Source organism: Gluconobacter kanchanaburiensis NBRC 103587 (assembly GCF_007988905.1).
Classification (GTDB): domain Bacteria; phylum Pseudomonadota; class Alphaproteobacteria; order Acetobacterales; family Acetobacteraceae; genus Gluconobacter; species Gluconobacter kanchanaburiensis.
On the sequence record NZ_BJVA01000009.1, the window covers coordinates 1 to 112249 of the forward strand.

General features: G+C 60.9%; 113 protein-coding genes, 1 tRNA gene and 1 pseudogene (1 of these 115 cut by a window edge). 69 read left to right on the forward strand and 46 right to left on the reverse strand.

What is annotated here, in order from left to right:
* Nucleotides 1–772: pseudogene (locus tag GKA01_RS14075) on the reverse strand (tyrosine-type recombinase/integrase); the annotation flags it as partial.
* Nucleotides 773–938: 166 nt separating this feature from the next.
* Between GKA01_RS14075 and GKA01_RS13605 the strand changes: the two are divergent.
* Entirely contained in the window at nt 939–1100 is a 162-nt protein-coding gene (locus tag GKA01_RS13605; protein ID WP_167506343.1) for a hypothetical protein, read from the forward strand.
* Between the two features lie 22 nt (nt 1101–1122).
* Here the strand turns inward: GKA01_RS13605 and GKA01_RS08400 are convergent, their stop codons facing one another.
* Nucleotides 1123–3792: a 2-oxoglutarate dehydrogenase E1 component gene (locus GKA01_RS08400; protein WP_146861445.1), complete on the reverse strand. Its 2670-nt coding sequence runs from the start codon at nt 3790–3792 to the stop codon at nt 1123–1125.
* 78 nt (nt 3793–3870) lie between these two features.
* On the reverse strand, nt 3871–4833 hold the full coding sequence (locus GKA01_RS08405; protein WP_146861448.1) for an alpha/beta hydrolase: 963 nt from the start codon (nt 4831–4833) through the stop codon (nt 3871–3873).
* A 170-nt stretch (nt 4834–5003) separates the two neighbouring features.
* Here GKA01_RS08405 and GKA01_RS08410 point away from each other — a divergent pair, with 170 nt between their 5' ends.
* The 5 genes from GKA01_RS08410 to GKA01_RS08430 all read left to right on the forward strand — a co-directional run bounded on the left by GKA01_RS08410 (nt 5004) and on the right by GKA01_RS08430 (nt 9148).
* Nucleotides 5004–5339, forward strand: a complete 336-nt coding sequence (locus GKA01_RS08410; RefSeq protein ID WP_146861451.1) for a hypothetical protein — start codon at nt 5004–5006, stop codon at nt 5337–5339.
* An 80-nt stretch (nt 5340–5419) separates the two neighbouring features.
* Nucleotides 5420–6058, forward strand: a complete 639-nt coding sequence (locus GKA01_RS08415) for a 2OG-Fe(II) oxygenase family protein (RefSeq protein ID WP_146861454.1) — start codon at nt 5420–5422, stop codon at nt 6056–6058.
* A 23-nt stretch (nt 6059–6081) separates the two neighbouring features.
* On the forward strand, nt 6082–7149 hold the full coding sequence (locus GKA01_RS08420) for an aspartate-semialdehyde dehydrogenase (RefSeq protein WP_146861457.1): 1068 nt from the start codon (nt 6082–6084) through the stop codon (nt 7147–7149).
* Nucleotides 7146–8033: an N-acetylmuramic acid 6-phosphate etherase gene (locus tag GKA01_RS08425; protein WP_146861460.1), complete on the forward strand. Its 888-nt coding sequence runs from the start codon at nt 7146–7148 to the stop codon at nt 8031–8033. Before GKA01_RS08420 ends, GKA01_RS08425 begins: the two co-directional genes overlap by 4 nt.
* 29 nt (nt 8034–8062) lie before the next feature.
* Complete coding sequence (locus GKA01_RS08430; protein ID WP_146861717.1) at nt 8063–9148, forward strand: anhydro-N-acetylmuramic acid kinase; 1086 nt, start codon at nt 8063–8065, stop codon at nt 9146–9148.
* A gap of 27 nt (nt 9149–9175) precedes the next feature.
* Here GKA01_RS08430 and GKA01_RS08435 read toward each other — a convergent pair whose 3' ends face one another.
* The gene (locus GKA01_RS08435) at nt 9176–9598 is read right to left on the reverse strand and encodes a host attachment protein (RefSeq protein ID WP_146861463.1); all 423 of its coding nucleotides are present in this window, start codon (nt 9596–9598) and stop codon (nt 9176–9178) included.
* Between the two features lie 459 nt (nt 9599–10057).
* Here GKA01_RS08435 and hemH point away from each other — a divergent pair, with 459 nt between their 5' ends.
* Together hemH and GKA01_RS08445 are read left to right on the forward strand one after the other, a co-directional pair.
* Nucleotides 10058–11089 carry a ferrochelatase gene (hemH, locus tag GKA01_RS08440; RefSeq protein WP_146861465.1) on the forward strand — a complete coding sequence of 344 codons (1032 nt, stop codon included), beginning with the start codon at nt 10058–10060 and terminating at the stop codon, nt 11087–11089.
* A 401-nt stretch (nt 11090–11490) separates the two neighbouring features.
* On the forward strand, nt 11491–12801 hold the full coding sequence (locus GKA01_RS08445) for a glycoside hydrolase family 68 protein (protein WP_141353362.1): 1311 nt from the start codon (nt 11491–11493) through the stop codon (nt 12799–12801).
* 126 nt (nt 12802–12927) lie between these two features.
* Here GKA01_RS08445 and GKA01_RS08450 read toward each other — a convergent pair.
* From GKA01_RS08450 to metK, 7 genes are all read right to left on the reverse strand, one after another.
* Nucleotides 12928–13004: transfer RNA gene (locus GKA01_RS08450), tRNA-Pro, on the reverse strand.
* Between the two features lie 60 nt (nt 13005–13064).
* Nucleotides 13065–13784 carry a signal peptidase I gene (lepB, locus tag GKA01_RS08455; protein ID WP_146861468.1) on the reverse strand — a complete coding sequence of 240 codons (720 nt, stop codon included), beginning with the start codon at nt 13782–13784 and terminating at the stop codon, nt 13065–13067.
* 136 nt (nt 13785–13920) lie between these two features.
* A complete protein-coding gene (locus GKA01_RS08460) occupies nt 13921–14826 on the reverse strand; it encodes an FAD-binding protein (RefSeq protein WP_146861471.1) in 906 nt (301 codons plus the stop codon).
* Nucleotides 14826–15575, reverse strand: a complete 750-nt coding sequence (locus GKA01_RS08465; protein WP_146861720.1) for an electron transfer flavoprotein subunit beta/FixA family protein — start codon at nt 15573–15575, stop codon at nt 14826–14828. The genes GKA01_RS08460 and GKA01_RS08465 overlap by 1 nt, the downstream gene beginning before the upstream one ends.
* A gap of 118 nt (nt 15576–15693) precedes the next feature.
* The gene (locus GKA01_RS08470; RefSeq protein WP_146861474.1) at nt 15694–17334 is read right to left on the reverse strand and encodes an electron transfer flavoprotein-ubiquinone oxidoreductase; all 1641 of its coding nucleotides are present in this window, start codon (nt 17332–17334) and stop codon (nt 15694–15696) included.
* A 38-nt stretch (nt 17335–17372) separates the two neighbouring features.
* The gene (trmB, locus tag GKA01_RS08475; protein WP_146861477.1) at nt 17373–18068 is read right to left on the reverse strand and encodes a tRNA (guanine(46)-N(7))-methyltransferase TrmB; all 696 of its coding nucleotides are present in this window, start codon (nt 18066–18068) and stop codon (nt 17373–17375) included.
* Between the two features lie 15 nt (nt 18069–18083).
* Nucleotides 18084–19268 (reverse strand): methionine adenosyltransferase, encoded by a 1185-nt coding sequence (gene metK, locus GKA01_RS08480; RefSeq protein ID WP_146861480.1) that lies wholly within the window; start codon nt 19266–19268, stop codon nt 18084–18086.
* A gap of 303 nt (nt 19269–19571) precedes the next feature.
* Here metK and GKA01_RS08485 point away from each other — a divergent pair, with 303 nt between their 5' ends.
* A complete protein-coding gene (locus tag GKA01_RS08485; RefSeq protein ID WP_146861483.1) occupies nt 19572–20360 on the forward strand; it encodes an SDR family NAD(P)-dependent oxidoreductase in 789 nt (262 codons plus the stop codon).
* 64 nt (nt 20361–20424) lie between these two features.
* Here GKA01_RS08485 and dapB read toward each other — a convergent pair whose 3' ends face one another.
* A complete protein-coding gene (dapB, locus tag GKA01_RS08490) occupies nt 20425–21171 on the reverse strand; it encodes a 4-hydroxy-tetrahydrodipicolinate reductase (protein ID WP_146861486.1) in 747 nt (248 codons plus the stop codon).
* Nucleotides 21172–21196: 25 nt separating this feature from the next.
* On the reverse strand, nt 21197–21646 hold the full coding sequence (locus GKA01_RS08495; RefSeq protein ID WP_228119936.1) for a winged helix-turn-helix transcriptional regulator: 450 nt from the start codon (nt 21644–21646) through the stop codon (nt 21197–21199).
* A 91-nt stretch (nt 21647–21737) separates the two neighbouring features.
* Between GKA01_RS08495 and GKA01_RS08500 the strand changes: the two genes are divergently transcribed.
* Nucleotides 21738–22343 carry an FMN-dependent NADH-azoreductase gene (locus tag GKA01_RS08500; RefSeq protein WP_146861489.1) on the forward strand — a complete coding sequence of 202 codons (606 nt, stop codon included), beginning with the start codon at nt 21738–21740 and terminating at the stop codon, nt 22341–22343.
* Nucleotides 22344–22345: 2 nt separating this feature from the next.
* On the opposite strand, the gene hmpA is transcribed toward GKA01_RS08500, so the two are convergent.
* Nucleotides 22346–23527, reverse strand: a complete 1182-nt coding sequence (hmpA, locus tag GKA01_RS08505) for an NO-inducible flavohemoprotein (protein WP_146861492.1) — start codon at nt 23525–23527, stop codon at nt 22346–22348.
* Nucleotides 23528–23607: 80 nt separating this feature from the next.
* Here hmpA and GKA01_RS08510 point away from each other — a divergent pair, with 80 nt between their 5' ends.
* Nucleotides 23608–24075 (forward strand): RrF2 family transcriptional regulator, encoded by a 468-nt coding sequence (locus GKA01_RS08510; RefSeq protein ID WP_146861495.1) that lies wholly within the window; start codon nt 23608–23610, stop codon nt 24073–24075.
* Between the two features lie 99 nt (nt 24076–24174).
* On the forward strand, nt 24175–25029 hold the full coding sequence (aroE, locus tag GKA01_RS08515) for a shikimate dehydrogenase (protein WP_146861498.1): 855 nt from the start codon (nt 24175–24177) through the stop codon (nt 25027–25029).
* A 74-nt stretch (nt 25030–25103) separates the two neighbouring features.
* Here aroE and dnaJ read toward each other — a convergent pair whose 3' ends face one another.
* Together dnaJ and dnaK are read right to left on the reverse strand one after the other, a co-directional pair.
* On the reverse strand, nt 25104–26246 hold the full coding sequence (gene dnaJ, locus GKA01_RS08520; protein ID WP_146861501.1) for a molecular chaperone DnaJ: 1143 nt from the start codon (nt 26244–26246) through the stop codon (nt 25104–25106).
* A gap of 145 nt (nt 26247–26391) precedes the next feature.
* A complete protein-coding gene (gene dnaK, locus GKA01_RS08525; protein WP_146861504.1) occupies nt 26392–28293 on the reverse strand; it encodes a molecular chaperone DnaK in 1902 nt (633 codons plus the stop codon).
* Between the two features lie 270 nt (nt 28294–28563).
* Here dnaK and GKA01_RS08530 point away from each other — a divergent pair, with 270 nt between their 5' ends.
* From GKA01_RS08530 to murA, 8 genes are all read left to right on the forward strand, one after another.
* Nucleotides 28564–29724, forward strand: a complete 1161-nt coding sequence (locus tag GKA01_RS08530; RefSeq protein ID WP_194265855.1) for a hypothetical protein — start codon at nt 28564–28566, stop codon at nt 29722–29724.
* Between the two features lie 151 nt (nt 29725–29875).
* Nucleotides 29876–30256 carry a glycerol dehydrogenase gene (locus GKA01_RS08535; RefSeq protein WP_146861506.1) on the forward strand — a complete coding sequence of 127 codons (381 nt, stop codon included), beginning with the start codon at nt 29876–29878 and terminating at the stop codon, nt 30254–30256.
* A complete protein-coding gene (locus GKA01_RS08540; RefSeq protein ID WP_141353450.1) occupies nt 30256–32481 on the forward strand; it encodes a pyrroloquinoline quinone-dependent dehydrogenase in 2226 nt (741 codons plus the stop codon). Before GKA01_RS08535 ends, GKA01_RS08540 begins: the two co-directional genes overlap by 1 nt.
* Before the next feature lie 188 nt (nt 32482–32669).
* Complete coding sequence (locus GKA01_RS08545; RefSeq protein ID WP_146861509.1) at nt 32670–33854, forward strand: glycosyltransferase family 4 protein; 1185 nt, start codon at nt 32670–32672, stop codon at nt 33852–33854.
* The gene (locus GKA01_RS13610; protein ID WP_167506344.1) at nt 33844–34020 is read left to right on the forward strand and encodes a hypothetical protein; all 177 of its coding nucleotides are present in this window, start codon (nt 33844–33846) and stop codon (nt 34018–34020) included. The genes GKA01_RS08545 and GKA01_RS13610 overlap by 11 nt, the downstream gene beginning before the upstream one ends.
* Nucleotides 34021–34026: 6 nt before the next feature.
* Nucleotides 34027–34941, forward strand: coding sequence for a DMT family transporter (locus GKA01_RS08550; RefSeq protein ID WP_146861512.1), 915 nt, complete (start codon nt 34027–34029; stop codon nt 34939–34941).
* A 90-nt stretch (nt 34942–35031) separates the two neighbouring features.
* Nucleotides 35032–35583 (forward strand): dCTP deaminase, encoded by a 552-nt coding sequence (dcd, locus tag GKA01_RS08555; protein WP_141353456.1) that lies wholly within the window; start codon nt 35032–35034, stop codon nt 35581–35583.
* A gap of 24 nt (nt 35584–35607) precedes the next feature.
* A complete protein-coding gene (gene murA / locus GKA01_RS08560) occupies nt 35608–36864 on the forward strand; it encodes a UDP-N-acetylglucosamine 1-carboxyvinyltransferase (protein WP_099285776.1) in 1257 nt (418 codons plus the stop codon).
* Nucleotides 36865–36949: 85 nt separating this feature from the next.
* Here the strand turns inward: murA and GKA01_RS08565 are convergent, their stop codons facing one another.
* Entirely contained in the window at nt 36950–38425 is a 1476-nt protein-coding gene (locus GKA01_RS08565) for a mannitol dehydrogenase family protein (RefSeq protein WP_146861515.1), read from the reverse strand.
* A 12-nt stretch (nt 38426–38437) separates the two neighbouring features.
* On the reverse strand, nt 38438–38644 hold the full coding sequence (locus tag GKA01_RS08570; protein WP_146861518.1) for a hypothetical protein: 207 nt from the start codon (nt 38642–38644) through the stop codon (nt 38438–38440).
* On the opposite strand from GKA01_RS08570, the gene GKA01_RS08575 reads away from it, so the two are divergent.
* A complete protein-coding gene (locus GKA01_RS08575) occupies nt 38643–39119 on the forward strand; it encodes a GAF domain-containing protein (RefSeq protein ID WP_146861521.1) in 477 nt (158 codons plus the stop codon). The two genes, GKA01_RS08570 and GKA01_RS08575, sit on opposite strands and share 2 nt — an antisense overlap.
* Nucleotides 39120–39144: 25 nt before the next feature.
* On the opposite strand, the gene GKA01_RS08580 is transcribed toward GKA01_RS08575, so the two are convergent.
* The 4 genes from GKA01_RS08580 to dinB form a co-directional block, all read right to left on the reverse strand.
* Complete coding sequence (locus GKA01_RS08580) at nt 39145–39699, reverse strand: LOG family protein (protein ID WP_146861523.1); 555 nt, start codon at nt 39697–39699, stop codon at nt 39145–39147.
* A gap of 32 nt (nt 39700–39731) precedes the next feature.
* Nucleotides 39732–40925, reverse strand: coding sequence for an MFS transporter (locus tag GKA01_RS08585; protein ID WP_146861526.1), 1194 nt, complete (start codon nt 40923–40925; stop codon nt 39732–39734).
* A gap of 93 nt (nt 40926–41018) precedes the next feature.
* Nucleotides 41019–41480: a hypothetical protein gene (locus GKA01_RS08590; RefSeq protein WP_146861529.1), complete on the reverse strand. Its 462-nt coding sequence runs from the start codon at nt 41478–41480 to the stop codon at nt 41019–41021.
* Between the two features lie 111 nt (nt 41481–41591).
* Nucleotides 41592–42662 (reverse strand): DNA polymerase IV, encoded by a 1071-nt coding sequence (gene dinB / locus GKA01_RS08595; protein WP_146861532.1) that lies wholly within the window; start codon nt 42660–42662, stop codon nt 41592–41594.
* 50 nt (nt 42663–42712) lie between these two features.
* On the opposite strand from dinB, the gene GKA01_RS08600 reads away from it, so the two are divergent.
* Nucleotides 42713–43315 carry an NUDIX domain-containing protein gene (locus tag GKA01_RS08600; protein WP_146861535.1) on the forward strand — a complete coding sequence of 201 codons (603 nt, stop codon included), beginning with the start codon at nt 42713–42715 and terminating at the stop codon, nt 43313–43315.
* A gap of 114 nt (nt 43316–43429) precedes the next feature.
* On the opposite strand, the gene GKA01_RS08605 is transcribed toward GKA01_RS08600, so the two are convergent.
* The 3 genes from GKA01_RS08605 to GKA01_RS08615 form a co-directional block, all read right to left on the reverse strand.
* Nucleotides 43430–43723 (reverse strand): putative quinol monooxygenase, encoded by a 294-nt coding sequence (locus tag GKA01_RS08605; protein WP_146861538.1) that lies wholly within the window; start codon nt 43721–43723, stop codon nt 43430–43432.
* An 80-nt stretch (nt 43724–43803) separates the two neighbouring features.
* Nucleotides 43804–44181 carry a hypothetical protein gene (locus GKA01_RS08610; RefSeq protein ID WP_146861541.1) on the reverse strand — a complete coding sequence of 126 codons (378 nt, stop codon included), beginning with the start codon at nt 44179–44181 and terminating at the stop codon, nt 43804–43806.
* 59 nt (nt 44182–44240) lie between these two features.
* Nucleotides 44241–45044, reverse strand: coding sequence for a PadR family transcriptional regulator (locus tag GKA01_RS08615; protein WP_228119935.1), 804 nt, complete (start codon nt 45042–45044; stop codon nt 44241–44243).
* A gap of 190 nt (nt 45045–45234) precedes the next feature.
* Between GKA01_RS08615 and GKA01_RS08620 the strand changes: the two genes are divergently transcribed.
* The 13 genes from GKA01_RS08620 to GKA01_RS08685 all read left to right on the forward strand — a co-directional run bounded on the left by GKA01_RS08620 (nt 45235) and on the right by GKA01_RS08685 (nt 58524).
* Nucleotides 45235–45927 carry a TVP38/TMEM64 family protein gene (locus GKA01_RS08620; RefSeq protein WP_228119934.1) on the forward strand — a complete coding sequence of 231 codons (693 nt, stop codon included), beginning with the start codon at nt 45235–45237 and terminating at the stop codon, nt 45925–45927.
* Between the two features lie 72 nt (nt 45928–45999).
* Nucleotides 46000–47268 (forward strand): multidrug effflux MFS transporter, encoded by a 1269-nt coding sequence (locus GKA01_RS08625; RefSeq protein WP_146861544.1) that lies wholly within the window; start codon nt 46000–46002, stop codon nt 47266–47268.
* 12 nt (nt 47269–47280) lie between these two features.
* Nucleotides 47281–47631: a response regulator gene (locus GKA01_RS08630; RefSeq protein ID WP_146861547.1), complete on the forward strand. Its 351-nt coding sequence runs from the start codon at nt 47281–47283 to the stop codon at nt 47629–47631.
* A gap of 64 nt (nt 47632–47695) precedes the next feature.
* The gene (locus GKA01_RS08635; protein ID WP_146861550.1) at nt 47696–48235 is read left to right on the forward strand and encodes an adenine phosphoribosyltransferase; all 540 of its coding nucleotides are present in this window, start codon (nt 47696–47698) and stop codon (nt 48233–48235) included.
* Between the two features lie 11 nt (nt 48236–48246).
* Nucleotides 48247–49077, forward strand: coding sequence for an NADPH-dependent oxidoreductase (locus GKA01_RS08640; RefSeq protein WP_146861553.1), 831 nt, complete (start codon nt 48247–48249; stop codon nt 49075–49077).
* A gap of 94 nt (nt 49078–49171) precedes the next feature.
* Nucleotides 49172–51706: an ATP-dependent helicase HrpB gene (gene hrpB / locus GKA01_RS08645; RefSeq protein WP_146861556.1), complete on the forward strand. Its 2535-nt coding sequence runs from the start codon at nt 49172–49174 to the stop codon at nt 51704–51706.
* 75 nt (nt 51707–51781) lie between these two features.
* A complete protein-coding gene (locus GKA01_RS08650; protein ID WP_146861559.1) occupies nt 51782–53038 on the forward strand; it encodes a S1C family serine protease in 1257 nt (418 codons plus the stop codon).
* Nucleotides 53031–53240, forward strand: a complete 210-nt coding sequence (locus GKA01_RS08655) for a hypothetical protein (protein WP_146861562.1) — start codon at nt 53031–53033, stop codon at nt 53238–53240. The genes GKA01_RS08650 and GKA01_RS08655 overlap by 8 nt, the downstream gene beginning before the upstream one ends.
* Before the next feature lie 101 nt (nt 53241–53341).
* Nucleotides 53342–54022, forward strand: coding sequence for a winged helix-turn-helix domain-containing protein (locus GKA01_RS08660; RefSeq protein ID WP_011252400.1), 681 nt, complete (start codon nt 53342–53344; stop codon nt 54020–54022).
* Nucleotides 54023–54028: 6 nt separating this feature from the next.
* On the forward strand, nt 54029–55447 hold the full coding sequence (locus tag GKA01_RS08665) for a sensor histidine kinase (protein ID WP_146861565.1): 1419 nt from the start codon (nt 54029–54031) through the stop codon (nt 55445–55447).
* A 58-nt stretch (nt 55448–55505) separates the two neighbouring features.
* Complete coding sequence (locus GKA01_RS08670) at nt 55506–55850, forward strand: hypothetical protein (RefSeq protein WP_146861568.1); 345 nt, start codon at nt 55506–55508, stop codon at nt 55848–55850.
* A 43-nt stretch (nt 55851–55893) separates the two neighbouring features.
* The gene (locus tag GKA01_RS08675) at nt 55894–56607 is read left to right on the forward strand and encodes an SIMPL domain-containing protein (protein ID WP_146861571.1); all 714 of its coding nucleotides are present in this window, start codon (nt 55894–55896) and stop codon (nt 56605–56607) included.
* 402 nt (nt 56608–57009) lie between these two features.
* A complete protein-coding gene (locus GKA01_RS08685; protein ID WP_146861574.1) occupies nt 57010–58524 on the forward strand; it encodes a tetratricopeptide repeat protein in 1515 nt (504 codons plus the stop codon).
* A gap of 67 nt (nt 58525–58591) precedes the next feature.
* Here GKA01_RS08685 and infC read toward each other — a convergent pair whose 3' ends face one another.
* The 5 genes from infC to GKA01_RS08710 all read right to left on the reverse strand — a co-directional run bounded on the left by infC (nt 58592) and on the right by GKA01_RS08710 (nt 64019).
* Nucleotides 58592–59113 (reverse strand): translation initiation factor IF-3, encoded by a 522-nt coding sequence (gene infC / locus GKA01_RS08690; RefSeq protein WP_099285755.1) that lies wholly within the window; start codon nt 59111–59113, stop codon nt 58592–58594.
* Between the two features lie 153 nt (nt 59114–59266).
* A complete protein-coding gene (thrS, locus tag GKA01_RS08695) occupies nt 59267–61204 on the reverse strand; it encodes a threonine--tRNA ligase (protein WP_146861577.1) in 1938 nt (645 codons plus the stop codon).
* Between the two features lie 113 nt (nt 61205–61317).
* Nucleotides 61318–62370: a glycosyltransferase family 2 protein gene (locus GKA01_RS08700; RefSeq protein ID WP_146861580.1), complete on the reverse strand. Its 1053-nt coding sequence runs from the start codon at nt 62368–62370 to the stop codon at nt 61318–61320.
* Nucleotides 62367–63287, reverse strand: a complete 921-nt coding sequence (locus GKA01_RS08705; RefSeq protein ID WP_146861583.1) for a glycosyltransferase family 9 protein — start codon at nt 63285–63287, stop codon at nt 62367–62369. The genes GKA01_RS08700 and GKA01_RS08705 overlap by 4 nt, the downstream gene beginning before the upstream one ends.
* Nucleotides 63288–63386: 99 nt before the next feature.
* Nucleotides 63387–64019, reverse strand: a complete 633-nt coding sequence (locus tag GKA01_RS08710; RefSeq protein ID WP_146861735.1) for a nucleotide exchange factor GrpE — start codon at nt 64017–64019, stop codon at nt 63387–63389.
* A gap of 195 nt (nt 64020–64214) precedes the next feature.
* Between GKA01_RS08710 and GKA01_RS08715 the strand changes: the two genes are divergently transcribed.
* The gene (locus GKA01_RS08715; protein WP_146861586.1) at nt 64215–64985 is read left to right on the forward strand and encodes a response regulator transcription factor; all 771 of its coding nucleotides are present in this window, start codon (nt 64215–64217) and stop codon (nt 64983–64985) included.
* A 42-nt stretch (nt 64986–65027) separates the two neighbouring features.
* A complete protein-coding gene (locus GKA01_RS08720; protein WP_146861738.1) occupies nt 65028–66845 on the forward strand; it encodes a stimulus-sensing domain-containing protein in 1818 nt (605 codons plus the stop codon).
* 227 nt (nt 66846–67072) lie between these two features.
* On the opposite strand, the gene GKA01_RS08725 is transcribed toward GKA01_RS08720, so the two are convergent.
* A complete protein-coding gene (locus GKA01_RS08725; protein ID WP_146861588.1) occupies nt 67073–67429 on the reverse strand; it encodes a UrcA family protein in 357 nt (118 codons plus the stop codon).
* A 168-nt stretch (nt 67430–67597) separates the two neighbouring features.
* Complete coding sequence (locus GKA01_RS08730; protein WP_146861591.1) at nt 67598–67948, reverse strand: endoribonuclease L-PSP; 351 nt, start codon at nt 67946–67948, stop codon at nt 67598–67600.
* 149 nt (nt 67949–68097) lie between these two features.
* Here GKA01_RS08730 and GKA01_RS08735 point away from each other — a divergent pair, with 149 nt between their 5' ends.
* The 12 genes from GKA01_RS08735 to GKA01_RS08790 all read left to right on the forward strand — a co-directional run bounded on the left by GKA01_RS08735 (nt 68098) and on the right by GKA01_RS08790 (nt 77753).
* Nucleotides 68098–68559 (forward strand): HPr kinase/phosphorylase, encoded by a 462-nt coding sequence (locus tag GKA01_RS08735; RefSeq protein ID WP_146861594.1) that lies wholly within the window; start codon nt 68098–68100, stop codon nt 68557–68559.
* Between the two features lie 49 nt (nt 68560–68608).
* Nucleotides 68609–69577, forward strand: coding sequence for an RNase adapter RapZ (rapZ, locus tag GKA01_RS08740; RefSeq protein ID WP_146861597.1), 969 nt, complete (start codon nt 68609–68611; stop codon nt 69575–69577).
* Nucleotides 69574–70014, forward strand: a complete 441-nt coding sequence (locus GKA01_RS08745) for a PTS sugar transporter subunit IIA (protein WP_146861600.1) — start codon at nt 69574–69576, stop codon at nt 70012–70014. The genes rapZ and GKA01_RS08745 overlap by 4 nt, the downstream gene beginning before the upstream one ends.
* Before the next feature lie 27 nt (nt 70015–70041).
* Complete coding sequence (locus tag GKA01_RS08750; RefSeq protein ID WP_146861603.1) at nt 70042–70347, forward strand: HPr family phosphocarrier protein; 306 nt, start codon at nt 70042–70044, stop codon at nt 70345–70347.
* 49 nt (nt 70348–70396) lie between these two features.
* A complete protein-coding gene (gene ptsP / locus GKA01_RS08755; RefSeq protein ID WP_228119950.1) occupies nt 70397–72211 on the forward strand; it encodes a phosphoenolpyruvate--protein phosphotransferase in 1815 nt (604 codons plus the stop codon).
* A 57-nt stretch (nt 72212–72268) separates the two neighbouring features.
* The gene (locus GKA01_RS08760) at nt 72269–72823 is read left to right on the forward strand and encodes a Fur family transcriptional regulator (RefSeq protein WP_146861742.1); all 555 of its coding nucleotides are present in this window, start codon (nt 72269–72271) and stop codon (nt 72821–72823) included.
* A 4-nt stretch (nt 72824–72827) separates the two neighbouring features.
* Complete coding sequence (locus GKA01_RS08765; RefSeq protein WP_146861609.1) at nt 72828–73307, forward strand: hypothetical protein; 480 nt, start codon at nt 72828–72830, stop codon at nt 73305–73307.
* A gap of 29 nt (nt 73308–73336) precedes the next feature.
* Nucleotides 73337–74356, forward strand: a complete 1020-nt coding sequence (locus GKA01_RS08770) for an asparaginase (RefSeq protein WP_146861745.1) — start codon at nt 73337–73339, stop codon at nt 74354–74356.
* Nucleotides 74357–74443: 87 nt separating this feature from the next.
* A complete protein-coding gene (locus GKA01_RS08775) occupies nt 74444–75871 on the forward strand; it encodes a sugar porter family MFS transporter (protein ID WP_228119932.1) in 1428 nt (475 codons plus the stop codon).
* 105 nt (nt 75872–75976) lie between these two features.
* Nucleotides 75977–76417 (forward strand): hypothetical protein, encoded by a 441-nt coding sequence (locus tag GKA01_RS08780; protein ID WP_244289189.1) that lies wholly within the window; start codon nt 75977–75979, stop codon nt 76415–76417.
* Nucleotides 76418–76554: 137 nt separating this feature from the next.
* The gene (locus GKA01_RS08785) at nt 76555–76995 is read left to right on the forward strand and encodes a hypothetical protein (protein ID WP_228119930.1); all 441 of its coding nucleotides are present in this window, start codon (nt 76555–76557) and stop codon (nt 76993–76995) included.
* Nucleotides 76996–77015: 20 nt separating this feature from the next.
* Nucleotides 77016–77753: a DUF4097 family beta strand repeat-containing protein gene (locus GKA01_RS08790; RefSeq protein ID WP_146861615.1), complete on the forward strand. Its 738-nt coding sequence runs from the start codon at nt 77016–77018 to the stop codon at nt 77751–77753.
* Here the strand turns inward: GKA01_RS08790 and GKA01_RS08795 are convergent.
* From GKA01_RS08795 to GKA01_RS08815, 5 genes are all read right to left on the reverse strand, one after another.
* Nucleotides 77744–78532, reverse strand: a complete 789-nt coding sequence (locus tag GKA01_RS08795) for an RluA family pseudouridine synthase (RefSeq protein ID WP_146861618.1) — start codon at nt 78530–78532, stop codon at nt 77744–77746. The two genes, GKA01_RS08790 and GKA01_RS08795, sit on opposite strands and share 10 nt — an antisense overlap.
* On the reverse strand, nt 78522–81239 hold the full coding sequence (locus tag GKA01_RS08800; protein ID WP_146861621.1) for a DNA translocase FtsK: 2718 nt from the start codon (nt 81237–81239) through the stop codon (nt 78522–78524). The genes GKA01_RS08795 and GKA01_RS08800 overlap by 11 nt, the downstream gene beginning before the upstream one ends.
* A 118-nt stretch (nt 81240–81357) precedes the next feature.
* Nucleotides 81358–81957: a 16S rRNA (guanine(966)-N(2))-methyltransferase RsmD gene (rsmD, locus tag GKA01_RS08805; protein ID WP_146861624.1), complete on the reverse strand. Its 600-nt coding sequence runs from the start codon at nt 81955–81957 to the stop codon at nt 81358–81360.
* Nucleotides 81958–81960: 3 nt separating this feature from the next.
* Entirely contained in the window at nt 81961–82749 is a 789-nt protein-coding gene (locus GKA01_RS08810) for a pseudouridine synthase (RefSeq protein ID WP_146861754.1), read from the reverse strand.
* Between the two features lie 32 nt (nt 82750–82781).
* The gene (locus GKA01_RS08815) at nt 82782–83516 is read right to left on the reverse strand and encodes a gamma-glutamyl-gamma-aminobutyrate hydrolase family protein (RefSeq protein ID WP_146861627.1); all 735 of its coding nucleotides are present in this window, start codon (nt 83514–83516) and stop codon (nt 82782–82784) included.
* Nucleotides 83517–83567: 51 nt separating this feature from the next.
* Between GKA01_RS08815 and GKA01_RS08820 the strand changes: the two genes are divergently transcribed.
* From GKA01_RS08820 to GKA01_RS13615, 3 genes are all read left to right on the forward strand, one after another.
* The gene (locus GKA01_RS08820) at nt 83568–84029 is read left to right on the forward strand and encodes a nucleoside deaminase (RefSeq protein WP_146861757.1); all 462 of its coding nucleotides are present in this window, start codon (nt 83568–83570) and stop codon (nt 84027–84029) included.
* 119 nt (nt 84030–84148) lie between these two features.
* Nucleotides 84149–85687 (forward strand): Do family serine endopeptidase, encoded by a 1539-nt coding sequence (locus GKA01_RS08825; RefSeq protein ID WP_146861630.1) that lies wholly within the window; start codon nt 84149–84151, stop codon nt 85685–85687.
* Between the two features lie 118 nt (nt 85688–85805).
* Entirely contained in the window at nt 85806–86138 is a 333-nt protein-coding gene (locus GKA01_RS13615) for a superinfection immunity protein (protein ID WP_167506346.1), read from the forward strand.
* A 7-nt stretch (nt 86139–86145) separates the two neighbouring features.
* On the opposite strand, the gene GKA01_RS08835 is transcribed toward GKA01_RS13615, so the two are convergent.
* Nucleotides 86146–87456: a lipopolysaccharide biosynthesis protein gene (locus GKA01_RS08835; protein ID WP_146861636.1), complete on the reverse strand. Its 1311-nt coding sequence runs from the start codon at nt 87454–87456 to the stop codon at nt 86146–86148.
* Between the two features lie 296 nt (nt 87457–87752).
* Here GKA01_RS08835 and GKA01_RS08840 point away from each other — a divergent pair, with 296 nt between their 5' ends.
* Nucleotides 87753–88868, forward strand: coding sequence for a CDP-glycerol glycerophosphotransferase family protein (locus GKA01_RS08840; RefSeq protein WP_146861639.1), 1116 nt, complete (start codon nt 87753–87755; stop codon nt 88866–88868).
* 12 nt (nt 88869–88880) lie between these two features.
* On the opposite strand, the gene GKA01_RS08845 is transcribed toward GKA01_RS08840, so the two are convergent.
* A complete protein-coding gene (locus tag GKA01_RS08845; protein WP_146861642.1) occupies nt 88881–90239 on the reverse strand; it encodes an L-serine ammonia-lyase in 1359 nt (452 codons plus the stop codon).
* Nucleotides 90240–91388, reverse strand: coding sequence for a threonine aldolase family protein (locus GKA01_RS08850; RefSeq protein WP_146861645.1), 1149 nt, complete (start codon nt 91386–91388; stop codon nt 90240–90242).
* Between GKA01_RS08850 and folD the strand changes: the two genes are divergently transcribed.
* From folD to GKA01_RS08865, 3 genes are read left to right on the forward strand one after another with little or no spacing between them, the layout of a single operon-like run.
* Nucleotides 91387–92316 carry a bifunctional methylenetetrahydrofolate dehydrogenase/methenyltetrahydrofolate cyclohydrolase FolD gene (gene folD, locus GKA01_RS08855; protein ID WP_146861648.1) on the forward strand — a complete coding sequence of 310 codons (930 nt, stop codon included), beginning with the start codon at nt 91387–91389 and terminating at the stop codon, nt 92314–92316. The two genes, GKA01_RS08850 and folD, sit on opposite strands and share 2 nt — an antisense overlap.
* Complete coding sequence (locus GKA01_RS08860) at nt 92316–93065, forward strand: methylenetetrahydrofolate reductase (protein WP_146861760.1); 750 nt, start codon at nt 92316–92318, stop codon at nt 93063–93065. The genes folD and GKA01_RS08860 overlap by 1 nt, the downstream gene beginning before the upstream one ends.
* 32 nt (nt 93066–93097) lie before the next feature.
* Complete coding sequence (locus GKA01_RS08865; protein ID WP_146861651.1) at nt 93098–95098, forward strand: M1 family metallopeptidase; 2001 nt, start codon at nt 93098–93100, stop codon at nt 95096–95098.
* A 142-nt stretch (nt 95099–95240) separates the two neighbouring features.
* On the opposite strand, the gene GKA01_RS08870 is transcribed toward GKA01_RS08865, so the two are convergent.
* On the reverse strand, nt 95241–95672 hold the full coding sequence (locus tag GKA01_RS08870; protein WP_146861654.1) for a flagellar biosynthesis regulator FlaF: 432 nt from the start codon (nt 95670–95672) through the stop codon (nt 95241–95243).
* 150 nt (nt 95673–95822) lie between these two features.
* Nucleotides 95823–97316, reverse strand: a complete 1494-nt coding sequence (locus GKA01_RS08875) for a flagellin (RefSeq protein WP_146861657.1) — start codon at nt 97314–97316, stop codon at nt 95823–95825.
* A 178-nt stretch (nt 97317–97494) separates the two neighbouring features.
* Between GKA01_RS08875 and GKA01_RS08880 the strand changes: the two genes are divergently transcribed.
* Nucleotides 97495–98727, forward strand: a complete 1233-nt coding sequence (locus tag GKA01_RS08880) for a putative DNA modification/repair radical SAM protein (RefSeq protein WP_146861658.1) — start codon at nt 97495–97497, stop codon at nt 98725–98727.
* Nucleotides 98724–100226, forward strand: coding sequence for a UdgX family uracil-DNA binding protein (locus GKA01_RS08885; protein ID WP_146861659.1), 1503 nt, complete (start codon nt 98724–98726; stop codon nt 100224–100226). The genes GKA01_RS08880 and GKA01_RS08885 overlap by 4 nt, the downstream gene beginning before the upstream one ends.
* Here GKA01_RS08885 and GKA01_RS13620 read toward each other — a convergent pair.
* Nucleotides 100211–100357: a hypothetical protein gene (locus tag GKA01_RS13620; RefSeq protein WP_167506347.1), complete on the reverse strand. Its 147-nt coding sequence runs from the start codon at nt 100355–100357 to the stop codon at nt 100211–100213. The genes GKA01_RS08885 and GKA01_RS13620 overlap by 16 nt on opposite strands.
* A 37-nt stretch (nt 100358–100394) precedes the next feature.
* On the opposite strand from GKA01_RS13620, the gene GKA01_RS08890 reads away from it, so the two are divergent.
* Nucleotides 100395–101501 carry an HlyD family secretion protein gene (locus GKA01_RS08890; protein WP_146861662.1) on the forward strand — a complete coding sequence of 369 codons (1107 nt, stop codon included), beginning with the start codon at nt 100395–100397 and terminating at the stop codon, nt 101499–101501.
* Nucleotides 101498–103075 carry a DHA2 family efflux MFS transporter permease subunit gene (locus tag GKA01_RS08895; protein ID WP_146861665.1) on the forward strand — a complete coding sequence of 526 codons (1578 nt, stop codon included), beginning with the start codon at nt 101498–101500 and terminating at the stop codon, nt 103073–103075. The genes GKA01_RS08890 and GKA01_RS08895 overlap by 4 nt, the downstream gene beginning before the upstream one ends.
* On the opposite strand, the gene GKA01_RS08900 is transcribed toward GKA01_RS08895, so the two are convergent.
* Complete coding sequence (locus GKA01_RS08900; RefSeq protein ID WP_146861668.1) at nt 103069–103737, reverse strand: TetR/AcrR family transcriptional regulator; 669 nt, start codon at nt 103735–103737, stop codon at nt 103069–103071. The two genes, GKA01_RS08895 and GKA01_RS08900, sit on opposite strands and share 7 nt — an antisense overlap.
* Before the next feature lie 98 nt (nt 103738–103835).
* Between GKA01_RS08900 and GKA01_RS08905 the strand changes: the two genes are divergently transcribed.
* Complete coding sequence (locus tag GKA01_RS08905) at nt 103836–105413, forward strand: efflux transporter outer membrane subunit (RefSeq protein ID WP_146861671.1); 1578 nt, start codon at nt 103836–103838, stop codon at nt 105411–105413.
* Between the two features lie 49 nt (nt 105414–105462).
* Here GKA01_RS08905 and fbaA read toward each other — a convergent pair whose 3' ends face one another.
* The gene (gene fbaA / locus GKA01_RS08910; RefSeq protein WP_146861674.1) at nt 105463–106539 is read right to left on the reverse strand and encodes a class II fructose-bisphosphate aldolase; all 1077 of its coding nucleotides are present in this window, start codon (nt 106537–106539) and stop codon (nt 105463–105465) included.
* A 170-nt stretch (nt 106540–106709) separates the two neighbouring features.
* Here fbaA and GKA01_RS08915 point away from each other — a divergent pair, with 170 nt between their 5' ends.
* From GKA01_RS08915 to GKA01_RS08940, 6 genes are all read left to right on the forward strand, one after another.
* Nucleotides 106710–107477 (forward strand): response regulator, encoded by a 768-nt coding sequence (locus tag GKA01_RS08915; RefSeq protein WP_146861677.1) that lies wholly within the window; start codon nt 106710–106712, stop codon nt 107475–107477.
* 20 nt (nt 107478–107497) lie between these two features.
* Nucleotides 107498–108862, forward strand: a complete 1365-nt coding sequence (locus tag GKA01_RS08920) for an ATP-binding protein (protein ID WP_146861679.1) — start codon at nt 107498–107500, stop codon at nt 108860–108862.
* A gap of 117 nt (nt 108863–108979) precedes the next feature.
* Nucleotides 108980–109543: a NifU family protein gene (locus GKA01_RS08925; protein ID WP_146861763.1), complete on the forward strand. Its 564-nt coding sequence runs from the start codon at nt 108980–108982 to the stop codon at nt 109541–109543.
* A gap of 3 nt (nt 109544–109546) precedes the next feature.
* Nucleotides 109547–110164, forward strand: coding sequence for a malonic semialdehyde reductase (locus GKA01_RS08930; RefSeq protein WP_146861683.1), 618 nt, complete (start codon nt 109547–109549; stop codon nt 110162–110164).
* The gene (tsaB, locus tag GKA01_RS08935) at nt 110149–110796 is read left to right on the forward strand and encodes a tRNA (adenosine(37)-N6)-threonylcarbamoyltransferase complex dimerization subunit type 1 TsaB (RefSeq protein ID WP_146861686.1); all 648 of its coding nucleotides are present in this window, start codon (nt 110149–110151) and stop codon (nt 110794–110796) included. Before GKA01_RS08930 ends, tsaB begins: the two co-directional genes overlap by 16 nt.
* Entirely contained in the window at nt 110793–111248 is a 456-nt protein-coding gene (locus tag GKA01_RS08940) for a GNAT family N-acetyltransferase (RefSeq protein ID WP_371859267.1), read from the forward strand. Before tsaB ends, GKA01_RS08940 begins: the two co-directional genes overlap by 4 nt.
* On the opposite strand, the gene GKA01_RS08945 is transcribed toward GKA01_RS08940, so the two are convergent.
* Nucleotides 111235–111477 carry a sulfurtransferase TusA family protein gene (locus GKA01_RS08945; RefSeq protein ID WP_146861689.1) on the reverse strand — a complete coding sequence of 81 codons (243 nt, stop codon included), beginning with the start codon at nt 111475–111477 and terminating at the stop codon, nt 111235–111237. The genes GKA01_RS08940 and GKA01_RS08945 overlap by 14 nt on opposite strands.
* A gap of 87 nt (nt 111478–111564) precedes the next feature.
* Between GKA01_RS08945 and GKA01_RS08950 the strand changes: the two genes are divergently transcribed.
* A complete protein-coding gene (locus tag GKA01_RS08950; RefSeq protein ID WP_011252343.1) occupies nt 111565–111972 on the forward strand; it encodes a MucR family transcriptional regulator in 408 nt (135 codons plus the stop codon).
* A 103-nt stretch (nt 111973–112075) separates the two neighbouring features.
* Nucleotides 112076–112249 carry the 5' portion of a Fur family transcriptional regulator gene (locus tag GKA01_RS08955; RefSeq protein ID WP_146861692.1) on the forward strand. The gene runs 360 nt beyond the window's last position, so 174 of the gene's 534 nt are visible here — the first part of the coding sequence; it begins with the start codon at nt 112076–112078; the stop codon falls past the right edge of the window.

Here is a 112249-nt window from a genome sequence, read left to right on the forward strand (position 1 = left end):
GGCTCGAAGCCGTGCGGGTCTTCATGCGTTCCGCTGGAACCGTCCAAATTTTGTTCTCCATGTTGATCTCTGACCAAGTTGTGCCGCGCACTTCCCCTGAACGGGCAGCCGTCAGCGCTGTAAACATCACTGCCTTGGCAGCCAGTCCTTCTGATTTGGCCAGAGCTGCCATCACTCGCGGCATGTCTTTCCGATCGACTGCTACCCGGTGCTCTACTTTCGTCACGTCTCCAGGGGATGGGAGAATATTGGCAAGGTGACCTCTCCACTGGGCCGGGTTCTCGCCTTCGCGCCATCCATACGTCCGGGCATAATCGAGAATGCGCTCTACTCGGCTTCTGATGCGGCGAGCGGTCTCCGTCTTTTCTGATCATATCGGCCGTAAGATCGCGAGGATGTCATCAGTATCGATGGCGCTGATCAACTTTTGTCCGACCCGAGGGCAGGCGTGCTGGCGAAGCGAACTGCACCAGCACTCGGGAGTGTTCTTATCGGACCATCCTAGTGTTCGCTCATGAATGAACCGCTCGGCCACTTCGTCAAAGGTCAGGCCTTTCTCCCGCTGCCGAGTGGCTTCTTCCTCCTTGCCCTGGATGAGAGGGTCTACGCCCTCCATAACCAGAAGACGAGCTTCCGTTGCCTTCTTTCGGGCGTCTGCAAGGCTCACGTCTCGAGCGGAGCCAATTCCCATTTCGCGTGCTTTGCCGGTAACCGGGCTCTTGTAGCGTACCGACCAAGAGCGCGTGTTTCCCTTCACCGTCATCCAGAGATTGCCACCATCACCGGACTGTCAGGCATTAAGGTTCGCGTCCTAGCCGGTTCACCATTTTCCTGTAAATTCTGAAAATACCATGCTTTCTCTGGCAGGGCAGGTTGTGGCGCGTGGCGCTCTGGCGGCGTAGTGTGACGCGAGGAAACGATGATAAGGGAAAATGCTGATGACGCGCGTTCGGATTGGGATAGCGCTTGGACTTCTGGCGGCGCTAGCGGCGTGCGGGCCGGATTATGGTGGGCAAGGATCGCGGCAGTTCCGCGGCGATGACTACGGAAATGTCGGCGCGGGCCAGAGCAGCTACGGTTATCAGGGCGGCCCGACCTGAATTTTCCTGCGCCGAGCGGAGTTCAGGACAGGGCGTCCTGAACCAGCTTTTCCTGCTGTGCGGCATGAGCGCCGGGAAGACCGGTCGCGGGTGAGGCTGCGCTCTCACGTCCCACATAATCGGGGCGCTGGATGTGATGACCGCAGCCGCGCAGAGCACGTTCGATGCGACGGTCTACGAAAATCCATGCGCCGTTATTTTGTGGCTCTTCCTGGCACCAGACGATCTGTTCCGCATCTGGATGGCGGGCAAGCTGTTCCATCAGGGCATGGTGCGGGAACGGATAGAGTTGTTCCATACGAATGAGGGCGACGTCGTCACGGTTCTGGCGCACGCGTTCGGCGGCTAGGTCGTAATAGACCTTGCCAGTGCATAGAATGACTCGGCGTGCGCCTTCTTCCTTGGCCGGGTCCGCGATGACAGGTTGGAAACGGGTGTGCGGGCCCATCTCGTCCAGTGTGGATACCGTATCCTTGTTGCGGAGCAGGGATTTGGGCGTGAAAATGACCAGCGGCTTGCGGCAGCGGCGCGCGATCTGGCGGCGCAGGGCGTGGAAGTAGTTTGCGGGTGTCGTGATGTTGCACACGCGCATGTTGTTTTCGGCGCAGAGCTGAAGGATGCGCTCGGGGCGGGCGGAAGAATGTTCCGGGCCGCCGCCTTCATAGCCGTGCGGCAGAAGCAGGGTCAGGCCGGACGTCCGCAGCCACTTGGTTTCGCCTGAGGCGATGAACTGGTCGAGGATGATCTGTGCGCCGTTGGTGAAATCGCCGAACTGTGCTTCCCACAGAACCAGCGCTTCCGGATCCCCAAGGGAATAGCCGTATTCGAAGCCGAGAACGGCATATTCCGAGAGCGGTGAGTTCCAGATGTTTAGCGGCGCCTGATGGGGCGTGATATGGGTCAGGGGGGTGTCTTCGCGGCCTGTGTTCTGATCGAACAGCACGGCATGACGCTGGCTGAACGTGCCGCGGCGGCTGTCTTGCCCGGACAGGCGGACGGGGTGGCCATCCATGGACAGGGTGCCGAAAGCGAGGGCTTCCGCTGTGGCCCAGTCGAGCGGTCCGCCATCCGCCACCGCCTTGCCGCGCGCCGTGATTTGACGGGCCAGACGAGGATGGACGGCCAGATCTTCCGGAATCGTGCCGATGGCGTCCCCGACATCGCGCAGGCGTTGAAGTGGTACGCCGGTCATGGGCTGGATGCGGTCCTGCTCGTCCTGCAGGCGTGTCGGGTCTTCGGGGCCGTCGAGCCAGTCTGAGCTGTTGGGGCGATAGGTTTTGGATGTCTCGAACTGTTCTTCCAGACGGTTCTGGAAATGATTCCACATCTCCTCGACTTCGGCTTCGGTCATGATGCCGGCCTGAACCAGGTGCTGGGCGTAGAGGCTGCGTGTCGTGGGGCGGGACTGGATGGCGTGGACCATCGCGGGCTGCGTGAAGGCGGGTTCGTCGGCTTCGTTATGGCCGTGACGGCGATAGCAGACCACATCCAGCACGATGTCGGACTGGAAGGTGCGGCGCCATTCATGCGCCAGAAAGGCACAGCGGGAGACGGCTTCGGGATCGTCGCCATTGACGTGCAGGATCGGGGCCTGAACGGATTTGGCGATGTCAGTGTTGTGGATGCCGGAATGGGCGTCGGACTGGACGGTGGTGAAGCCGATCTGGTTGTTGATGATGACGTGGACCGTGCCGCCCGTCCGGTAGCCTTCCAGCTTGGACAGGCTCAGGGTTTCGTACACGACGCCCTGACCGGCGAAGGCGGCGTCGCCGTGGACGAGAATGCCCAGATGGTGCTGGCGGTCGTGGTCCTTTTCGCGGTCCTGATCGGCGCGGACACGGCCGAGCACGACGGGGTCCACCGCTTCCAGATGAGAGGGGTTGGGCAGGAGCGAAATGCGGACAGTGTGGCCCGCATGTTCGAGCGTTGTGGCGGTGCCGAGATGGTATTTCACATCGCCTGAGCCCTGAACTGTGTCGGGCTTGAAGGCCGTGCCTGCGAATTCGCTGAAAATGGCGGCAAACGGCTTGCGCAGGATGTTGGCCATCACGTTCAGACGCCCGCGATGGGGCATGCCGAGTGAGACGGAACGCACGTCGTCCTGTGCGGCGGCATCAATCAGGGTACGCAGGGCGACGATGACGCTCTCGCCGCCTTCAAGGCCAAAACGGCGCATGCCCATGAAGCGCTTCTGGCAGAACTGCTCGAAGGCTTCGGCGCGTGTGAGGGCGAGGAGGAGGCGCTTTTGGTCCAGCGCCGGGCCGGCTACCGGGCTTTCCAGGCGGTCAATCCACCACTGGCGCTGGGCGGGATCCTGAAGATGCATGAACTCAGCGGCTGTGGTGCCGCAATAGGCCCGGCGCAGACGGGCGATCAGGTCCCGGTCTGCTCCGGGAGGGTTCAGTTCTGCAATGTCAGGGACCGGTGCCAGGCCGAGCGGGTCCAGCTTTGCGACGGAATGTCCGCGGAGGCGATAAGCGAATTTCAGGCTCTCGGCGCCAGTTTCGGTAGCGGCATCAGTCTGGAGGGTCGTGTCCGGGCCGGGCAGCCGGTCTGAGCCGAGCGTTTCGAACAGGGACGCGAAGGCCGGGTCCACAGAAGCTGGGTCGTGCTGCCAACGTGTATGAAGCTCCGCCAGATACACGGTGTTTTCGCCGTTGATGGCGTCCCGGTCATCGCGATGGTCGCCCATGAACTCGTCTCCTGTATCCCCGGTGCCGGGTTCTGTCTTGTGGTCGCGTTTTGTGTCACCCGGGCAGCATCTGCCCGGTCAGAGACTGAACCCACGCTTCATGGCATCAATCCTGCGGGCGATGGACCGTTTGGCGACCGGTGTGTCTGTCTGGTCGAAGATATGGCAGGCACCGGGCACGATTTCCAGTTCCACGGCGACACCTTGATGGATCAGGCGTTGCGCATAGGCGAGATCCTCGTCAAGAAACAGATCCAGCGCGCCTACGGACAGATAGACCGGGGGCAGGCGGGACAGGTCAGTGGCGCGGGAGGGGGCGGCATAGGGCGAGACGTCCGCCGAGCCGGCTGCTACGGGGTTGAGGAGGGCTGTCCACATGAAAGTGTTGCTGGTGCGGGTCCACAGGAACTCGCCGCCCACGGGGGAGGCATCAGGCTGGCTCGTAACCGTCCGGTCGTCGAGCACGGGATAGACCAGGTTCTGGAACAGGATTTCCGGCCCCTCACGGTCCCGATTCAGCAGGGCAAGCCCGGCTGCAAGGCCACCCCCTGCGCTTTCGCCTGTCAGGCCGATGCGGGCGGGATCAATCCCGAGGGTGTCAGCGTTGCGCATGATCCAGCACAGAGTGGTATAGGCATCTTCGAGCGCCGCCGGGAAAGGGTGTTCCGGGGTCAGACGGTAATCCGGAGAGATGACCACGCAGTCTAGCTCCTGTGCGAACTGGCAGAGCTGGGTCGCGGTCAGTTCAGGCTGGCCCGCAAAATAGCCGCCGCCGTGAAGATGAAGGAGAACCGGTCGGGCAGCCGCAGAGGTTTTGCGGGGGCGGACTGTGAACAGGCGAATGGCGGGGGTATGGTCCGACTCCGGGATATTCAGCCGTTCGAGCGTGACGGGATAGTCCTCGGCCTGAAGAAAGGACTGCCCGGCCACTTGTTCGAGTCCGGCGCGAAACGCGGGCAGGGAGTCTGCCGACAGATCGACAGTGGGGATCTCTTCAAGGAGTGGGAGGAGTTCGGGGAGCACGAGGGGACGGGTCGTCATTGCAGGACAGGCCTTCGCAAGGGAATTCAGTCTGGAGTCAGTGGTCAGACTGTATAAAGGCGAAAATCTGTTCGCTCCGCCACAAAGCTGTCGCAACTTTTCAGTCTCCGGGCGCGTCATGTGCAGTGACCGGTCATGAGCTGGCCTTGGTCAAGATGGGAGTTCCGCAGATGCGTGCTCTACTGTTTCTGGCGATGATAATAGGAAATCTGCTTGTCCTGACGGATCCTCTGGCCGCGTTTCCGGCTGCAGCAGAGGGTCCGCGCCGGGGTGAGATGTCTGTTCAAACGGTTCTGACGGATGGTGTCGGTCAGTCGGGCGTGGACCACCGGTTGCTGGAATGTCGGACTGACCCGCGTCTTCTTCATACGGCGTGGAGCGGAAAGCTGCCGCTGTTTCCAGGGCCCCATGTCTGCACGGGTGGTGCAAACCGGTTGGGGGCAGGATATGTCCGCTATCTGGCGACAAGCCGGATGGTGAAGGCGCATAAGCCGCTTCGGGGGTAATATTCTTTCGTAAAAGGCAGATCTCACATGTGTGGAATAGGCCTTGTCGCCGACGTGGGCCGCGTCTAGCCTTCCGCTCCATGAGCAGGATTTCCCTTGATTATGATGCGTTTGAGAGCACGCCCGTTGCGGAAAAACCGTTTCCGCATGTGGTGGTGCCGCATTTTATCGGCAACGATGATCTGAAAGCGGTTGTCTCCGATTTGCCGGCAATGAAATCCGGTGGCTCCTTTCCGCCGGAAGCGTTGAAGCTGACGCCGCGTGTCGCAGGCATGATTGCGGAGTTGCAGGGGCCGAAGCTTAAGGCGCTGGTTTCGGAGAAATTCGGGCTGGATCTGGCGGATGCGCCGACCATGCTGACGATGCGTGGGCGCACGCGGGAAAAAGACGGTCGGATCCATCGGGATTCGGAGGCTAAGCTGGTCACGATCCTGCTGTATCTCAACCCTCGGGGTGAGGACTGGGCGTCGCGTGATGGCTGTCTGCGGCTGCTAAACGGGCCGGATGATGTCGAAGATTTTGACGTTGAGGTGACGCCGGCAGAAGGGACGCTGCTGGTGTTCCCGAACGGTCCGGCGACCTGGCATGGGCACCGGCAGTTCGTGGGAACGCGGTATGCGATCCAGCTCAACTATATGGCGACGGGGCGCAAGGCCCGCTACGAACTGCGGCGGCACCGTCTGTCGGCGCTGGTAAAGCGTCTGCCCTTTTCGGGCTGATTTTCAGGGAACGGGAAAAGATCATGGGTTATCGGGTTGCGGTTGTTGGCGCCACGGGTGCGGTGGGGCGTGAACTGCTGCGAATTCTGGCGGAGCGGGAGTTTCCGGTTAAAGAGGTTGTGGCGCTGGCCTCGCCGCGGTCGGCTGGGCGCGAGATTTCTTTCGGGGACAAGACGGTCCTGAAGGTTCAGAACCTCGAGACGTTCGACTTCAAGGGCTGGGATATTGCGCTGTTCTCGCCGGGGGGCGCGATTTCGGCCGTTTATGCGCCCAAGGCTGCGGCTGCGGGTTGTGTGGTGATCGACAACACGTCGCATTTCCGCATGGAGCCGGGGATCCCCCTGATCGTGCCGGAAGTGAATGCTGCCGCTATCGGTAAAGCCAGCCGGGGCATCATCGCTAATCCGAATTGCTCCACCGCGCAGATGCTCGTTGCGCTCAAGCCGCTGCATGACCTGTTCCGGATCAAGCGGATCGTGGTCTCGACCTATCAGGCCGTTTCGGGGGCGGGCAAGGACGGAATGGACGAACTGTTCGCCCAGACCAAGGGCACCTTCGTAAACGATCCGCCGACGGTCGCGCAGTTCACCAAGCAGATTGCCTTCAACGTTATTCCCCATATCGACCGTTTCATGGACGACGGTGCGACCAAGGAAGAATGGAAGATGGCCGTTGAAACTCGCAAGATCATGGACCCGGACATTAAGGTTCTGGCGACCTGCGTGCGCGTTCCGGTGTTCATCGGGCATTCGGAAGCGATTAGCATCGAGTGCGAAAAGCCTGTCGATCTGAAGAAGGCACGCGAGGCGCTGCGCAAGGCGCCGGGCGTGATCCTGCGGGACGAGCGTGAGGATGGTGGTTACGTCACGCCGATCGAATGTGTGGGCGAGGATGCGACTTATGTGTCTCGCCTGCGGATTGATCCGTCGGTCGAGAACGGTCTGGCGCTCTGGTGTGTGTCCGACAATCTGCGCAAGGGTGCGGCTCTCAATGCGGTCCAGATTGCGGAAAGCATCGTGGAGCAGGGCCTTTTGAAGGATGGGCAGCTTTTCCGCCGCAACGAAATCCCGGATGAAGACGAGGCTGAATGACGGCCTCACGCACGGAGACGGTTCTCGCGGCCAATGAAGATATTGAGCGCTTGCCGCTCGATGCCTTGCTGGGGCGGCTTCTGACGTCGCAGAAAGCGGCTCTGGATCGGGTGGGTGAAGCCTTGCCGTCCATCGAACGCGCCGTTGAGGCGGTGGTCCCCAGGCTTCAGGCCGGGGGGCGGTTAGTCTATGCGGGGGCCGGGACGTCGGGGCGAATCGGATTGCAGGATGGCGTGGAACTGACGCCGACCTTTGGTGTCGCGCCAGAAAAGCTGGTTCTGCTTCTGGCGGGTGGCGCCGGAGCGACGACGCAAGCAGCAGAAGGTGCGGAAGACCGGGAAGATCGGGCGCGGCTTGATCTGCTGGACCATCATCCGACCGAACATGATGTGGTGATCGGCGTCGCGGCCAGCGGCAACACGCCTTACACCTGTGCGGTTGTTCAGCTCGGACGGGAAGTGGGAGCCCTGACGATTGGCGTGAGTGGCAATCCAGAGTCGCGTCTGTTGCGGGAAGCGGAGTTCGGGATCTGCATTCCGACCGGGGCTGAGGTTCTGGCGGGTTCGACACGGATGGCCGCCGGAACGGCGCAGAAAGTCACGCTGAACCTGTTTTCCACCGCGCTGATGACGCGTCTGGGGCATGTCTATCGTGGGCGCATGGTGGATATGCGCATCAGCAACGACAAGCTTCAGGTGCGCGCGGAACGTATGGTCATGGAACTGGCCGGAGGAACAGCCGAACAGGCGCGTGAGGCTCTGAAACTCGTGCAAGGAAACACGAAACGGGCCGTTCTGCTGCGGCACGGTGTGGCTCTGGCGGAGATCGAGCCGCTTCTGGAGCGGTGTCAGGGCAATCTGCATCTGGCGCTCGCCGGGCTTTGAACGCTGCGGCCAAAGCGAGCGCGACCGGAATGGTCTGGGCGCTTGGACTGATGAGCGGGACGTCTCTGGACGGGGTGGATGCCGCTCTGATCGAAACGGATGGTGTGCGAATCGGGCGCGCCGGGCCGTCTTTGACGCTGCCCTACAGCCCGGAACTCCGCGCCAAAACGCGAGCTCTACTGGATCGTGCGGTGGGTTTGGCGGAGGATGATCCCAACGTTTTGGCGATCGCCCGGGATCTGACATTGCAGCATGTGGAGGTGGTGCGTCTGCTGCGGGAGCAGGCACCGGATCTGGAGCCTGCGGCGATCGGGTTTCATGGTCAAACCATTCTGCATCAGCCTGAACGGGGCCGGAGTTGGCAGATTGGGGAAGCGGGTCTGCTTCAGGATCTGTGTGGCGTGCCGGTCATTTCTGATTTCCGCTCGCGCGATCTGGAAAACGGCGGGGAGGGAGCCCCCCTTGTTCCGGTGTTTCATGCCGCCCTGCTTCAGCAGGAAAAGCGTTCCGTAGCCGTCCTCAACATCGGCGGAGTCGCCAATGTGACGGTTCTGGGGCCGCAGGACGAGTGCGGACAGCGTGGCGTCTGGGCCTGTGACACCGGGCCGGGCAATGCCCTGCTGGATGACTGGGTCCTGTGCCATACTGGCCAGCCGTGTGATTTTGGGGGTGCACTGGCACTCTCAGGAGCGGTTCACGCGGATATTCTGGAGAGGCTGCTTGCAATTCCCTATTTCGCGCGGCCCATGCCCAAATCGCTCGACCGGCTCAGTTTTCATCCTGAAGCCATGGCCTGTGTCCGGGGCCTGTCGGTGGAAGACGGGGCAGCGACGCTGGCGGCGTTTACCATCGAGTCCGTGGTGCGGACGGTCTATCCCGTTCGGCCGGAAATGTGGTTTGTCGCGGGCGGAGGGCGTCATAACCCGGTACTGATGAACGGATTGAAGCGCCGTCTGGGAGCGGTGGCCTCCGTAGATGTACTAGGGTGGGACGGTGATGCTCTTGAAGCGCAGTGTTTTGGCCTTCTTGCCGTGCGCTGTCTGCATGGGCTGCCATCCTCCTGGCCGGGAACGACCGGGGTCAGGCAGCCTTGCATTGCGGGGAGAGCCGTCTAACGGTCCTCGCGCGGGTTTGAGGGTGAATCAGACGGAAGCGAGCTCGGGCCAACCGGTTTCTGGGCGGTCGAGATGCTTTAGCAGGTCGTGCTCCGGCGTGTTGACGAGATCCTTGACTAGCGTCTTGAACAGCTTTTTGGCTGTCGGCTTGTCGAGATGTTCGCGAATTTCGTGCGAAGCCTGAGCCGGCGCGACAAGCAGGATGCCTTCGACGTCGCTGTTCTGGGCTGCCTTGTTGATGTGACCTGCGAGGTCGCGCGTGAAATGCGCCTTGAGCTGCTCATGGGGGTTTTCACGGGGAGCCTTGATGGAGGCGACGTCCTTCTCCGCGTCTGAGCCCTTGTGCAGGTCGAAATTCGCGATCGTATGAAGATGTGAGCCTTCAAGCCTCAGGAAACGGGCCTTTTCACCATCAGCGACAACGTAGATGACGGGGTCCTGTGTGGCCATGTCGGGAAATCCTTGTTTTAAAATCCGATAACGCATCTGTAACTGTTTTGAGGTGGGATAGTTTCTGCAGACTGGCAAGGTGAAGCAGAGTCGATTTCCGTTAAGTTATTGAAAAAATGTGATATATTTTGGTTTAAGAATGTTTTTTGAAGAATTCGGAATTTTTTTGTTGAAACGCGGTCGCTATATGCCCAATCTCTGAATTGAGCCTACCAGAAAATCTTTTCCAAAGGCTCAAAGGAGGCAAGTATGGCTTTGACGAATACTCTTCTGCCGTATGTTGGTCCGATGACAGTCGCTGTTGCGGTGTTTGCCTATACTCTCCTGCAAGGGAGCCGGAAACCAGATGTTTCCTACGCGAAAGTAAGGCATCGACGATAGCGTCCCGAAAGGGGCGCGTATCCGCCGACGCTTTCCCTCTTTTCCTGACGCGTGCCCGGCTCCACAGTAGAGGGCACTATGACATTTTTTCACAAACCTCCCCGTATTGCTCCTCCGCCAGAAGGGCGGACCGGTATCCTCCTCGTCAATCTCGGAACGCCTGATGATACAGGCTATTTTTCCGTGAGGCGGTATCTGAGCGAATTTCTCTCTGACCGGCGCGTCATCGAGAGTCCCCCACTGATCTGGCAGCCAATCCTTCAGGGTATCATTCTGACAAAACGTCCTTTTGCGAGCGGCGCCAATTACGCGCGGATCTGGCACAAGGAAGAGAACGCTTCGCCGTTGCGGGTTTATACTCGCAGGCAGGCTGAAGGGCTTGCGGAACGGCTCAAGGCCGAAGGTATCCCGGTGGAATGGGGTATGCGTTATGGTCGCCCGTCTGTCGCAAAAGCCCTTGAAAGCTTGATGGATCAGGGCTGTGACCGGATTATCAGTATTCCGCTTTATCCACAGTATTCCGCAACAACGACCGCAACGGCGAACGATCAGCTCTTCCGCGCTCTCATGCGCCTGCGCCGTCAGCCCGCGGTCCTGACTGTTCCCTCATTTCCGGATCACCCCGCGTTCATACGGGCTCTGGAGACGTCTGTCAGAGAGACCCTTGCCGGGTTAAATTTCACCCCCCAGCAGGTAGTGGCTTCTTTCCACGGACTCCCCAAGGTCTGTATCGACAAAGGCGACACCTATCGGGATGAATGCGAGCGAACGATCGCGGCTCTGCGCAGTGCTCTGGGTTTTGACGCAGAGCGAATGCCTCTGACGTTCCAGTCACGTTTCGGTCCGCTTGAGTGGGTCCAGCCTTATACGGCCCCTTATGTTACGGCCCTTCCGAAGCAGGGCGTCACGAAAATTGCGGTTATCATGCCCGGTTTTATGGTGGACTGCCTCGAGACCCTGGACGAGATCGGAAATGAACTGCGCGAAGAGTTTATGGAAGCGGGCGGCGAAGACTTTGCCCTCGTACCCTGTCTCAACGACTCGAAGGGAGCGATTGATTTGCTGGAGCAGCTTTCTCGATCTGCGATGGCCGGGTTTCAGCGTTCCTGAAACCGTCTGCTGATTGTTTCAGACCCCACCCGGTATAGGGTGGGTTTTTTTTATGTAGCCCTGTCTTGTTGCCTTAGGGGAATGTCTCTGGGAAATGGGAGGTGCATTTTCCGGGTTGCATTGCGTGCGGTTCATGTCTATAACTGTGGCATTGAGCCATAAACGGTATTGAAAAAACCGCTTCATAAGTCATTTCAGGCAAAGCTCATGTCAAAAGGTCTGTCCGCAGGGGCAGGCCTTTTTTGTTTTCTGTTTCTGAAGAAACGCACGCAGTTCTCTGGAGAAATTACGGCTCCAGACGAGGTTTGTTGTGTGCTCTTCCATAAGTCTTTCAGGGTGAGATCGCTGTGAGCGATCCAGACTTTGAAAAAATCTTCAAATCTTTATTCACGGGAAAAATCATGAACGCTGTTTCCAGCACGCAGAGCGCAGTCCAGTCAGGTTCGCGCTGGACGATCGCTGACGCGATGAAGATCCGTACCGATGATCCGACGACGACCATGCCGGTCATCGATTATGCGTTTCCCGTCATCGATTCCGATGTCTGGCAGTGGGACACCTGGCTGCTGCGCGACATTCATGGCAAGACCGTCACCTTCAAGGGCTGGTATGTGATGTTTGCCCTCGTTGCCGATCGTGCCGCCACGGGCGATACGACAGAGGGCTGGCACAGCCGCAACAACTATTCCTATATCGGCTACTACTACAGCCGCACCGGTAATGGCGCGGACTGGAAGTTCGGTGGCCGTGTCATCAAGGAAGGCGCCAACTCCCGCAGCTGGGAATGGTCCGGTTGCGCAGTCATGCGCGAGAACAGCGCCAATACGGTCGATCTGTTCTATACCTCCGTCAACGATACGCCGTCCGAGTCTGTTCCGTCCTACACGACGGGCCGCATTCTGGCAGATGCCACCGGCGTCTGGTTCGAGGGCTTCGATGTCTGCACGGACATGTTCCAGGCGGACGGCGTGAACTACGCCAACATCGTCGAGGACGAGTACTGGGACTTCCGCGATCCGCATATCTTCCGCAATCCGGACGATAATCAGATCTACGCCCTATTCGAAGGCAATGTTCCGGGCATGCGTGGTGACTTCACCATCGGTTCTGACGAGATGGGCCTTGTGCCGCCAGCTACAACTGTTCCTGCTGGTGCGCAGTATGGCGCTGCGGCCATCGGCATTGCCCGCCTGACGTCCGACGCCACAAAGGGTGATTTCTCGGAGTGGGAAATGCTGCCGGCTCTCGTGACTGCGCTGGGTGTCAATGATCAGACGGAACGTCCCCATGTCGTGTTCCAGGACGGCCTGACCTATCTGTTCACGATCTCACATCATTCCACTTTCACCGGCAACAGCACGGGGCCGGATGGAGTGTATGGTTTCGTGTCCCGGAACGGTATTTTCGGTCCGTATGCACCGCTGAACGGTTCGGGCCTCGTGCTCGGCAATCCATCCTCGGCGCCGTACGAGACCTACTCGCACTTCGTCGATCCTGCCGGTTATGTGCAGTCCTTCATTGATACCTTGCCGCAGCCCGGTTCGGCTGACCCGCAGGACCCGACGACCTATCGCATCGGTGGCACGCTGGCCCCGACCGTGAAGATCGTCCTCGAAGGTGAGCGGACCTATCTGACGGAAGTTCACGCTTACGGGCAGGTTTATGCCCAGGGCGTCTGGCCGACTTCTTCGGCCTTTGACAAGCGCTCCTGAAGTCGTTTTGCCCTCTCCCGAAAGGGGGAGGGCATTTTTTGCGTTTCAGATTCTGCGCATCAGGCGAAGAGATGCGCTGGACTGTGGGCCTGAAACTGTTTTGACGATTTCTGGAAAATTATCGGCTGGTCGGAGTGAGAGGATTCGAACCTCCGGCCCCTGCGTCCCGAACACAGTGCTCTACCAGGCTGAGCTACACTCCGGCCGACGGCGCTTCTCCTACAGGGGTTAATGCTTTCCTGCAAGAGGGCTGGCGCTAAAAATCAGAGAACCAGCGCTGTTCTGCCAATATCCCGCCATGACCACAGAACGGCGCGGGCCTGTCCCTGGAGGTTCCAGACAGGAAGAAGTCCGACGCCTCCCTCCGCTACGCTAACGCGAGAGTCGGCGGAGTTGTCTCGGTTGTCGCCCATGACAAATAGATGATCCGCCGGGACTGTGAAGGGCGCGACGTTATCCAGTTCTCCGTCCTGCGATATTTTGAGAATGTCATGATGGATATTCCCAGGCAGGATTTCTTCATAGCGCTCAGCTGGCACCCAGACGCCTTTGTGGCTTTCTTCATGTGCGGTGCCCAGATCTTTCCAGGGCAATTCGGTTCCGTTCAGAAAGACATGCCCGTGGACGAGCGCGATCCGGTCTCCGGGTAGGCCGATGACACGCTTGACCCATGTCTGATTCAAATTGGCGGGTGCCCGGAAGACGACGACGTCCCCTCGACGGGGAAGATGCCCGAAAAGACGTCCGTTCGTGCCGGAGGTGGGCTTCAGAAGATTGCCGAAGGGAAGATTGGCGGTGCTCAGACCGTAGGAAGGTACGATAACGCCAATCTGGTCCCCGATCAGCAGGGTCGGCTCCATAGAGGCCGAGGGGACGGTATAGCTGGCCGCGAGGGCGCTATGGATTGTCATGAAGCCTAGAAAGACGGGCAGGCAGGACAGGATGTCACGTGCAAGAGAACGCAGAGTTGGGATGCGGGGCATAATGAGGGTCTCCGTGCCCGACAGAGTGCCTTATGGGGGCCGGAGTGCCAGTTAAACCTGCGTCAGATCCTGTCATGAAAAAAGGGGCGTCCCGTCATGGGGTGCCCCTTTTTTGTCGTTTCAGGCGAACGGTGCCTTACAGCGCCTTTTCGAGCGCCGGCAGGACTTCGAACAGATCACCCACGATGCCGTAATCGGCGACCTTGAAAATCGGCGCTTCCGGATCGGTGTTGATGGCCACGATGACGCGGCTGTCCTTCATGCCGGCCAGATGCTGGATTGCACCTGACAGACCGACGGCGATGTAGAGCTCCGGCGCCACGATCTTTCCGGTCTGGCCGACCTGCATTTCGTTGGGAGCAAAACCGGAATCCACGGCTGCACGGGACGCGCCGATGGCGGCGTTCAGCTTGTCGGCAATGGGTTCAAGCAGCTTGAAGTTTGTAGCGTCCTTCAGGCCCTTGCCGCCGGAAATCACTACGCGGGCAGATTCCAGTTCCGGGCGATCGGATGCCGAAAGCTCGACCTTCACGAAAACAGACTTCTCGCTGGCCGGAGCTTCGACCGTCTCAACCGTGGCGGACCCACCTTCGGTAGCAATCGGATCGAAATTGGAGCCGCGGACCGTCAGCACCTTGATGCTGTCGGCGGAGCGGACCGTCGCCAGCGCGTTTCCAGCATAGATCGGACGCACGAACGTGTCGGCGTCCTTGATCTCGACTACATCGGGGATGGGCTGCACGTCCAGCAGGCCTGCCAGACGCGGCAGGATGTTTTTGCCGGTGGCGGAGGCGGCGGCCACGATGTGGCTGTAGTCTTTCGCGCGGGCAGCCAGAAGATCGGCGGCGGGCTCGGCCAGATCGTTGACCAGACCCGGAACGCTGAGAACGCGCGTCACACCCGGCAGGGCGGCAGCGGCCTGTGCGCCGTCTCCGAACACGATGGCATCGACGGCACCGAAGCGGGAGGCCGCGGCAACAGCCGAACGGGAAGCCTGACGGACCGCGCCGTTTTCGACTTCAACCAGAACAAGAGCGGTCATCAGATCACCTTCGCTTCTGTCTTGAGCTTTTCGACCAGTTCGGCCGCGCTGTTCACTTTCACGCCTTCCTTGCGCTCGGCGGGCTCGGCCACCGAGACCACCGTCAGGCGCGACGCCGTATCAACGCCGAGGCTGTCGACTTCGATCGTCTCAAGCGGCTTCTTGCGGGCCTTCATGATGTTCGGAAGGGACGCATAGCGCGGCTCGTTGAGGCGCAGATCCGCCGTCACCACAGCCGGAAGCGTGAGGGACACGACTTCCGTGCCGCCATCAATCTCGCGGGCAACTTCGATACGACCATCGGCAACCGTCACAGCGCTGGCGAACGTGCCCTGCGGCCAGCCGAGCTTCGCGGCCAGGATCTGGCCCGTGGCGTTCATGTCGTCGTCGATTGCCTGCTTGCCCATGCAGATCAGGCCGGCCTCTTCGCGCGTGGCGATCGCCTTGAGCACGTTGGCCACGGCGCGCGGCTCAAGCGTGTCGTCCGTCCGCACGAGGATGGCGCGGTCCGCTCCCATCGCCATGGCCGTACGCAGCACGTCCTGCGCGGCCTGTGCGCCGACGGTCACGACCACAACTTCCTTGGCAGCACCCTTTTCACGCAGGCGCACTGCTTCTTCGACTGCGATTTCGTCGAACGGATTCATGGACATTTTCACGCCCTGCGTTTCGACACCGCTGCCATCGGCCGCTACACGTACCTTGACGTTGTAATCGACCACCCGTTTGACTGGGACCAGAACTTTCATCGTCATCTTTCGCTGCTGTCGCCGCCACAAAAACGGGTGCCACCGTAGCGGGACTGACCGGAAAAGTCACACTCCGCTCTGGTCATGCCGTTCTGCGGGCCCATTTGCGGGAAGAAAATTACATCCCGACCGGATAGTTCGGACCGCCGCCGCCTTCGGGCGTGCACCAGTCGATGTTCTGCGTCGGGTCCTTGATGTCGCAAGTCTTGCAGTGCACGCAGTTCTGGGCGTTGATCCGGAGCTTCCAGGCGTTTTCGCCCGTCTGTTCCTGTTCATAGACGCCAGCCGGGCAGTAGCGGCTTTCCGGCGAATCGAAAACGTCATGATTGACGGTCCGCCAGACGGCCTCGTTACGGAGTTTGAGGTGAACCGGCTGGTTTTCCTCGTGGTTGGTCCCGCTCAGAAAGACCGAACTGACGCGATCGAAGGTGATCTTCCCATCAGGCTTGGGATAGTCGATTTCCATGGATAGCGAGGCCGGACGCAGCGTCTCGTTATCGGCATGTGGGTGATGCAACGTCCATGGCGCGCGGCCCCGCAGGATCATGCTGTCGATTCCAGCATAGAGCGCGCCGAGCTTCATACCCCATTTCGCGAAGGCCGGGCGGATGTTGCGCGCCTCACGCAGTTCGGACCACAGCCAGGATTGGCGCACGCGCGCCGTCATGCTCGCGGCTTCCTTCTTGTCCTTTTCCAGAGCCTCCGCCACGGCTTCGGCGGCGATCATGCCGGACTTCATGGCCGTATGGGTGCCCTTGATCTTGGGCATGTTCAGGAAGCCAGCCGAGTCACCAGCCAGAACGCCGCCGGGGAAAGTCAGGCGCGGAATGGACTGGAACCCGCCTTCGGACAGGGCTCGTGCGCCGTAGATCAGGCGCTTGCCGCCCTCGAAGTGTTCCCGGAAGGCCGGGTGCAGCTTGGTCCGCTGCATTTCCTCGAACGGCGAGAGATAGGTGTTGGCGTAATCGAGGCCGGTCACGAAGCCGAAGCTGACCAGATTTTCCCCGAAATGATAGAGCCAGGCGCCACCATAGGTATGGTCATCGAGCGGCCAGCCGAAGCTGTGTTGCACGAAACCGGGGCGATGCTTTTCTGCCGGGATTTCCCAGACTTCCTTGATGCCAAGGCCATAAGTCTGCGGATCGACGCCGTTGCGCAGGCCGAAACGCTTCATGGCGTGCGCGGTCAGGGAGCCACGTGCCCCTTCGGTCAGGATGGTCTGCTTCGCACGCAGGATCATGCCAGGCGTGAAGTTCGGTCCATGCTCACCGTTGCGTTCGATACCCATGTCGCCTGTGATGACGCCGGCGACGCGGTTGTCCTCAATGAACAGTTCTGCACCGGCAAAACCGGGATAGATTTCTACGCCAAGACCTTCGGCCTGTTCGCCAAGCCAGCGGCAGACTTCGCCGAGGGAGACGACGTAATTGCCGTGATTGTCCATCTGCGGCATGACGCGGTCCAGATACGGGACTTTGAAAGAGCGGTTTTCCGTCAGGAACAGGACTTGCTCTTCCGAAACCTGCGTCCGCAGCGGTGCGCTCAGATCCCGCCAGTTGGGCAAAAGTTCGTCGAGACTGCGCGGTTCGATGACTGCGCCCGAGACGATATGCGCCCCGATCTCGCTGCCTTTTTCGATCAGGCAGACGCCCGCATCCGGCATCAGCTGTTTCAGGCGGATCGCGGCGGACAGACCGGCGGGACCGCCACCGACCACCACGACATCGAATTCCATTTCTTCGCGTTCGATCTGGGTCATGATGTCAGGAAACTCGCTGAATAACTGGGATAAGGGTTTCAGGGACGACGGGTGAAAGTCCAGTAGAACGGCACGCGCCCTTCGCGGAAGGCCTTGGCCTCATAGCGTGTGGGCGACCAGCCTTCGGGACGTTCCTTGGCCGGGGGAGGCGCATCGAACAAATCTTGTTTGCCCATCACCTCCGTGACCCACTCCTGATAGACGGGATGGTCACTGGCGACGCGCCAGATGGCGCCGGGTTTCAGGACGCGGTGCATCTGCTTGATGTTTTCCGGATGCACGAAGCGGCGCTTGGCGTGCCGGGCCTTGGGCCACGGGTCCGGGAACATCAGATAGGCCCGGTCGAGGCATGCGTCGGGCATGTCCTTGAGCAGCAGGCGAGCGTCTTCGGCCCAGATGCGGAAATGGGGAGGCGGCGTGGCCGTGTCTTCCTCGCCTTCGGGCACGAGGCGCGACAGCAGGGAGCACAGACCATTCTCGAAGACCTCGGAGGCGATATAGCCGACATCCGGGTTGAGTTCGGACTGGCCGATGGCATGTTCGCCGCCGCCAAAACCGATTTCGAGAAAAACGCGCGAAACCGCATCGGAGAATCCCGCAGCGGGATTTTCCGGTGAGGTAAAGGAAAGCCGGGGCAGCGCCTTCTCAAGAAGATGCTGCTGCCGTGCCCGGAGCGGATGGCCGCGTTGACGGCCGTAAAGCCGCTCCGGCTGGGGTTTGAGAGACTCGACCAGGGGTTTTCTGCCAGATTACCGGTTGAGGGCGCCACGCAGCGTGGTGACCAGATCCGTCTGCTCCCAGGTGAAGTTGTCCAGAACCGGATCCGGCGCACGACCGAAATGGCCGTAAGCGGAGGTCGGAACATAGATCGGACGGTTCAGGCGTAGATGCTTGCGGATGCCGCGTGGGGACAGGTCCACAACCTCGTTGAGGATTGCACCCAGACGGGCTTCGTCCACGTCCTTGCCCGTACCATCGAGATCAACATAGACCGAGAGCGGCTTGGACACGCCGATGGCGTAGCTGAGCTGGATCGTGCAGCGGTCGGCAAGGCCGGCAGCCACGACGTTCTTGGCAAGGTAACGGGCGGCATAAGCTGCCGAACGGTCCACCTTCGTGGGGTCCTTGCCGGAGAATGCGCCACCACCATGCGGGGCTGCGCCACCATAGGTGTCGACGATGATCTTGCGGCCCGTGAGGCCTGCGTCGCCGTCCGGTCCGCCGATGACGAAATTGCCGGTCGGGTTCACATAGAACTCGTCTTCCGGGCAGTTCCAGCCTTCGGGCAGGATGCCGTTGACCACGTCGCGCAGCGTTTCGCGGATCGTGTGCTGGCTCATGCCTTCGACATGCTGCGTGGAAATCACGACGGACGTGACGCCAACGGGCTTGCCGTCAACATAACGCAGCGTGACCTGGCTCTTGGCATCCGGCAGAAGGCCAACGCCACGGGCGTCGCCGCTCTTGCGATAGTCGCGGATGCGCTCGAGGATCGTCTGCGCGTAATACAGCGGCGCAGGCATCAGGTGTTCTGTCTCGCGTGTGGCGTAGCCGAACATAATGCCCTGGTCGCCTGCGCCTTCGTCCTTGTCGCCAGCGCTGTCGACGCCCTGGGCGATATCAGCGGACTGTGCGTGCAGGTAAGACGTGATGTCGGCCTTCTTCCAGGAGAAACCTTCCTGGTCGTAGCCGATGTCCTTGATGGCTTCACGGGCGCGGTCGATCAGCGTGTCCTCGACCTCCTTCGGGCCACGGACTTCACCGGCCAGGATGACGCGGTTGGTGGTGACCAGCGTCTCGCAGGCGACGCGCGCTTCCGGATCGGCCTGAAGATAGGCGTCCAGAACGGTATCGGAAATGCGGTCCGCCACCTTGTCGGGATGGCCTTCGGAAACGGACTCGGACGTGAAGAGGAAATCGCCGTGATTGCGCACTCAGGGACCTCGCAGGGAATGAGTGGTGAGAAGGGCCACAGGGTGCCCTACGGGGCAGGCTGTGGCATTCAGGGAGGGGACGGCTTGGCGGAATTGGAGGCGAGGGTCAAGGGGTTGTGAGGTGGTCTGATGTGGCTTTCTGCGGGAAAGTCCCTGAAACCGGCCTGAAATCACAAAAAAGGGAGCCTGCTCCTGTGTTTCATTTTTCCCGGACACGCGTCATTGTAGCGATGTGTTCCCGTGAGTGCTCTTCTTCTGCGGAAGCCGGGTTTCGGGAAAAACAGGCAATTCGGGACATTTGAAATGTCAAACACATTTAGCGGTAAAGTCTGTCTCGTCACCGGCGCGGGTGGCAATATCGGTCTTGCGACCGCCCTCCGTCTGGCCGGGGAAGGGACGGCCATCGCCCTGCTGGATATGAACCGCGAGGCTTTGGAAAAGGCAGAAGCCGCCGTCCGGGAAAAGGGCGTCGAAGCCCGCTCCTATGTCTGTGACGTTACGTCCGAAGATGCCGTGACCGGGACTGTGGACACTGTGATCCGGGACTTTGGCAGAATCGACTTCCTGTTCAACAATGCCGGTTATCAGGGCGCGTTCGCGCCTGTGCAGGATTACCCGTCCGAGGATTTTGCGCGCGTGCTGACGATCAACGTCACCGGCGCGTTTCATGTGCTCAAGGCTGTCACGCGCCAGATGATCGCGCAGAACTACGGTCGCGTCGTCAATACCGCCAGCATGGCTGGTGTGAAAGGGCCGCCGAACATGGTCGCCTACGGGGCTTCCAAAGGCGCGATCATCGCCCTGACCGAAACTGCCGCGCTCGATCTCGCACCTTACAATATCCGCGTGAACGCCATTAGCCCCGGATACATGGGGCCAGGTTTCATGTGGGAGCGTCAGGTCGAGCTTCAGGCCAAGGTCGGAAGCCAGTATTTCTCCACCGACCCCAAGGTGGTGTCCGAACAGATGATTGGCAGCGTCCCGATGCGCCGTTATGGCGACATCAACGAAATCCCGGGTGTCGTGGCGTTCCTGCTGGGGGACGATTCCAGCTTTATGACGGGAGTGAATCTGCCAATTGCTGGCGGTTGATTGGGGGTGTCCGGGCTCTGCCCGGACCCGGCAGGGATCTTGATCCCTGCACCCTGTTTTAGGTTCAGGGTTTTAAGGCGTCTGCCATTGTGTAGAGGCCGGCTGGGCGTCCGGCGAGCCATTTTGCGGCGAACAGAGCGCCTCTGGCGAAGACCCTCCGGTCCAGCGCGCGGTGAGACAGGGTGATCTGTTCGTCAGCCGCCATCAGGACAAGGTCGTGCTCGCCCACGATCTGCCCGCCGCGCAGGGACGCGAATCCGATCGCCCCATCCGGGCGCAGACCGTTCTGGTCGGTGCGGGCCACGTCTTCGAGCGCGACTCCACGCCCCTCCGCCACGGCCTTACCGATCGCCAGTGCTGTACCGGACGGCGCATCCAGCTTCTGGCGGTGATGGACCTCCAGAATTTCCGCATCATAATCCGGCAGTCCTGCGCCAAGCTGCCGGGCCAGTTCCAGAAACAGCGTCAGAGCCGGAGAGAAATTGGCAGCCTGAAGCACCGGAATATGCTGCGCCGCTGCGTTCACGGCATCCTGCGCGCCTTGGTCGAGCCCCGTGGTTCCCAGAACCCACGCACATCCAGCCTGCGCGAAAGCGGCCGCATGGGCCGGGACGGTCGTGGCATGACTTACGTCGATCACCACATCGCAGCTTTTCGCGAGCGTGCCAGGGGCGGTCGTGATGTTGCGCGAGGCGTCTGCCGTGCGGGAGAGGCCGCCTGCGAGAGCGCTTCCGGCTTCCTCGGCGCAGAGGGTGCCAAGTCGGCCCGTGATGCCGGCAATACCGATACGGGGGGCGGAAATCTGGGTCATAATGGGGGCCTTGCGTGCGAAAAGATCAAAGATCGGCGTCAAGCCGGGCGTCAAGCCGGGCGTCAAAGCGGGCGCGGGCCGCCTCGATCTCGGGACGGTTCGACAGCGCCCACTGACCGAAGGCCTCCGTCAGAGTCCAGAGCGATTCCCCAAGCGTCGTGAGTTCATAATCCACGCGCGGCGGAGTCGTCGGGGTGACGGTCCGCAGGACGAGGCCGTCACGTTCCAGATTGCGCAGGGTGAGCGTCAGCATGCGTTGCGAAATCCCGTCGATCGCACGGCGTAGTTCGCTGAAACGGTGCGGCCCGCGTCCGAGCGATTTGACGATCAGGATGCTCCACTTGTCCGTTGTACGCGCAAGAATGGAGCGGATAACGGCGCAGGCATCCTCGTTCTGCGGGCAGTCCAGAGCGGCCGTATTTGGCCCTGCGGACGGCTTGAGGGGAGAAACGGTGTCACTGACGCGAACATCCATGTGCCTATGGCTCCGGAATGTGCCTTCTTGCGGCGGGGTTCAAAGGTTCCTTATCTGGTGCTGGTTACGATCAGGAACCGGAAAGATCAAAATGAAACTTCTTCACATCGATTCCAGCATTCTCGGTGACAGCTCCGCCAGCCGTCAGGTCAGCGCCGCCGCTGTCGCCCAGCTTCAGAAGAAAAACCCGTCCATCGAGGTCATTTCCCTCGATCTCGCCAGCGATCCGCTGCCGCATCTCGACGTCGAAGCCCTGTCATGGCTCGGCAAGGAGCTGACGCCGGATGTGTCGGGCCGCCCCGAACTGGTCGCCGGCGCAAAGGCTTTGAATGATTTCAAGGCGGCAGATATCGTCGTCATTGGCGTGCCGATGTATAACCTGTCGATTCCCAGCCAGCTTAAATCCTGGATCGACCGCATCATGGTGGCAGGCCAGACCTTCCGTTATGGCCCGTCCGGGATCGAAGGGCTGGCCAAGGGCAAGACAGTCGTGCTCGCCGTGGCACGTGGCGGTCTGTATGGCGAAGGCTCGCCCGCAGCGTCCTTTGAGCATCAGCTCAGCTACCTGAAATCCGTCTTCACCATGATCGGTATTACGGACATCACCGTGCTTGAAGCCGAAGGTCTTGCCACCAATGGTGGTGCTGACCGTGCCCGCATCCTGTCGGATGCGGAACAGAAGGCCAGCGCGCTTTAAAGTCAGTCCGTTACCCCGGTATCCGGTCCAAACGTCTCGTAGCGCAGGCGATTGGCCGGAACTCCGGCGTCCGGCAGGCCCTGCACCATGTCGCGCATGAAGCCTGTCGGCCCGCACAAATAGGCCGAGACGCCATCCGGCAACTGCTCTGCGACCCAGGCGGCGGTCGGGTGTCCGTCTTCCGAAGTCAGGTGCGTCACGACCTGGATGCGCCCTGCCGTGTTGTGGGACAGTTCCGCCAGACGCGCCGTGAAGGGCGCGGTTTCGGAGGACTGGGCAATCTGTACGACATGAACAGGCGTCGTGACGTCAGGTCCGGCCAATGTTTCCAGCATTCCGATCATGGGTGTGATGCCGATCCCGGCGCAGATGAAGCCCAGTGGTCCCTCGATTTTTTCAGGCAGGACGAAATTGCCCGCAGGTGGCGAAAGCAGAAGCTCCGTGCCGACACAGGCGGTGCTGTTCAGCCAGCCTGAAACAACTCCGTTCTGAACATGACGCACGCTGATGCGATAGGCCGTCCGGTTCGGGCTGGAGGTAATGCTGTAATTGCGGCGTGTCCGGCCATGGCCTGGAATGTCCAGATCAACACCCAGATACTGTCCCGGAACGGCGCTGATGACCGGCTTTCCGTCCACAGGCTCCAGTTCGAGCGACGTGACGGTCGCGCATTCTGCCGTGGCGCGTGCGATGCGGAAAGCTCGCCAACCCGTCCAGCCTCCTTCGGCATGGGCGCTGCTGTCGTAAAGCTGATGCTCGCGACCGATCAGGATATCGGCCAGTGCCCAGTAGGCCTTGCCCCAGGCATCAAGAATTTCCGGCGTTGCGGCATCGCCCAGAACGGCTGAAATCGCGCCGAGCAGAGCTGTTGCGACATGCGGATAGTGTTCGGGCTGGATTTCGAGGCTGACATGTTTCTGGGCGATCCGTTCGACCGCCCCGCCCAATACGCCCAGATTGTCGATATTTTTCGCATAGGCCAGCACGGCCATGGCCAGCGCCCGGGGCTGCATTCCTGTCGACTGATGGGTCGGATCGAACATTTCCGCAATCGCCGGATCAGCCAGCAGACGACGATACATTTCGGATGTGATGGCCACACCATGCGCCTCAAGTGCCGGGATGGTGGCCTTGATGATGGCTATGATGTCTGGCGTGAGGCTGCGGTCGGCGCAAGTGGACATGAGCGGTCCCTTAAAAGGTGTATATAAAATACATCTTTATAAACGTGACCTGATCCTGTCAATCTGGCAGAGGAGTCGCCATGCGTCTGACACTGCACACTGACTACGCCCTGCGCGTGCTGATCCATCTGGGGATTCATCATCCGGGCGCCCGCGCCTCACGCCGCGTCTCGATCCGCGAGATCGCGCAGGCTTACCGTATTTCCGAAAACCATCTGGTGAAGGTTGTGCACCGTCTGGGGCAGGGCGGTTTCGTCACGACCGTCCGTGGACGGGGCGGTGGGCTGGAGCTCGCGCGGCCGGCCGCGGAAATCAACGTGGGCGCGGTCGTGCGCTTTACCGAAGACGATATGGCGCTGGTGGATTGCGAAGGCCGCAACAGCACGGATGGGCGGCCCTGTGTGCTGTCTCCGGCTTGTGTGCTGCGTAGCGTACTGGGCGATGCGCTGGGCGCGTTCCTGGCGGTTCTGGACGGCTATACGCTCGCTGATCTTCTGACGGGACGGGAGGCGGCCCTTTTGGGTCTGATTGTGCCCGTCGACGACTGAGACAGAAAATTGGGAATTTCCGGAATGTGAGTGGACCTTCTGTGCTCTCGTGCGTCATGTCGTGTGAACGCAAGACTGCACAGATCCGAGGAGCCTCTCATGAGCCAGCAGAATTTCCGCAGCATCCTGACGGGATCGTTCTCGACACCCTGCGACGACAACCCGACCGTCGCCATGATCGAGGCGGCCTACCAGCATCACGATATCGATGCGCGCTACATCAACTGTGACGTCAAGGCCGAGGGTCTGAAAGACGCTGTGGCGGGTGCGAAGGCCATGGAATGGGTCGGGTTCAACTGTTCCCTGCCGCACAAGGTTTCGGTGATCGAGTATCTCGACGAACTGGCTGAATCCGCGCAGATCATCGGGGCCGTGAACTGCGTCTCCATCCGCGACGGCCGTCTGATCGGTGACAATACGGACGGCAAGGGCTTTCTGGCCTCTCTTAAAAAGGTCACGGACCCGTCCGGCAAGAAGGTCCTGCTTCTAGGAGCAGGTGGGGCCGCGCGTGCCATCGCCGTGGAACTGGGGCTGGCCTCCGCCGCCCATATCACCGTCATGAATCGCGATCCGAAGAAAGCCGAAACCATCGCCGCCCTCGTGAGGGACAACACGTCGGCCAAGGCGGATGTTCAGGCCTGGGACGGTGATGCCAGCGTGCCGGAAGACGTGGACATCCTGATCAATGCGACCTCGATCGGTCTGGGCGATTCCGAAACCATGCCGCCTCTGAAGATCGAGACCCTGCGCAAGGGCATGATCGTCGCTGACGTGATCCCGAACCCGCCCAGAACGCGTCTACTGCGCGAGGCGGAAGGCAAGGGCTGCACCGTGCTGGACGGGCTTGGCATGCTGGTCAATCAGGGGGTGATCTGCGTGGAACACTGGCTGGGCAAAACGCTGGATGCCGGGGTGATGGAAAAGACCCTGAAGGATATTTTTGACGCTGCCTGATATGAAAAACTGACATAAAAAAACCCCGGTGCCTTAGGAGAGGACACCGGGGTTTTTTGTGAGCCTGCTAAAGATCAGCGTCCGTCGAAGAAGTCGCGGACCTTGGCGAAGAAACCACTGCTTTCGGGGCTGCCCTTGGCGTGGTCGTCCCCGGCTTCTTTCTCGAATTCTTCAAGAAGCTCGCGCTGGCGCTTCGTCAGATGGCTCGGTGTCTCGACCGAGACCTGAATATACATGTCCCCACGGGCCGAGGAGCGCAGGACCGAGAAACCCTTGCCGCGCAGACGGAATGTCTCGCCCGTCTGGGTGCCGGCGGGGATGCGGACCTTGCTGCGACCACCATCCACAACAGGAACTTCGACTTCCGTCCCCAGAGCCGCCTGCGTCATGCGCAGCGGAACGCGGCAGTAGATGTTCGCGCCGTCTCGTTGGAAAATGTCATGCGACAGGACGGAGACGTGAACATACAGATCGCCCGGCTGCACGCCTTCGCCACCTGCTTCGCCCTTGCCCGCCATGCGGATGCGGGTGCCATCCTCGACGCCAGCCGGGATGTCGATGCTGATGGTTTCCGTTTTCGCTTCCGTGCCCGTTCCATGACAGACCTTGCACGGATTGGCGACGGTCCGTCCCGAACCATGACAGGTCGGGCAGGGGCGCTCGACGAGGAAAAAGCCCTGCTGCGCACGAACTTTGCCTGCACCATGACAGGTTGGGCAGGTGCTGCTGCCAGCCTTAGGGTCTGCCGAACCCGAACCGTGGCAGGACTCGCAGGCCACGCGGGTGCGGACTTCGACATCCTTCTTTACGCCCGTGAAGGCTTCCATCAGCGTGATTTCGACCTGAACCTGGACATCCGCTCCGGTCCGGCGTCCACCACCCCGACGGCCGCCCATCATGTCTCCGAACATCTGGTCGAAGATGTCTCCCAGACCGCCCGCACCGGCAAAACCACCGCCGAAGCCGCCACCCATTCCGCCCATGCCACCTTCGAAGGCATCATGGCCGTACTGGTCATAGGCGGCACGTTTTTGCGCGTCCTTCAGGACGTCATAGGCTTCGTTGATTTCTTTGAACTTCTGCTCGGCAGCATCATCACCCGGATTGCGGTCGGGATGGTAGCGCATAGCCTGCTTGCGGAAGGCTTTTTTCAGCTCGTCTGGCGAGGCCGTGCGGGAGACCTCAAGGGATTCGTAATAGTCGATTTTGATGGCCATGTTCGGTCCTTAGGGGGCGTTCCGGAAGGCGGTCCCTGTTATGGGCCGGAAAAACAAGAATGGCGCCCACCCCCTTGCGGGAACGGGCGCCCTCGGAAAACAGGGCCGGATGAAGCATTGCGCTCCATCCGGGAAAGTCACCCGATCAGTTCTTCTTGTGGTCGTCTTCGAGGTCTTCGAAGTCGGCGTCGACGACGTTGTCGTCCTTCTTCTCGGCTTCCGGAGCAGCGCCTTCAGCACCCTGGCTTGCCTGATAGACGGCCTGACCAACCTTCATGGCAGCCTGCGTCAGCTTCTCGCTGGCAGCCTTCAGGGCATCAAGGTTTTCGCCACCCAGAGCTTCGCGGGCTTCGGCGATGGCCGCTTCCGCTTCGGATTTGTCAGCCGCCGGAACCTTATCGCCACCTTCGGTGATGGACTTCTCGGTCTGGTGGATGAGGCTTTCCGTGCTGTTACGCAGCTCGACCAGTTCACGCTTGGCCTTGTCGGCGGTCGCATTGGCTTCTGCGTCCTTGACCATGCGGTCGATGTCGGAGTCAGACAGACCACCAGAGGCCTGGATCTTGATCTGCTGTTCCTTGTTCGTGGCCTTGTCCTTGGCGGACACGTTCACGATGCCGTTGGCGTCGATGTCGAAGGTGACTTCGATCTGCGGCACACCGCGCGGGGCCGGAGCAATGCCCTGAAGATCGAAGTTGCCCAGCAGCTTGTTATCGGCCGCCATCTCACGCTCGCCCTGATAGACCTTGATGGTCACGGCGTTCTGGTTGTCTTCGGCCGTGGAGAAGGTCTGGCTCTTCTTGGTTGGGATCGTCGTGTTGCGGTCGATCAGACGGGTGAACACGCCACCCAGCGTCTCGATGCCCAGCGACAGCGGCGTCACGTCGAGCAGCAGGACGTCCTTGACGTCACCCTTCAGGACAGCGCCCTGAACGGCGGCACCAATGGCGACCACTTCGTCAGGGTTGACGTTGCGGGCCGGTTCCTTACCGAAGAACTCCTTAACCGTCTCAATAACCTTCGGCATACGCGTCATGCCGCCAACGAGAATGACTTCGTCAATCTCGCTCGGGGAGACGGACGCATCCTTGATGGCTGCACGGCACGGGCCGAGCGTACGCTGCACCAGATCGTCGACGAGACTTTCCAGCTTGGCGCGGGACAGCTTGACGACGAGGTGCTTCGGACCGGAAGCGTCAGCCGTGATGAACGGCAGGTTGATCTCGGTCTCCTTGGAGGAGGACAGCTCGATCTTCGCCTTCTCGGCGGCCTCCTTCAGGCGCTGCAGGGCGAGCTTGTCACCACGCAGGTCGATGCCCTGGTCCTTCTTGAACTCGTCGGCCAGGAACCCGATGATGCGGTTGTCGAAGTCTTCACCACCCAGGAACGTATCACCGTTCGTGGACTTCACTTCGATCACGCCGTCGGAAATCTCGAGGATGGAGACGTCGAACGTACCACCACCAAGGTCATACACAGCCACTGTACCGGAATCGCGCTTGCCAAGGCCATAAGCCAGAGCTGCCGCGGTCGGCTCGTTGATGATACGCAGAACTTCGAGACCGGCGATCTTGCCGGCATCACGCGTTGCCTGACGCTGTGCATCGTTGAAGTAAGCCGGGACCGTGATGACAGCCTGGGAAACGGTCTCACCGAGATAGCTCTCGGCGGTTTCCTTCATCTTGCCCAGAACATAGGCCGCGATCTGCGACGGAGCATACTTCTCACCGCGGGCTTCAACCCATGCGTCGCCGTTATCGCCACGAACGATGCCGTACGGCACCATTTCCTTGTCCTTCTGGACGGTCGGATCATCGTAACGACGGCCGATCAGGCGCTTGACGGCATAGAGGGTGTTGGCAGGGTTGGTGACAGCCTGACGCTTCGCGGCCTGTCCGACGAGACGCTCACCGTTGTCGGTGAAGGCGACCATGGACGGCGTTGTGCGGGCGCCTTCGCTGTTTTCGATGACCTTGGTTTCGTCACCCTCGCGCACTGCGACGCAGGAGTTCGTCGTACCAAGGTCAATACCAATGACTTTGCTCATGTAAATTCAGTCCTCTCAGCGGTCCGTCCCGGCCCTGTGAGGCACCGGATCGAACCCTATTGACGTATCCAGACCCTCACGGGCCTGTGTTCCGACTACTGATCTAGGCAAGGCTGGAAAGTGTTTCAAGCACTTGGACGACACATTTCGTCGAGAATGTTCGCTTCACGCCCCTCTGAAGGGAAGATGGCTGTTTCAGATATGACCATCCGCCTCTAGTAAGGTGGGGCCTTCCGCTTTGTCTGCCAATGGGACAGTCTTCATACAGCCATGCTGAACCATTCTTCCCTCCGCGCCATGCTGATGACGGCCCTGGCCGGTTTTTCCATGACCGGTCTTTCCGCCTGTGGCCCGATGGGGCCGGGGAAGCTTCGGAACGATCAGCTCGAATATTCCCGTGCTCTGGGCGACAGTCAGAAGCACGAGATGCTGCTCAACATCGTACGGCTGCGTTACGCTGATCCGCCGACCTTTCTTGATACGACGCAGGTGATTGCGGGCTACAGCGTCTCCAAAAGCGTCAGTGGCGGTTTCTATGCCTATCCAGCGACAGCAGTCGGCAACTATCTGTTCGGAACGGGAACGATGTCGCTGGGCGAGAGCCCGACTTTCACTTACCAGCCGGTGACGGGGCAGCAATATGCCGAGAACGTGGTCCGCCCGATCTCCCCGACCGTCATCATGCCGCTCAGTCTGGGCGGTCTGCCGATCGATACGTTACTGCGCCTGACCGCCCAGTCCATTGATGGTCTGTCCAATGTACGGGGCATTGGAGCTGGTCCTTTTGGTGGGGGGTCGGTGAGGTTCTACCTGCTCCTACACGATCTGCGTCAGCTTCAGTTGAACGGGGCGATGACCATCCGAATCACAACTGACGCGCCGCCATCCACCGACAGCAAGAAGAATGGTGGCAAATCAGATAGTAGCAACGGCAGCTCCGGGGGAGCCGGTGGAGGAGCAGAGCGCTCCTATCTCGTGCTCACATCTACGTCGGACAGCAACCTGCTGGCGATTCAGGCGGAGGTGCGGCGTCTGTTGCATCTGGACCCGGCTGCCGAGGAGGCCGAGATTGTTTACGGTCCTTACCCGAAGCATCCGGGCAAGCAGATTGCGATCCTCACACGTTCGATGCTCGCAATGCTGACCCAGCTTGCCTACGAGGTCGAAGTGCCGGAAGACGACATTAAGAGTGGCCGAACACCTCCCACCATTGGGCAGGTCGGAATCGAGAACCGCCCGGAAGTGGTGATCCATTCCGGAAAGGAAGAGCCCGACGCGCGCTATGCGGCTGTCAGCTACAACAATACCTGGTTCTGGATCAGCGATCGGGATTTCCAAAGTAAGCTTGCCTTTACGATGGTGCAGGTTCTGTCGGCTCTCGCGGCGACCAACCATACCGGCGGAGCGGTCGTAACCATCCCCGCTGGGTAATAAAAATAACGCTTATTTGAATTGGTTTAAATGAAACTATTTCATTGCACGGTTTTGTCAAAATAAAACCCAATAATATTGAAAAAGAGTCGTAGATTTATTGAGATTCTGGAATTACCGTCTAGACTTTCAGTTCTGGAGGCTCTCACCGATGCCGAATACTTATGGCAACAGGACCCTGACCGAGTGGCTCACGCTCGTGCTCGGGGTTGTTATCGTTCTGGTGGGGCTGTTCTTTGTTATCGGCGGGGCTCAACTCGCGATGCTGGGCGGCTCTGTCTATTATCTGATCTGTGGCGTCGTGCTGGTTGCCAGCGGCGTGTTCATGGTTCTGGGGCGCACCCTCGGCGCATTCCTGTATCTGGGCGCGCTCGCCTACACCTGGGTGTGGTCGCTGTGGGAAGTGGGTTTCAGCCCGGTTGATCTTCTGCCTCGCGATTTCGGCCCGACGCTGCTGGCTATCCTCGTCGTTCTCGCCATTCCGGTTCTCCGTCGACTGGAAACCCGCCGTGCCCTGAGGGGAGCCGTCTGATGCGCAGATCTCATCTTCTCGCGACCGTTGCCTGTGCTACGCTGGCGTGTGCGCCGCTGGCCGCCAATGCCCAGTTCGCTCCCGCAGGTAGCGGTGGTTCGCCCACTTCCTCCGTGCCGGACCCCAGCAGTGATAATTCCTTCGAGCCGACCGAGAACACGCCAGCCGCGAAGAGCCGCTTTGCCGGTCCGTCCCCCTATGCGCCTCAGGCACCGGGTGTGAACGCGGCCAACCTGCCGGATATCGGGTCCATGGATCCGAACGATGTTCCTCAGATGGCCCCGCAGCAGAGCGCCAGCCCCGCCTCGGGAGACTGGGCCGCCTACGGCCATGACGACAGCCAGATGCGCTACTCGCCGCTGTCAGAGATCACGCCGCAGAACGCCGATCAGCTCAAGGTTGCCTTTGTCTATCATACCGGCAGCTATCCGCGGCCGGGCCAGACGAACAAATGGGCTGCCGAAACCACGCCGATCAAGGTGGGTGACGGCCTCTATATGTGTTCGGCTCAGAATGACATCATGAAGCTCGACCCGACAACGGGTAAAGAAATCTGGCGTCACAACATCCACGAGCGATATGAGGCGATTCCCTATACTGCTGCGTGCAAAGGCGTGACGTACTTCACGTCTTCGCAGGTGCCGGAGGGTCAGCCGTGCCACAACCGTATTCTCGAAAGCACGCTCGACATGCGTCTGATCGAGGTCGATGCTGCGACTGGCAATCTCTGCCCGACCTTCGGTCATGACGGTCAGGTGAACCTGATGCAGGGCATGGGCGAATCTGTTCCCGGTTTCGTGTCCATGACAACTCCTCCACCAATCGTGAATGGCGTCGCGGTGGTCAACCACGAGGTTCTCGACGGCCAACGTCGCTGGGCCCCGTCAGGTGTGATCCGCGGGTACGATGCCGAGACCGGAAAATTCCTGTGGGCATGGGACGTGAACCGCCCCAACGACCACAGTCAGCCAACCGGCAACAACCACTACAGCCGGGGTACGCCGAACTCCTGGGCTGCAATGACCGGCGACAATGCGCTGGGCCTCGTCTATGTCCCGACCGGCAACTCGGCTTCCGATTATTACAGCGCTCTGCGTAGCCCTGAAGAAAACAAGGTGTCCTCGGCGGTCGTCGCCCTTGACGTCAAGACGGGTTCTCCGCGCTGGGTCTTCCAGACCGCCCACAAGGATGTCTGGGACTACGATATCGGTTCGCAGGCGACGCTGATGGATATGCCAGGCCCTGACGGACAGACCGTTCCGGCGCTCATCATGCCGACGAAGCGCGGACAGACCTTCGTGCTCGACCGTCGTGACGGTAAGCCAATCCTGCCGGTGGAAGAGCGCCCCGCTCCGTCACCCGGTGTGATTCCAGGTGATCCGCGCTCTCCGACGCAGCCCTGGTCCACCGGAATGCCTGCCCTTCGGGTCCCGGATCTGAAGGAGAAGGACATGTGGGGCATGTCCCCCATCGACCAGCTTTTCTGCCGCATCAAGTTTCGCCGGGCTAATTACGTGGGCGAGTTCACGCCTCCGAGCGTCGACAAACCCTGGATCGAATATCCCGGCTATAACGGCGGCAGTGACTGGGGCTCCATGTCCTACGATCCCAATAGCGGCATCCTGATCGCGAACTGGAACATCACCCCGATGTACGACCAGCTCGTGACCCGCAAGAAGGCTGACCAGTTGGGCCTGATGCCGATCGATGACCCGAACTACAAGCCGGGTGGCGGTGGTGCCGAAGGTAATGGCGCGATGGACGGTACGCCTTATGGCATCGTTGTGACTCCGTTCTGGGATCAGTACACGGGCATGATGTGCAACCGTCCGCCCTACGGTATGATCACGGCCATCGATATGAAGCATGGTCAGAAGGTGCTGTGGCAGCATCCGCTCGGAACGGCCCGTGCCAATGGTCCATGGGGTCTGCCGACGGGTCTGCCTTGGGAAATCGGGACACCGAACAATGGTGGTTCGGTCGTGACGGCTGGCGGTCTGGTGTTCATCGGTGCGGCTACGGATAATCAGATCCGTGCCATCGATGAGCATACCGGCAAGGTGGTCTGGAGTGCGGTCCTGCCGGGCGGCGGTCAGGCCAACCCGATGACCTACGAGGCCAATGGTCATCAGTACGTCGCCATCATGGCAGGTGGTCACCACTTCATGATGACGCCAGTCAGCGATCAGCTGGTGGTTTACGCACTGCCTGATCACAAGGGCTGAGAACGCGGGGGCTGAGGCCTCCGGATGATGCGAAGGGGTGGTTTTCGTGCCAGAAATGGCACGGAGGCCACCCCTTTGTCGTTTCCGGGGCTTTTTTTCCATTTTCCGGGTGGGAAGCACCTCCAGACCCGGCTACAGGCTGTTTTCGTCCACAAATATTTTCCCGGAACAGGCCCCGCAGAACCGTCATGACCGATCGCTCCCCCGTCATCCTTCAGGTTCTTCCGGCGCTGGGCACCGGCGGTCTGGAGCGCGGGGCTGTCGAGATTGCCGCAGCAATCACCCAAGGGGGTGGCACGGCGTTGGTCGCCTCGCGTCCCGGCCGGCTTCTGGTGCAGCTTCGTCACGCCGGTGCGCGGCATATCGAGCTTGATTTGAAGACGAAATCCCCTTTCGCTGTGCTGCGTCGGGCGCGGGATCTTCAGGCGATCATTCGTAGTGAGGGCGTGGATCTTGTGCATGCCCGATCGCGGATTCCGGCCTGGGCTGCGTGGATCGCCTGTCGGCGCGAAAACATCCCGCTCGTAACGACATGGCATGGCGTGCATGAGGCGAAATGGCGGGCCAAGAAGTTCTATAATTCCATACTGGCGCGCGGAGTTCGGGTCATTGCGATTTCGGAGTTCATCGCTCGGCGCCTGCGCAGCGAATACGCCGTACCGGAGAGTCGTCTGCGCGTCATTCCGCGCGGTGCAGACCTGCGGGAGTTTACGCCTGGTACTGTATCCGGCGAACGCGTGCAGAAACTGGCTGAAATCTGGCGCGTGCCTGTCGAGGCAAGGATTATCCTCATGCCCGCACGGCTGACGGCATGGAAAGGGCAGGGTGTTCTGGTCGAGGCACTGGGAATTCTGCGCCTGCAGGTGGACGCAGGCTGGATCTGCGTTCTGGCTGGTCCGGAAAATGATCGGAAGTTCTCTCGCAGGCTGCAACAGCGCGTGCGGGAACTTGGCCTTGAGGAGCATGTCCGATTCGCCGGAACCTGCACCGACATGCCGGCTGCCTGTGAGCTGGCGAGCGTTGTCGTGGCGCCCTCGCTCCGGCCTGAGCCGTTCGGACGTACTTTGGTAGAAGCGCAGATGATGGGTTGTCCCGTAATCGGCACGGCACAGGGGGCCATGATGGAGACGATCCTGCCTGGTGAGACAGGTCTGGTCGTGCCCCCGGATGATCCTCAGGCTCTGGCGGATGCGTTGAAACGTATTCTGGAAACAGACGATGGCGCGTTGGACTGGCTGGCGGAAAAAGCCCGGGCCCATGCTATCGCCAATTATACGACGACGTTGATGCAAGCCCGCACGCTGGGTGTGTATGACGAACTTCTGGGCACCCGTCTGCGGGAGACATTTGAGGAATACAGCCATGACCAGTAAGGACGAAAAACCGTCAGGGCAGATCATCCATGACCGCGCCGCGGCCGCAAAGGAAGAGCGGGAAAGCCGGGAGGCCAAGGCACTCCGGGCCAATCTGATGCGGCGCAAACAGCAGCAGCGTGCGCGGCCGCAGGATGATGCTGTCTCTCCCCCCGATGATCGCTAAACGTCTGTGAAGCGAAACTTTCCTCTCCCTTCGCCGCAGGAACTGGCGCTGACGGGCGTGACGGTTCTGTGGGGCGGGACGTTTCTCGTGCTGCATATTGCCATGCAGCAGTGTGGGCCGCGCTTTTTCGTCTTTGTCCGTTTCATGATGGCGGCGGTGTTCGTCGGGTTGCTGGCCGGGCGGAAACTTTTGGATTTTAACTGGCGAGAAATGCGGGCGGGTGGGCTGATCGGCGTGGCGTTGGCTACCGGTTACGTGTTGCAGAGCGCTGGTCTGCATGACATCACCAGCAGCCGTTCCGCTTTTATTACGGCATTGTACGTGCCGCTGGTGCCGATCTTTCAGTGGGCATTTCTGCGCAAGGCCCCGCATCTGATGAGCTGGCTTGGGATTGGGCTGGCATTCGCAGGACTGGTCTGTCTGGCAGGGCCGGCGGCGCTATCACTGTCCTTCGGGCGCGGGGATATTTTGACTCTGTTCGCGGCGATTGCGATTGCGATTGAGATCGTGCTGATCAGTCTTTATGCGCGGGGTGTAGACAGTCTGCGCGTAACGGTCATGCAGCTTTTTGCTGGCAGTCTGTTCGCGGGGCTGATGGTCCCTGTTTCGGGGGAGGCGCTCCCGGCCTTTTCCTGGGTCTGGATTGCCTGCGCGCTGGCTCTGGGTGGTCTGAGCGCTCTGGTGCAGGTCGTCATGAACTGGGCGCAGAAATCCGTCTCCCCCACAAAGGCTGCCGTGATCTATGCTGGAGAGCCGGTCTGGGGTGGGCTCGTAGGCTGGTTGGCGGGTGATCATTTGCCTCCTGCGACCCTTCTGGGTGCCGCACTGATCGTAGGTGGCGTTCTGACTAGCGAACTGCGTCCGCAGTGGCTGGAGGTCCTGTTGGAACGTGTGCCACAAACGCTCACGAAAAATGACTGAGCCGACACATTGCGTGATAGCCCATCGCTCGCTAGAGCAGATGGGTTAGACTTACGGCGATTTTAGTCGTCCCTGCTCAGGAGTGCCTTCATGCCCATCATGCCCGACACATGGATTCGCCAGATGGCCCGTGAAAAAGGCATGATCGAACCGTTCGTAGAGGCCCAGAAGCGCGAAGGCGTCATTTCCTACGGTCTGTCGTCTTACGGTTATGACGCACGTGTGGCATCGGACTTCAAGATCTTCACCGACGTAGACAGTGCCATCGTCGATCCAAAGAATTTCGCGTCCAACAGTTTCGTGACCCGCACGGGCGACATCACCATCCCACCCAACAGCTTCGCACTGGCGCATACGGTCGAGTATTTCCGTATCCCGCGTGACACGCTGGTGGTGTGCCTCGGCAAGTCCACCTATGCGCGCTGTGGCATCATCGTAAATGTCACGCCACTTGAGCCGGAATGGGAAGGTCAGGTCACGATCGAGATCAGCAACACCACACCGCTACCTGCGCGAATTTACGCGAACGAGGGCATCTGCCAGTTCCTGTTTTTCCAGGGTGCCAGCCCCTGTGAGGTCAGTTATGCCGACCGTGCTGGAAAATACATGCGCCAGTCCGGCGTCACCACGCCTCGCCTCTAAAGCCCAGTTCTCAAGGATCGCACCATGGACCGTTTCATCATTCGCGGTGGCCGCCGCCTGACAGGCGAAATTGAGATCGGCGGGGCCAAGAACTCCGGCCTCAAGCTCATGGTCGCGGGCTTGCTGACGTCCGAGCGGCTGGTGCTGTCCAATGTGCCGGGCATCGCGGATATCCAGACGATGCGCGACCTGCTGCTGGGGCTGGGTATCGCGGTCGAGGAAGCCGGGCCGCGCACGCTGTCCATTGGCGGTGAGATCGGGTCCGTCGAAGCGCCGTATGATATCGTCTCCAAGATGCGTGCCTCCATTCTGGTGCTGGGGCCGCTTCTGGCGCGGGCGCGGGAAGCGAAAGTTTCGCTGCCGGGCGGCTGCGCCATTGGTACGCGTCCGGTGGACATGCATCTCAAGGGGCTTGAGACGCTGGGGGCCGTGATCCGTCTGGAGAACGGCTATATCAATGCGACCGCACCGGACGGATTGAAGGGCGACCGCATCATTCTGCCGTTCGCCAGTGTGGGCGCGACCGAGAACCTGCTGATGGCCGCGACGCTGGCGAAGGGGCGCACCCATATCGTCAACGCCGCGCGTGAGCCTGAAATCAGCGATCTGGTGCACTGCCTTAACGCCATGGGCGCACAGATCACGGGTGAAGGTTCGGGCACGCTGGTCATTGACGGTGTGGAGAAGCTGCACGGCGCGCATTATGCCGTCATGCCGGACCGCATCGAGTGCGGCACCTATGCCTGCGCGGCCGGTATCACGGGCGGAGACCTGCTGCTGGTGGGCGGACGGGCCGATGATCTGGGTGCCGTGATCCGCACGCTTGAGGAAACGGGCGTCGAGGTCGTTGAAGAGGCGCGTGGTCTGCGGGTCCGTCGCAGCGGCACACTTCAGGGCGTGGATATCATGACCGAGCCATATCCCGGCTTCCCGACGGATATGCAGGCGCAGTTCATGGCGATGCTGTCCGTGGCGGAAGGAGCGTCCATGATTACCGAGACGATCTTCGAGAACCGCTTCATGCATGTTCCGGAGCTTAACCGGATGGGCGCGCGCGTGAACGTGCATGGCCGTTCGGCCATTATCCGTGGCGTGTCGAAGCTGTCGGGTGCGCCCGTCATGGCGACCGATCTGCGGGCGTCCTTCTCGCTGATTCTCGCGGGTCTGGCAGCGGAAGGCGAGACGCAGCTCAGCCGCATCTATCATCTGGACCGGGGCTATGAAGGCGTGGACCGCAAGCTCGCCGCCTGCGGTGCCGATATCGCCCGCGTCTCTGACTGATTTGGATAAAAATTTTTGGTGAAGCTTTTTTCAAAAAGCTTCAAAGAACTCCGCCTTTTTGAAAAAAGGCGGAACCCAAAAACTTTCAGACGTTTGCTACCAGATCCTTCAGGACGGCTGCTGTGCCGCGTGTTTTCAGGTCTTCACGGGTCTGGATGAAGCGCGTGAGGAACTCGGCGGAGTCTTCAAGACCCCATCCGGAAAATACGCTCATCTCCAGTGCCTTGGCCGGGTTCGGGTCCAGCGCCAGAGCACGGTCGTCGGCGCTCAGGCGGGGTTCGGTGACGGCGAAACTGGCCTGCACGTCGTCGCGGCCCACCAGATAGGCACAGTAGCAGGCGAGAACGAAGGCGATCCGGTGCGGATCCTGAGCGTTTTTCAGAACGTCCTCCGCCGTGGCGCGCAGGAAGACCGGCAGCTTGGACGTGCTGTCGGACGTGATGCGCAGGAGCTGGTCGCTGACGGCATGGTTGCGGAACCGCTCCAGAAGCAAGGCGGCATAGTCCGATAGGCCGATGCCCGGAGGGGCCGTTAGTTGTGGTGCGACGTCGTGGCGCAGGAACTGCTCTAACAGGGCAGCGAGATGTTCGTCGCCCATGGCTTCATCGACAAGCCGGTATCCCATCAGCACTCCGGGCAGCGCCAGCATGGAATGGGATGCGTTCAGCATCCGCAGCTTGACCTGTTCGTAAGGTTCGACATCGTTCGTGAACAGAACGCCGACCTGCTCCCAGGCTGGGCGTCCGGCGGGGAAGTTGTCTTCCACGACCCACTGGATGAAGTCTTCGCAGAAAACCGGAACGCGGTCTTCGATGCCGCTCTGGGCATTGAGGCGCGCCACGTCGGCGGGATGAACGGCTGGGGTGATGCGATCGACCATGCAGGAGGGGAAGGCCACTTCGGCTTCGATCCACGCCGCCAGTTCGGCATCCCGTAAACGGGCGAAGGACAGCACGGCATTGCGGGCGACATCGCCATTTGCGGGCACGTTGTCGCAGGACAGGATGGTGAAGGGTGCGATCCCGGCGTCCCGGCGCTGGCGCAGGGCTTCGGTCATCATACCGAAGGCCGTTTCCGGAACGGGGCGGTGCAGGTCTTCGGCGATGGTGGGGTGTTCGGTCATGAACCGACCCGCCTCGTCCATGTAATAGCCCCCTTCGGTGATGGTCAGGCTGACGATGCGGATCGCGGGGTCCGTCAGGCGCTTCAGAGCGGCTTTGCGGTCGACGGGGGCATGGATGTATTCGATCAGAGACTTGACGACGCGGACCGTATCGGGCCGGTTCGGCGGGCAGATGCGCAGGGTGTAGAGGCCGTCCTGTGCGTGCAGGGCCTCGGCCTTTGCCACTTCGCCGGGAAGGTCCATCAGGCCCATGCCCACGATGCCCCAGTCGGACTGCCCTGGAAGGGCCAGTGCGTGGTCCGTGTAGACGGCCTGATGGGCACGATGGAAATTGCCGACACTGAGATGGACGATACCGGCCGTCACGCTCTCCCGATCATAAGGAGAGGTCAAGACGGACTCCGGGATCTGGGACAGGGTCTGGGAAGTCAGGATCATGGAAAGGATCTTTCAGACGAAAGGACCGGCTTCTTTTAGAACCCTCCATTTTTGAGGAAACTGTTTTTGTATCTTGTGAATTATTTCTAATAATTCTCGCAGGGTCGAGAGCATTACGGGAAACGAATAGTTTTCATATATGGCACGGTCTTTTACGTCTTTTCCGGTCTGTCCTAGAATGGGGATCTGTTTTCCCGTTTCCTGAGGACTGATTTTCATGAGCGCTCCCATTCACCGTCTGAACGTGGACGAACTTGTTCTGATGGTGCGGTCCGTCGTGTCGACCGAGACGGACATGATCGCCAATATGGCTAATATCGCGGCCCTGCTGTTCGAGGCTCTGCCGCAGATCAACTGGGCAGGGTTCTATCTCTGGAAAGAGGCTGAAAAGCAGCTTGTGTTGGGGCCATTTCAGGGGCGGCTGGCGTGCACGCGCATTCCGCTGGGCCGGGGCGTCTGCGGGACGGTCGCGCAGAACCGCGAGACACTCGTGGTCCCGGACGTCCATGCGTTTCCCGGCCACATTGCCTGTGACGCGGCATCGGAATCGGAAATCGTGCTGCCGGTCGTGGCAGGTGGCGCCCTCGTCGGCGTGCTGGATATCGACAGCCCGGTGAAGGACCGCTTTACCGAAGCGGATCGTGTGCGTCTGGAAGACATTGTCGCGCTGCTGGTGGCGACGCTGGAGGGGTGAGCGGGGGCAGGCCCCGCTCCAGAATTCAGGCCGGGACGTTGACGGAGAGGTGCTGCATCAGTGCCGGGACGTCCTGGACGACCGTGAACAGTTTGCGGGCCGATGGGTCTGCAAAACCCTGATCGATCGCATCATTCAGCGTGTTGACCAGTGATGTGGCCCAACCGTCGATATTGACGATGTAGATCGGCTCCCGATGCAGACCGAGCTGCTTCCAGGTCATGATTTCCATGAGTTCGTCGAACGTGCCGAGGCCGCCGGGAATGATGGCGTAGGCGTCAGACAGCTCGAACATGCGGGCCTTGCGGGTGTGCATGTCGGGCGTGACTTCAAGCTGCGTGACACCCTTATGCATCACTTCCCGGGCGTGAAGGAATTCTGGAATGACGCCGATGACCGTGCCGCCTGCCTGAAGTGCTGCGTCCGCAACGGTACCCATTAGCCCGACATGCCCTCCACCATAAACCAGTGTGATTCCATGTTGTGCCAGGGCTGTTCCGATGTCTCTTGCACCTTCGGCGTAGACGGGAGAATTGCCGAAGCGGGAGCCACAGAAGACGGCGCAGGAACGAATGGTCATGTCGGGTCCGTGTCAGTTGAAGCGTGGATCTGTCATGCGGTGCGGCGGCCCAGCGAGCGGCTGATCATCACCCCGCCCAGACAGCACAGGGCGGTGGCGGCGAACATGGTCCTGTAGCCAGCGAGTTCGATGACCTGTCCAAGAAACAGCCCCGAGAACGCAATGGCAAGATCGATGAAGATGGAATATGCGCCCAGAGCAGCCCCCCGGTTCTCCGGCCCGGCGCTGTTGACGGCCAGAACCCCCAGTGCGGGGAAGAGCAGTGAGAAGCCTGCTCCCGTCAGAGCGGCGCCCGCAAGGGCTGCGGAAGGCGTCTGGAACAGGCCGAGTATGGCCAGTCCGACCGCTTCGACCAGAAGTGAGACAATAGCCACGAACACCCCGCCGCGTCGGGCGATCTGTGGCGCAAAGAAAAACCGGATAACGACGAAGGTGAAGCCAAAGACAGCGAGTGCCGTTGCGGCGCCCTGCCAGTGTAGGACTGAATAATACAGCGCGAGGAACGACGAGATCGCGCCAAATCCGATCGACCCCGCGGCTAGTGCCGAACCATGCGGCAGAACCAGTCTGAGGGCGTGGGCGAAGGAAATGGGTTTGCTGCTTGAGCGAATGGGCTTCACGCCGGGGTAGAATCCGATGAGGGCGAGGCCGAACAGGGGCAGCGCTACGGAAAGGATTCCAACTGAAACCAGGCCACCGTACGGAGCAGCGAGCATGGACAGCTTGGCGCCGATCGGCGCTCCAAGCGCGATCCCGCCATAGGAACAGATGCCGTTCCATGAAATGGCGATGGCCGTATTTTCTGCTCCTGCCCGGCGGATGTTCCAGACGATCACACCGGTCGCGGCCCAGCTTTCAGCCCAGCCCAGAAGCAGTCGGCTGAACAGCAGAACCGTGAGAGACAGCGTTGGCGTGGCGGCCAGCAGCCCGGATCCGGCGATCAGGAGGCCCGAGAGCAGGCAGGTGACGAGTCCGCCGATGACGACCGGTTTGGGGCCGATTCGGTCCACCAGTCGCCCGGCGGAGGGGCGGGCCGCAAAAGTCGCGAAATACTGGAGCGAAAACGTGATGCCTGCCACGGTCGTGCTGTAACCAAGTCCCTGATGGACAAAAATCGTCAGGACGGCATTGGGCAGGCCAATCACGATGTAGACGAGAAGATTGAACAGGACGACGGCAAGAACACGTTTCGTCGGTGAGCCCGCCGGCGTTTCCTGCGCGGTCATGGAATCAGTCTCTCCTTTGGGTTTCTGATGAAAAAGATCTTGCATGGCATAGGCCAGATGGCCGGTGCCGTCACGAGGGAGTGTGTCATGACTTCACAATCCCGAGGTTGAAACAGGGAAACGCTGTTCCGGCTGGAACTGGCGGATACGGGTCGCGACAGAGGTGCAGACAGCCCTGCGTGCCGGCTGAGGCATTGAGGGTAGGGCATATTGTTCGTGTTGGCCCGTTTGTGCATTGAGCACCTGAAGAATGCCCTGCCGCCCTGCGCTGTAGTCCGTCCCGACCTGATCCACGGGCTGGAGGTGGACAGCTTCGTCTTTCGTCAGGGCGGCGCTTCGCAAGCAGTAATGCAAGGCTCCAGCAAGATTGCCGTGGGTTGCCGAAGAAAAGTCTGGCTCGCCGGGAAAGGTCCTGGACGTGTAGGCCGAGGGCGACTGACGCGTGTGGCCGCGGGTCATGTTGGTTTCCTGACCGGACACGCAGGCTCCCAGCATTAGAACCGGAGCCAGCAGGGCGGTGGTGCGTCGGGAAGTGGGGGGCAGGTATTGGGCCATGAAGCGGGCAGAATCCGGACTGTGAGAGATATTCCGCAAAAACGGTTTTTCTTCCAACGCGCCAGAAGGCCGAAAGAATGCCATGATGAACCGTTCCCTACGTCCGGTCTTCTACAGGAGCAGTTCCATCTGGCTATGTGGCGTGGCTCCGGTGTCATGAAACCCCGAAAGTGTCAGGCCAAGCAGACGTACGCCCGGTACGAAAGGCAGCAGTGGCATCATGAGACCCTGACCCGTTTCCAGCAGCGCCTGTTCAGAGGGGACGGGAGCCGGAAGAGTCCGCGCACGGGTGATCTGGCGGAAATCGGCATATTTGACTTTGAGGGTGACAGTCCGGGCCTGAAGCTGTCGGCGCTGGGCATTTCCCCATAGTCTGGAAGCAATCTGCATCAGAGCCTGATCCGCGTCGCTGCTTGATGTCAGGTCCTGAAGATAGGTCTGCTCCGTTCCGAGGGATTTGCGTTCCCGGTTCACGACGACCGGACGATGATCAATTCCGCGTGATATTCCATGATAGAAGACTGCTGACTTGCCGAAATGGCGTGTCAGGGTCGCGAGGTCCTGCCTGCGGAGATCTGCACCGGTCTCGATGCCAAGCGCCCGCATTTTCCGGGCCGTCGCCGGTCCGATACCGTGAAATGCATCAACAGGCAGGGCGGAGACGAAATTCGGCCCCATGGCCGGGGTGATGACGAAAAGTCCATTCGGTTTGCGACAATCCGATGCCAGTTTGGCGAGGAAGCGGTTGTAGGACACGCCTGCGGAGGCGGTCAGTCCGGTTTCAGCGTGGATATCCGCGCGGATACGGTCCGCGATCAGCGTGGCAGAGCCGTAGGCACCCAGATGGTCCGTCAGATCGAGAGTGGCCTCGTCCAGGGAAAGGGGCTGGATCAGGGGGGTGTAGCGCGAAAAGATGTCGTGGATCTGGGCCGAGACCGCGCGATAGACATCGAATCGGGCCGGAACGAATACAAGTTCCGGGCACAGCCGTTTCGCCGTGACCGAGGGCATGGCCGAGCGCACCCCGAAGCGCCGGGCTTCATAGCTCGCCGCCGCGACCACCCCCCGTGCCTCGCCCCGACCGACCGCCAGCGGTCGACCGCGCAGGGCGGGGTCATCCCGCTGTTCGACAGACGCGTAAAATGCGTCCATGTCGATATGCACGATCCGGCGTTGCTCCATGAGGGAAGTCTCGTCGATTCGGTAGAACGAAACAAGATCAGGAGTCGACCATGCCCTCCGATAAAAGCCCCCGTGGAAGCCTTGGGAAGACTCTCGAAGACGCCCGCAGGGATGCGGGCTTCCAGACGTTGTCCACGCGTCTTGCGTACAGCAATCCCTGGACCGCCCTGCGTGAGGACATCATTGTTCACCCCAATGGCAAGCAGGGTCTGTACGGGATAGTGGAGCGGGGCGAGTTCGTTGTGATTCTGCCGATGCATGCCGATGGCAGGATTACGCTGATCCGGCAGTTCCGGTATCCGGTAGGCGAGCGTCTGTGGGAACTGCCGATGGGGATGTGGGAAACAAAAGAAGACGTCGATCCCATTGAGCTGGCGCTTGGTGAGCTGCGGGAGGAAACCGGACTTCGCGCCGGCGAGATGATCCATGTCGGCAGCATGTATCAGGGCGCCGGATACTCGAACCAGAAAGGCCATGTCTTTCTTGCACGCAATCTGACCCGCGGTGAGACGGAGCTTGAGTCGACGGAAGAGGACATTACCTGCCACGACATGACGCTGGAGGCGTTCGAGGCCCTGATCCGCGACGGTGATCTGAAATGTATGGTCTCGTTGGCCGCCTTCGCGCTGATTCGGGCAAAAGGGTTGATCTGAGCGCGTTTTTCCCCAGATGCCAGCCGGATCATCGCGCGGGGATACCCGATCGATAACGAGCTTCTCGCTTTCTATCGTTCGGAAATCCCGTTCTGTCTGTACCTTAAATGACGATCAGATCACGGCATCGAGAAAGACGACCTGCGACGCGCCCCCTTCGACGAGGGGAACGATGGTCTGGTTGAAAATCCTGCCGTGCTCCGTCGCCATATGGGCCTGGAAGGCTGCGTCATCGTGATAGGTTTCTTCGACATGGAACAGGTCGGGGTCCGACGCGAGCGTATAAACCCTGAAACGCTCACAGCCTGGTTCGGCGCGGACATCTGCGGCGAGAGACGTCAGGAGACTACGCAGTGTTTCGCGCTTTCCGGGAAGGGCCCGGAGTGTGGCGTAGAGGGATTTGGTCATGATGGGGCGCCTTGTGCTGGGGAATAATCTGCCATCATTGAGCGGCTACCCCGTCGCCGCAAAACCACAGCTCCGTGAGGTCAGGAGCGCTCCAGCAAAGTCCTGCATCGCATCCAGGACATGCGGTCTCGGAAAATGAACAGCACATAATAGTCCAGTTCGCGGCTGCGGGTCTTCGTGGTGCGGGTATAGAAGGGATAGACGTCGCATGGTCCCTGAAGCCCGACGGGCGCAGGGTCCGACGGCAGGATGCAGTTGACGCGGAACAGCGGCATGTAGACCGCGTCGTCGCCAGGATTTCGCCGGACATGCCACAGGTTGCGCCGGAATTTCTTCAGCCGTTCGGGGAGCAGGAAGACCATCGACTTTTCGATGAAGCCTTCCCCGAAATTTTCGGGGCGGTAATACCGCATGTCCTCGGGCATGTTGCAGAAATGGGGGTGGTCCTGAACGATCATGGACCCTCCCTTACGGTATTACAGCGGCTGACGGGAGGGGCCCGTCTTTGGGTTGGGTGTTAGCTCTGATCCTGCCCGGCTGAGGGGGAGGCGGAGATTTCTGCTGCGGCCCGGCGCAGGATTGCCACGATGCGCCGCAGTTCGTCCGCATCGGCGCCTCGCCGGGACTTCAGGGCCGCTTTCAGGGCAAAACGTGCGTCATGAAACTCCTGTCCCAGTGAGGGGTCGAGGTCATTGATGCCGGTAAAGGCCTCCCGGACATCCGCCATGCGGGCGCCGATCCGGCTCAGGATATCGAGGATGCGGGTGGCTTCCTCACTGCGGGCCTCGAGATGGGCACGCCCCTCGTCCGTCAGGCTGTAGAGCTTGCGGTTGCCTTCCTGCGCCACGGCGGCAAGGCCGGTTTCCTCAAGATAGGTCAGGGACGGGTAGATCACGCCGGGGCTGGGCTTGTAGAAGCCGCCCGAACGTTCTTCGAGACGTCGGATCAGTTCGTAGCCATGGGAAGGTGCTTCCGCGAGCAGAGCCAGAATGACGAGCTGAAGTTCATCGGCGGTCAGTTTGCGACCACGCGAGAACCCTTCGCCTCCGATGTCGCCACCAAAGCCTCGGCCGAAGCGCCCGCCAAAGCGTCCGCCGCCCATCCCGCCACCACGGACACCATGCCGCTCTCCGAAGCCGCCTTCGCCGCGGCCCATGCCCCGGTGACGACCGCCCCGTCGTTCGCTACCCCGACCTTCACTGTTACGACCCCCGTTCTGGTCGTCGCCTTCCGCAACGGGGCGACCCCTGCCGAAGAAACCGCCACGATGATGATGGCCATGACGGTCGGTGCTGAAAAAATCCATTTTACGTCTGAACATGATGTTCTCCTATTCGATATATCGAACGATATAGTATCTTAAGATATATCTTCAAGAGGAAAATATGGCCGGATGATTTTTTCGGATTTTCATTCTTCAACGCTGGGCGCGCCAGCATGAACGCGTGTTTACGGTCCGACCCATAGCCGCGAGGGGCCGTGGCTGGTATCGGGCAGGGATGGGTAGCCCGATGTCTCTTCCTCCTGATCCGGATCTGCGTCGCACATTGCGCCAGATCGTGCCGTGGCGCGCAGCGCTGACGATCGGCGCGATGCTGGTGCTGGTGGCCGCCCTCCAGCGTCTGCCGTTCATTCATCATCTGCTGGAAAATGCCCCGCACTGGCACGAGACGCCGGGCGCTCCCCTCTGGTTCCTGCTGCTGGCCGTGCCCTACAGTGCGTGCGGCCTGCCGCGTCAGGCGCTGTGCGTGGCGGCGGGGCTGGCTTTCGGATTGTGGGGCGGTCTTGTCCTGTGTTCGCTCGCCTATATGCTCGGGGCGGTTCTGGCATATGGCTGGGCGAGGCTGCTGGCTCCGGCGGCGTTCCGGGCCCGGCTGCATGACAGGCTTCAGGCCGATTATGCCGCTCTGGCGCGCACACTCCATGCAAAGCCTTTCCGGGCGGTCCTGACGCTGCGACTGATGCCGGTGGGGTCCGCCCTGCTGGTTTCGACGGCGGCGGGACTGTTTGAACTGCCTCTTCTGCCGTTCTCGGTCGCGACCTTTCTGGGGGGGCTGCCACAGACGCTGATTTTCGTTCTGGTCGGGTCCGGAACGCGGATCGGGCATGTCCTCCAGTTGGGGCTTGCGGGAATCCTCTTCGTCGTGTCGGGTGTGCTCGGAGCCGTTCTGCTGCGCCAGCATGGACGGACCGAGACCTCCTGAAAACGTCCCCGTAAAACCAGACGCCCGACAGACACTTTTACTCCGAACTCTGAACACAGCAGGCAGACGCGCATGACAGATCAGGACATGACATTCAGACGGGGCGATCCTCTGCCCGCATGGCTGCCGGTTCTGCTGGGAATCTTCACGGCTGTCGGGCCGGTCTCGACGGATGTCTACCTGCCGGCCCTGCCTGAAATGGAGCGCCAGCTTCACACAGCGGCGGGTTCGGGCAGTGCGACCATGGCGGCCTGGGTGATCGGGCTCGCCATCGGTCAGATCACCATCGGCCCGATCTCCGACCGGTTCGGTCGTCGCTGGCCGCTTCTGATCGGGATGCTGGGCTATACGCTCGGCGAGATCGGCTGCGCGATGGCGCCGAGCATGACCTTCCTGTGCATCTGCCGCGTTTTCTCCGCCATCATGGCGTCCGCCGGGCTTGTGGTGCCCAATGCGTGCATCCGGGATCTGACGGAAGGTGACGCATCCTCGAAAATGATGTCGCGCTTGATCGTCATTCAGGGCACGGTACCGATCCTTGCCCCCATGCTTGGCGGTTTTGCGCTGAAATTCGTGGACTGGCGCGTTATCTTCTGGGTGACGGCTCTCTATGGCGGAATTTGTACGCTTCTGCTGATGACGGTGTTTCCAGAGACCCTCGCCCCGCAGGACCGGCGCGACCTGCGTCCGCTCTCCATCATCGAGCGATACGTCTATATCCTCCGGACCCGCAGCTTCATCACGAACGGTCTGGTCTGGAGCTTCCTGGGTTTCGTAACCTTTACCTATCTGACAGCGGCCCCCATGCTGTTCGAGGAAGTCTTCGGCATGTCACCGTTTCATTACGGTATGCTGTTTGGCCTGTTCGCGATCTGCATGATCGGCGCGTCCGCCATTAACGGGCAGCTCGTGGGGCGGGTCAGCACGGGCCGGATGCTGTTCAGCGCGCTGGGCGTCAGTCTGGCGGGATGCGCGATCCTCATGGTTCTGTCTCTGGTTTCGATCTATGACGTCGATCCGCAGGGTCATATCAGGGGGATTTTCCTGTGGCCCCTCATCATCGCTCTCATCATCACGATGGGGCCGACAGGCATTATTGGTCCGAATTCCATGGTGGGCGTTCTATCCGAACAGTCCGACCGTGCCGGTTCGGCCTCGGCGCTCGCAGGGACGATGCAGTATCTTTTTGGAGCGGTGGCGAGCGCGCTGTTCGGCCTCATGCCTGCGGGTACGGCGGTTCCCATGGCTCTTTTCCTGACGTTCGCCTTTCTTGCGGCCATGGGGTTCGCGATGCTGCGTCCCCGCCTGCCGCCTGTGACCGAACCGTCTCCCCATTCCTGAGGATATCCTGCCATGAAGGCACTCCTTGTCGAAGATGACGCGGCCATTGCGCTCGTGGTTGAAACGGTTCTGAAGCGTGAGGGATGGACGGTACATCATGTGCCGGACGGGGCTTCGGCGCTGGAGGGCGGGGAGGCGCCGGATCTGCTGATCGCGGACCTTAACCTGCCCGGTGCCCAGACAGGGCTGGAGATCGCCCATCTGCTGCGCGAGCGTCGCCCGCAGATGGCCGTCGTGCTCATGTCGGGTGATTACGAGGACAGCACTATGGCGCCTCAGGGCATGGCTGTTCTGCCCAAACCGTTTCGCAAGGCCGGACTTCTCGCAGCCATCGAACAGGCGACAGTTGTGATCCGGGCTTGAGTTGGGGGGGAGACTCCCCTACATGCCGCGCTGTTTGCCATGACCAGATGAAAGCCGTGCCGCCATGTCATTTCAGGATCCCCAGCCGCTCGATCTCAAGAGTTACATCCGCGAAATTCCGGATTTTCCGAAGCCGGGCATCCTGTTCTATGACATCTCGACCCTGATCCGCTCCCCTGACGCCTGGCAGGTCGCCACTGCGCGTCTGGCCCGTGCGATCGCCGCGTGGCAGCCCGATATGCTGGCAGGAATCGAGAGCCGCGGCTTCCTGACTGCCGCTCCGCTTGCGCTGCGTCTGGGTTGTGGCTTCACAATGCTCCGCAAGCCGGGCAAGCTGCCGGGCAAGACCATTTCCCTGAAATACGGCCTCGAATACGGCGAAGACGAGCTGCATATTCAGGCAGACGCCATCAAGCCTGGCCAGCGCGTTGTGGTGCTGGACGATCTGCTGGCGACGGGTGGCACGCTCGCCGCATCCATCGACCTGCTGCGCAAGGTGGGCGCCGAGGTCGTGGGTGCATCCGTGTTGATCGAGCTTGCGGATCTGAAGGGCCGTGACAAACTGGACGTTCCGCTGAACGCTCTGATGACGTACGACGAATAAGGATACACTCCATGTCGGGCACCTCTTCCGAACGGATTTCCGCACTGTGGCAGACACGGTACCGCACGTCGGCGCCGGAAACCCTGCCGGACAATGAGGTGCTCGACCTGCTGCTGTCGCACCATTCGGTTCGGGCCTACCTGCCGGATGCCCTGCCTGCAGGGACGCTGGAAGCCGGAATTGCAGCTGCGTCTTCGGCTGCGACCTCCAGTAATCTTCAGGTCTGGTCCGTCGTGGCTGTCGAGAACCGGGAGACGCGTGCCAAGCTGGCCGAATTGTGCGGCGGCCAGAAGCATATCGAAGTCGCGCCTCTGTTCCTCGCGTGGATCGTGGATCTGTCCCGGCTGGAGCGGATCGCAGAACGGGCAGGGACGGGGCACGAGGCGCTCGACTATGAAGAAATCTTCCTCATGGCGACGCTTGATACCGGCATTGCAGCCCAGAACGCCGTAACCGCCTTCGAGTCCCTTGGGTTGGGCACGGTCTATATCGGCGGCCTGCGAAACCATCCCGAAGAGGTGGCGCGCCTCCTCTCCCTGCCGCCGCGTTCGGTGGCGGTCGTGGGGCTTTGCGTCGGCCACCCCGATCCCGCTGCCCAGAACGGCCATAAACCGCGTCTGGGTCAGGACGTGGTCCTGCATCGCGAGCGCTACAGCACGGAGACCGAGGCTGAAGGCATTGCGGCTTATGACCGGGTTGCGGATGACTATCAGAAGGAACAAGGTCTGTTGTCGCGCGCCTGGTCGGAAACGGTGGCCAGTCGTGTCGATAGCTTCAAGGGCCTGAGCGGCCGGCACGTCATGCGCACGGTGCTGCACAAACTCGGTTTTCCGTTGCAGTAAGAAGAAACAGAGAAAAGTTTTTGGGTTCCGCCTTTTTTCGAAAAGGCGGGGAGTGTCGAAGCTTTTTGAAAAAAGCTTCACCAAAAACTTTTAAATGGCCGGCGGTTGTTGCTGGTGCGGGGGCTGCGTTCTGACCTTCATTCTTCCTCCCGAACTCCCTGTTACGGCGATTCTGCCGGAGCTGTTGGCGACGTTACAGACGCAGCCTAACGCGGTTCTCGTCGCGCCTCCGGGTGCGGGCAAGACGACGCTGACGCCGCTCGCCCTTCTGGATGCGCCGTGGCTGGGGACACAGCGTCTTATCCTCGTGGAGCCGCGTCGTGTGGCGGTGCGTGGGGCGGCGTCGCGCATGGCGTCGTCGCTGGGTGAGAAGCCGGGCGGCATCGTGGGGTTCCGCACGCGCACTGATTCTGCAATGTCTGCCAGAACGCGCATCGAAGTCGTGACCGAGGGTTTGCTCCTGCGTCGCCTGCTGACCGATCCGCTGCTGGATGGTGTGGGCGCGGTGCTGTTCGATGAAGTGCATGAACGCTCGCTCGATCTGGATGCGGCGCTGGCGTTTTGTCTGGACATGCAACGCGAAATGAGGCCGGATCTGCGGATTCTGGCCATGTCGGCCACGCCCGATGGCCGGGCGTTCACGACGCTGATGAACGCCCCGCTGATCGAGAGCGAAGGCCGCCAGTTCCCTATCGACATCCGCCATACTCGCGATATTCCCCACATGCGGGACCTGCCGGAAGCCTGCGCCCGCGCGATCCGTCAGGCGCTGGTAGAAGAAGACGGCGATATTCTAGCCTTCCTGCCCGGCGTTGGCGAAATCCGGCGGACACAGGCTCTGCTGGATGGCACGGTTCCAGTCTTCCCGCTGCACGGCGAACAGACGACCGAAGATCAGGACCGCGCCATCGCACCCTCCGACACGCGCCGCGTCGTGCTGGCGACGTCCATTGCCGAGACGTCCGTTACGGTCTCTGGTGTGCGGATTGTCGTGGATGGCGGCCTGCGTCGTGCCCCGCGGCTTGACCCGAATACGGGCCTGTCGCGGCTGGAAACGCTGAAAATATCCCGAGCCACCGCCACCCAGCGCGCAGGCCGTGCGGGGCGGCAGTCTCCGGGCATTGCCATCCGCCTGTGGTCAGAGATGACGCAGCGCAGTCTGCGCCCGCAGGACGCACCGGAAATTCTCGTGGCCGATCTGACGGATTTCGCGCTCGTCACCGCCGCCTGGCAGGAAGTGATGGGCACGGTTCCGGACAGTCTGCCGCTGCTGGACACACCTCCTTCCGGCGTTCTGGCGAGCGGGCGCGAATTGCTGCGTGAACTTGGCGCGCTGGATGATGCCAACCGCATTACGGCGCTTGGCAAGCGCATGGCGTCCCTCGGCACGCATCCGCGTCTGGCCGCGATGCTGTGCGCGGCCCGGACCCTGCCGGAGCGCGTGACGGCGGCCTGTCTGGCGGCGTTGCTGGAAGAACGCGATCCGCTTCGTCCACGTCCTTACCGTCCGTCCGGCCCTGCGGCAGGAGCCGATATCCGCGTACGCTTCGCCCTGTTCGAGCGCGACGACCCGCGCGCGGACCGGGCCAGCCTGTTCCATATGCGTCAGTCCGCCAAACGCTTCCTGCGCCGGATGGGAGAGCGGGACGTGCCACTGGTGCCGCTGCCGGATCATGCAGGCGCGCTGCTGGCCGCCGGTTTTCCGGATCGTGTGGCACAGGCGGCGGGCGAGCTTGGGCGTTTCCGTCTGGCGGGCGGGGGAAGTGCCCGTGTCTCCGCCAATGATCCGCTGGCCCGCGAGAAACTGCTGGCCGGGGCGGCGTTTCACACGCGGACCTCAACGGAAATCACGCTCGCAGCCCCGCTGGATGCCGAAAACCTGCCCAGGACCCTTCTGGACCGGACCCGTGAGCAGGTCGAGACGACGCTGGACGGCACATCCGGCCGCATCATCGCCCGTCGCAGGCTTCGTCTGGGCGCGCTGGTCTTGCGCGACCGCAACGGCGAGATCAGCTCCGAGGAAGCGCAGAGCCTTCTCTTGCAGCAGATCGCCGCGACTCCGGCGCAGGCCCTGACCTGGACGGAGGCCGGGCGTCAGTTTCAGGCCCGCGTGGCCCATGCCCGCGCGACCTACGCGCCACATCTGCCGGACCTGTCCGATGACGGTCTGGCGGCATCTCTGGAGTGGCTGGAGCCGTATCTTGCGGGATGTGACCGGCTCGCGCAGGTCCGGGCGCTGGACCTGTTGTCCATCCTGCGTGCGCGGCTGGACTATGCCGATCTCGCCGCGCTGGACCGCAAGCTCCCGCCGCGTCTGACGCTGAAGGCCAGCACGCACGATATCGACTATACCGGCGCGGTTCCTACAGTTTCCGCCCGCGCGCAGGCCTTTTACGGGACAGCCCGGACGCCAGAGCTTGCGGATGGACAGCTTGCCCTGCAATGCGCGCTGCTGTCCCCTGCCGGACGTCCGCAGGCGATCACAGCGGATCTGGAAGGCTTCTGGAAAGGAAGTTGGGCCGATATGCGCCGGGACATGCGAGGCCGCTATCCCCGCCATGACTGGCCCGAGGACCCCGCAACGGCAGAGCCGCCGAAACCGCGTTCGAAATCTCAGCAGGGGCGTTGAATCGTCAGGATCTTAGGATGTGGAACAATTCTGTGTTAGCAGATTTGGTATGACGATGTTCCTGTCCTGTTTCCCATGAACCGCACCCTGCAGGCTGCTGCGATCGGTGCCGGAACGGCCACTGTGGTGACAGTGGGGCTGATGCTGGCCCTGCGCGGTCATGGTAACAGCCCGCAGAGCGTTGCACATCCCGTGGAACAGTCGCAGAAGTCCGCAGTCGTGCAGGCTCCTGCACTAAAAATGCTCCCGACCGTCATCCCTGACCGTACGGTCGCGGGGGAAAACACAGACGCGCATGGCATCCCGACCCAACCCGCCGTGGTCCCGGCTCCGGCGCCCGCCCTGCCGCCGCTTCTGGTTAAATATGGCCCCTTAAGTTTCGCTCCTCTGGTGCGTCAGGTGATCCCGGCCGTCGTCAACATCGCCATTACCCAGAACAGCCCGGACGGACACGATCACACCCCGCCACAGATCCGCGGTACTCCGCTGGAAAAGCGCTACCGGGACCGGATGAAACGCCAGCAGGACGAAATGGTCGGGGCAGGATCGGGGTTTATTGTCGATCCGTCCGGGATCATCGTGACCAACCGCCATGTCGTGGGCGGGGCGGACAAGGTCGTGGTCTCGCTGTCCAACGGGCATGAAATGCCGGCGCGTCTGCTGGGGGCCGATCCGCTGACGGATATTGCCGTCATCAAGGTCGATAGTCCCGAGCCGCTTCCGCATGTCACCTGGGGCGACAGCCAGCAGACCGATATCGGGGACTGGATTCTCGTCGCGGGCAATCCGTTCGGATTCGGATCGTCCGTCACGGCGGGGATTGTCTCGGCGGTCGGGCGGGATCTGGGGATTGGGTCGCTTGACGACTTCATCCAGCTTGATGCTCCGATCAATCCCGGCAATTCGGGTGGCCCGGCCTTCAACATGCGTGGGCAGGTCGTGGCCGTGAATGCTGCCATCGTGACGCCTGCGGGTGGGTCTGTGGGAATCGGGTTCGGGATTCCGTCCGAAATCGTTGCCCCGATCGTCGCGGAAATCGAGGCAACGGGCCATGCCGAACATGGCTGGCTCGGCATTACGCTGGACGATGGCGACACGGCGATTGGTATTGCCGGTGTCGATAATGGTGCCCCGGCTCAGAAGGGCGGTTTGCGGCGTGGTGATATTGTGACGCAGGTGGACAATGTCCCTGTCACCAGCGCGCGGATGCTCCTGCGGAGTATAGCGGCAGCGCGTCCGGGCATGGTTCTGAATTTCCGGATTCAGCGAGGCACACAGTCCTTGACCCTGCCGATCCATATCGGCCCACGTCCCCGCGATGCGGATGACTGAATCTTTCTGCGGGACAATCCGTTTTTGCGGTATTCTCCTGCTGGCGGCTGTCTCCGGATGCAGCGCCGTCCCGCCATCGCATGGGCAGAGCGGTTATCGCGACGGGCTATCCGAGGCCTCCCCGTTCTCATGGGGGCCGATCAGCGCCTCATCCCTGCGCGACGCGCAGCAGGATGCGTTTGACAACGCAATTCCCCGCTAGCCGCCCCTGTCTGTAACAATGGCGTTTGACGGCGTCCTTCAAGCCGGTATTCTTTTCTTAAGGGAACGGGAAGACTGCGTTCGGAAGGAAGAGAGACAACGATGCGTATCCTGCTGGTCGAGGATGATCCGACGGTCCGTGCTTTTGTGCTCAAGGGGCTGCGGGAAGCCGGGCATGTTGTTGACGAAGCGGATAACGGTAAGGACGGCCTGTTTCTGGCCGTCAGCGAGAACTATGACGTCGTGATCCTGGATCGGATGCTGCCGGGCGGTATTGATGGTCTGCGGATTCTTGAGACCCTGCGGGGACAGAAGAACGCCACGCCGGTCCTGCTGCTGTCAGCGCTGGCGGATGTGGATGAGCGTGTTGCAGGCCTCAAGGCCGGCGGCGACGACTACATGACCAAGCCCTTCGCCTTTTCCGAACTTCTGGCGCGTGTAGAGGCGCTGGGCCGTCGTGGGCGCCCCGAAAGTGCGCCGCAGACGCGTCTTGTGGTGGGTGATCTGGAAATGGATCTGCTGTCGCGCACCGTTAAACGTGGTGGCGAGAAGATCGACCTTCAGCCCCGTGAGTTCCGGCTGCTGGAGTTTCTGATCCGCCATGCCGGGCAGGTCGTGACCCGCACCATGTTGCTCGAGCGCGTCTGGGACTACCACTTCGACCCGCAGACCAATGTGATCGATGTGCATGTCTCACGCCTGCGCCAGAAGGTGGACAAGCCGTTCGACAAGCCCATGATCCATACGATCCGCAACGCCGGCTATATCCTGCGGGCGGACTGATTGGGAATGCTGCTGCGTAAGGTCCGCTGTTTCTGGCTGCTCCTGAAACGGCGCCTGCGCTGGCCGATCCGTTCGGCCGGGCTGAATTTTGCACTGGCTTACGGGCTGGTCTTCGTGATTTCGGCCGGGGCGTTCCTGTCCTTTATCTGGTGGAACACGACCGGTCAGCTAGACCATCAGGTCGAGGTCGCGGTGCAGGTCGATGCGGCCGACCTATCCCATCGCTGGACGCAGGGTGGCCCGTCCGCTCTTGGCCTCGCCATTCAGGACAGACTCGACCAGAACGTCGATGATGACGAGTTGTACCTTCTGGTCGGGCCTGACGGGCGCAAATTTGCTGGCAACCTGCCTGGCTGGCCGGTGGTCATCACCCGGATGGATCAGTTTTACGAACTGGCGATCCGTCGGGACGGCTTTCGCACCAATGCCAAGATGCGTGCCTACCCGCTGACGCATGGCTTTCAGATGATCGTCGGGCGGGATGTGCGCGGACGGCAGCTTGTCCGGCATGTTCTGACCGATACGCTGATCTGGTCATGGATTATGGTGTCTCTGCTGGCCGCAGGGGGGGCGCTGGCGATCCGGCGCATTTTCCGCCAGGTCGTCCGCTCGATCGCCCGGACGACGGCGGCGGTGGCGCAAGGCGATCTGAGCCAGCGCATCCCCCTGACCGGCAACGAAACCGATCTTGTAGGTCAGACCGTCAACACCATGCTCGAGCGGATCAACCGTCTGATGGATGGTGTGCGACAGGTTTCCAACGCTATTGCCCATGATCTGAGAACGCCGATCGCCCGTGCGCGTGCGCGCCTTGAAGATGCCAGCCGGACTGCCACCACCACAGAGGAGCTTCATGCCGCCATTGATCGGGCGGTGATGGATCTCGACCGGGTTACGTCGATTTTCGAGGCTCTGCTGAGGATTGCGCAGCTTGAGGCCGGGGCCAGACGGGCCGCTTTTACGACCGTGGATCTGCGACCGCTTCTGGAAGGGCTGTGCGAACTCTACGAGGCTTCCGTCGAGGATGCGGGGCTGCGGCTTGTGTGCAGGGCAGGGGTGACGCGTTCCGTCAATGGTGATCCGCATCTGTTGCAACAGGCCGTGGCCAATCTGCTGGATAATGCGATCAAGTTCGCCCCGTCCGGGACGGACATCACGCTCTCAACAGCCATGCGGGGTGAGAAACTGGCCATCACCGTTGCCGATCAGGGACCAGGGATGAGCGAGGACGATCTGGCGCGTGCCTCCGAGCGTTTCTTTCGGGCGGAAGCTGCGCGGAATACGCCGGGTGCGGGGTTGGGGCTTTCGCTGGTCCAGGCGGTCATGAGCCTGCATGGCGGCACGCTCGAACTGAAGGGTGGGCAACCGGGATTGAGGGCGACGCTCCTGTTGCCTGTGGTGCCGTCCCTGCCGGAAAAGGGATGACGGAAGTTTCATCCACGCCCCACACTCTGCTTAGCCGGACTGGGATACAAAGATGGTAATGCGTGTGTCCCTTCCCCTGCCGACGCTTCTTCCGGCGTTCTGTCTGCTTGGCTGTCTGGCTGCGTCGCCCTCATTGCGTCCCGCGTCCCATCCGCCGTCCGGCCATACGGATGATGCCATTCCGGTAACATCCGAAAATGCCGAATACTGCGACCGTCTTCGCAAAAGCGTGGATGTGGAGCTTGCGGCGCCGGCTGTCATCATCCCCCTTGGTGTCATGGAGGATGCCCGCCATCTCAGGGCGAAAGGAAGCGTTCTCTGCACACAGGGACATGTGCGGGCAGGGATCGAACGTCTGCGCCGTGCGTTGGTCCTGCTGAAACACGCCCCGGAACCGCGCTGACGGTATTTCGGGCCTCACCACGAACCTGTTTTCAGGAGCTTCGATGATCCGTCCGTTTTCCGGCAGTCCCGTCGCTTTTCTTGCGGCTGTGATGGCCTTTTCGTCTGTTGTCCTTTCATCCCCTGTTCAGGCCGCCGATATGTCGCAGAATATGACCCAACTCGATTTCAGTGTCAGCGGCAAGGCGCAGGCCGCTCCCACGGAACTGACCGCCCGCCTTACGGTGAGGGCCGAAAGTCCGTCCGCTTCTGCCGCCCAGAAGGACGTGAACATGCGCATGACGGCTGCGATGAAGCTGATCAGCGGCCATGAGGGGATCGTGGCGAAGGCGGGGGGATATTCCATCTATGAAAATACGCCCGAACATGCCCCCAAAAGCTGGACGGCGCGGCAGGATCTCGAACTCAGCGGTCAGGATTCGGTTCGGCTCCTCGATCTTGCCGGGCGACTTCAGTCAGCCTCGCTGATGCTCGAAGGTCTGGACTGGTCGCTCGACGATGCCACACGGGACAGGCTCGTGCAGGAAGCCCGGACGCAGGCCCTGAAACAGGTTCGTCAACAGGCGGAAGAGAGCGCGCGGACACTGGGACTGCATCTTGTGCGTCTCAAGGAAGTTCGCGTGTCTTCGCAGGAGCCCGGTCCTAGGCCTGTGATGCTCATGGCTGCCCGGATGGCCGATTCCGCGCCGCCCCAGCGCAGCCCGGACGAGCAGACCATCCGGGTTACGGTCTCCGTGCAGGCGGAACTTGCTCCGTGAGGAACGGCTCGCTGTACAGGGTGCAGGGAGATAGCCATCGGAGATGGTAACCGTCTGGTTCGAGGGTAGATGTCCGCTTTTCTGGCGTGAAATCGCCATGATGCGGCGTCTGGACCGGCGTGGCGCCATCCGGTTCGTCGATCTCGATCCGGTACGGAGCTGCCCCCTGAACCAACCCTTGGGCAGCACATCGGGCATCCTGCCGGACTGAGTGGTGCTGTTGGCCCATTTTCACGCTGAGGAAGACGGGCAGATCCATGATGGGGCGACGGCGTTTGCGGCCAATCCTGCAAGGTCTGGTCTGGATGGGCGGGCACTGAATAAGTCCCTGTGGTTGGGAAAGTGGACCATTTTAAGAGTTTTTTAGGAGGCGTCCGTTACGACGGAAAAAAAGGAGTCTCCATGCCCAACTCTTTCCGTCTGCTGGCGCAGGATGTCATTGCTCTGGGGGATGCTGGCAATCTTCCCGGCGCCCTCGAAACGCTGCATGAAGCGGTCCAGAGCCTGCCGCAGGATCCGCATTCAGCTTTTCTGGCGGGATGCCTTTATGAACGCTGCGGAAATCCGATGCAGGCCCGTCTCTATTACCTTGAGAGTCTTCGTCAGAACGCAACAGCGCCGAGAATCTGGCATCGGTTGGGGATTGCATGCCTTGAGACGGGAGATCTGGATCTTTCTGAACAGGCATTACGGATCGCGATCCAGCAGAAGCCAGACGAGGCACCTTTTTACGTTGATCTGAGCATGGTCCTGGCTAGAAAGGGAGCATTCGAGGACTCTCTTGCGACTGCCATAACCGGGGATAAAATGTGTCCCGATCAGGTTGCTGCCGTCAACAATATTGCACATGCCCTTCAGGGCCTTGGACGTAGCGCGGAATCGCTTCCCTATTACGACCGCGCCATCTCGCTCGATCCCGAGAACGGGACCTGCCGTTTTGGTCGGGCCGTCAGCCTGCTCAAACTGGGACGCTTCGAGGATGGGTGGCGTGAATATGAATGGCGCTGGCGGGCCTGCCAGACACCTCGTACCGATCTGACCATGCCGCAGTGGGACGGGGAGGATCTGACGGGAAAAAGCATTCTGATCCACCATGAACAGGGTTACGGCGATACGCTCCAGTTCATCCGTTATGTGCTGCTGCTCAAAGCGCTTGGTGCCACGGTTGTGGTTCAGGTTCCCGTGCCTCTGGTCAGGCTCCTGCACAGCGTGCAGGGGATCGACAGGATTATTTCGGTCTTCGATCCGTCTCTTGATCTCGACTTCCATTGCCCTATGGTCGGGTTGCCGCTTCGGCTGAGTGTGACGCCAGCGAACGCGCCTGGATGTCCTTATCTGTCCGTCCCTGTGGAAGAGCAGGAGCGTCAGGGAGGAGCCTTGCGTGAGATCGCTGTGCAAGACTCCTTCCGGCCCGAGCTTATTGTCGGACTGGTCTGGAGTGGCGATCCCCGCCCCCATGATCCGGCGGCGTCACAGGTTGACCGGCGCCGGAGTGTCCGTCTGGAGACGCTTGCGCCGCTGATGGCCGTCGAAGGGATCCGGTTCGTGAGTTTCCAGCTGGGAACGCCCCAGCAGCAGATCGCCGTGACTGGACTGCCAATTCTGGATGGGACGAATGGTATTACGGATTTCGCTGATACGGCGGCCCGGCTGTACGGCGTGGACCTTCTGGTCAGTGTCGATACATCCATGGTCCATCTTGCGGGTGGTCTTGGGCTGCCGGTGTGGATGCTGTCCCGTCATGACGCCTGCTGGCGCTGGGGTGATAGCGGGGCGACGACGCCCTGGTATCCAAGCATGCGGATTTTCCGTCAGTCCCGTTCGGGAGATTGGGAGAGTCCTGTTGCCGAAGTTGCAGACATGCTGCGGCAGTTCGTAACTCTCTATCGTGCCAATCTTGAAGCGGAAGCCGCCTGAAGAGCAGAACATAAAAAAACCGTTCCAGTACGGAACGGCCTTTTTATTCGCAGGATGAAGGCGTCCCTTAGCGGGGAGCGATCACCATCAGCATCTGGCGGTTTTCAAGGCGGGGCATCTGCTCCACCTTCGCCTTTTCCTCGACTTCCAGCCGGATACGCTCAAGCATCTTGATGCCGAGCTCCTGATGGGCCATTTCGCGGCCCTTGAAGCGTAGGGAAATCTTGACCTTGTCGCCTTCATCAAGAAAGCTGTGAATGGCCTTGAGCTTCGTCTGGAAGTCATGCTCGCCCGTACCCGGACGGACCTTTACTTCCTTGATCTCAACGACCTTCTGCTTCTTGCGGGCTTCGTTCTTCTTCTTCTGCTGCTCATACTTGAACTTGCCGTAGTCGAGAATCTTCACGACAGGAGGAACAGCGGTCGGGCTGATTTCCAGAAGATCGAGACCCACCGAAAAAGCGCGCATCATGGCATCCCGGGTCGTCATGATGCCCTGCATTTCGCCTTCTTCGTCAATCAGACGAACCTGCGGAACACGGATTTCCTCGTTGACGCGCGGTCCTTCACGGGTGGGCGCGGCCTGCATCGGCGGTCTAGCTATGGTCAGCTCCTGTCATCAGTTTCGTTCGGGTCCAGTCACCAGCATCCGCCTTCACGAAGAAAGGCGGGACACGGCCAGTCCCGATCCCGTTCCTTCTGCACATAGTCCTGCCTTGCGCGCGGTGCAAGGGGATTACGTTTAATCCTTTGACGCGCGTGCGATGTCGGGGGCCTGAGCCTCTTTCGCAAGAGCTGCAACGGCCTCGTCTAGCGACAGAATTTCCTGCGTCGCGCCGCCCAGACGTCGCATGGCGACCTTGCGTTCTTCGGCTTCGCGACGACCGACGACCAGAATGACCGGAACGCGCGCCAGGCTGTGTTCGCGGATTTTGGCGTTGATCTTGTCGCTGCGGGTGTCGGTCTCGACCTGGAGTCCCGCGGCTTTTAGCGTCGCAGCCACTTCGTTGGCGTAATCGCCAGCGTCGGAGACGATGGACGCCACGACAACCTGCGTCGGCGCCAGCCAGAGCGGGAACTTGCCCGCATACTGTTCGATCAGGATGCCGATGAAACGTTCGAAACTGCCGAGAATCGCGCGGTGCAGCATGACCGGACGATGACGGTTGCTGTCTTCGCCGATGTAAGAGGCGTCCAGACGCTCCGGCAGAACGTAATCCACCTGAAGCGTGCCGCACTGCCAGTCACGACCGATGGCATCCGTCAGCACGAATTCGAGCTTCGGACCGTAGAATGCCCCTTCGCCCGGATTGTACTCGTATTCAACTCCCGCGATTTCGCAGGCTTTCTTGAGCGAGCCTTCCGCCCGATCCCAGACCTCGTCCGAGCCCGCCCGCGTTTCCGGACGATCCGAGAACTTCACGCGGAAGCTCTCGAATCCGAGATCCGTGTAAACTTCCGCCAGCATCTTCACGAACTTCGCGGTTTCATCTGCGATCTGGTCGTCCGTGCAGAAGATATGGGCATCGTCCTGCGTAAAGCCGCGAACACGCATGATGCCGTGCAGCGCGCCTGACGGCTCGTAACGGTGACACGCGCCGAATTCCGCCATCCGCAGCGGCAGCTCACGATAGGAGCGCAGGCCGTGGCGGAAGATCTGCACGTGGCACGGGCAGTTCATGGGCTTGAGTGCGAGGGTCTTGTCTTCGTCCTCGACGGTCGCGATGAACATGTTCTCGCGATACTTGTCCCAGTGGCCCGAAGCCTCCCAGAGCGCGCGGTCCACGAGCTGCGGGGTGCGGACTTCCTCGTAGTTGTTCCGCTCCTGCGCGCGACGCATGTAGTCCTGAAGGACCGTGTAGAGACGCCAGCCCTTGCGGTGCCAGAAGATCTGCCCGACGGCTTCTTCCTGAATGTGGAAGAGGTCCATCTCGCGGCCGATGCGGCGATGGTCGCGCTTCTCGGCTTCCTCAAGACGCAGGAGATGGGCGTCCAGCTCCTTCTTGTCGCGCCAGGCGGTGCCGTAGATGCGGGTCAGCATGGGGTTGCGATGGTCACCACGCCAGTAAGCTCCGGCCACGCGCATCAGCTTGAATGCCGTGCCGACATCGCCGGTCGTGCGCAGATGCGGACCGCGGCACAGGTCGAGCCATTCGCCCTGACGGTAGATCGAGATCTGCTCGTCCTCCGGCAGGTCCCGGATCAGTTCCGCCTTGAAGTCTTCGCCCTTCTCTTCAAAGAAGCGGATGGCCTCGTCACGGTCCCAGACCTCGCGGACGAACGGCGTGTTGGCCGCGACGATCTCGCGCATCTTCTCTTCGATGGCCGGGAAGTCTTCAGGCGTGAACGGCTTCTCGCGGGAGAAGTCGTAGTAGAACCCGTCCTTGATGCTCGGCCCGATCGTGACCTGAGTTTCAGGCCAGAGGGACTGCACGGCCTCGGCCAGAACATGCGCCGCGTCGTGGCGAATCATTTCCAGCGCGTCCTCATCCTTGCGGGTGACGAACTTCACGGACGCATCGTTGCTGATTTCGGTGCTGATATCGACGGGCTTGCCGTCCACTTCCATCGCCATGGCGGCCTTGGCGAGGCCCGGTCCGATGGAGGCAGCGATCGTCGTGCCCGTCACCGTCCCGTCGAATGTGCGGACGCTTCCGTCGGGGAGTGTGATGGCGGGCATGGAGATCGCTCCTGTGCGAGTGGGACCGGCAGATCACTCTGCCGAAAACTGAACGGGTAAATGGCCTCAATCCCCGTTCCGCCGCAACCCCCAGACAAACAGTCGAACTGTTTTCAGGTCGCTTTGTCTGTCTGGATTACCAATGGCGGCGCGTTCTGGGGATCAGGCTGCCGATCTTCATCCCATCCGAGCGTAACGTAATGAACGAGCGGCCAGATTCCGTAATGCGGATCCTGCGCCACGTCCGGATTGTTCAGGGCGTAGTAGATCGGATTGAAGAGGCGGTATTCATGCATGTCATTACCTGACATGCGGTGGGCCAGAAAACCTGCGGGAACGTTGATGGGGGGATGCGGCGCGTTTTCACCGGTGCCGAGCAGAAGGGTTGGATCAAGGCCCAGTTCCTTGAAGCGGCGGGCGATCATGGGCGCATAAATGTTCGGAACGTGCCGGTATTTTGCGACGAAATCTTCGGCGGTCGTGTCGAAATAAAAGTGAAGATGCGCGCCAGCTTCGGGATTAACGGCTGCCTCATTGTCTTCAGGAACTGCCAGTTTCTGACGTGCGAAATGCAGGATGTCTTCGTAGTCCGGGCGGTTATGCAGATGGAGATGCACGAATGGGGTCCGGACATAGCGTTCGGGATAGAGGCTTTGCGGGTCGTGAAACCCGCGATCCAGACTGACGATGGTATGAGCCTTGAATAGTCCGCGTCGGACGATCTGGGGTCGAAAGTAATCCCGTGCTTGCGGGACGTTCAGCAAAAGCCGGTCTGTCACGAAGGTGGCATTTTCGTGGATCAGGTAATCGAACTGACGTCGGATAATCTCCGGATCGAGCGAAAGCTGGTCCAGAAAAACCGTCAGGAATTCGTCGCAGTCCAGAGGAACCGCGAAGTCGCAGGCATTCTCTGCGTCCCATTGCCGAATGATCCCGGCAATGACGTTTCCCTTGTTAAGGAAATCGCTATGGGATGCGTGATCGCGTACGATCTGCACGCCCTTGCGTTCATACTGGTCCTGGAGTTCCAGAACGGCCGGGTCGGTTGAGCCATTGTCGATGACCGTCAGGTTCGTAAAGCCGAAAATCGCGGCATGCCACAGGATCCACGGCTCCAGCAGGGTTGCCTCGTTCTTCTGCATCATAATGCAGCGTACGGTCGTCATCGTGAGAGCATCTCTTCCATGCAGGTCAGGACCCGCGAGGTGGGCAGCATGGCCAGATCGGGGACGACGATCACGTCTGTCCGGCCAGCCGTTAGGGCGAGGGGCGCTGTCAGGCGCGGGTCGCTGTCCGGGCCGAAGAGCGTAAGACAGGGCGTGTCCATCGCGGCTGCCAGATGCATCGGCCCGGTGTCGTTGCCAATGACGATCCGTGCGCGGTCCAGCACACCTGCAAGCTCGACCAGTGTGGTCTGGCCAGTCAGGTCGCGAGCGGCAGGGCAGGTTGCAACAATCTCGCGGGCCAGTGGAGTTTCGGCCTGTGTTCCCACGATGACTGGCGTCAGACCCAGGCCCACAAGAGCGGAAGCGACTTCGGCAAAGCGGGGTGCGGGCCAGCGTTTCTGCGGACGATGAAAGGCTGCTCCCGGCACGATGACGGCATAGGGGGACGCAATTTCAGGGCCACGTCCTGCAAGCCAGTGCGGCACGTCGCGGGGCAGCGGGGTGACGCCGGCCGCATGAAGCTGGTCGTCGAGCCGTGCCAGGGTGTGCATATCGTTGCGGGATGGATTGCCGTGCGGATGGCAGCAGCCATCGGAAATGCCGGACCAGTTTTCCGGACAGCCCGCAAGGCGGAAATAGGTTTTCGACCGTCCTGACGTCTGGAGATCGAAAATCCGGTCGTAGCCGCGCAGTTTTCTGGAAAGTCGCCAGACTCCAGGTAGATTGGCCAGTGAGGGCCGTGCATCCGTCTCGATCTCATCAAACCAGGGGGCGGTTCGAGCCAGATCTACGAAAGGCGCGGTGGTCAGCAGGGTGATCGTGGCATGGGGGAACGCAGCCCGGATGGAAGCGAAAGCTCCAAAAGCCTGAACGATATCGCCCAAGGCGCCGAGTTTGATGACAAGAATGCGACTCATGGGTCGACTTTAGCAGGGTGTTGCGGAACGCCAACCATTCCGGCAGGCGTTCCGCAAAGAAATCCCCGACGTGGGTTCCGGTCCTTCGCAGGGAAGGGATCAGACCGTCTTGTCGACGCCCTGCTGCGGGGCTGCTGCGCCGCCCTTGGCCACAACGACCATGGCTGGCTTCAGCAGGCGGCCCTTGAGCAGCCATGCCGGCGTCCAGGACTGCATGACGTGGCCCGACGGGTGCTGGTCGGAAGGCTGTTCCGCCATGGCCTGGTGCAGGTTGGCGTCGAACGGCTTGCCGGTCGGGTCTTCGCAGGTGATGCCGTGGCGTTCGAGAATGTTGATGAAGGAGCGTTCCGTTCCTTCGATTCCCTCACGCAGTTTGGTGATGAGGACGTCTTCGCCCTCCGTTTTGGCGGGCAGGGATGCCAGACCGCGCTGGAGGTTTTCGGCGGCTTCCACTACGTCACGGGCGAATTTCTGGATGGCGTACTGGCGCGCATCCTCGATGTCGCGCTTGGCGCGCGTGCGGATGTTCTGGCTTTCGGCTTCGGAACGAACCCAGCGGTCCTTCAGTTCTGCGACTTCGGCCTCGAGGGCTTCGATCCGGGCTTCGGGAGTTGTTCCTTCCAGCGTTTCACCGCCGGTTTCATTCATGCCCGGTGTCTCGTGGACCGGCGTTTCGACGCCCTGTTCAGGCACGTCATGGGCCGTTTCCGGCGAGGCGTTGTGGTCTGTCATGTCACGACCTTCTGCTATGGGACGGGCCATCATGCGGCCCCGTTCTCCCTCAGGAAATAACGCTGATTGTCTCAAAGACAAGTGTTGCACGGACGCATAGTGCTGCATCATGTCATCGAAAAGCCCATTTTCCGCCATGGTGCGTCATGGGATATATGTAAAAAGCAGCAACAGTTTTCAGCAGACGGACCCCCCATGGAGACGCCACGAACCCCCTATGTGCCGCCGGCGCCAGCCTCGCAGCCGCCGTCCGCAGCTTCCGCCGCACCCATCATTGCGCTGGTGGACGACGATCGGAACATTCTCGCTTCCGTCCAGATGACGCTAGAGGCGGAAGGATTTACCGTTCACACCTACACCGATGGCGAAAGCGCGTTGCAGGGCATCACATCGCGCCCTGTCAGCCTCGCTGTTCTGGACGTGAAGATGCCGCGCATGGACGGCATGGAGCTGCTCCAGCGCCTGCGCTCGCGCTCGAACCTGCCGGTCATTTTTCTGACGTCGAAGGACGAGGAGCTGGACCAGCTCATGGGCCTGCGTCTGGGGGCTGATGACTACATCACCAAGCCGTTCTCCCAGCGCCTGCTGATCGAACGGATCCGTGCCCTGCTGCGCCGTCAGGATGCCAGCCGGGCCGAGGCCACGGGCGCGGCAGCGGTTGGTTCCGCCATCGTGCGGGGCAAGCTCTCGCTGGACGAGACGCGCCATCAGTGTCTGTGGGACGGGCAGGATATTGCGCTTACGGTCACGGAATTCTTGCTGGTCAAGGCTCTGGCCTTGCGTCCGGGCATGGTGAAATCGCGCGATCAGCTCATTGATGCCGCCTATGGCGACAATATCTATGTCGATGACCGCACGATCGACAGCCATATCAAGCGCGTCCGCAAGAAATTCCGTCAGGTGGATGACGAGTTCAATCAGATCGAGACGCTGTACGGCATCGGCTATCGCTACCGGGACGAGTAAGCGCGCGTGGACGACGATTCCGGTTCATTCCCTGCAAGACATATGCTCGACGCGGACCGGCTGGAGCAGGGGCGGGACCGTCGGCGCGCGGAAGCGGCGCGGCACGACTCGAACCGAGCCGGGCTTGGCAACACACTGAGGAGTCTGTGGTCAGGACTCCGCAGACGTTTGCGGCTACGCCGCACGCCGGATATGTCCATGATGCGTCGGCGTCTGGCCTCGCCGCTTCTGGTGCGGATTCTTCTCCTCAACGCCCTGCCGCTGGCTCTTCTCGCGGTTACTCTGCTGTTTCTGGACCAGTTCCAGAACGGTCTACTGGAAACGGATGTCAACGCCCTGCGCGAACAGGCGCATATCTATGCTGGCGCGCTCGGGCAGTCTGCCGTCCGGGTTGCGCCCCATGCCTCTGGTCATCCGGCACCAGGGGGTAATCTGGAACTGGACGTCGCTCAGGCCCGGCCGCTTTTGGCCAGCCTGACCGAGCCGAGCCCTAATGCCCATGCCCTGCTGTTTGATCCTGACGGCAAGCTCGTCGTCGACAGTCGCACGGCGTCGCGTCAAAAGCAGGATCATGGGTCTTCCGATCCGGTTGACGGGGGAGGATGGCAGCCGCCGCGCAACAATATCCTTGAGAGTTTCTATGATTGGCTGCTCTCCCTGTTGCCGCTGACCTCAAGCGAGGAGGTGACGCTCGACACCAATGATACGGCCATGGACGGCCCGCATGATGCCCAGCCGCTTCAGTCCCAGGCCGAGCTGCCGCCATTCATTCGCCGTACCAAGGACCACCAGCTTGTCGTGACGGTGGTGGAGCCGGTCGTGCGCGATGGTGTGACGGTCGGCGAAATCCAGCTCACCCGTCACGCGCCGGAAGTAGACCGCACACTTTTTGCAGTCCGTTCCTCGATCCTGTCTCTGGTGCTGGCGGCGCTGGTCGTAACGGTGCTGCTTTCCTGGTATCTGTCGCTGACGATTGCGCGGCCGCTGCTGACTCTGGCGCGCGCGTCCAATGACATGCGCGAGGCGGATGGTCGCAAGGATCTCGTGCCGGAGCGTCTTCTGGCCCGTCGCGACGAAATCGGGGTGCTGGCGCGTTCGCTCCGGGGGAGCGCGCTGGCGTTGTGGGCACGGATGGACGATATCGAGCGCTTTGCTGCCGATGTCAGTCACGAGATCAAGAATCCGCTGTCGTCGATCCGCTCTGCCATCGAGACGTTGCCGCGCATCCAGATCGCCGAGCGGCGCGAACGTCTGCTGGGTATCATCAACAGCGACGTCAAACGCCTCGACCGCCTGATTACCGATATTTCCGATGCCAGCCGTATCGACGCAGAGCTGTCCCGCGTGCGGCCTGAACCGGTATCGGTCGTGGCACTTTTGGCCATTCTGGCGGAAATGCACCAGACGACACGCCGGGACAACGATCCGGTGCTTCGGCTGGATGTCCGCGACCAGGAGCCGTCGCTCAAGGCGCTGGCAGTGGAGGATCGTCTGGTTCAGGTTCTGCGCAACCTGATCGGCAATGCTGTGTCGTTCTCTCCGCCAAAGGGCATTATCGCGTTACATGCCAGTGCGCGCGACATCGCAGGCAGCGGGCCCGGAACGGGCAGCGTGGTGGAAATCACCATCACCGATCAGGGTCCCGGTATTCCGCCTGGAAAACTGGAGAGCATTTTCGACCGTTTCTATTCAGAGCGTCCCCAGACCGAGAATTTCGGTCAGCATTCCGGGCTCGGCCTCGCCATCAGCCGACAGATCATTCATGCTCTGCGCGGAAGCCTGTTCGCCGAGAACCGGCTGGACGCTGGCGGTGCTATCCGGGGCGCCTGCTTCGTCGTGCGTCTTCCGCGCGCGCCCTGAGGGTGTCTTGATGGAAGGGTGGCCGTCTGTCCGGACTTCGATGGTAGGCCCCGAGCCGACGCTATCCATGATGTCGGACGTGAGCGTCGCTACAAAAGGCAGTGCCAGCGTGAAAGGAAGCATGAGGGCCGCTCGAAAAAAGGCCTGACGCCGATAGAAAGGGCGTGGAGCAGGATCCGGTCTCCGGGGTTGCAGGAGGAGGATGGGGCTGGGGCTGCCCATGTCTCTCACTCCCTGCCAGAACGGGCGAGAAGCACGGTTCCGTGTTTGTGGTGCGCAGTCTGCTGGTTTCGCAGGTCGTAGAGACGGTTCTGTGAGTTTGAGAAAGCATCGTGCTCACAGTCGCTCACTTCGTTGACGCTGAGCCAGCCGTCGCTCTGAAGCTGGTGACAGACCGTGTGGGAGGCGTCGTGGATCTTTTTTGTAGCGGTGCTCCAGCCCTGCGCCGAGCCAAGATCCGTTGATGAAAGATCGACCTTGATACTGATGGTGCCGTTGTCGGGTGCGGCGGCACAGGCGGTCTGAAACGGCATGAGAGCGCCGGCGGACAGAAGGCAGATAAGCGCAGCGGAGAAACGGATCATGACAGGGACTCCTGAGAAAAAACCAGACGTCGAGGCGTCTGGAAATCTTCAATGCAAGAATCGTGCCAACTCTGTTTTCTGGTAGAAAAAAACTCGACAAAAAATCGCTTTAGAATCATTTTCTTCTGAAAATGATATTTCAGACCAAAAAATGGTTCGTTCTGACAATTAATTGTGTGGTGTGGCCGTCAGGCTCAGGGCGATCCGTTGTTCGGGGAGCGGAAAACGCTGTACGATCCGTAGGGTCAGCGCTGGTTTTGCGGCGGCAAGAGCATCGTTCAGTGCAGCCTGACACTGGGCGAAAGTCTGGCCTTCTCGAATCATGGCGGCGACATGTCTTGTATGGTCCAGCGTCAGGCCATGGTCGGCGAGGGCCACGGAAATGGCTGAAAGGGCCGCCTGACACTCATCGGCCAGCCGGTCGGGACGTTCATCGGTAGCGCTGAAACCACTGAAATCGGCGCAGGTGACCTCGTCCCCGTGGCGAGTGACGGTATGGTGCGAGGAGGATGTGCCCATGGCGGTTCGTGCTCCTGATCTAGGTCAGAGGGCCGTCATGCCTCTGAGCCGAGTTTCCCTTATTTCGGGTTTTCCTGTCTGGTTCGCTTGTATGGAACCGCTGTTCGGATCAAGGTCTTAGTCCGCCATTCTGGGGGTCGCAATCCGCCATGTCTCCGTCGCCTTTTCCTTCCGGCCCTTCGATCCACGCATCTTGCGTGGCGTGGGAAGGGGCGGGTGTTCTCATTTCCGGTCCCTCGGGATCGGGAAAATCCGAACTGGCGCTGATGCTCATGGATGTCGGATTTGATCTTGTGGCGGATGATCGCGTGCTGCTCGACGGAGTCGTCGCGTCCGCTCCGGAGCGCCTTGCGGGGCTGATCGAAGTCCGTGGGGTGGGAATTCTTCGGACACCTTTTGTCATAAATGCACCCGTGCGCCTGCGGGTCTGTCTGGGGGAGGAGCAGCCCCGTCTCCCCCCTCCTGATTCCGATCCCCTGACAGGAGCGGTCATGCTGCGTCTGGAGCCCGGTTTTCCGGGGGCGGTGGCGCGGATCAGGGCAGCGCTGAAAGCCTGTTGCGGGGTTTATGGGTGGGTGGCCGGAGCGGGGGGTGATGTTGCGGAAACGTGAAAGTGCGAAATAGTTCCGCATAAAAAGAAAAACGGCTACAGTGTGGCACATGGTATCGGCGAACCCATCCGAGTCTGGTTCCTTATCCGAATACGGTCATGGTTCCCGCCGGATCCTGATCGTGACGGGTCTGTCCGGAGCGGGAAAATCATCTATACTGCGCGTTCTGGAAGATCTGGGTCATGAGGTCGTGGACAACCCGCCACTGAACCTCATCCAGGCACTTACTTCGCGGGCGGAACAGAATCTGGCCATTGGGATCGACGTGCGCAGTCGAGGCTTCGAAGCCTCCCGCGTTCTCGAAGAGCTCAAACGTTTACGCCTTCTGCCCGACTGCTCGGTCCAGCTGCTTTACGCCACAGCCGAACCCGAAATCCTTCTGCGCCGCTTCACCGCCACGCGCCGCCGTCATCCGCTGGTGACGAGCGGCACCATTCTTCCCGGAATCGAGCAGGAAACCGCTCTTCTGGCTCCGCTGCGAGCCAATGCGGATCTGGTCATCGATACCTCCGACCTGCCCTCGCCCGAACTGCGCCAGCTTATCGAGACCCGGTTTGGCAGCACGGGTGGGGAGGGGCTGACAGTTGCGCTGATGTCCTTTGCCTATCCGTCGGGTCTGCCGCGCGAAGCGGACATGGTTTTTGATGCACGCTTCTTGCGCAATCCCCATTATGATTCGGCTCTTCAGCCCATGACCGGGTTGGATGAGGCAGTCGTGCAATACGTGAAGTCGGACCCGGCTTACCCTGCGTTCTTTGGCCATATCCAGAACCTTCTGGAGCTTGTGCTTCCTCGTTTCGTCGCGGAAGGCAAGAAATATGCGACCATTGCCATCGGATGCAGCGGTGGCCGCCACCGCTCGGTGACGATCGTGGAAGAACTGGCTCGCATTCTTCCGAAAACAATGCCGACCGGACCAATGATGGTCCTGCACCGCGAACTGGCCCGCAAGGGTCTGGCTTCCTGGCGCTGGGCCGTGCCCCCTCAGGACCCTTCCTCACAGGACACAATGGTATGATCGGACTGATGCTGGTCACGCATGGACGTCTCGGAGACGTGTTGCTGGAGACACTGGTTCATGTCGTGGGCCCCCAGGCGCAAGTCGGGGTGGTCGGGGTAGCGGATGATGACGATCCCGCCATGCTCCGGCCCGCCGCTGAACGGCTGCTTCATCGTCTCGATACCGGAGAGGGCGTGCTTGTCCTGACGGATATCTTCGGGAGTTCGCCGTCCAACCTTGCTCTGTCGCTGCGGGAGGCGGGCCATGTGGAGGTCGTCTCGGGGGTGAATGTGCCTATGCTGGTCAAGCTTGCGAAAACGCGGGGGGATCTGGATCTTGCGGGCTGCGTTGAAAAGGCCACAATGGCAGGACGGAAGTATATCGCAGTGGCGTCGCAGCTTCCTGCGCCATGCCTTCATGGAGGGCCGCGCGCCTGTACGCTACCGGTTCACTGAGCTGGATCATTGAATCGAGTGTTCTGAATGAGCGACACGACTCTGCCTGTTCCTCCGCCTGCCGTTACGCCCCGCACCGTTACCATCGTCAATCATCTGGGGCTTCACGCTCGCCCCGCTGCGAAAATCGTCACCACGGCTGAACGGTTCGACGCGGAAACCACTATTGCCCACGGTTCCAATGTCGTATCCGCGCTATCGATCATGGGGCTGATGATGCTGGGCGCAGGAGAAGGTCAGATCGTTACGCTCCGGGCCCATGGTTCGCAGGCCGCCGAGGCGCTGGACGCGCTTGAAGCCCTGATCGCGGACGGATTCGGCGAGCGTGACTGACTCTGCTGGCCGGTTCTTGCGCAGCCGTTCTCTCCGCCCGTCGCGCCGTATGCCTAGATCCAGCGCTTTTCTTCATGGCAAGGCCATCACGCCGGGCATGGCTCTCGGTCCGGCCGGACGTGTGGAGGAACTGCCGCTTCCGGACATTACCGAGCGATACAGCGCCATTGGTCCCGAGGCGGAAAACATCCGTCTGGATGAGGCCATCGCCCGGGCTTTTCACCAGATCGAAAAGATGCGGGGCCGTCTGGTCGGCCTTCCGGAGGAAGGACGTGAGGAAATCGCGTCCCTTCTCATGGTCTATGAGCGTATGCTGGGTCCGTCGCGGTTGGTGCGTCAGGTGCGCGACCGGATTGCGGAGCAGGGCCTGTGCGCGGAAGCCGCCGTGTCAGAGGTGGCGCAGGAACTGGCATCGCAGGTCGTCCGCATGGCGCAGGCTGTAGCGCAGGAAAACAACACGCAGGAAGCCGATGCCAATCTGCGTCTGGCGGGCGAATTCGAAGAAATCGGCCGACGTCTTGTCCGCAACCTGACCGGAATTTCCTATCGCGCGTTTTCAAGCCTGCCGCCAGGTTCGGTTCTGGTCGCGGAGCAACTTCGGCCCGCCGATGTCGCGATGATCGACCCGGCGCGGATCGCAGCGGTCGTTACGCAGGGTGGGGGTGGTGCGGACCATACCGCTATCCTGCTGCGTGCTCTCGACATTCCGGCCATTCTCGCAGTGCCGAATCTGATGGCGCAGGTTCAGGAAGGCGAGATGCTGGTCGTGGACGGTCATCTGGGCACGCTGACCCTTTCGCCCAGTGAAGTCGAACTCCGTATGGCAGCTGAGGCCGCCCAGCGCGAAGTCAAGGAAAAGCGGGCATTCGGACGTCTCAGACGGCTTCCGGCCCAGCTTCAGAGCGGCGAGGATATCGAGCTTTCGGCCAATCTGGAGCTTCCCGCAGAATTGCCGATGCTGCTGCGCAACGGGGCCAAGGGCATTGGTCTACTGCGCAGCGAATTTCTGTTTGGCGAACGCGACGAACTGCCGGACGAAGACGGACAGATGGAAGCCTACCGCTCCATTGTTCAAGCCATGGATGGCCGTCCTGTCACGATCCGCGTGCTGGACTGGGGCGGCGAAAAAGGCCGGGCCTGTATGCGCAGGTTGGGTCTGGAAGAACAGGTCGCGGATGGGGATAATCCTGCGCTTGGGCTGCGTGGCGTGCGCTTGCTGCTCCGGGTGCCGGAGGTTCTGGAAACGCAGTTTTCCGCCATCCTGAGGGCCGCAGAACCCGAAAAGGATGTCGCCATAGGTCCAGTCCGCATTCTGCTTCCCATGGTTACGTCCGTGGACGAGATCGTGGAGGCGCGCGAGATTTACGACCGCGTCGTGCGGCGTCTCAGACGCAGGGGCCATACTCTCCCCGATCCGCTGCCACCACTCGGGATCATGGTTGAAACTCCCGCCGCCGCACTCACGGTGGATACGCTGTCCAAACAGGCCGATTTCATGGCGCTCGGCACCAATGACCTGACCATGTATACGCTCGCTGTGGATCGGGCGGATTCCATGGTGGCGGACCGCTACAGCCCGCTTCATCCTGGGGTCCTGAGGCTGATTGAAATGACCACCGATGCAGCACTCAAGGCGCGTCGGCCAATTTCCGTCTGTGGGGAAATGGCGTCGGATCCAAGGGTCGTGGCGCTGCTGATTGGTTTGGGGTTGCGGTCCTTTTCCATGAATTCAGCGTCTCTTCCGCGCGTCAAACGCCTGATCCGGACGTTGACCCTTGAGGATTGCGACCAGTTGTGCCGACAAGTCATGCTCCAGAACGAGCCGGATGCGATCCGCGATCTGGTCCGGCAGTTCGCGACCTGACGTCTTCCACGCCGGTGTCTCTCGGCAAAGCGTGATGGGGATGCCATATTGATGCCTATGCTGGATTCTTCTGCCTCTGCCACCACTCTCTCGTTTTCCCCAGAGGTGACCCGACGCCTCGACAGGACGGCCGAATGGTGCCAGCGCAACGGGCAGCGCCTGACAGAAACCCGGCGGCAGGTTCTGGGTCTCATTCTTTCCAGCGAAAAGCCGTCAGGCGCCTATGATCTTTTGGGCAGACTGCGCCCCGCCCATCCCAAGGCTGCACCTCCAACGGTTTACAGGGCACTGGATTTCCTGCTGGAGCACAGCCTGATCCACCGTCTGGAACGGCTGAGTGCTTTCGTGGGCTGCTCCCATGCCGCTGAATGTTCGCATGGATGCAACCATCATGACGACACCGGAATGCATCGGGCCCAGTTCCTGATCTGTCGTGGCTGTGATCGGGCATGGGAACTGGAACAGGAGGCGATTGCTCCGGCCCTGACCCGCGCGGCACAGAGCATGGGTTTTCGCGCCGAGGCCGCCACCGTTGAAATCGAAGGTCTCTGTGCGGACTGCCAGAAAAACGGTGTCACTTCTGTGCGTCGTCCGAAAACCGCCGCTGGCTGACCGCATGGGCCGCCGTCGCTCTCCGTCGTCGGCCTTTCTGTTCCGGGATCTGCCTGAACTGCGCCCGGAACAGGGTCGAGACCTGCATCGTGTTCGTTCGAACATGGGTGCTTCGCGTTTGGTCCCTCCATCGCCGGAACAGCCTGATCTGCTGGACTGGGCGCCGCCGCCGACCCATCTTTCGGTGTCGGATGTTGAGATGTGCGTTCTGAGCCCTCCTAGCTTTCGACCCCCTTCCGGTGGGGCCTTTCTCTACCATCTCGCCACGGTGGATACGGCGCGGACCCTGGTCGCAGACGGCCTACCCTTGGCGGAGGAGCTCATCTTCCGGAGTGCCGCGCATCTGGTGGAGGATCTGGCGCATGTTTCCGCGATGGACGAGATGGCCGTGGTGCGGGTGCGCCGTCGCCTGATCCAGCCCTGGCTGACGGAGGATCGCCAGGATGGCCGTCCGTGCTATGTGCTCGGACCGGTACCGTCATGACAGACCAGAGGCAGGGAGAAGAATTCATTATGGCAGCACAGTCGGGCCTTCTGGCCGAGGTCACGCGCGGCGGACGCGTTGAATCCCGTCATCTGGGCCGGGCGGTCGTTGTGGATGCCGATGGCGGCGTGGTCTGGTCCTGTGGGGATGTGGAGGCTGCGGTCTTTCCGCGCTCGACCGTCAAATCCCTGCTGGCGATTGAGTTGGTGGAAAGTGGCGCTGCGGACCGTCTCGGCCTGACTAGCGACGCTCTGGCGCTCGCCTGTGCGTCCCATAATGGTGAGAAAGCCCATGCCGAAATGGCGGCCACGATGCTGGCGGCGGTCGGGCGGGATGTCGGCGCGCTGGAATGTGGGACGCACTGGCCGACCTATGAACCCGCTGGCCGCGCGCTTGGTGCTGCTCATCAGGACGCCTGCCCGTTGCATAACAACTGTTCGGGCAAACACGCGGGTATGGTGTGCCTCTCCTGTGATCAGGGCGTCGATCCGACGGGCTATATCGACCCGTCCCACGAGATCCAGCGCCGCGTGACGGATGTGCTGGCCGCCATGATGGACACGCCGCATGACGACGCCAACCGAGGCATGGATGGGTGTTCCATGCCAACCTATGCCGTTCCGCTGAAGGCCCTTGCGAAGGGTTTTGCAAGATTTGGCGCGGGAACCGGACTGTCCGAAGGGCGTTTCCGTGCAGCCACACGTCTTCGTGAGGCCGTGGCGGCTAATCCGTTCATGGTCGCCGGGACGGGGCGCTATGACACGAAAATCATGGACCGGTTCGGCACACGGGCCTTTGTAAAGATGGGCGCGGAAGGCGTGATGATCGCGTCTTTACCAGAGCTGGGCCTTGGACTGGCCATCAAGACTGATGATGGCGCCAATCGTGCCGCAGAAGTTGCCATGTCCGCACTGCTGCGTCGCTTCGGTGGCGAAACCTTGTGCCGGAACGCCTCGGACCGCGACATTCTTGATGCAACCGCCGTGCAGACCATGCGGAACTGGAACGGGTTCACTGTTGGTGAACTCCGCTGCGCCCTGCCGCTGTAAACGGTTTTGTGTTATAGGTTACAGATATGACATCCACATGAAAGATTGATGTCATTTCATGGCTGCATGAAAGGAACGCATTGCCCTATGACAGATCAGGCCGGAATCACAGGGACCATTTCACCGCAGGAAGACAGCAGCTCTTCCATTTTTGACGCAACGCGTTTCAAAATCATCGCCATTGGCGTGATCGCAGCGCTGGCGGGTCTCATGTCCGGGCTTGATATTGGTGTGGTGGCGGGCGCGCTCGACCTGTTTGGCAAGGAATATCACGCTTCCACCATCGCGCTGGAATGGGTTGTCAGCTCCATGATGGCCGGTGCAGCAGCCGGTGCGTTGAGTGCGGGTTGGATGTCCAAGGCACTGGGGCGCAAGCATTCCTTGATTCTGGGCGGCGCTATTTTCGTGATCGGAACGATCGGCTGTGCGATGAGCTGGTCGGTCGCCTCCATGATTTCCTTCCGGGTAATCATGGGGATCGCTGTCGGTATTTCCGCCTTCACAGCCCCGCTCTACCTGTCTGAAATTGCCAGCGAAGATGCGCGCGGGGCGATGGTCTCGACCTATCAGCTCATGATGACGGTCGGGATTTTCATTGCATTTCTTTCAGATACCTATTTCTCCTATAGCGGCAACTGGCGCTGGATGTTTGGTGTGGCGGGTATTCCGGCCATTCTGTTCCTGATCGGCGTGCTGTTCCTGCCTTATAGTCCTCGCTGGCTGATAGCGCAGGGACGTCACAAGGAAGCGCGGCAGATCCTGCTCGACCTGCGGGACGATCCGCTGGAAACTGCGAAGGAAATCCGTGCCATCCGCGAGCAGCTTGAGACGAAACAGGAAGGGTTCAAACTCTTCCGCACCAACTCCAATTTCCGTCGTTCCGTGGCGCTCGGTGTGATGCTCCAGATGATGCAGCAGCTCGCGGGCATCAATATCGTCATGTATTACGCACCCAATATTCTCGCGGCGGCGCATTTCGACGCGCAGTCGCAGATGTGGTGTACGGCCATTATCGGTCTGGTGAACATGCTGGCGACTTTCGTGGCTGTGGGGCTCGTCGATCGCTGGGGACGCAAGCCGATCCTGTATGCGGGTTTCACGGTCATGGCGCTTGGCATGGGCGTTCTGGCAATGCTGCTCCAAACGGGTATGACAACGCAGTCATCGCAGATCGCGGCCGTTTTTATGCTGATGATTTTCTGCGCAGGGTTCGCCATGTCGGCGGGGCCGCTGACATGGGTTCTGTGTTCTGAAATCCAGCCGCTGGGCGGCCGCGATTTCGGTATCGCTCTCTCGACTTTTACCAATTGGATGACCAATCTTTTGGTCGGTGTAAGCTTCCTGACCCTCATGCAGACCTTCGGGACAGCAAAAACGTTCTGGCTTTTTGCGGGTCTGAACGCGCTGTTCTTGTTGTTGACCATCCTGTTTGTGCCTGAGACCCGCGGCATGTCTCTGGCGGTTATTGAAAAGCGCCTGATGAACGGGGTGAAACTCCGTCATCTGGGGCGCTGAACCGAACCAGGTTCCGTTATCAGTTATCGTTGCGTGCATCACCATTGCGTGACTACGCGTCTGGTTCTTCAGCTGGGCGTTTTCATACAAATCGGCTTTCAGGAGATGCTTTTGAGCGAATTTTCCTCACCTTCCGGCGGCATGGGCCGTGATCTCGGTCGTGATATCGGCAGAGGAGGCGTTCTGCTTGTTTATGCGCTTTATATCGCCCGCTTCTTTACGGCGATCAGTCTTCTGGGGGGCGTGATTCTGGCTTACCTACTACGCCGGTCCAGTGTTGGCGTGGAGCGGATTCACCTGAACTGGCTTGTGCGCCTGTTCTGGTATGACGTCGCTTTCATCATTGGTTCGGCAGCGCTGTTTTTAGCCTGCTTCCTGACCGAACCTCCGGGAAGTTCAGGTCCTGGCCAGCTTTTTTTCCTGCTCCCTATTGGTGTTTTCCTGCTGTGGAATATCGTTCTTCTGGTGGCGCTTCTTGTCGGGTTGCGGGGGTTCCTGGCGGGCCGCGGGCCACTTCCTGACCGTTTCAGGGGGTTGGCGGAATAAAAGGTACGAAACTGGTGTAATTCGCCATTTCGCAGTTTCTCTGTGAGGTTGGTGCCGTCATTATGCGCATAAAATCAGTTTTGGCATGATTTATGCATCAGGGATGATGTCGAGTTTTTCAGAGGAGTTTTCCCCTCATGTACGCATCCTATGCTCCCTACGAACCTGCTGATCCATACGGTCGCAGGCACGATGCCCGGAGCGGCCGGGATATGGTCCTGGTGATCTATGCCCTTTATGTGGCCGGTTTCTTCACGGGCGTGACCGCACTGATCGGAGTTCTGATCGCCCATACCAGCCGCCGCTCCGCAACGGGCCTGTACCGTGCGCAACTGGACTGGCAGATCCGGATGTTCTGGTACGGCGCTCTGGCCCTGACGCTCATCGGGACGATCCATCTCATGGTCGCGGGGCTGGGGGCCATCACAGGCGGTCTTGGTCTGGTGTTCATGGTGGTGCCGTGGGGGTTGACCCTTGCCTGGGGCATCCTGACGGCCTGGGCGATTGCACGCGGTGTCCACGCGGCCCTGCTCAACCGTCCAGTTGCGTCTTCTTTCCCGGCAGCGTCTCGTTTCTGAACCTGACAAGGATTTGTTCCATGTATTGGTTCAAGATTTCCCTGCCTGTCCTCGCATTCGGGACCGCGCTGGCGTTTCCCGTCTGGGCCGCGCCGCAGAACCAGTCCACGACCCTGGACGACATTTCGCAGTCGAACCTGCCAGAGGGCGGAACGCTGTCCAGCGTCACGGGCAATATCCGCGTCGGCGCGTCAGGGGGACCTCTGTCCATCCGGACTGTCAGTGGCGATATCCATATCGAGCAGTCCGCAGGGTCTCTCGACGTTCGTACAGTCAGTGGCACACTCACGGTGGATCACGCGTCCGGTGCGACCGAAATCCGCAGCGCCAGCGGCGATGTCAGGGTGAATCATGCCGGTGGGGCCGCGTCTGTCCGGACCATGAGTGGGAAAAGCACACTCCCGCATCTTGAAAAGGACGTCACGATCCGCAGCATCAGCGGGGATACAATGCTCACACTCGATCCGGCCTCCCGGATGCGGACGATCGATATCGGAACGGTCAGCGGGAACATGACCCTCCATCTGCCCCACGACTTTGGTGGAACCTTCGATATCCTTCTCAAACAGAGGCGTTCCGAGAAAACGCTGCCTCTGGAGCAGTCTCTTGGTCTGACGGTTCAGACGGGGGTGTGGGAGAAAAACAGCGATTCTTCAGAAGAGATTCGTACGATCACGGCCACCGGAAAAGTGGGTGATGGCCGTGATCACGTCATCGTCCGGAGTGTGGTCGGCACCCTCACGCTCGTTCAGGACTGAGCGGCGCTGTCATATCCGGTCAGCCGTAGCGTCTCCGCCATGAATTGTGGTGGAGACGCTGTTGCGCCAATCGTGCTGGAAGGCAGCTCAAGTTCTAGACTGCGCGCCAGAAGATGTAATTCCGGCGAACCGTCCCGGGCGGAAATACCGTAAATCGTGTCACCAAGGATCGGTGTCCCTAGTGCCGCACAGTGGATCCGGGCCTGATGGGTGCGCCCCGTGAGCAGTTCCAGTTCCAGCCAGCACAGTCCATGTCCACGTCCCAGAACGCGCCAGCGCGTTCGGGCTTCGTCGCCGGCCGGATCGACCACCATGCGCCAGCCTGTGGATCCAGATTGACGGAGCAGCGGCGCATCGATCTCACCCCTGTCCTGCGGAAGCTCCCCGACAACCACAGCCCAGTACAGCTTCTTGACCTGACGGTTTTCAAAGGCTTTCTGGGCTTCGATCAGCGCAGTCTTGCGCCGGGCGATCAGTAGACAGCCAGAGGTGTCCGCGTCCAGCCGATGCGCCAGCCATGGCCCGCCGCGCGGATGGGGCAGCAGTCGCGTTTCAACCGAATCCTGCGTGGAAGGGCCCGGATGAACGGCCAGACCCGCCGGCTTGTCGAGGATCAGGAAATGCGGGGTTTCCAGCAGGACGGGAAGCGCCATCCCGTCATGGAACGGCGTGCGGAGACCGGTATCAGTGGATCGGGTCTGATCGCTCAGGCGCGGCTGTCTGTGTGACTTGCGTGACGCTTTCGCGCGCCGGATCCGCTCCTTGCGGTCAGTCTTCATACTCTTCCTTGCGGCGGACAAGGATTTCGCGTTTGCCCACATGGTTGGCGGCGCCGATGATGCCTTCCTTCTCCATCTGGTCGATCAGCTTCGCCGCGCGGTTATAGCCAATTGAGAGATGACGCTGGATGAAGCTTGTGGAGGCGCGACCTTCCCGCATGACGATATCGACGGCCTGGTCGAACAGGCTGCCTTCACCGTCTCCGCCCGAGCCGGACCCCGCCGTCAGGCCGCCCGCACTGTCGTCGTCCTGTCCGGAGACCACATCGTCATTATAGATCGGATCGCCCTTGGAACGCAGATCCGCCACGACGGCTTCCACTTCCTCATCCGCCACGAACGGGCCGTGAACACGCGTGATGCGGCCACCGCCTTGCATGAACAGCATGTCACCCTGACCCAGAAGCTGTTCGGCGCCCTGTTCCTGAAGGATCGTGCGGCTGTCGAACTTGCTGATGACCTGAAAGGAAATCCGGGTTGGGAAGTTGGCCTTGATGGTGCCTGTGATGACGTCCACAGACGGCCGCTGCGTTGCCATGATGACGTGGATGCCGGCGGCACGGGCCTTCTGGGCCAGGCGCTGCACGGCCGTCTCGATTTCCTTGCCCGCTACCATCATGAGATCGGCCATCTCGTCGATGACGACCACGATATAGGGCAGGTTTTCTGTCGCGACCTGCTGCTCGTCGAACACCGGACGACCCGTTTCGGGATCGAAGCCGGTCTGGACGCGCTTGGTGACCATCTCGCCCGTCGCGCGAAGCTGGTTCACGCGCTCGTTGTAGCCGTTGATGTTGCGGACCTGAAGCTGCGCCATCAGACGGTAGCGGCGGTCCATTTCCTGCACGGTCCATTTGAGCGCGCTGACGGCTTTGGTCGGTTCCGTCACGACCGGGGTCAGGAGATGCGGGATGCCGTCATAGATCGACAGTTCAAGAATCTTGGGGTCGATCATGATCAGGCGGCACTCTTCCGGACTGAGCCGGTAGAGCAACGACAGGATCATGGCATTCACGCCGACCGACTTACCTGAACCCGTCGTACCAGCGACGAGCAGATGCGGCATTTTCGCCAGGTCGGTATAGACCGGAACGCCTGCGATGTCCTTACCGAGCGCGATCTGAAGGCGACCGTTTCCGTTCGCCCATTCGGGCGTGCGGAGCAGTTCGGAGAAATAGACCGTCTCGCGCTTGGCGTTGGGCACCTCGATGCCGATGACGTTGCGCCCCGGCACGGTGGCGATCCGCACGCTCAGAACCGAAAGCGAGCGTGCGATGTCGTCGGCAAGGCCGATCACGCGGGAGGAGCGGATACCCGGCGCGGGTTCGAGTTCGTAGAGCGTTACGACCGGTCCTGCATGGATGTCACCGATCGTGCCCTGCACACCGTAATCGGCCAGAACACTTTCAAGCAAACGCGCGTTAGACTGCAACGTCTCCTGGGACGGCCCCGTGACAGCATGGGGCGGCGGCGGGTTCAGCAGGGCCAGAGGCGGTAGTTCCCAGCCTGTCGTCAGCGCATTGCGCGGAGCCGCAGGACGTACGGGAGCCGGCTCGGCAGGGCGCTCCGGACGCAGCATGCCGAACAGGCTGCGCTTTTGCGGTTCAGGCTCCGGGACGTCCTCGATACTGCTCTGTGGCAGGTCCTCGTCCATTTCATCGTCCATCTGACGACGGACCGGTGGGGGAGGCGTGTCGCGCTGGCGGGCGATCTGGGCCAGACGTTCGGCGTAGGGATTGGAGGGTGCGTCTTCCTCTTCCGGGACGGTGATCTGGCGGGCGCGAGCTGCTGCGGCTTCTGTGCGGCTGAGTGGCCGCGTCTCGGCGGCTGGCTGGCTGTAGGGATCGTCCTGCGTCTCCATCGGCGGCTGCATCCAGCCGGTATTCTGCGGCACGAACGGCGCGGGACGCGAGCGCGGATCGCTTTTGCCGAAGCTGCGACGCAGGAAGGAGAGGGGGGCTGCGTCGGCTGCGGGAACACCCCCGGCGGGACTGGGTTGGAATTCGTACAGGCGCGGATCGGGGGCCGGCCGGTCAGAAGGCTGCGGGCCGTTCATACGCTTGGCGATGGCAAAAGGCTGGCGTCCTAGAAGCATGAATGCCTGTCCGAGCGCGCGCCATTCGCGGGCTTCGAGCCCCATGGCGAGCGGCAGAAGAAGGCCCATCAGCAACAGGACCAGAAGGACCGCGATGGCATTGCCTGCCGCGCCGGCTTCCGCATGGGCTGCGTCCAGAAGGCGCTGCGCGCAGGAGACGCCCATCTCGCCGCCCAGCCCGCTGGCAGTGGGCCAGCTTACCTGAAGACCGGGAATGAGAAGCTGGAGCGTGCCGATGAAGGTGGCGGCGGCTGGCAGGAGGGCCAGCGCTGCGATGATCCGCACGATGGGCAGGCTCATGCCGTGATGACGGGCCAGACGCCAGGCCCAGGCCAGCAGGACGACAATCGGCATGCCGCTGCCGAGGCCCAGCCACTGGATCAGACCATCGGAAATGGTGGCTCCCGTGCGGCCCAGAAGATTCGTCGGCTGCGTTCCGGTCGAGGTGTTGAAGGACGGATCATGCGGATTGAAGCTCCACAGGGCGATCCCGACCGCCACGGCGAAGATCAGCAGGGCCAGCCCGAGAAGCTCCATGCAGCGGGCGCGTAAGGCACTGCGCAGTTTTGGTGTCATGTGCCGGTCATGGGCATCACGGACGATGTTGCGCACTGTACTGGTCGATCGGCTGAACGCGGCCAAGTCTCGTCACCCCGTCGGTTTTCTGGATTGCGGCTTGTAAAACTCGTTCTGAACTATAGCCGACAGGGTACTGAATACAGAGGGAAAATTAAGGAAAAGTGGAGGAATGCTTCCAGATCGTCACCTTTGCTGCGCCAAAACGGCGCTCGCAGAGAATTTCTGGCGTCAATGTGGGCATAAAGTGTTCGGAAGGTGGCATGATAGGCGTAAATTCTTCCGTGGCGCCCGTTTCGGCCACGATCAGCGCGCCCTGTGCCAGCCAGCCGTTCCGCGCCAGCGACCGCAGACCCGATTCGACAAGGCCCTTGCCATAAGGTGGGTCGAGGAAAACCAGCGTGTAGGGTTCCTGCGCCTTGGGGGGATGCGTGACGCTGCAACTCAGCACGCGGGAGCGGTCCCGGGCCTTGCAGATGTCCAGATTGATCCGCAGGGCCGCCAGCGCGCTGCGATCCCGTTCGATGAATGCGGCTTTTTCGGCCCCGCGTGACAGGGCTTCGAGGCCCAGCGCGCCGGTTCCGGCGTAGCAGTCCAGCACCGAGGCTTTTTCCAGCTCGTCCTGTCCGTACCAGGGTGCATGGGCGAGCATGTCGAAAATCGCCTGTCGCGTGCGGTCCGATGTGGGGCGCGTGCTGGTTCCGGACGGCGCGGTCAGGGCCCGGCCCTTGTTGTCTCCTCCAACAATCCGCATGGATCAGCGCGTCCGGTGACGCTTCGGTGCGGGAAGGTCCGGCACCTGTTCACGCAGCGTCTTACCCGGCACTTCTTCAAGCTCGCGCGCCTTGAGAGAGCCAAGCTGGAACGGGCCATAGGACAGGCGGATCAGGCGGCTGACATGCAGGTTCAGACCTTCCATGACGCGTCGGATCTCACGGTTCTTGCCTTCGCGCAGACTGACTGTGAGCCAGGCATTGTCGCCCTTTTTCGAGTCCAGGGCAGCTTCGATGGAGCCGTAGCGGACGCCTTCGTATTCGAAACCGTCGATCAGAGAGGCCAGACGCTTCTCGTCCACGACGCCGAACACGCGCACGCGATACCGTCGGACCCAGGCATTGCCGGGAAGTTCGAGGCGGCGGGCCAGTTCGCCGTCATTGGTCAGCAGCAGCAGACCCTCAGAATTGATATCCAGACGCCCCACGCTGATGACGCGCGGCAGGCCCTCGGGCAGCGTGTCGAATACAGTTTTACGGCCTTCCGGGTCCTTGTGGGTCGTCATCAGGCCGTCGGGCTTGTGATACCGCCACAGGCGCGTCCGCTCGGGGGAGTCCACGGGTTTGCCGTCCACCAGCATGATGTCGCCCGGCTGCACGAAGGTCGCCGGATGCGTGACGATCTGTCCGCCCAGCTTGATGCGCCCGTCTTCGATCATACGCTCGATATCGCGGCGGCTCGCCACGCCGGCGCGGGCCAGCGCCTTGGCGATGCGCTCGCCTCGCGGGCCAGAGGTTTCCGGTTCGGAACCGGGGATTTCGGTCTCGCGCATCTCGGGGGCGGTGTTTTCGGTGTTGTCGTCGGTCATCGTGCAGTCTCCACAAGCGCCGCATACAGGCGACGGTCGCCGGGGTCGAGGGAGAATTCGGGGTGCCACTGTACGCCAATGGCAAAACCGGGGCCATCAAGCTCGATCGCCTCGATGGTGCCATCTGGCGCATAAGCGCAGATTTTGGCCCGTCCTGGGTCGCGCACGGCCTGATGATGTGAAGAGTTCACGCTCATGCGGTCCGCCCCTACGATCTGCGCGAGTTTCGTGCTGGGGACGATTTCGATGTGATGGCCGGGTTCATGGCGCGGGTTGGGCTGTTCGTGTTCCAGCTCTTCCGGCAGATGCTGGATCAGCGTGCCTCCTGCTTCTACGGCCAGAAGCTGCATGCCACCGCAGATGCCCAGAACCGGCTTGCCCTGTGCCAGTGCGGCCCGCAGCAGCGCCAGTTCAGCGGCTGTGCGGGAGGGGCGCGGGCTGGTCAGCGGATGGGGCGCCTCGCCATACAGCGCCGGATCGACGTCGAATGCACCGCCTGTGACGATCAGCCCGTCCAGTCGCTCCATCAGGGCTTCGGCATCGCAGTCATAGCCTAGACAGACCGGCATTCCGCCTGCATCGCTCACCGCCGTCAGGTAGTTTTCCCGCAGCGCATGGAACGGATAGCGCGAGAACTGCCCCGGCCTACCGGGTTCATGATCCAGTGTCAGGCCGATCAGTGGCGCGCGACGCGAAGGGGATGGACGGGGGAGGGTCATGCACCGCATCATCGCATCATGATTCAGGGTGAGACAAGGATTCAGACGGATATCAGCCCGTCGATGCAGATCGCGCTGCAAGCCGCGCGGGAGGCTGCGTCGTGTGGGGAAGTGCCGGTGGGTGCGGTTGTGCTTGCGCCTGACGGCCGCGTTCTGGCGGTGGCGCGCAATCATGTGGAGGGCGCACATGATGCATCGGCCCATGCCGAACTTCTGGCTATGCGCGAGGCGGCCGCGTGCCTGAGAAGTCCGCGCCTGACGGACTGTACGCTGGTCGTGACGCTGGAGCCGTGTCCAATGTGTGCGGCGGCGATCGTGCATTTCCGCATCGGACGTGTGGTGTTCGGAGCCTACGATCCCAAGGGCGGCGGTGTGGAGCATGGGCCGCGCATTCTCGAACGTCCGTCCTGTCTGCACCGGCCCGAAGTGATTGGGGGTGTGTGCGAACGTGAGGCGTCGGCGTTGCTGAAAGACTTCTTCCGCGGGCTCCGCACAGCTGGTCGCAGCAATAATGGGCAAGACTGAATTCACGGTCCGTCACGAACTTACGGATGTTTCACGAGCCGGTCAGCTTGCGGAACGGGAACGGGGTCCATAGTTCAGCGCTATAACCTACGATGTTTTCGCAACCAGTCGGGATTGATATGACCTCACGTTTTCGCACGTCCCTTGCCGCCCTTGCTGCAACCACCATGCTGGTTTCAGCGCCGTTCGCTTTTGCGGACACTACACCGGCGACGGTGGCGCCCAGCGGTGCCATCAAGCCGCAGACAGGCGTGCAGGCGCTTCCCAATTTCGTTAATCTCGTCAAGCAGGTGAAGCCGGCGGTTGTCTCCATCACGGCGCACATCAAGGCGGATGTGGCTGAGGAAGAGGAAAACGGCCCGGGTGGCGGTGGTCAGGGCGGTGGCATGCCGTTCCCGTTTCCCTTCCCGTTCCAGATGATGCCGCAGCAGCAGCCGAACCGTACGGTTGAAGCCCGCGGGTCGGGGTTCATTATCTCCTCTGACGGCTATGTCGTGACGAACAACCACGTCGTGAACGGCGCGACCAAGGTCACGGTCACGCTTGATGACGGCACCACGCTGCCCGCCAAGATCATCGGCCGCGACCCGAAGACAGATGTGGCGCTACTGCGCGTCAAGCCGACTGGCAAGCTGCCATTCATCGAGCTTGGTGATTCCGATGAAGTCCAACCGGGTGAGTGGGTCATTGCCGTGGGCAATCCCTATGGCCTGGGTGGCACAGTGACGGCGGGTATCGTCTCCGCGCTGGGGCGTGACTTGCATTCGGGCGCCTATAACGACTTCATTCAGGTCGATGCGCCGATCAATCACGGCAACTCCGGCGGCCCGCTGTTCACGCAGGATGGCAAGGTCGTTGGTATCAATTCCATGATCATCTCGCCCAATGGCGGCGGCTCGATTGGTATTGGGTTCGCCATTCCGTCCAACACAGTAAAATCCGTCGTGAGCCAGCTTGAAAAGACCGGACATGTCACGCGCGGTTATCTTGGCATTGAAGGCCAGGACATCTCGCCGACGATGGCGCAGGCCCTGAACCTCAAGTCCTCCGAACCCGGTGCCCCGCCGCGCGGCGCGCTGGTGGCGTCTGTTTCCAAGGGCAGCCCGGCCGAGAAGGCTGGTATCAAAAGTGGAGATGTCGTCACGACGCTGAACGGCAAGCCAATCAAGAACGGTCATGATCTGGCGGTGAAGGTCGTCTCCATTGCTCCGGGTACTGCCGCGACGTTGGGATTGCTTCGTGACAGCAAGCCGATGACGGTGAACTTTACGGTCGGCAATTTGTCCGCTCAGGACCATGCTTCGGGTGACGCGGCAGACAGTGCACAGGCTGGCGCGGGTAAGCTGGGCGTGTCGCTGGCTTCCCTGACGCCGCGTGCGCGTCAGGAACTGGGTCTGGACGACAGCGTGCAGGGCGCGGTCGTGGCCGATGTCGTCCAAGGCTCGCCCGCCGATCAGGCCGGTATCCGCCCGGGAGACATCATTGTTGCGGTCGGCAATCATGTCACGCCGTCGCCCAAGGCTGTCGTGGCGCAGGTGCATGATGCTCTGGGTCGCAAACAGCCGCCGCTTCTGCGGATCCTGCGCGACGGGCAGCAGCTTTTCGTGGCCGTCTCCCCGACCGGTTCGGATGACGACAGCTCCGACGACGCCCAGTAAGGTTTGCGTCAGGAGCAGGAAAGGCGGGAAGGGTCAGACCTTCCCGCCTTTTTTATGTTTGTTCTCGTATCGGATCCGAAATACTGTCGGGCTTTCACCCGTTCGGGACCGTGTTGTCGTGCACCTGATTACTGTCATGAAGTTCGTCGGCGGAGCGCTGGCCTTGCTGACGCTGACTTTTCTTCCAACGATCATTGCCCTCTGTACCCGCAAGGTTCACTGGCGCGAAGCGTTCGTGGTCAATCTGGCGTTCGCTTTTACGTTTGCTGGCTGGTTTGCCGCCATTGCATGGGCCGCAACCGGAGACGATGCGAAGATCAAGACCCGTTTCAGAGGGCTTTCAACTCGCAAGAAGGTCCTGCTCGTTCTGGAACTGGTTCTCGTGGAAATGGCGGTGACGGGATACTTCGTATTCCATCATTCTTCCCACGCTACACATCTTCTGCACTGATCCGGGGTCAGCGCTCCGCCTTGCCGATCCGGTCGTAGAAGAACCAGACGCCCAGCATCTGCGACAGCAGGATGGTTGCATTGCAGGCCGCTGTCGACAGGCAGGCTCCTGCGAGACCAAAATGCCGCGTCAGGACATAAAGCGCCGGGAAGTAGATTGCCATAACGGCGGTGCGGTTCTTCATAAGGAACTTCACATGCCCCACGACGATCAGCAGCGGCTCCAGCGGAATGACCAGCAGGCTGAAGACCGCTGCCAGCAGCATGATGGAAATATAGAGCGACGTGTGATGCACATGGACATGCAGCAGGAAGCGGAAGATCGTTGAGCCGAAGAATGCTGACAGCAGCAGGAGCAGCACGGACAGTCCGCTCAGGATGCCGAACATCTTCCATGTCACGCGTTTGAGGCCGCGCCAGTCCTGCCGGTCCCGCATCCGGACCAGTTCGGGGTAAAGCACGGGGGAGATGAGCTGCGCGGGGGTGACGATCCCGTCCGCGATCTGTCGGCAGACGCGGAAAACGGCGGCTTCCGCCGGACCAAGGCCGTTGCCGACCAGCAGCGTCGCCACATGGCCCGAGATGTTGCCGAGCGTCTGGTTGATGCTGGCCGCGCGCGTGAACTGCCACATGCCCGGAAGCTGCCAGCGCCAGTGCCGGAACGCCTGGAAATACCGGAAGTGCAGTTTCCGGTGCAGGATATCCAGCGCGTAATGGATGTAGAAGCCGTAATCGATGACGATCGTCATGGCCCAGACGAACAGGAAATAACCGAGCTTCAAATGCAGCACATAGCCGATGACGACGCCGAGTGTTTTGGCAAGGGCGGCGCAACTGTCGATGATCGGGACGAGATGGAACTTCCCGGCCATCCTGAGAATGCCGTTTGCCCAGCCCGAATACATCAGGGGACTGACGAACACATACAGATCCGCCAGAAGCCGGACATGGGCGGACCAGTGAGCCGTATGTCCGTAAATCTGCACGCCTGCCAGCCCGAATATGATCGCCCCAGCCGCGGACAGCGTGTCCAGTCGGATGCAGAAATGGATCACACGATGAAGGAGATCATCGTCTCCGCTGTCGAAACTGTCGCTGCCGAAACGGATCAGCGTCTGCCAGGACTGCATTCGTGACAGGACTGAACTGGTCGATGCCAGAGAATGGATGAGAATCAGCAGCCCGAAATCGGACAGGCCGAGGGCGCGCACGGCCAGTGCGATATAGATGAAGCTGCACAGTGCATTGGCGATGCGGCCAAGGGTGAGAACACTGACATTTCTGAAAATGGATCTGAAAACGGAGTGTTCGCCGGACATGCGGGCCTACTGACCACAAAGCCCGCAAACTGTCCATGCTGCCTGCGGAATGTCACGAACCGGGGAAGATTCTTGACAGCCTGTTGGCACGGACTAAGACAGGGGATGGTATGTATGTCGCCGTTTAAGTCGTCGTCAGGAGTGCCGGGGCAGTCAGCCGCCGGATCGAAATGCCTTTTCTTGACGGCTTCCATTTCAAAAACATGGACCGGAACATGGGCCAGAAACCTGTGCCGGAAACCGGGGTCCGATCAGGAGCCGGGACCCGTTTTCTGGCAGGATGCAGACGTTAATTCATGAAAATCGCCTTCATTTACATTGCCGAGCCTTATCAGTGTTATCATACGGCGTCCGTCGCCAGCGCACTGGCGGCTTTACCCGGCCATGACGTTACTGAATATTACAGCTTTCCCGAAACGGTCGATCATCTCCGGCGCATCCGGCAGGCGCTCGATGTTCCCGAGCTTCCGCTGAGGGCATTTCCGAAATCCCTCAAAGCTCGGCTTCTGAAGCGCGCAAGGCGGCTGGATCAGGAGCGCCTCGTCGTGCTTCGCGAGAATGTCGCCGAGCTGAACACGTACGATGCCGTCGTCGCTACGGAATATACAGCCGGTGTCCTGAAGGAGATGGGGCTCTCCGGCCCGAAGCTCATTCTGCTGATGCATGGGGCAGGGGATCGTTATGTCAATGACGAGCATCTGGTGCGGAACTTCGATCTGACGCTTGTGCCCGGTCCCAAGGTGGCGGACTATTTTCAGGAAAGAGATCTGCTGCGTCAGGAGACCACGCGGGTTGTCGGATATCCGAAATTCGACGTGTTCGAGGCGGTGCAGAAGAAAAATACCCTCTCATTTGCGAATGGTCGTCCATTTGCGCTGTATAATCCGCACTACCAGCGCGCCCTGACCTCGGCTTCGGGGTGGATGATGCCACTGATCAGCGGTTTTCGCGCACAGAGCGACTACAACCTCGTGGTGGCCCCGCATATCAAGATGTTCCATCGGGGTTTTGGCATTCGCGAACGTCAGCTCAGACGACAGCAGGATGCCGGGATCATGGTCGATACGGGATCATCCGCCATGCTGGACATGACCTACACGTCCCAGGCGGCGCTTTATATCGGGGATGTCAGCAGTCAGGTTTACGAGTTTCTGGCCATTCCGCGTCCTTGCATCTTTCTCAACCCGCACAGACTTGCGTGGCGCGATGATCCGCATTTTCTGCACTGGACGTTCGGCGATGTGGTGGAAGATTTCGCCGATCTTATGCCTGCTGTCGCCCGTGCGCGAGAGCGTCACGTCTTTTATCGCCCGGTTCAGGAAAAGCTGTTCCGCGAGACCTTCGGTGAGCCGTTGCTGGGTGCGTCCGAGCGTGCCGCCGAGGCTATTGCGCGGTTCATGGCTGTTGGTTGAGCATGTTCGGTATCAGCATTCGGGGAAATTGACCGCCAGTCCGCCCAGGGATGTTTCCTTGTAACGATGGTTCATGTCGCGGCCCGTCTCGGCCATTGTGCGGATAACCTGATCGAGTGAGACGTGATGTGCGCCGTCGCCATGCATGGCGAGGGAAGCGGCATTGATGGCTTTGACTGCCCCGAATGCGTTGCGCTCGATGCACGGGATCTGCACCAGTCCGGCGACAGGGTCGCAGGTCATGCCCAGATGATGCTCCATGCCGATTTCGGCGGCGTTCTCTACCTGCAGCGGGCTCGCTCCCAGAGCTGCTGCCAATCCGGCCGCCGCCATTGACGACGCTACGCCGACCTCCCCCTGACAGCCGACTTCGGCACCAGAAATGGAAGCGTTCAGCTTGAACAGTCCGCCAATCGCTGCTGCCGTCAGCAGAAATCTATGCTGACCGTCGAGCGAGTATTCGGGACAGAATTCGCGATAATAGCGCAACACTGCCGGGATAATGCCCGAGGCGCCATTGGTCGGGGCTGTCACCACGCGCCCTCCGGCGGCGTTTTCCTCGTTCACTGCGATGGCGAACAGGCTGATCCAGTCCATGATTCCATGCGCGGAGGGCTGGTTGCTGCGGCTCTGATCCTTGAGACGCTCATATAGCGCCGCTGCACGCCGGCGGACGTTGAGACGCCCCGGCAGGGTGCCAGATCGATGAAGCCCTGCCTCCACGCAGTCCATCATCACGGTCACGATCAGGTCCAGATAGGTCTCGATCTCTTCGCGTGGTCGCAGGATGCTCTCGTTCGCCAGCACGATGCCTGCGATGTCGAGCCCGGTTTCGCGGGTGCGCTCCAGCAGTTCTGCGCCGCTGGTGAAGTCGTAGGGCATGTCCGGCTGGGTGTAGGTCGCAGTTTCGGTTGCCTGTTCATGGACGATGAAACCGCCGCCAACGGAGCAGAACCGCGCGCATTCGAGGAGGCGGTCTTCTGGACCGAATGCTTCGAACTGGAGCGTGTTCGGATGCACGGGCGGGACGGTTTTCGTGTCGAGAATGATATCGTGGTTCGGGTCGAACGGTGTCGCCTGACCGTTGAACGGGACCAGATGCGTTTCCGTCACGGACTGGATGATGGAGTCCGCCAGCATCGGATCCATGGTGTCGGGCTTTTCACCTGCCAGTCCGAGGATGACTGCCCGGTCCGTGGCATGGCCGCGCGCAGTCCATGCCAGGGAGCCATACAGCGTCACGCGCAGACGGGTGACATTGGTGATTTGTGACAGGCTTTCCGCAAAGCGGGCGGCGGCGCGCATGGGGCCGACCGTATGGGAGGAAGATGGGCCGATCCCGATCTTGAAAAGATCGAACAGACTGATCATTCAGGCGGCAATCTCGTCGAGAAGGGCGTCCACGTCCTGGGCGCGCGTGTAAAAGCTCGTCACGAGACGGATCAGCGTTCCCGAAACTCCCTCCGGGGTGGGCCAGCGATAGAAGGCATATCCCGCCGCCGCAAGTTCCTCGACGAGACGGTCGGGAGCGATGACGAAGATCTCATTGCCCTGCGTTTCGAACGGAAGCTGGACCCCGGCATGGCGGCGTAGACCGTCGACGATCCGTTGGGCCATGGCGTTTGCATGTGCGCTGTTCTTCAGCCACAGCCCGTCGTCGAGAAGGGCGAGAAGCTGTGCGCTGAGGAAGCGGGCTTTGGACCACATATGGCCGCTGCGCTTGATGCGGCGCTCGAAATCCTTCAGCGCCGGGCGGGTGCGTTCATTGACGAAGAACACGACGGCCTCCGCTGCCATTGCGCCGCATTTCGTGCCGCCGAACGACAGGACATCCACGCCCGATTTCCATGTGGCTTCGGCAGGTGTGCAGCCCAGCGTTGCGATGGCGTTGCTCAGGCGCGAGCCGTCCAGATGAACGGGAATGTCATGCTCATGGGCGATCGCGCACAGATGGGCGATATCGGGGAGAGCATAGACCGTGCCCCATTCCGTGGCCTGTGTCAGGGACAGGGCCTGGATGGGGGGCTTGAGAATGCCGCCCTGCGCATTGAGGCGCAGTCCGGTCCGCATGGCTTCCGGGTTCATGCGGCCATCGGCAGAGGGAAGTGTGATGAGTTTGGCGCCATGCATGAAAAATTCAGGCGCTCCGGCTTCGTCATTGCCGATATGCGCACTCTGGTCACACAGCACGGCCCCATAGGGTGCGACGAGCGCGGACAGCGCCAGACTGTTCGCCGCTGTTCCGGTCACGACGGGGAAAACCATGACCTCCGTTTCAAACACATCTCCAAAACGCGCATTCAGCGTCCGGCTCACCGCATCGTCGCCATAGGATCCGACGCAGCCGTCATTGGCGTGCATCATGGCCTCCATGACGGCGGGACATGCGGGGGAAACATTGTCACTGGCGAAGTTCTTGCGTATTTCGTCGGTCACGAGATCATCCTTAATTCCTGCGACCCTGCGGCCTGTCCGCAAGCGTAACTGAAACGCCTGGCTGTTGCCATCCGGAGAGCCCATGAGCCCGTTGTCCTCTGAAAAACACGCCGAGAAGCATGCCGAATTGGCATCCCGAATCATTGATGGCAAGGGGATCGCCCGTGCACTTACTGATCAGGTCGGACGCGATGTGGCGGCATTCGTGGACGATGGCAATGTCCTTCCCGGTCTTGCCGTCGTGCTCGTGGGAAATGATCCGGCTTCCGAAGTCTATGTAAAGAACAAGGCCATCCAGACCCATCGCGTCGGAATGCGCTCCTTCATGCATATGCTCCCGCAAAGCACGTCTCAGGACGAACTGCTGGACCTGATTGCACAGCTTAACGTTAATCCGAAAATCCATGGCATTCTGGTGCAGCTTCCTCTGCCGGCACAGATTGACCCGGTTGTGGTGACGAATGCCATCGCTCCGCATAAGGATGTGGACGGTCTGGGTGAAGTCAACGCAGGCCGCCTGTCGCTCGGGATCGACGGGATCGTGCCCTGCACGCCGCTGGGCTGCTTGATGCTGCTCAAATCCGTTCATGAGGACATGACCGGCAAGCATGCGGTGGTGATCGGTGCGTCCAACCTTGTTGGTAAACCGATGGCGCAGCTTCTTCTCAAGGAAAACTGCACGGTTACGGTTGCGCATATTCATACGCGCAACACGAAGGAACTGGCGCGGGAGGCGGATATTCTGGTCGTTGCGACCGGCAAAAGCGGACTGGTTCGTGGTGACTGGATCAAGCCGGGCGCGACCGTGATCGATGTCGGCATTACCCGCGTCCCGGCTGAAAACGGCAAGACCCGTCTCGTCGGGGACGTGGCATTCGACGAAGCACTTCCTATCGCCGGGCATATCACGCCGGTTCCGGGCGGGGTGGGACCGATGACTATTGCCTGCCTGCTGCACAACACGCTCCAGGCCGCAAAAGCCACCCACGCAATCGTCGGAGCTTCTTCGTGATGCGCGTTTCGGTCGAGCTGGTTCCGCGTTCCCCCCAGGCCCTTCTGGCGGATGTGCAGACGGTGCGGGAGGTGTTGCCTCAGGTCAGTACGCTGAACATTCCGGATCTGATGCGCTTCGACCTTCGAAGCTGCGATGCAGCGTCCCTGCTCGTGAAGCAGACGCCGTTTGACGTTATCCCCCATGTTCGGGCGGTCGATATCGCGCCGGGGGCGCCGTTGCCTGGTGCGGATCGTCCGGAACTGACGTCCATCCTCGTTGTCGCTGGCGATCCGCCGCCTGCGGGAAGCAGCCTGACCGTCTATCCCAACACGTCCGCTCAGATCATTGAACGCTATCGTCGCGAAGCGCCGCATCTAAAAGTCTATGCGGTCTTCGATCCCTATCGTCGCGCGCCTTATCATGAACTTGAGGAGGTGGCCCGCAAGCGCGACGCGGGAGCCTGTGGTTTTTTCACGCAGCCGCTTTTCGATGTCCCAATGCTTGAATGCTGCATGGACTGGCTGCGGGACGATACGGTGTTCTGGGGTATCTCTCCCGTTCTGGGTGAAAAATCGCGCCGCTACTGGGAGCGGATCAATCATGTCGTCTTCCCGGGGGATTATGACGGGACGCTGGAGGGAAACATCGCGCTGGCGCGTAGGCTTCTGACCACCATTCGCATGAAAAACGACAATGCCTATCTGATGCCGCTGAAAGTTGACCTGGCATCCTATCTGGGAGCGCTTGCCGATATTATAACGGGATAACATCGAACCACCGAACGGAGGGTCCGCCCCGGATGTCTGTGCGCCTTTTCCTGCTTCCCCTGCTTGGAGGCGTGCTTGTTCCCGCCGCCCTGCTGCCCGAGACCGGTACTGCAAAAACACTTGCCGATCCGGCAGCCGTCTTCGCCCCCCTGACCCTTCCTGATGCTCCGAACGCCTATCGCTCCGGTTCGGGGCTGCCGGGGCCGCAGTACTGGCAGAACCGCACGGACTATGTGATCCACTCCCGGATCGATACGCAGGCGCATGTCCTGCACGGTTCCGAAACCGTGACCTACAGCAACAACAGCCCCGACGCGCTGGATGTTCTGTGGCTCCAGCTCGACCAGAACATCTATCGCGCCGATACGCGCTCTGCGATTGGCGCAGTCGCCACAAGTCACGATCTGGCAGGTCATCACACGGACGGCATGGTGATCGAGCATGTCTCTGTCGTGCAGGGCGGCCGCGAAGTGGACGTCACGCCACTGATTTCCGACACGCGGATGCAGCTCACGCTTCCCCGCACGATTGATCCGCACGGCGTGGCCTTCGTGAAGATCGACTGGCATTACACGATCCCCGGTCCCTGGGGCGGTCGTACCGCCGTCACGCCCACCCGTGAAGGCGATATCTATGAAGTCGCACAGTGGTATCCACGTCTGAGCGTCTATGACGATCGGCGCGGCTGGAACACGCTGCCCTATCTGGGGCAGGAGTTCTTCCTCGAATATGGCAGCTTTGATTACAGCGTGACGGTGCCTTGGAACTATACGCTCGTAGGATCGGGCGCTCTCCTCAATCCCGAACAGGTTCTTACGCCGGTCGAGCGCAACCGCCTGGCGCAGGCCGCGCAGAGCGACACGCGCGTCATGATCCGCACGCTTGATGACATCACCGATCCGAAAAGCCACCTTCGGCAGAGCGGCGAGGTCACCTGGCATTACGGCATGCGCAATACGCGCGATGTGGCTTTTGCTGCTTCTCCGGCTTTTGTCTGGGATGCCGCGCGGATTAGTTTGCCGCCGATCGTGCCCTGGGCGAACTATCATCCCGTGCCGAGGTTGGCGATGTCGGTCTATCCGCGTGAGGGGATCGGGCCGCATGGCTGGGATCGCTCAACAGATTACGTCAAACATGCCATTGAGTATTTCTCGTCGCAGTGGTTCGAATATCCCTGGCCGAATGCGGTCAATCTGGGCGGTCATGGCGCGGGCATGGAATATCCGGGCATCGTCTTCGATGGCATGAGCGATCGCGACCCGCAGCTTTTCTGGATCACGACGCATGAACTGGGGCATGGCTGGTTTCCAATGATCGTGGGCACGGATGAGCGCCGCAATGCGTTCATGGATGAAGGCTTCAATACGTTCATCGATGTTTATGCGTCCGACCATTTCAACAACGGTGAGTTCGCTCCCAAGCGTGACTCGGAGTTTGCGCCCAGAACGGGTAATCCGGCACAGGACATCGTGCCGGTCCTGACGGATCCGGAGGCTCCGGTGCTTATGACCGCGGCAGACAATGTCTCGGAGAAATACCGGCACAGCGTGACGTATTTCAAAGCCGCCTACGGCCTGAAGCTGCTGCGCGAACAAATCCTTGGCCCGGTGCGGTTTGATGCGGCTTTTCGGCGCTATATTTCCGAATGGTCCTACAAACATCCCTCGCCATCGGACTTCTTTCGCCTGATGAGCAGTGAGGCAGGTGAGGACCTCGGCTGGTTCTGGCGGGGTTGGTACTTCACCAACGCTGCTCCCGACTATGCCCTGGGTGATGTGCACCACGATGCCGGAAAGCCTGCGACCGTGCAGGTTCGCAATTTCGGGGCGCTTTCGCTTCCGGTCCTTCTGCGGGCTGAATATGTGGATGGAAAAACGGAAGAAATCCGTATCCCGACGGAAGCCTGGCGTCAGAAGAGCGACATCGTCGTCACGCTACCCCTGCATGACGGTCTCCGCGCCGTCACTCTTGATCCGGATCATGTCATTCCTGATATCGACCGGACTGACAACCGGCTTTCCGTTACCCCCTGATGGGCGAGCAGGGTGCGAGGTGGTTGTCGTCTCGCACGTCGCCGGTCACTGGCTATGGCTGTTGTTCAACGAAAAAATGGGCGCCTGGCTGAGCCGGCGCCCTCATAGAGTTCGTTCGGAAAACACGCCTGATGATCTGGGATCAGCCGACCAGTTCCAGCGAGGATCTGGCGGAAGTCGCGCCATAAGCATCAGACACGGACGGTGCGGTGCCCTGAGGGGCTGGAGCCGGGGCGGCAGCAGCCAGACCTTCGATCATATCATTGTTGATGTCGATCAGTGGCTGAAGATCTTTCGGCGCGTTGAAGGCAGCGTTGGAATAACGCATGGACCATGACCCGACCTTGATCAGGTCGTCACGCAGGACGGTCGGGAGCGGGCAGTCCACACGCTCGACGCTGAGGGAGAGCAGGCTCCAGAGTTTCAGATTGGCCGCAAGCGCCGCAACCTTTGCTTCGTGATCAGCAGCCTGGGTCAGCAGGGTATTGACGTGCCGGAACGCCATGACTTCGATTTCACGGGAAGAAAGGTAGCTTCCGGATTGTTTCTGATACTGTGAGAAGGCGTATGTCACGAAGGCAAACTCCTGGCGGGAAAGACTGTTTCAGAAGCCCTTGCGGGAGAAGGCAGGGAGCTTCTGAAGCGGTCCTGCATCAGGTAGGGGATGGGCGGTGGTTCCGGGCCTGAAGGGCGCTGGAGTCACCAGCGCCCTTCAGAACCCTGATCAGCCGCGGAAGAGGCTGAGCAGGGTGGATGACTGCGAGTTTGCAATCGACAGCGACTGAACGGCAAGTTGCTGCTTTGTCTGAAGCGAGGTCAGTTTGGCGCTCTCGGCTGCCAGATCGGCGTCCGTCAGTGCGCCGACACCCGTCGTCAGGGCGTCGGACAGGCTGGACGTCGTGGTCTGGAGGTTCGAGATCGTCGTGCTGGAATAACCGATCGTGGACGCGGTGCGTGTTACGCTCGAAATTGCAGCCTGAACGATCGTGCTGACGACGGCAGCGCCGGTGACGGCTGTGGGGGTGGCGGAGGAGTTTAAGCCGTTGGCCGCGGTCAAAGCGGTGCTCGACGTGTCGAGGTTATTACCCGCAACCGTCAGGTTGTTGTCAGAATCACGGCTTACGGCAAAGCCCTGATACTGCATGGCCTGTGTGAGCAGGTTGGTCTTGTTGACCATGAGCTGGCTCGGGGAGCCGGTCGTTGTGGCAGTGGCGCTACCCGTGGCACCGCTGAGATCAACGTCGGAAATCACGGTCTTGGCGGTCGCATTGCCGTTCGAATCGGTTCCCGTCGTAACGGTGTAGACGGCGTTGCCGTTACCGTCCTTGGAGGACACGACGCTCTCGCCGTTGGCCAGTGAGAACGTCACCGAGCCGTCGGACGCCGTGGTCGATGTGGTGCCAGCTGTGGAGTTTGTCAGCTTACCGTTGGCGTCGATGCTGAAACCGGTTCCGCCGCCGACGGCCGTGTTCAAGGCTGTGAGCGCATCCGCCTTCTTGCCGTCTTCATCCATGACAAACTTGTAGCTGACCAGCGGGTCCGTTGCTGTTCCTTGTGCGGCGGTGGTCGTTGTTGTGCCGCCTGATACCGTCGTGCCTGCGGCAATCGCCGGTGTGCTGCTCAGTGCGAGAGACTGGGAGGTGGTATAATTCGTGGTTCCCAGAGCAATGTCCATTCCCGCCGTGTCCATGCTCAGGTTCGTCAGGCCCAGACCGGCAGACGTCACGTTGAAGCCGTTCTGCGTGAACATCGTGCCCTGGGCGTCCATGGCGGTGGACAGGGTTGTGTAGGTCGTGCCGTTGCCCGTCTGGCCGGACAGCAGGTTCACGCCCTGGAATTTCGCACCGGTGGCAGCGGAGTCGATGGAGGCCAGCGTCTTGGTGATGGCGTCGTTCAGGGTCGAGTTGTCAACGCCCGTCGTGTTCGTGCCGATCGTGGTCGCGAGCGACTGAAGGGCGCTCGAGATGCTCGACAGGCCGGTTGTTGCGGTGTTCAGCACCTGGGCGGAGAACGCGAGGCCTGTGGAGACGCCGGACAGCGTCGAGATCTGGGCAGTCATGTTCTGAGCAATGGAATACATGGCGGGATTGTCGGACGCCGTGTTCACAGACTTGCCCGTGGAGACCGCGTTTTCGGTCTTGGTCAGGTCAGCTGTCGTCTGATTGAGGCTCTGGAGTGCGGCCATTGCCGCAGTATTCGTATTGATGGACAATGACATTGAATCTGTTCTCCGTCGGTGCAGGTTTGCGTCCTCAGGATAGGGGCGAGTAGTTAACGGAAGCTGAATCCGTACCGTTAAAAAAAGCTCCTCAAAAATAACGGAAATCCGGGAAACAACTGGTTAAATTCACGTTTTCTCTTGCGCTTCATACTCTGGAACGAAATAAGAACGCGCGATGAAGATTTCTCTCTCCCAGCGCCTGGCGATTCTCTCGGATGCGGCGAAATACGATGCGTCCTGCGCGTCGAGTGGGTCAGCAAAAAGGGACTCGTTGAAGGGTGGGGGACTCGGCTCCACGACGGGAAACGGCATCTGTCACGCCTATACGCCGGACGGTCGTTGCATTTCGCTTCTCAAGATCCTGCTGACCAATTTCTGTGTGTATGACTGCGCTTACTGCATCAACCGTTCGTCTTCGAATGTAGAGCGTGCGCGTTTCACGCCTGATGAGGTCGTGTGGCTGACGCTGGAGTTCTACCGGCGAAACTGCATTGACGGGTTGTTCCTTTCGTCGGGCATTATCCGCTCGTCTGATCATACGATGGAGCAGCTTGTGCAGGTGGCGCGGGACCTGCGGCTGAAGCATGGATTCCGGGGTTACATTCATCTCAAGACCATTCCCGACGCGTCGTCACGTCTGCTGGAAGAGGCGGGGCGCTATGCGGATCGTCTGTCGATCAACGTGGAAATGCCGACCGTAGCGGGGCTGGAACAGTATGCGCCGCAGAAAAAAGTGGGCGGAATCCGGCAGGCGATGGGGGAGATGCGACTGAAGATCGACGCGGCCAAGGACCGCAGTCATACCGGGCGCCGGGCTGAGCGGTTTTCGCCGGGTGGGCAGAGCACGCAGATGATCGTGGGCGCGGATGCGGCGTCCGATCAGGATATTCTGGCGAGTAGCGCCAATCTTTATGGATCGTATGGATTACGGCGCGTCTACTATTCCGCCTTCAGCCCCATCCCGGATGCGTCCGCCCTTCTGCCTGCGAAGAGTCCGCCGCTCCAGCGCGAGCACAGGCTCTATCAGGCCGACTGGCTGTTCCGGTTCTACGGGTTTGCGTTCGGAGAACTGACGGCAGGGCGTGCGGACGGGATGCTCGATTTGGAGCTGGACCCCAAGCTGGCCTGGGCGCTGGATAACCGGGCGCAGTTTCCGGTCGATCTGAACCGTGCGCCGAAAGAGATGCTGCTTCGGGTGCCGGGGCTGGGGGTGAAGGCCGTGGCGGCCATTCTCAGGGCACGGCGGCACCAGGCGGTACGGCTGGAGGATCTGGCGCGGCTGAACGTCTCCATCCGCAAGGTGCGCCCGTTCGTGCAGACGCCGGGCTGGAGTCCGGTCCGTCTGACCGACCGGCAGGATCTGCGCAGCCTGTTCAGTCCCGCGCCGCAGCAGATGAGTCTTCTGTGAGGCAGTATGTCCTGACACTTGAGGACAGTGCCGCATTTGAACCCTGGCGGGAGAGGGCACGGGCAGCCCTGCAGCGAGCGGTCCCGCCTGAGGCCCTCGACTGGCGCATCCGGGGTGGCGAGACGGATCTTTTCGGCCAGATCACCGATGATCGCGATGGGCTGGAAGCGCTGACGGCCCTGCCTGTCGTGAAAACCGTGACCTTGCGGGCATCCTGCATCGCGCTGCTGCGGGACGTGTTGTGCCACTCCGATCCCGGGCGGTTCGCGCTTGCCTACCGGATCGCCTGGCGGGTGCAGGGGAATCCGCATCTGCTGGAAGTGCTGACGGATGCGGACATTGCCAGATCGCGGGTCATGGTGCGGCAGAACCGGGAGGATTGCCATAAGATGGCGGCTTTTCTCCGCTTCCGGGAAGAACCGCTCCAGCAGGGCGAAGGGCAGGATAGGAAACGGCGGCGCTTCCTCGCCTGGTTCGAGCCACAGCATCATATTCTCGAACGCATCGCCCCATTCTTCTCGAAGCGCTTCACGGATATGGACTGGATGATCCTCACCCCACGCGGATCAATCCGCTGGGATGGGAAAGATCTGGTCTGTAGCCCGGAACCCTGCGAGCAGCCGGAACTGGACGACGGGTTCGGGGATCTGTGGGACACGTATTATGCTTCGACCTTCAATCCAGCCCGTGTGCGCACGAAAGCGATGCGCCGCGAAATGCCCGGCCGTTACTGGAAGAACCTGCCGGAAACGCGCCTGATTCCGCAGCTCGTCGCCGGAGCCGAAACGCGGGTGCGGACAATGGCGGAACAGGAACTCCGGCCCGCGCCTGCCTTTCATGAGCGCCTGCGTGCCCGTGAGCAGCTTCCGGCCGAACCGATTCCGGATGTAGCGGAAAATCTTGAGGGTCTGGCCATGCAGGTCCGGACCTGTACGGGCTGTCCGCTGCACTGCCCGGCAACACAGGCGGTTGTGGGAGAGGGGCCGGCAAACGCGCGTGTCATGGTCGTCGGAGAACAGCCGGGCGATCAGGAGGATCTGGCAGGGCGTCCTTTCGTCGGTCCGGCAGGACAGCTTCTGCATGAGGCGCTGGGAGAGGCCGGGGTCGATCGTAGTGCGCTGTATTTGACGAATGCCGTCAAACATTTCCGTTTCCGTCTTCAGGGGCGTCGGCGCATCCATCAGACTCCGGATGCAGGGCATGTGGCGGCTTGCCGCCCCTGGTTGGAGCAGGAAATTGCGCTGATTCGTCCGAAACTTATCGTATCGCTGGGGGCCACGGCACTCAGGGCGCTGGACGGGCCGGGCATGGCGATGTCGGATGTTCGCGGGACGTCATGGACCGTGGGAACTGGCGAAAATGCCGTTCGGCGTCTGGCGCTTGCCCATCCGTCCTGGCTGCTGCGGCTGGGGGATGGCGCGCAGGGTGAGGGCGAGCGGCAGCGCTTCTTAGAGGGGCTCGCCCGTCTGAGAAACTTTCCGGATCAATCGGGGTTGTAGGGGGCGGCACGTCCCGGAGAATGGAAACGGATCAGTTTTTTCCAGCTTGAAGCCCATGAGACGATATGCCATGGATGACCGAACCGATCGGTCAGTAGAGGGTTTTCACGCCCCACAGCACATCCGGTCATGATCTGACAGACCTGTTTTCAAAGCGAGACAAACATTATGGCGCAAGGCGATCAGGCCGATCACGCGCAGGGTGACACGACATCCGACAAGAACGGAAAGCCGCAGAAAAAGCGCAATCCTCTTGTCCGTGTCGCGCTGATCCTGCTGGTGATTGTGGTGCTCGTGGGTATCGGGGCCTATCTTTTCCTGACCCGCAACAATATCGAGACGGATGACGCTTACACGGCTGGTCGCAAGATCGCCATTGCGCCCCACGTCAACGGTTACGTTACGCAGCTTCTGGTGAACGACAACCAGTTCGTCCATGCGGGTGACCTGCTCGTGCGGATCGACAGCCGCGATTATGCTGCGTCTCTGAAGAAGGCCGAAGCCGCCGTCTCTCAGGCGAAAGCCAATATCGATGCGTACCAGCTCATGCTGGCCGTGGCGCACAAGAACTTCCCGGGACAGCTCGTCACCGCGCAGGGTAATCTTGCCGCAGCGCAGGCGCAGCTTGTGAAGGCCGAAGCCGATTACCGCCGCCAGCGTTCGGTGGCCCGTGCTGCCACCTCGCAGCAGGACATTGACTATGCCCGCGCCGCGCTGGATCAGGCGAAAGCCCGCGTATTGCAGGCCCAGGGTCAGTTGACGCAGGCGGAGCCGGTGAAGGAAAACGTGGCCAATGCTGACGCGCGGGTCACGCAGGAACAGGCCGCGCTTGCATCCGCTAATGCCGATCTGACTCAGGCCCGTCTGAACCTTGAATGGACTGAAGTCCGCGCCCCGCATGATGGTTGGGTTTCCCAGCGTAACGTCGAGCGCGGCAACTTCGTGCAGACCGGTCAGCAGATGTTCTCCATCGTCGAGCCAGAAGTCTGGGTCGTGGCGAACTATAAGGAAACGCAGCTCACCCACATGCGTCCGGGTCAGAAGGTGGACATCGAGGTCGATGCCTATCCGCAGCTCAAACTGCATGGCCATGTGGATTCCATCCAGCTCGGCTCGGGTGAATCCTTCAGCGCCTTCCCCCCGGAAAACGCGACCGGTAACTTCGTGAAGACGGTGCAGCGTATCCCGGTAAAGATTGTGCTGGACAGCGGCCTTGATCCGAACATCCCGCTGGCCCTTGGTTTGTCTGTCGTGCCGACGGTCTATGTGAAATGAGCGATACTGCTGGGCATCAGGACTGGAAACCCAGTCACAATCCTTGGCTTGTGGCCGTCACGGTCACGCTGGCGGCTTTCATGGAGGTGCTGGACACCACCATCGTCAACGTGGCGCTGCCGCATATCGCGGGATCGCTCGGCAGTTCGTACGATGACGCCACCTGGGCGCTCACGTCCTATCTGGTGGCGAACGGAATCGTCCTGACGATTTCGGGCTGGCTGTCGCGCCTGTTCGGCCGCAAGCGCTACTTCCTCATTTGCATCACGATGTTTACCGTCTCGTCCTTCCTGTGCGGATTGGCGACGTCGCTGCCCATGCTCGTGGTGTTCCGGCTCATGCAGGGCTTCTTCGGAGGCGGCCTGCAACCGAGCCAGCAGTCCATTATTCTCGACACCTTCCCGCCCGAAAAGCGCGGGGCAGCGTTCGGTCTGACCGCCATCGCCACCATCGTAGGCCCGGTTCTTGGTCCGATGCTGGGTGGTTACCTAACGGATAATTTCTCCTGGCGCTGGATCTTCTTCGTCAACGTGCCTTTCGGTATCCTGACGGTCATGGCCGTGACGGCCTTCGTTGAGGATCCGCCCTGGGAACGCAAGAGGCGCGAGAAGGTGGACGTGGTCGGCATCAGCCTGATTACGCTGGGCCTCGGCTGTCTCGAAGTCATGTGCGACCGTGGCGAGGATGACGACTGGTTCGGCTCGCCGTTCATCATCACCATGGCCGTTCTGGGCGCTATCGGCGTCATCGGGGCAATCGTCTGGCTGTGCTATGCGAAGAACCCGCTGGTCCGCCTGTCGGTCCTCAAGGACCGCAACTTTGCGACGGGGATGCTTCTGATTTCGATGGTGGGTGCGACGCTTTATGCCTCGGCCATCGTTGTCCCGCAGTTCGCTCAGCAGGTTCTTGGTTACACTGCGACGACATCTGGTTTGCTGTTGGCTCCGGGCGGTGTCGCGGTGATCTGTCTGATTCCCATCGTGGGCAGGCTGATGAAGTTCATCCAGATGCGCTATCTCATCGCGTTCGGGTTCTTCGCGATGGGCATGGCCATGTTCCAGGCATCGAACCTCTATGCCGGGATGGATTTCAGGCACCTGATGTTCTACCGCATCAGCCAGACGGCCTCGCTGGCCTTCCTGTTCGTGCCGATCTCCACGATCGCCTATTCGACCCTGCCGCGCGAGCTGAATTCCGATGCATCGGCCCTGTTCTCGATGGCCCGGAATTATGTCGGCTCGCTGGCGATTTCGCTCGCCACAGCTGCCATCATCGAGACCCGGCAACGGCATCAGACCTATGTGACGGACCACATGACCCCGGCGAACCCGGAGTTCAACAGCTATATTGCTACCGTCCAGCAGGCCGCACAGGCGCACGGCATGGCTCCGGCGCAGGCGCACAGCTTCGCCATGTACCGGCTTTTTCAGGAGTTTACCTCGCAGGTCTCCATGTTGGCCTATAATGAAGTGTTCGACTGGATCGGCGTGATCGCGCTGTGCGTGGTGCCTCTGTGCTTCCTGCTGTCACCCAACGGCAAGAAGGAGGCCCAGGCCTCCGGTGGCGGTCACTGATGGCGGGGTTCGTAGATCTTCATAAAGCTATCGGCGGTGAAGGCCGCGAATGTCGCAATGGCGGCATCGCTGTCATCGACTGGCAACCCGAAGCGGCGGCGCTGGATGATGCGGACCTGACACATGAGCAAGAACTGCTCTGCGGCCAGACCCGGATCAGCGATGTCCAGCTCTCCGCGGGTTACGCTGCGGGTCAGGTATTCCGCCAGATTGCTGAGGGTGCGGCCAAAACCGTAACGCCAGAACGTGTCGGCCAGATGTGGAAACTTGTCCACTTCGCCGACGATGATGCGATACAGCCCGAGCGCCATGGGCGAGACCAGCAGATGCACGGTCATTTCCGCAAAGCGGACCAGCGTCACCCGGGCGGAAGGAGCGTCGTTGCGCGACAGGGCTTCGATGGGAGAAAGACGGCAGCGGACCTGTTCTTCGAAAAACGCGGAGAACAGGCACGCCTTGCCATCAAAGTGATTGTAGAGCGTTCCCTTGGAGACGCCTGCCATCTGCGCGATCCGGGACATGGACGCCCCTTCGTAGCCATCCGCCAGAAAGACCGTTCCCGCGCCTTTCAGGATCTGTTCGCGCTTGGCGCATCCCCCAGGGTCGGTGTTGCCCGATCCGTCGGTGCTGCCCGCGTGGCCGTCGTCCATGATGCCCGTCATGTGAGCGAAAAGTCCTTCTATCCGTCAGGTCGAGTTCCTGACATGCTGACCGAACCGGTCGGTCACCGCAAGATCATTTCCGCCTCAGGAGTTTCTTTGTGAGCGCAGCCTTCACGTCCCGCGCGCTGCTTTGCGGCTGCGCCTTGTTCACCCTGTCCGGCTGCCTCATGGTGGGGCCTGAATATCATGCGCCCAAGCCCTGGTCGCCGGCACATTACGCTGATCATGCGGCCGGCGCGCCCGACAGCATCGTCAGCGAAATGAAGGCCGACAGCCACTGGTGGCAGATCTTCCACGATCCGGAACTCACCTCGCTGGAAGAGCGTCTGGTTAACCAGAACCTGTCTTTCCGCCTTGCGACTGCCAATCTGGCGCAGAGCCGCGCGCAGCTCATCATGGCGGGGGCTGAGCGCTTCCCGACCCTGAGCGCTTCGGGCTCGTACCAGCGCAGCCAGTACAGCACCAAGGAAATGCAGGAGATCATCAGCCGGGTAGGCGGCAATATCGCGAAGTCTGCGGGGAGCAGCGCCGGAGCTTCGGTCGGGCCGCTACTTCAGGGCGCGGCCGATGGTGCCACGGTTCCGCTGCTGAACCAGTGGCGTAGCGCGATTGATGCGACCTATGAAATTGACCTGTGGGGCCGTGTTGCGCACCAGTACGACGCCGCCAAAGCCGATCTTCAGGCTACGGACGAGGAGCGGCGCTCCATTCTTATTGCCCAGCAGGCCGACATGGCGCATGGCTATATGAGTCTGCGCGGCGACCAGCAGCGCCTGAAGATCCTGCGCGACAACATCAAGGTCCTGACACAGATTACATCCATCGCGCAGGACCGCTATCGCGGCGGTCTGGTGACGGAACTGGACGTGGATTCCGCACAGGCCCGCCTGCATGATACACAGGGTCAGGAAGCGCAGCTTGAACAGGCCGTGGCGCAGGAAGAGAACGCGCTCGCCCTGCTTCTGGGCGCTCCGCCAGAGAGCCTGAACACCGAACTGGAAAAGAATGCCGGTGTGCCGGTCGTCCCGCCGGTGGTGCCTGTCGGCCTTCCGTCCGAGCTGGCCCATCGCCGCCCGGACATCCGCGAGGCCGAAGCCCGTCTGCGCGGTGCCGTGGCCGAAGTGGGCGAGGCCACGGCGGATTTCTATCCAAAGGTTACGATCAACGCCGATTTTGGCTTCCAGACCCTGTCCTTCCGTGATCTGGGCTTCTGGAATGCGCGAGCGTGGAATGTCGGCCCGTCCATCTCCCTGCCAATTTTCCAGGGCGGTCGTCTGTACGGCCAGCTTGAGTTGAAGAAATACGCGCAGAAGGCGGCGGCGATTTCCTATCAGCAGACGGTCATCAAGGCCTGGCATGACGTGGATAACGCGCTGATCGCCTATCGTGACGAGCAGCTTCACCGTCAGGGCCTACAGAACGCCGTCAACGACAACAGCAAGGCGCTCATGCTGGCCCAGAGCCAGTACCGCAGCGGGCTGACGAACTATCTGAACGTCCTGAACGCTCAGGCGCAGCTCCAGTCTGCCCAGCTTGACCTCGCCAGCAGCGATGCCACGCTGGCGACGAACCTGACGCGCCTTTACAATGCGCTCGGCGGGGGTTGGGAAGATGCACTTCCTGACAGCCGGGATGTGGCCAAGGCGCAGCTTGCTTCCGCTACGCCCGGCCCCTGAAATCCGGCCAACCGTTCAGGAGGCCGGAGCCTCCTGAAAGCCGGTCCTGTTAGGATTTTTGGGCGATGGACCGGCTCTTGGAGCCAAGAATCGCAAAGGCTTCATCCAGCCGCTCGACAATGGATTTTTCGCCCACGCGCAGCCATTTGCGCGGATCGTAGAGCGACTTCATCGGCTTGTCGGTGTCGGGATCGATCTGGTGCTGGAAAGCCACCGGATGTTCCAGAACATAGCTACCCACACCATGCGCAAACGCGAACTGGATGTCGGTATCGAGGTTCATCTTGAACACGCCATAGGACACGGCGGCGTCGATTTCCGCGAGCGTCGAGCCTGAGCCGCCGTGGAATACAAGCGGCAACGGCTTGGGACCGCTCTGTGTGGCCTTCTGGACGGCATCCTGCGAGTTCTTCAGGATTTCAGGGCGAAGCTGCACGTTACCCGGTTTGTAGACGCCGTGCACATTCCCGAAAGACGCAGCGACCGATACGGTTCCGATCGGGGAGAGCAGTTCCCACGCCTTCAGAACATCCTCGGGCTGCGTATAAAGATGCGCGTTGTCCGCGCCCTCTTCGAGGTCATGGCCGATGCCGTCTTCCTCGCCGCCTGTCACGCCTAATTCGATTTCCAGGCCCATGCCCAGAGGCGCCAGCCGTTTCAGCATCGAGGCAGATGTCTGGAGGTTCTCGTCCAGCGGTTCCGTGGAAAGGTCGAGCATATGGGACGTGAAGAGCGGCTTGCCGGTTGTCCGGAATTCCTCTTCGCTCATGGTAATCAGATCGTCGAGCCAAGGGATGAGTTTGCGGTCGGCATGATCGGTATGGAGGATGACGGCGATGCCGTATTCCTTTGCCAGAAGATGGACATGCCGCGCCATTGACGCTGCGCCGAGCACGCGGGCACGATGGGCGTCCGGCAGGCCTTCGCCCGCGTAAAATCGCGCGCCGCCATTGGAGACCTGGATGATGACGTCCGAGTTGTTGCGCGCGGCAGCTTCCAGAACGGCGTTGACGCTGTCGGTGCCGACGACATTGATGGCGGGGAGGGCATAGCCTCCGTCGTGGCAGGCCTTGATCAGGGCCGTATAACTGGCGCCACTGACGACGCCGGGAGAAACTCGTGACATTGACGACTCCAACAGAACGCATGAAACGGGCCAGCAGAACGAGCATGGCCGTGATGTGTTGTAGTGTACGATGCTAATCTCTTTTCGTCATGAGCGCTAAAGTGTTGAGAGCTGGTATTGTCAGGATTTGTTGCTTGTGATGCCAACCCTGTGGAGACTATGGAAAAGACATGGTGCCAAATCTTTCTGACCCCGATCTCCCCGCCCGTATCCTCGTTGTCGAAGATGACGCGGGTATGCGGACCCTTATTCTGCGTGCCCTTCAGGGCGGCGGCTTTCGTGCCCGGGGTGTCGCCTGCGGAGACGAGATGTGGGCCGCACTTGAAGTGGCGCCCGTCGATCTGATTATCATGGACATCATGCTTCCGGGCAAAAGCGGCATCGAACTGTGCCGCGCGCTCCGCAGTGGTCAGGGTGTATCGCACGAGAATGAGATTCCGCCCGCTCAGGTGCCGATCATCATGGTGTCGGCGCGTGGCGAGGAACGCGATCGCGTGAACGGTCTCGAATCGGGAGCGGATGATTATGTGCCCAAGCCTTTCGGTCAGCGTGAGCTTCTGGCGCGTGTGCGTGCGGTGCTCCGTCGCGGCATCGCCACTGGTGCGGCGCAGGAGCGCGTGCGCCGTGAGACGTTGCGTTTCGCGGGCTGGACGCTGGATCTGCGACGGCGCGAGCTGACGGACCCGTCGGGCGCGACAGTCGATATTTCTGGTGCTGAACACGATCTGTTGACCAGCTTTCTGGACAATCCGCAGCGCGTCATCGCCCGCGACCGGCTTCTGGAACTGTCGCGGACCCGTCTGGGCGATGTGTCGGACCGCAGCATCGACGTCCTTGTCAGCCGCCTGCGCCGCAAGCTGGGATCGGACGCCGATCAGCTGATCCGCACGGTACGTGGCCTCGGATACATCTTCGTGGCCGAGGTTGAACGGGTCTGAACATCCAGAATCGCATCCTGCTGTGGCCGCTGGGGCTGGTCGGTCGCGTCTGCGTCGTCCTGACCGTGGCGGTCACACTGGTGTTCCTGACGAACGCCATTTTCTATGGGCAGGCTGAGACCTATATCGTTGATGACGTGCGGATTGCCCAGCTCGGCGAGGCGTTGAGCACGGATCTGCGCGTACTCGCTGCAGCGCCTGTCAGCCAGCGGTCTTTTCTGGCCGTTATGCTTTCGGGCAGTGAACTCAGCGTGGCATGGCAGCCGGCTTCCATCGCACCAGCCCTGCCTGGCCATCATCCGGTTGCTCTGACCCAACTGGTCAGACGTCTGATGGCGAACGATCCCATTTTCGAACAGGCGCACCTGGATCTTTACACGCTGGGGCCGGGAAGCGCGGATGTTCTCGGATCACAGCGGCTGCCGGACGGGAGTTACATCCATTTTCGCGTGCCGGGCATGCTGGGTCATCACCGTGTCACGCGCGGTCTGGCCTCGGCGGCCATCGCGGCGGGAGCCGTGGCCATTGCGGCAGCCATGCTGATCCGGGGGCTCAGCATGCCATTGCGGGCTCTGGTCTCAGTCGCGGATCGGATCGGCTCCAGCGAGAAATGGGTACCGCTGGCGGAACGTGGCCCTCCCGAAGTGCGGGGGCTGGCCCATGCCATCAATGCCATGCAGGACCGCATCCAGAGTCTTATCAATGACAGGACGCAGGCTATGGCGGCGGTGTCGCATGATCTGCGAACGCCGCTGACACGTCTGCGTCTGCGCTGCGGGTTCCTGAATGATGGAGAGGCTCAGGCCGCCATCGAAGCCGATCTGGACGAGATGGAAGCCATGGTGAACGGCATCCTGGCCTATCTGGCAGGGGCTGACGATCCGGAAGTTCCCCGTACGATCAATATCGTTGCGACACTCGAGACGCTTGTGGACGATCACGTCGATCGTGGTCATGACGCACGGTACGAAGGGCCGGACCGTGCGCTGGTGCATGTCCGTCCTCTGGCCATGAAACGGGTGCTGTCGAATCTGATCGAGAACGCCATCAATTACGGTGGCAACGTTCTGGCCAGTCTGCGCACGCGTGAGGATGGGGCTCTGGAAATCGCTATCAGCGACAGCGGCCCCGGTATCCCTGAGAGCGAATACCAACGCGTTCTGACGCCGTTCTACCGTCTGGAGGGGTCACGTTCCCGGGCGACGGGGGGAATCGGACTGGGTCTGGCGATCGTACAGCGTGAAATCGCCCGCGAAGGCGGCTCTTTGGTTCTAGGGCGTGGGGATGCGTCAAGGGGCTATGGCGGTCTTTGTGCAATTATCGTTCTGCCCCGCGGACTGCCGTCTCCCTCGCGGAAAACGGAGGGACAGGGCGAGCAGGTCTGACACGGATCAGTCTGCCGTTAAAAACACGGGAAGTCGGACCAATGCGGTCCCGACACTTGCACCTTGCGGCGAAGTGGCACATGTCAGGGCAGACTGGAACGCAAGGACATGACCAAGATGTTCATCGAAACCGAAGACACTCCCAATCCCGCCACTCTGAAATTCCTCCCCGGCCGCAGCGTGACCGGCGATGCCCGTCCCGTCGATTTCGGTGATGCCGACGTCGCGGCTGGACGCTCCGAACTGGCGACGGCGCTGTTCGATCAGCCGAGCGTGCGTCGCGTCTTCCTAGGAAACGACTTCGTCTCCGTCACCAAATCCGACGATATAAGCTGGGGCGATCTCAAGCCCGTCGTACTTGGGACCATCACGACCTTTTTCGAAAGCGGTCGTCCGGTCCTGACGGGAACGCAGTCTGCTCCGGAACATGATGTGTCTCCCGAAGACGCCGAAGTCGTTAGCCGCATTCAGGACCTGCTCGACACCCGTGTGCGTCCTGCCGTTGCAGGTGATGGTGGCGACATCGCTTTTCGGGGGTACAGGGAAGGCGTCGTTTATCTGGCCATGCAGGGGGCCTGTTCCGGCTGCCCGTCTTCCCGCGCGACGCTGAAGCACGGTGTCGAGAACATGCTCCGGCATTATGTTCCGGAAGTCGTTTCCGTCGAGCAGGTCGAGGGCTGAGGAATGGACGGTCAGACCTCTCTCGGCGGACCGGTTCCAGGCGCTGAAGCCCTGTTCACGCAGGCCCGGACCCCGCGCAGCTTTTCGCCGCGGCCGGTTGGAGAGGAGGTTCTGCGTCGTCTGTACGATCTGGTGAAGCTGGGACCGACCTCCGGTAACTGCTCGCCGGGTCGCTTCGTTTTCCTGACCACGCAGGACGCCCGGGAGCGTATCCGCCCCGCGCTGTCGCCGGGAAACGTGGCGCGCGCCATGGCTGCTCCGGTTCTGGCTGTCGTGTGTCATGATCCACTGTTCTTTGAGGCGCTGCCCCGGCTCAATTCGCAGGAGGGTCTGCGGGACTGGTTTGCCGCCGATGTGGGCCTCTCTGACGAAACAGCGTTTCGTAATGGCACGCTTGAAGGCGGCTATCTTGTTCTCGCCGCCCGGATGCTGGGTCTGGGCGTTATGCCCATGTCAGGATTTGATAGCTTTATGGTCGAGGACACGCTCCTGAATGCCACGGGCTGGCGCGTGAACTTCCTGGTAGGGCTTGGCTATCCAGCAGAAAATGAACCCGCTCCCGAACATGCCGAACCCCGTGCGCCGCGTCTGGAGTTCGGAGAGGCATGTCTATGCCTGTGAGGGCCGTTGCCCATAGAACGGTCGTTTTCAATGGGGCGGGCGCCGGTATGGGGCTGACCAGTCTCGTTGCACTGGTCGAGGATGGGGATGTCGTTGCAGAAAAACTGATGGCTGGTCGCGGTGCCTCCGAGCATTTCGCTCCTGCGATCCGCGACCTTCTCGTGCAGAACGGCTGGACCACCGCGCCGGACCGTGTCATTGCCGTCATTGGTCCGGGATCGTTTACCGGTCTGCGATCGTCGCTGTCGCTGGCAGCAGGGCTTGCGGCGGGTTGGAACTGCCCTGCGTTAGGCGTCACTCTTGGCGCGGCCATCCGCGCTACACTTGCGCGACCCGATGCCGTCTGTGTCAGCATCGCCCGTCGTGGCCGGGTCTTCATCGACCCGCCGCAAGGGTCGGTTATGGCCCGGCAGATAGTCGATCTCGAAGCTGCTGGATGGACGTGTGTGACGGGCGACGCGGTGACGGAAAAGTTGGACTGGCCGTGTCCCGTCCTGCCGTGCGAGACGCCATCCGTGGCAGGAATCCTTCAGGCAGCTGAACACGCTGTGCCGGGCCCACTGATACCTCTCTATGTTGATCCGCCGGAAGCCAAACCCCCTGCCGCTGGTCTGAGGTCTGCGCCTTTGTGAAGACTGACGCAGGAAAGACCGAGGCAGCGTTTAGTTTCGCGACGATGGGGGCTGAATGTGCCCTCGTTCTGGCCAGCCTGCATGATCTGGCGTTTCGTGGGGGAGAAGTGTGGGACGAGGCCTCCATGGCCGCTCTGCTCTCCAGCCCGGGAACGGAAGCTCTCCTTGTCCTCTCAGAACAGGAGCCTGTGGGTTTTATTCTGTCGCGAACGGTTCTGGATGAGACTGAAATCCTGACACTCGCTGTCGCTCCGGCATTCCGGCGTCGTGGGGTCGGTCGCGCGCTTGTGCAGCGCGTTCAGGGCAAAGGTACAGTATTTCTGGAAGTGGCAGTCTGTAACAGGAATGCCATTGCACTGTACGGGAAATGCGGTTTCGTAAAAGCTGGTCTGCGTCGTGGTTATTACAGGGACGGCAGTGATGCTCTGGTTCTGATTTCTAGCAGCGTCTGACCGTCAGGCAGTAAAGATCAGACCCTTCCGCAACAAGAAAATCTGCCAGAATTACGTGACCCAGTGCCCGGACTGACGCTCCAACGTTTTTCCTTGTTTCTGTTCCGCGAAGCCGGACTTCAAGTCTCTGTCCGGAAGTCATGGAATCCAGTTTTACCCGAACATATACTGTGGTCATCGGGCATTTTTTTTCAGTTATATCTATGAAAAATGTTTCATTTTCTGTCACGCGGATGTTTCTTTCTTTTTATGCTTGAACGGAGCAATTCATGACTGCTAGATGCTCTTCCGTTCAAAGATGAAGGACTTGATAACAATGTCGCAAGAGACAAATGCCCCCGAGCTGCATCAGCTGACCGCGCAGATCGTCACGGCCTATGTATCGAACAACGATATTCCGGCTGACGCTCTTCCGGCCCTGATCCGGTCCGTCCATGACTCTCTTGCAACGGTGAACGTTCCGGAAGAGGCTCCTGTTGAAAAGCCTGTGCCGGCCGTTTCGCCACGCAAGTCGGTTTTCCCGGACTACATCATCTGCCTTGAAGACGGAAAGAAGCTGAAGCTGCTTCGCCGTCACCTCAAGACCGCTTACAACATGACGCCGCAGGAATACCGCGAGCGCTGGGGCCTGCCGCCGGAATACCCGATGGTGGCTCCGAACTATGCGAACCACCGTTCCTCGCTGGCCCGCAAGATCGGCCTCGGCCGTCGTCGCGAAGACTGAGAGCCTTATTTTCCTGTCGCCGGTCTCTTCATCCCGGCGACAGGGAAAGCCGACAGGCTCCATGGATTGGACAACAAGCCTGTTTTTCGGCTAGGCCGCTGATATGGTCGCAGATACGAAAACCGCTGAGAGACGTGGCAGCCCAGGGAATCGGAAGGCTCCTTCCTCCCCTGTGCCAGATGATTCGCATATTGCCCGCCTGTGCGTGGAAAACGGCCTGAAAATGACCGGCCAGAGACGTGTGATCGCGCATGTCCTGTCCGTGGCCGACGACCAT

Bases quoted from the DNA above. Each gene is read 5' to 3' on its own strand.
- GKA01_RS13605 (WP_167506343.1), top strand. From the start codon at position 939: ATGACGCGCGTTCGGATTGGGATAGCGCTTGGACTTCTGGCGGCGCTA.
- GKA01_RS08400 (WP_146861445.1), bottom strand. From the start codon at position 3,792: ATGGGCGACCATCGCGATGACCGGGACGCCATCAACGGCGAAAACACC.
- GKA01_RS08405 (WP_146861448.1), bottom strand. From the start codon at position 4,833: ATGACGACCCGTCCCCTCGTGCTCCCCGAACTCCTCCCACTCCTTGAA.
- GKA01_RS08410 (WP_146861451.1), top strand. From the start codon at position 5,004: ATGCGTGCTCTACTGTTTCTGGCGATGATAATAGGAAATCTGCTTGTC.
- GKA01_RS08415 (WP_146861454.1), top strand. From the start codon at position 5,420: ATGAGCAGGATTTCCCTTGATTATGATGCGTTTGAGAGCACGCCCGTT.
- GKA01_RS08420 (WP_146861457.1), top strand. From the start codon at position 6,082: ATGGGTTATCGGGTTGCGGTTGTTGGCGCCACGGGTGCGGTGGGGCGT.
- GKA01_RS08425 (WP_146861460.1), top strand. From the start codon at position 7,146: ATGACGGCCTCACGCACGGAGACGGTTCTCGCGGCCAATGAAGATATT.
- GKA01_RS08430 (WP_146861717.1), top strand. From the start codon at position 8,063: ATGGTCTGGGCGCTTGGACTGATGAGCGGGACGTCTCTGGACGGGGTG.
- GKA01_RS08435 (WP_146861463.1), bottom strand. From the start codon at position 9,598: ATGGCCACACAGGACCCCGTCATCTACGTTGTCGCTGATGGTGAAAAG.
- hemH (WP_146861465.1), top strand. From the start codon at position 10,058: ATGACATTTTTTCACAAACCTCCCCGTATTGCTCCTCCGCCAGAAGGG.
- GKA01_RS08445 (WP_141353362.1), top strand. From the start codon at position 11,491: ATGAACGCTGTTTCCAGCACGCAGAGCGCAGTCCAGTCAGGTTCGCGC.
- lepB (WP_146861468.1), bottom strand. From the start codon at position 13,784: ATGCCCCGCATCCCAACTCTGCGTTCTCTTGCACGTGACATCCTGTCC.
- GKA01_RS08460 (WP_146861471.1), bottom strand. From the start codon at position 14,826: ATGACCGCTCTTGTTCTGGTTGAAGTCGAAAACGGCGCGGTCCGTCAG.
- GKA01_RS08465 (WP_146861720.1), bottom strand. From the start codon at position 15,575: ATGAAAGTTCTGGTCCCAGTCAAACGGGTGGTCGATTACAACGTCAAG.
- GKA01_RS08470 (WP_146861474.1), bottom strand. From the start codon at position 17,334: ATGACCCAGATCGAACGCGAAGAAATGGAATTCGATGTCGTGGTGGTC.
- GKA01_RS08485 (WP_146861483.1), top strand. From the start codon at position 19,572: ATGTCAAACACATTTAGCGGTAAAGTCTGTCTCGTCACCGGCGCGGGT.
- dapB (WP_146861486.1), bottom strand. From the start codon at position 21,171: ATGACCCAGATTTCCGCCCCCCGTATCGGTATTGCCGGCATCACGGGC.
- GKA01_RS08495 (WP_228119936.1), bottom strand. From the start codon at position 21,646: ATGGATGTTCGCGTCAGTGACACCGTTTCTCCCCTCAAGCCGTCCGCA.
- GKA01_RS08500 (WP_146861489.1), top strand. From the start codon at position 21,738: ATGAAACTTCTTCACATCGATTCCAGCATTCTCGGTGACAGCTCCGCC.
- hmpA (WP_146861492.1), bottom strand. From the start codon at position 23,527: ATGTCCACTTGCGCCGACCGCAGCCTCACGCCAGACATCATAGCCATC.
- GKA01_RS08510 (WP_146861495.1), top strand. From the start codon at position 23,608: ATGCGTCTGACACTGCACACTGACTACGCCCTGCGCGTGCTGATCCAT.
- aroE (WP_146861498.1), top strand. From the start codon at position 24,175: ATGAGCCAGCAGAATTTCCGCAGCATCCTGACGGGATCGTTCTCGACA.
- dnaJ (WP_146861501.1), bottom strand. From the start codon at position 26,246: ATGGCCATCAAAATCGACTATTACGAATCCCTTGAGGTCTCCCGCACG.
- dnaK (WP_146861504.1), bottom strand. From the start codon at position 28,293: ATGAGCAAAGTCATTGGTATTGACCTTGGTACGACGAACTCCTGCGTC.
- GKA01_RS08530 (WP_194265855.1), top strand. From the start codon at position 28,564: ATGCTGAACCATTCTTCCCTCCGCGCCATGCTGATGACGGCCCTGGCC.
- GKA01_RS08535 (WP_146861506.1), top strand. From the start codon at position 29,876: ATGCCGAATACTTATGGCAACAGGACCCTGACCGAGTGGCTCACGCTC.
- GKA01_RS08540 (WP_141353450.1), top strand. From the start codon at position 30,256: ATGCGCAGATCTCATCTTCTCGCGACCGTTGCCTGTGCTACGCTGGCG.
- GKA01_RS08545 (WP_146861509.1), top strand. From the start codon at position 32,670: ATGACCGATCGCTCCCCCGTCATCCTTCAGGTTCTTCCGGCGCTGGGC.
- GKA01_RS13610 (WP_167506344.1), top strand. From the start codon at position 33,844: ATGACCAGTAAGGACGAAAAACCGTCAGGGCAGATCATCCATGACCGC.
- dcd (WP_141353456.1), top strand. From the start codon at position 35,032: ATGCCCATCATGCCCGACACATGGATTCGCCAGATGGCCCGTGAAAAA.
- murA (WP_099285776.1), top strand. From the start codon at position 35,608: ATGGACCGTTTCATCATTCGCGGTGGCCGCCGCCTGACAGGCGAAATT.
- GKA01_RS08565 (WP_146861515.1), bottom strand. From the start codon at position 38,425: ATGATCCTGACTTCCCAGACCCTGTCCCAGATCCCGGAGTCCGTCTTG.
- GKA01_RS08575 (WP_146861521.1), top strand. From the start codon at position 38,643: ATGAGCGCTCCCATTCACCGTCTGAACGTGGACGAACTTGTTCTGATG.
- GKA01_RS08570 (WP_146861518.1), bottom strand. From the start codon at position 38,644: ATGAAAATCAGTCCTCAGGAAACGGGAAAACAGATCCCCATTCTAGGA.
- GKA01_RS08580 (WP_146861523.1), bottom strand. From the start codon at position 39,699: ATGACCATTCGTTCCTGCGCCGTCTTCTGTGGCTCCCGCTTCGGCAAT.
- GKA01_RS08585 (WP_146861526.1), bottom strand. From the start codon at position 40,925: ATGACCGCGCAGGAAACGCCGGCGGGCTCACCGACGAAACGTGTTCTT.
- GKA01_RS08590 (WP_146861529.1), bottom strand. From the start codon at position 41,480: ATGGCCCAATACCTGCCCCCCACTTCCCGACGCACCACCGCCCTGCTG.
- dinB (WP_146861532.1), bottom strand. From the start codon at position 42,662: ATGGAGCAACGCCGGATCGTGCATATCGACATGGACGCATTTTACGCG.
- GKA01_RS08600 (WP_146861535.1), top strand. From the start codon at position 42,713: ATGCCCTCCGATAAAAGCCCCCGTGGAAGCCTTGGGAAGACTCTCGAA.
- GKA01_RS08605 (WP_146861538.1), bottom strand. From the start codon at position 43,723: ATGACCAAATCCCTCTACGCCACACTCCGGGCCCTTCCCGGAAAGCGC.
- GKA01_RS08610 (WP_146861541.1), bottom strand. From the start codon at position 44,181: ATGATCGTTCAGGACCACCCCCATTTCTGCAACATGCCCGAGGACATG.
- GKA01_RS08615 (WP_228119935.1), bottom strand. From the start codon at position 45,044: ATGTTCAGACGTAAAATGGATTTTTTCAGCACCGACCGTCATGGCCAT.
- GKA01_RS08620 (WP_228119934.1), top strand. From the start codon at position 45,235: ATGTCTCTTCCTCCTGATCCGGATCTGCGTCGCACATTGCGCCAGATC.
- GKA01_RS08625 (WP_146861544.1), top strand. From the start codon at position 46,000: ATGACAGATCAGGACATGACATTCAGACGGGGCGATCCTCTGCCCGCA.
- GKA01_RS08630 (WP_146861547.1), top strand. From the start codon at position 47,281: ATGAAGGCACTCCTTGTCGAAGATGACGCGGCCATTGCGCTCGTGGTT.
- GKA01_RS08635 (WP_146861550.1), top strand. From the start codon at position 47,696: ATGTCATTTCAGGATCCCCAGCCGCTCGATCTCAAGAGTTACATCCGC.
- GKA01_RS08640 (WP_146861553.1), top strand. From the start codon at position 48,247: ATGTCGGGCACCTCTTCCGAACGGATTTCCGCACTGTGGCAGACACGG.
- hrpB (WP_146861556.1), top strand. From the start codon at position 49,172: ATGGCCGGCGGTTGTTGCTGGTGCGGGGGCTGCGTTCTGACCTTCATT.
- GKA01_RS08650 (WP_146861559.1), top strand. From the start codon at position 51,782: ATGAACCGCACCCTGCAGGCTGCTGCGATCGGTGCCGGAACGGCCACT.
- GKA01_RS08655 (WP_146861562.1), top strand. From the start codon at position 53,031: ATGACTGAATCTTTCTGCGGGACAATCCGTTTTTGCGGTATTCTCCTG.
- GKA01_RS08660 (WP_011252400.1), top strand. From the start codon at position 53,342: ATGCGTATCCTGCTGGTCGAGGATGATCCGACGGTCCGTGCTTTTGTG.
- GKA01_RS08665 (WP_146861565.1), top strand. From the start codon at position 54,029: ATGCTGCTGCGTAAGGTCCGCTGTTTCTGGCTGCTCCTGAAACGGCGC.
- GKA01_RS08670 (WP_146861568.1), top strand. From the start codon at position 55,506: ATGCGTGTGTCCCTTCCCCTGCCGACGCTTCTTCCGGCGTTCTGTCTG.
- GKA01_RS08675 (WP_146861571.1), top strand. From the start codon at position 55,894: ATGATCCGTCCGTTTTCCGGCAGTCCCGTCGCTTTTCTTGCGGCTGTG.
- GKA01_RS08685 (WP_146861574.1), top strand. From the start codon at position 57,010: ATGCCCAACTCTTTCCGTCTGCTGGCGCAGGATGTCATTGCTCTGGGG.
- infC (WP_099285755.1), bottom strand. From the start codon at position 59,113: ATGCAGGCCGCGCCCACCCGTGAAGGACCGCGCGTCAACGAGGAAATC.
- thrS (WP_146861577.1), bottom strand. From the start codon at position 61,204: ATGCCCGCCATCACACTCCCCGACGGAAGCGTCCGCACATTCGACGGG.
- GKA01_RS08700 (WP_146861580.1), bottom strand. From the start codon at position 62,370: ATGACGACCGTACGCTGCATTATGATGCAGAAGAACGAGGCAACCCTG.
- GKA01_RS08705 (WP_146861583.1), bottom strand. From the start codon at position 63,287: ATGAGTCGCATTCTTGTCATCAAACTCGGCGCCTTGGGCGATATCGTT.
- GKA01_RS08710 (WP_146861735.1), bottom strand. From the start codon at position 64,019: ATGACAGACCACAACGCCTCGCCGGAAACGGCCCATGACGTGCCTGAA.
- GKA01_RS08715 (WP_146861586.1), top strand. From the start codon at position 64,215: ATGGAGACGCCACGAACCCCCTATGTGCCGCCGGCGCCAGCCTCGCAG.
- GKA01_RS08720 (WP_146861738.1), top strand. From the start codon at position 65,028: ATGCTCGACGCGGACCGGCTGGAGCAGGGGCGGGACCGTCGGCGCGCG.
- GKA01_RS08725 (WP_146861588.1), bottom strand. From the start codon at position 67,429: ATGATCCGTTTCTCCGCTGCGCTTATCTGCCTTCTGTCCGCCGGCGCT.
- GKA01_RS08730 (WP_146861591.1), bottom strand. From the start codon at position 67,948: ATGGGCACATCCTCCTCGCACCATACCGTCACTCGCCACGGGGACGAG.
- GKA01_RS08735 (WP_146861594.1), top strand. From the start codon at position 68,098: ATGTCTCCGTCGCCTTTTCCTTCCGGCCCTTCGATCCACGCATCTTGC.
- rapZ (WP_146861597.1), top strand. From the start codon at position 68,609: ATGGTATCGGCGAACCCATCCGAGTCTGGTTCCTTATCCGAATACGGT.
- GKA01_RS08745 (WP_146861600.1), top strand. From the start codon at position 69,574: ATGATCGGACTGATGCTGGTCACGCATGGACGTCTCGGAGACGTGTTG.
- GKA01_RS08750 (WP_146861603.1), top strand. From the start codon at position 70,042: ATGAGCGACACGACTCTGCCTGTTCCTCCGCCTGCCGTTACGCCCCGC.
- ptsP (WP_228119950.1), top strand. From the start codon at position 70,397: ATGCCTAGATCCAGCGCTTTTCTTCATGGCAAGGCCATCACGCCGGGC.
- GKA01_RS08760 (WP_146861742.1), top strand. From the start codon at position 72,269: ATGCTGGATTCTTCTGCCTCTGCCACCACTCTCTCGTTTTCCCCAGAG.
- GKA01_RS08765 (WP_146861609.1), top strand. From the start codon at position 72,828: ATGGGCCGCCGTCGCTCTCCGTCGTCGGCCTTTCTGTTCCGGGATCTG.
- GKA01_RS08770 (WP_146861745.1), top strand. From the start codon at position 73,337: ATGGCAGCACAGTCGGGCCTTCTGGCCGAGGTCACGCGCGGCGGACGC.
- GKA01_RS08775 (WP_228119932.1), top strand. From the start codon at position 74,444: ATGACAGATCAGGCCGGAATCACAGGGACCATTTCACCGCAGGAAGAC.
- GKA01_RS08780 (WP_244289189.1), top strand. From the start codon at position 75,977: ATGCTTTTGAGCGAATTTTCCTCACCTTCCGGCGGCATGGGCCGTGAT.
- GKA01_RS08785 (WP_228119930.1), top strand. From the start codon at position 76,555: ATGTACGCATCCTATGCTCCCTACGAACCTGCTGATCCATACGGTCGC.
- GKA01_RS08790 (WP_146861615.1), top strand. From the start codon at position 77,016: ATGTATTGGTTCAAGATTTCCCTGCCTGTCCTCGCATTCGGGACCGCG.
- GKA01_RS08795 (WP_146861618.1), bottom strand. From the start codon at position 78,532: ATGAAGACTGACCGCAAGGAGCGGATCCGGCGCGCGAAAGCGTCACGC.
- rsmD (WP_146861624.1), bottom strand. From the start codon at position 81,957: ATGCGGATTGTTGGAGGAGACAACAAGGGCCGGGCCCTGACCGCGCCG.
- GKA01_RS08810 (WP_146861754.1), bottom strand. From the start codon at position 82,749: ATGCGCGAGACCGAAATCCCCGGTTCCGAACCGGAAACCTCTGGCCCG.
- GKA01_RS08815 (WP_146861627.1), bottom strand. From the start codon at position 83,516: ATGATGCGGTGCATGACCCTCCCCCGTCCATCCCCTTCGCGTCGCGCG.
- GKA01_RS08820 (WP_146861757.1), top strand. From the start codon at position 83,568: ATGCAGATCGCGCTGCAAGCCGCGCGGGAGGCTGCGTCGTGTGGGGAA.
- GKA01_RS08825 (WP_146861630.1), top strand. From the start codon at position 84,149: ATGACCTCACGTTTTCGCACGTCCCTTGCCGCCCTTGCTGCAACCACC.
- GKA01_RS08835 (WP_146861636.1), bottom strand. From the start codon at position 87,456: ATGTCCGGCGAACACTCCGTTTTCAGATCCATTTTCAGAAATGTCAGT.
- GKA01_RS08840 (WP_146861639.1), top strand. From the start codon at position 87,753: ATGAAAATCGCCTTCATTTACATTGCCGAGCCTTATCAGTGTTATCAT.
- GKA01_RS08845 (WP_146861642.1), bottom strand. From the start codon at position 90,239: ATGATCAGTCTGTTCGATCTTTTCAAGATCGGGATCGGCCCATCTTCC.
- folD (WP_146861648.1), top strand. From the start codon at position 91,387: ATGAGCCCGTTGTCCTCTGAAAAACACGCCGAGAAGCATGCCGAATTG.
- GKA01_RS08850 (WP_146861645.1), bottom strand. From the start codon at position 91,388: ATGGGCTCTCCGGATGGCAACAGCCAGGCGTTTCAGTTACGCTTGCGG.
- GKA01_RS08860 (WP_146861760.1), top strand. From the start codon at position 92,316: ATGCGCGTTTCGGTCGAGCTGGTTCCGCGTTCCCCCCAGGCCCTTCTG.
- GKA01_RS08865 (WP_146861651.1), top strand. From the start codon at position 93,098: ATGTCTGTGCGCCTTTTCCTGCTTCCCCTGCTTGGAGGCGTGCTTGTT.
- GKA01_RS08875 (WP_146861657.1), bottom strand. From the start codon at position 97,316: ATGTCATTGTCCATCAATACGAATACTGCGGCAATGGCCGCACTCCAG.
- GKA01_RS08880 (WP_146861658.1), top strand. From the start codon at position 97,495: ATGAAGATTTCTCTCTCCCAGCGCCTGGCGATTCTCTCGGATGCGGCG.
- GKA01_RS13620 (WP_167506347.1), bottom strand. From the start codon at position 100,357: ATGACCGGATGTGCTGTGGGGCGTGAAAACCCTCTACTGACCGATCGG.
- GKA01_RS08890 (WP_146861662.1), top strand. From the start codon at position 100,395: ATGGCGCAAGGCGATCAGGCCGATCACGCGCAGGGTGACACGACATCC.
- GKA01_RS08895 (WP_146861665.1), top strand. From the start codon at position 101,498: ATGAGCGATACTGCTGGGCATCAGGACTGGAAACCCAGTCACAATCCT.
- GKA01_RS08900 (WP_146861668.1), bottom strand. From the start codon at position 103,737: ATGACGGGCATCATGGACGACGGCCACGCGGGCAGCACCGACGGATCG.
- fbaA (WP_146861674.1), bottom strand. From the start codon at position 106,539: ATGTCACGAGTTTCTCCCGGCGTCGTCAGTGGCGCCAGTTATACGGCC.
- GKA01_RS08915 (WP_146861677.1), top strand. From the start codon at position 106,710: ATGGTGCCAAATCTTTCTGACCCCGATCTCCCCGCCCGTATCCTCGTT.
- GKA01_RS08925 (WP_146861763.1), top strand. From the start codon at position 108,980: ATGTTCATCGAAACCGAAGACACTCCCAATCCCGCCACTCTGAAATTC.
- GKA01_RS08930 (WP_146861683.1), top strand. From the start codon at position 109,547: ATGGACGGTCAGACCTCTCTCGGCGGACCGGTTCCAGGCGCTGAAGCC.
- tsaB (WP_146861686.1), top strand. From the start codon at position 110,149: ATGTCTATGCCTGTGAGGGCCGTTGCCCATAGAACGGTCGTTTTCAAT.
- GKA01_RS08950 (WP_011252343.1), top strand. From the start codon at position 111,565: ATGTCGCAAGAGACAAATGCCCCCGAGCTGCATCAGCTGACCGCGCAG.